This is a genomic window from Microbacterium sp. OR16 (assembly GCF_047306725.1).
In the GTDB taxonomy this organism is placed as follows: Bacteria; Actinomycetota; Actinomycetes; order Actinomycetales; family Microbacteriaceae; genus Microbacterium.
The window spans coordinates 173,015-287,507 of sequence record NZ_JAZEXK010000002.1 but is presented as its reverse complement, the minus strand read 5'-3'; the positions used below and the strand labels follow the sequence as shown (position 1 = coordinate 287,507).

The 114,493-nt window shown below is 69.1% G+C and carries 105 protein-coding genes, 1 tRNA gene and 1 pseudogene (2 of these 107 cut by a window edge); 72 read left to right on the top strand and 35 right to left on the bottom strand.

What is annotated here, in order from left to right; genetic code table 11:
* From treZ to V2S05_RS11900, 5 genes are all read right to left on the bottom strand, one after another.
* On the bottom strand, nt 1-1,332 hold the 5' portion of the coding sequence (gene treZ / locus V2S05_RS11920) for a malto-oligosyltrehalose trehalohydrolase (protein ID WP_413635583.1). It extends 423 nt beyond the left edge of the window; only the first 1,332 of its 1,755 coding nucleotides appear in the window; it begins with the start codon at nt 1,330-1,332; its stop codon lies beyond the left edge, outside the window.
* Nucleotides 1,332-3,680 (bottom strand): malto-oligosyltrehalose synthase, encoded by a 2,349-nt coding sequence (gene treY / locus V2S05_RS11915; protein ID WP_413635582.1) that lies wholly within the window; start codon nt 3,678-3,680, stop codon nt 1,332-1,334. The genes treZ and treY overlap by 1 nt, the downstream gene beginning before the upstream one ends.
* Before the next feature lies 1 nt (nt 3,681).
* Nucleotides 3,682-5,886 carry a glycogen debranching protein GlgX gene (gene glgX / locus V2S05_RS11910; RefSeq protein ID WP_413635580.1) on the bottom strand — a complete coding sequence of 735 codons (2,205 nt, stop codon included), beginning with the start codon at nt 5,884-5,886 and terminating at the stop codon, nt 3,682-3,684.
* Complete coding sequence (locus V2S05_RS11905; RefSeq protein ID WP_413635578.1) at nt 5,883-6,239, bottom strand: hypothetical protein; 357 nt, start codon at nt 6,237-6,239, stop codon at nt 5,883-5,885. Before V2S05_RS11905 ends, glgX begins: the two co-directional genes overlap by 4 nt.
* 136 nt (nt 6,240-6,375) lie before the next feature.
* The gene (locus V2S05_RS11900) at nt 6,376-7,545 is read right to left on the bottom strand and encodes an FUSC family protein (protein ID WP_413635576.1); all 1,170 of its coding nucleotides are present in this window, start codon (nt 7,543-7,545) and stop codon (nt 6,376-6,378) included.
* 171 nt (nt 7,546-7,716) lie between these two features.
* On the opposite strand from V2S05_RS11900, the gene V2S05_RS11895 reads away from it, so the two are divergent.
* Together V2S05_RS11895 and thrC are read left to right on the top strand one after the other, a co-directional pair.
* Nucleotides 7,717-8,466 carry an AAA family ATPase gene (locus V2S05_RS11895; RefSeq protein WP_413635575.1) on the top strand — a complete coding sequence of 250 codons (750 nt, stop codon included), beginning with the start codon at nt 7,717-7,719 and terminating at the stop codon, nt 8,464-8,466.
* A gap of 207 nt (nt 8,467-8,673) precedes the next feature.
* Nucleotides 8,674-10,092, top strand: a complete 1,419-nt coding sequence (gene thrC, locus V2S05_RS11890) for a threonine synthase (protein WP_413635934.1) — start codon at nt 8,674-8,676, stop codon at nt 10,090-10,092.
* Nucleotides 10,093-10,183: 91 nt separating this feature from the next.
* Here the strand turns inward: thrC and V2S05_RS11885 are convergent, their stop codons facing one another.
* Nucleotides 10,184-10,525: an IS110 family transposase gene (locus tag V2S05_RS11885; protein WP_413635932.1), complete on the bottom strand. Its 342-nt coding sequence runs from the start codon at nt 10,523-10,525 to the stop codon at nt 10,184-10,186.
* 793 nt (nt 10,526-11,318) lie between these two features.
* Between V2S05_RS11885 and V2S05_RS11880 the strand changes: the two genes are divergently transcribed.
* From V2S05_RS11880 to V2S05_RS11825, 12 genes are all read left to right on the top strand, one after another.
* A complete protein-coding gene (locus tag V2S05_RS11880; RefSeq protein WP_413635574.1) occupies nt 11,319-11,891 on the top strand; it encodes a helix-turn-helix domain-containing protein in 573 nt (190 codons plus the stop codon).
* 154 nt (nt 11,892-12,045) lie between these two features.
* Nucleotides 12,046-13,116 carry an ABC transporter substrate-binding protein gene (locus tag V2S05_RS11875; protein WP_413635573.1) on the top strand — a complete coding sequence of 357 codons (1,071 nt, stop codon included), beginning with the start codon at nt 12,046-12,048 and terminating at the stop codon, nt 13,114-13,116.
* 3 nt (nt 13,117-13,119) lie between these two features.
* Entirely contained in the window at nt 13,120-13,902 is a 783-nt protein-coding gene (locus V2S05_RS11870) for an ABC transporter ATP-binding protein (RefSeq protein WP_413635572.1), read from the top strand.
* 3 nt (nt 13,903-13,905) lie between these two features.
* Entirely contained in the window at nt 13,906-14,721 is an 816-nt protein-coding gene (locus tag V2S05_RS11865; RefSeq protein ID WP_413635571.1) for an ABC transporter permease, read from the top strand.
* Nucleotides 14,722-14,781: 60 nt separating this feature from the next.
* Entirely contained in the window at nt 14,782-15,960 is a 1,179-nt protein-coding gene (locus tag V2S05_RS11860) for a CaiB/BaiF CoA transferase family protein (RefSeq protein ID WP_413635570.1), read from the top strand.
* A gap of 43 nt (nt 15,961-16,003) precedes the next feature.
* Nucleotides 16,004-16,330, top strand: a complete 327-nt coding sequence (fdxA, locus tag V2S05_RS11855) for a ferredoxin (protein ID WP_413635569.1) — start codon at nt 16,004-16,006, stop codon at nt 16,328-16,330.
* A 67-nt stretch (nt 16,331-16,397) separates the two neighbouring features.
* On the top strand, nt 16,398-17,786 hold the full coding sequence (locus V2S05_RS11850) for an FAD-dependent oxidoreductase (protein WP_413635568.1): 1,389 nt from the start codon (nt 16,398-16,400) through the stop codon (nt 17,784-17,786).
* Nucleotides 17,783-18,997 (top strand): CaiB/BaiF CoA transferase family protein, encoded by a 1,215-nt coding sequence (locus V2S05_RS11845; protein WP_413635567.1) that lies wholly within the window; start codon nt 17,783-17,785, stop codon nt 18,995-18,997. The genes V2S05_RS11850 and V2S05_RS11845 overlap by 4 nt, the downstream gene beginning before the upstream one ends.
* Nucleotides 18,994-19,797 (top strand): enoyl-CoA hydratase-related protein, encoded by an 804-nt coding sequence (locus V2S05_RS11840; RefSeq protein ID WP_413635566.1) that lies wholly within the window; start codon nt 18,994-18,996, stop codon nt 19,795-19,797. Before V2S05_RS11845 ends, V2S05_RS11840 begins: the two co-directional genes overlap by 4 nt.
* On the top strand, nt 19,794-20,714 hold the full coding sequence (locus V2S05_RS11835) for a dihydrodipicolinate synthase family protein (protein WP_413635565.1): 921 nt from the start codon (nt 19,794-19,796) through the stop codon (nt 20,712-20,714). The genes V2S05_RS11840 and V2S05_RS11835 overlap by 4 nt, the downstream gene beginning before the upstream one ends.
* A gap of 2 nt (nt 20,715-20,716) precedes the next feature.
* Nucleotides 20,717-21,490, top strand: coding sequence for an SDR family oxidoreductase (locus tag V2S05_RS11830; RefSeq protein WP_413635563.1), 774 nt, complete (start codon nt 20,717-20,719; stop codon nt 21,488-21,490).
* 24 nt (nt 21,491-21,514) lie between these two features.
* A complete protein-coding gene (locus V2S05_RS11825; RefSeq protein ID WP_413635562.1) occupies nt 21,515-22,954 on the top strand; it encodes an aldehyde dehydrogenase family protein in 1,440 nt (479 codons plus the stop codon).
* 198 nt (nt 22,955-23,152) lie between these two features.
* On the opposite strand, the gene V2S05_RS11820 is transcribed toward V2S05_RS11825, so the two are convergent.
* Both V2S05_RS11820 and V2S05_RS11815 read right to left on the bottom strand, forming a co-directional pair.
* On the bottom strand, nt 23,153-23,566 hold the full coding sequence (locus tag V2S05_RS11820) for a VOC family protein (protein WP_413635561.1): 414 nt from the start codon (nt 23,564-23,566) through the stop codon (nt 23,153-23,155).
* 261 nt (nt 23,567-23,827) lie between these two features.
* Nucleotides 23,828-24,595 carry a siderophore-interacting protein gene (locus V2S05_RS11815; RefSeq protein WP_413635560.1) on the bottom strand — a complete coding sequence of 256 codons (768 nt, stop codon included), beginning with the start codon at nt 24,593-24,595 and terminating at the stop codon, nt 23,828-23,830.
* Between the two features lie 85 nt (nt 24,596-24,680).
* On the opposite strand from V2S05_RS11815, the gene V2S05_RS11810 reads away from it, so the two are divergent.
* Genes V2S05_RS11810 through V2S05_RS11795 form a run of 4 tightly spaced genes read left to right on the top strand, consistent with a single transcriptional unit; the run spans nt 24,681 to nt 28,545 of the window.
* The gene (locus tag V2S05_RS11810) at nt 24,681-25,673 is read left to right on the top strand and encodes a siderophore ABC transporter substrate-binding protein (protein ID WP_413635559.1); all 993 of its coding nucleotides are present in this window, start codon (nt 24,681-24,683) and stop codon (nt 25,671-25,673) included.
* 52 nt (nt 25,674-25,725) lie between these two features.
* Nucleotides 25,726-26,742: an ABC transporter permease gene (locus tag V2S05_RS11805; protein WP_413635558.1), complete on the top strand. Its 1,017-nt coding sequence runs from the start codon at nt 25,726-25,728 to the stop codon at nt 26,740-26,742.
* A 10-nt stretch (nt 26,743-26,752) separates the two neighbouring features.
* Complete coding sequence (locus V2S05_RS11800; protein ID WP_413635557.1) at nt 26,753-27,793, top strand: iron chelate uptake ABC transporter family permease subunit; 1,041 nt, start codon at nt 26,753-26,755, stop codon at nt 27,791-27,793.
* Entirely contained in the window at nt 27,790-28,545 is a 756-nt protein-coding gene (locus V2S05_RS11795; protein ID WP_413635556.1) for an ABC transporter ATP-binding protein, read from the top strand. Before V2S05_RS11800 ends, V2S05_RS11795 begins: the two co-directional genes overlap by 4 nt.
* Before the next feature lie 173 nt (nt 28,546-28,718).
* Here the strand turns inward: V2S05_RS11795 and V2S05_RS11790 are convergent, their stop codons facing one another.
* Both V2S05_RS11790 and V2S05_RS11785 read right to left on the bottom strand, forming a co-directional pair.
* Complete coding sequence (locus V2S05_RS11790; protein ID WP_413635555.1) at nt 28,719-29,654, bottom strand: DNA-3-methyladenine glycosylase family protein; 936 nt, start codon at nt 29,652-29,654, stop codon at nt 28,719-28,721.
* 160 nt (nt 29,655-29,814) lie between these two features.
* The gene (locus tag V2S05_RS11785; RefSeq protein WP_413635553.1) at nt 29,815-30,504 is read right to left on the bottom strand and encodes a winged helix-turn-helix domain-containing protein; all 690 of its coding nucleotides are present in this window, start codon (nt 30,502-30,504) and stop codon (nt 29,815-29,817) included.
* A 339-nt stretch (nt 30,505-30,843) separates the two neighbouring features.
* On the opposite strand from V2S05_RS11785, the gene V2S05_RS11780 reads away from it, so the two are divergent.
* The 3 genes from V2S05_RS11780 to V2S05_RS11770 all read left to right on the top strand — a co-directional run bounded on the left by V2S05_RS11780 (nt 30,844) and on the right by V2S05_RS11770 (nt 35,457).
* On the top strand, nt 30,844-31,152 hold the full coding sequence (locus V2S05_RS11780) for a GNAT family N-acetyltransferase (protein WP_271638568.1): 309 nt from the start codon (nt 30,844-30,846) through the stop codon (nt 31,150-31,152).
* Between the two features lie 94 nt (nt 31,153-31,246).
* Complete coding sequence (locus V2S05_RS11775; RefSeq protein WP_413635552.1) at nt 31,247-32,407, top strand: exonuclease SbcCD subunit D; 1,161 nt, start codon at nt 31,247-31,249, stop codon at nt 32,405-32,407.
* Nucleotides 32,407-35,457, top strand: coding sequence for an AAA family ATPase (locus V2S05_RS11770; protein ID WP_413635550.1), 3,051 nt, complete (start codon nt 32,407-32,409; stop codon nt 35,455-35,457). Before V2S05_RS11775 ends, V2S05_RS11770 begins: the two co-directional genes overlap by 1 nt.
* Here V2S05_RS11770 and V2S05_RS11765 read toward each other — a convergent pair whose 3' ends face one another.
* Nucleotides 35,458-36,015: a nucleoside phosphorylase gene (locus tag V2S05_RS11765; protein WP_413635548.1), complete on the bottom strand. Its 558-nt coding sequence runs from the start codon at nt 36,013-36,015 to the stop codon at nt 35,458-35,460.
* Between the two features lie 49 nt (nt 36,016-36,064).
* Between V2S05_RS11765 and nadE the strand changes: the two genes are divergently transcribed.
* Complete coding sequence (nadE, locus tag V2S05_RS11760) at nt 36,065-36,883, top strand: ammonia-dependent NAD(+) synthetase (protein WP_413635546.1); 819 nt, start codon at nt 36,065-36,067, stop codon at nt 36,881-36,883.
* A gap of 80 nt (nt 36,884-36,963) precedes the next feature.
* A complete protein-coding gene (locus V2S05_RS11755) occupies nt 36,964-40,485 on the top strand; it encodes a TM0106 family RecB-like putative nuclease (protein ID WP_413635544.1) in 3,522 nt (1,173 codons plus the stop codon).
* Nucleotides 40,486-40,572: 87 nt separating this feature from the next.
* Here the strand turns inward: V2S05_RS11755 and V2S05_RS11750 are convergent, their stop codons facing one another.
* Nucleotides 40,573-40,794 carry a hypothetical protein gene (locus V2S05_RS11750; protein WP_413635542.1) on the bottom strand — a complete coding sequence of 74 codons (222 nt, stop codon included), beginning with the start codon at nt 40,792-40,794 and terminating at the stop codon, nt 40,573-40,575.
* Nucleotides 40,795-40,909: 115 nt separating this feature from the next.
* Between V2S05_RS11750 and V2S05_RS11745 the strand changes: the two genes are divergently transcribed.
* The gene (locus V2S05_RS11745; protein WP_413635540.1) at nt 40,910-41,680 is read left to right on the top strand and encodes a hypothetical protein; all 771 of its coding nucleotides are present in this window, start codon (nt 40,910-40,912) and stop codon (nt 41,678-41,680) included.
* Between the two features lie 85 nt (nt 41,681-41,765).
* Here V2S05_RS11745 and upp read toward each other — a convergent pair whose 3' ends face one another.
* The 4 genes from upp to V2S05_RS11725 all read right to left on the bottom strand — a co-directional run bounded on the left by upp (nt 41,766) and on the right by V2S05_RS11725 (nt 44,092).
* Nucleotides 41,766-42,398, bottom strand: coding sequence for a uracil phosphoribosyltransferase (upp, locus tag V2S05_RS11740; protein WP_413635539.1), 633 nt, complete (start codon nt 42,396-42,398; stop codon nt 41,766-41,768).
* A gap of 9 nt (nt 42,399-42,407) precedes the next feature.
* Entirely contained in the window at nt 42,408-42,557 is a 150-nt protein-coding gene (locus tag V2S05_RS11735) for a hypothetical protein (protein WP_413635538.1), read from the bottom strand.
* Between the two features lie 95 nt (nt 42,558-42,652).
* Entirely contained in the window at nt 42,653-43,108 is a 456-nt protein-coding gene (tadA, locus tag V2S05_RS11730) for a tRNA adenosine(34) deaminase TadA (RefSeq protein ID WP_413635537.1), read from the bottom strand.
* 12 nt (nt 43,109-43,120) lie between these two features.
* Entirely contained in the window at nt 43,121-44,092 is a 972-nt protein-coding gene (locus V2S05_RS11725) for a cation diffusion facilitator family transporter (protein ID WP_413635535.1), read from the bottom strand.
* A gap of 78 nt (nt 44,093-44,170) precedes the next feature.
* On the opposite strand from V2S05_RS11725, the gene proC reads away from it, so the two are divergent.
* Nucleotides 44,171-45,010: a pyrroline-5-carboxylate reductase gene (proC, locus tag V2S05_RS11720; protein ID WP_413635533.1), complete on the top strand. Its 840-nt coding sequence runs from the start codon at nt 44,171-44,173 to the stop codon at nt 45,008-45,010.
* A gap of 3 nt (nt 45,011-45,013) precedes the next feature.
* Here the strand turns inward: proC and V2S05_RS11715 are convergent, their stop codons facing one another.
* The gene (locus V2S05_RS11715; RefSeq protein ID WP_413635532.1) at nt 45,014-45,676 is read right to left on the bottom strand and encodes a potassium channel family protein; all 663 of its coding nucleotides are present in this window, start codon (nt 45,674-45,676) and stop codon (nt 45,014-45,016) included.
* 1 nt (nt 45,677) lies between these two features.
* Nucleotides 45,678-47,069 (bottom strand): TrkH family potassium uptake protein, encoded by a 1,392-nt coding sequence (locus tag V2S05_RS11710; protein WP_413635930.1) that lies wholly within the window; start codon nt 47,067-47,069, stop codon nt 45,678-45,680.
* A 121-nt stretch (nt 47,070-47,190) separates the two neighbouring features.
* Here V2S05_RS11710 and V2S05_RS11705 point away from each other — a divergent pair, with 121 nt between their 5' ends.
* The 13 genes from V2S05_RS11705 (at nt 47,191) to V2S05_RS11645 (ending at nt 55,558) form a co-directional block, all read left to right on the top strand.
* Nucleotides 47,191-47,607, top strand: coding sequence for an ArsR/SmtB family transcription factor (locus V2S05_RS11705; protein ID WP_271638556.1), 417 nt, complete (start codon nt 47,191-47,193; stop codon nt 47,605-47,607).
* Nucleotides 47,608-47,689: 82 nt separating this feature from the next.
* Nucleotides 47,690-47,881, top strand: a complete 192-nt coding sequence (locus V2S05_RS11700) for a helix-turn-helix domain-containing protein (RefSeq protein ID WP_271638555.1) — start codon at nt 47,690-47,692, stop codon at nt 47,879-47,881.
* A 114-nt stretch (nt 47,882-47,995) separates the two neighbouring features.
* The gene (locus V2S05_RS11695) at nt 47,996-48,094 is read left to right on the top strand and encodes a 30S ribosomal protein bS22 (protein ID WP_003792170.1); all 99 of its coding nucleotides are present in this window, start codon (nt 47,996-47,998) and stop codon (nt 48,092-48,094) included.
* Nucleotides 48,095-48,175: 81 nt separating this feature from the next.
* Nucleotides 48,176-48,469 carry a rhodanese-like domain-containing protein gene (locus V2S05_RS11690; protein WP_413635530.1) on the top strand — a complete coding sequence of 98 codons (294 nt, stop codon included), beginning with the start codon at nt 48,176-48,178 and terminating at the stop codon, nt 48,467-48,469.
* A complete protein-coding gene (locus tag V2S05_RS11685; RefSeq protein WP_413635528.1) occupies nt 48,466-48,729 on the top strand; it encodes a glutaredoxin family protein in 264 nt (87 codons plus the stop codon). The genes V2S05_RS11690 and V2S05_RS11685 overlap by 4 nt, the downstream gene beginning before the upstream one ends.
* Complete coding sequence (locus tag V2S05_RS11680) at nt 48,726-49,025, top strand: Dabb family protein (protein ID WP_413635526.1); 300 nt, start codon at nt 48,726-48,728, stop codon at nt 49,023-49,025. The genes V2S05_RS11685 and V2S05_RS11680 overlap by 4 nt, the downstream gene beginning before the upstream one ends.
* A 127-nt stretch (nt 49,026-49,152) precedes the next feature.
* Nucleotides 49,153-49,971, top strand: coding sequence for a transporter substrate-binding domain-containing protein (locus V2S05_RS11675; RefSeq protein ID WP_271638551.1), 819 nt, complete (start codon nt 49,153-49,155; stop codon nt 49,969-49,971).
* A 34-nt stretch (nt 49,972-50,005) separates the two neighbouring features.
* Nucleotides 50,006-50,803 (top strand): amino acid ABC transporter permease, encoded by a 798-nt coding sequence (locus tag V2S05_RS11670; RefSeq protein WP_413635524.1) that lies wholly within the window; start codon nt 50,006-50,008, stop codon nt 50,801-50,803.
* Nucleotides 50,800-51,555, top strand: a complete 756-nt coding sequence (locus tag V2S05_RS11665) for an amino acid ABC transporter ATP-binding protein (protein WP_413635522.1) — start codon at nt 50,800-50,802, stop codon at nt 51,553-51,555. The genes V2S05_RS11670 and V2S05_RS11665 overlap by 4 nt, the downstream gene beginning before the upstream one ends.
* A gap of 61 nt (nt 51,556-51,616) precedes the next feature.
* Nucleotides 51,617-52,441 carry a sulfite exporter TauE/SafE family protein gene (locus V2S05_RS11660; protein WP_413635521.1) on the top strand — a complete coding sequence of 275 codons (825 nt, stop codon included), beginning with the start codon at nt 51,617-51,619 and terminating at the stop codon, nt 52,439-52,441.
* 127 nt (nt 52,442-52,568) lie between these two features.
* Nucleotides 52,569-53,840: an ABC transporter substrate-binding protein gene (locus V2S05_RS11655; RefSeq protein WP_413635520.1), complete on the top strand. Its 1,272-nt coding sequence runs from the start codon at nt 52,569-52,571 to the stop codon at nt 53,838-53,840.
* 12 nt (nt 53,841-53,852) lie between these two features.
* Nucleotides 53,853-54,737, top strand: coding sequence for a carbohydrate ABC transporter permease (locus V2S05_RS11650; protein WP_271638546.1), 885 nt, complete (start codon nt 53,853-53,855; stop codon nt 54,735-54,737).
* Entirely contained in the window at nt 54,734-55,558 is an 825-nt protein-coding gene (locus tag V2S05_RS11645) for a carbohydrate ABC transporter permease (RefSeq protein WP_413635519.1), read from the top strand. Before V2S05_RS11650 ends, V2S05_RS11645 begins: the two co-directional genes overlap by 4 nt.
* A 21-nt stretch (nt 55,559-55,579) precedes the next feature.
* Here V2S05_RS11645 and V2S05_RS11640 read toward each other — a convergent pair.
* The 6 genes and pseudogenes from V2S05_RS11640 to aspS all read right to left on the bottom strand — a co-directional run bounded on the left by V2S05_RS11640 (nt 55,580) and on the right by aspS (nt 62,076).
* A pseudogene (locus V2S05_RS11640) lies at nt 55,580-56,091 on the bottom strand (N-acetyltransferase family protein).
* Between the two features lie 51 nt (nt 56,092-56,142).
* Entirely contained in the window at nt 56,143-57,234 is a 1,092-nt protein-coding gene (locus tag V2S05_RS11635) for an ABC transporter ATP-binding protein (protein WP_413635518.1), read from the bottom strand.
* Nucleotides 57,231-58,025 carry an ABC transporter permease gene (locus V2S05_RS11630; protein WP_413635516.1) on the bottom strand — a complete coding sequence of 265 codons (795 nt, stop codon included), beginning with the start codon at nt 58,023-58,025 and terminating at the stop codon, nt 57,231-57,233. Before V2S05_RS11630 ends, V2S05_RS11635 begins: the two co-directional genes overlap by 4 nt.
* Nucleotides 58,022-58,966 (bottom strand): ABC transporter permease, encoded by a 945-nt coding sequence (locus tag V2S05_RS11625; protein WP_413635515.1) that lies wholly within the window; start codon nt 58,964-58,966, stop codon nt 58,022-58,024. The genes V2S05_RS11630 and V2S05_RS11625 overlap by 4 nt, the downstream gene beginning before the upstream one ends.
* Nucleotides 58,945-60,087 carry an ABC transporter substrate-binding protein gene (locus tag V2S05_RS11620; RefSeq protein ID WP_413635513.1) on the bottom strand — a complete coding sequence of 381 codons (1,143 nt, stop codon included), beginning with the start codon at nt 60,085-60,087 and terminating at the stop codon, nt 58,945-58,947. Before V2S05_RS11620 ends, V2S05_RS11625 begins: the two co-directional genes overlap by 22 nt.
* A gap of 213 nt (nt 60,088-60,300) precedes the next feature.
* On the bottom strand, nt 60,301-62,076 hold the full coding sequence (gene aspS, locus V2S05_RS11615) for an aspartate--tRNA ligase (protein ID WP_271638540.1): 1,776 nt from the start codon (nt 62,074-62,076) through the stop codon (nt 60,301-60,303).
* A gap of 200 nt (nt 62,077-62,276) precedes the next feature.
* On the opposite strand from aspS, the gene V2S05_RS11610 reads away from it, so the two are divergent.
* The 5 genes from V2S05_RS11610 (at nt 62,277) to ccsB (ending at nt 67,148) form a co-directional block, all read left to right on the top strand.
* Nucleotides 62,277-62,918, top strand: coding sequence for a histidine phosphatase family protein (locus tag V2S05_RS11610; RefSeq protein ID WP_413635511.1), 642 nt, complete (start codon nt 62,277-62,279; stop codon nt 62,916-62,918).
* A 129-nt stretch (nt 62,919-63,047) separates the two neighbouring features.
* Entirely contained in the window at nt 63,048-63,668 is a 621-nt protein-coding gene (locus tag V2S05_RS11605) for a TlpA family protein disulfide reductase (protein ID WP_413635509.1), read from the top strand.
* Nucleotides 63,665-64,426, top strand: coding sequence for a cytochrome c biogenesis CcdA family protein (locus V2S05_RS11600; RefSeq protein WP_413635508.1), 762 nt, complete (start codon nt 63,665-63,667; stop codon nt 64,424-64,426). The genes V2S05_RS11605 and V2S05_RS11600 overlap by 4 nt, the downstream gene beginning before the upstream one ends.
* On the top strand, nt 64,407-66,149 hold the full coding sequence (locus V2S05_RS11595; protein ID WP_413635506.1) for a cytochrome c biogenesis protein ResB: 1,743 nt from the start codon (nt 64,407-64,409) through the stop codon (nt 66,147-66,149). The genes V2S05_RS11600 and V2S05_RS11595 overlap by 20 nt, the downstream gene beginning before the upstream one ends.
* Nucleotides 66,150-66,152: 3 nt before the next feature.
* Entirely contained in the window at nt 66,153-67,148 is a 996-nt protein-coding gene (ccsB, locus tag V2S05_RS11590; protein WP_413635505.1) for a c-type cytochrome biogenesis protein CcsB, read from the top strand.
* A 416-nt stretch (nt 67,149-67,564) separates the two neighbouring features.
* On the opposite strand, the gene V2S05_RS11585 is transcribed toward ccsB, so the two are convergent.
* Together V2S05_RS11585 and V2S05_RS11580 are read right to left on the bottom strand one after the other, a co-directional pair.
* Nucleotides 67,565-69,619: a YhgE/Pip domain-containing protein gene (locus V2S05_RS11585; RefSeq protein ID WP_413635504.1), complete on the bottom strand. Its 2,055-nt coding sequence runs from the start codon at nt 69,617-69,619 to the stop codon at nt 67,565-67,567.
* Nucleotides 69,616-72,435: an efflux RND transporter permease subunit gene (locus tag V2S05_RS11580; protein ID WP_413635502.1), complete on the bottom strand. Its 2,820-nt coding sequence runs from the start codon at nt 72,433-72,435 to the stop codon at nt 69,616-69,618. Before V2S05_RS11580 ends, V2S05_RS11585 begins: the two co-directional genes overlap by 4 nt.
* Nucleotides 72,436-72,539: 104 nt before the next feature.
* Here V2S05_RS11580 and V2S05_RS11575 point away from each other — a divergent pair, with 104 nt between their 5' ends.
* Nucleotides 72,540-73,151 carry a TetR/AcrR family transcriptional regulator gene (locus V2S05_RS11575; protein WP_413635500.1) on the top strand — a complete coding sequence of 204 codons (612 nt, stop codon included), beginning with the start codon at nt 72,540-72,542 and terminating at the stop codon, nt 73,149-73,151.
* A gap of 61 nt (nt 73,152-73,212) precedes the next feature.
* Here V2S05_RS11575 and V2S05_RS11570 read toward each other — a convergent pair whose 3' ends face one another.
* A complete protein-coding gene (locus V2S05_RS11570) occupies nt 73,213-74,193 on the bottom strand; it encodes an o-succinylbenzoate synthase (protein WP_413635498.1) in 981 nt (326 codons plus the stop codon).
* Nucleotides 74,194-74,421: 228 nt separating this feature from the next.
* Here V2S05_RS11570 and V2S05_RS11565 point away from each other — a divergent pair, with 228 nt between their 5' ends.
* Together V2S05_RS11565 and V2S05_RS11560 are read left to right on the top strand one after the other, a co-directional pair.
* Nucleotides 74,422-74,757 (top strand): PadR family transcriptional regulator, encoded by a 336-nt coding sequence (locus tag V2S05_RS11565; RefSeq protein ID WP_413635496.1) that lies wholly within the window; start codon nt 74,422-74,424, stop codon nt 74,755-74,757.
* A 1-nt stretch (nt 74,758) separates the two neighbouring features.
* On the top strand, nt 74,759-75,715 hold the full coding sequence (locus V2S05_RS11560) for a hypothetical protein (RefSeq protein WP_413635494.1): 957 nt from the start codon (nt 74,759-74,761) through the stop codon (nt 75,713-75,715).
* A gap of 191 nt (nt 75,716-75,906) precedes the next feature.
* Here the strand turns inward: V2S05_RS11560 and V2S05_RS11555 are convergent, their stop codons facing one another.
* The gene (locus V2S05_RS11555) at nt 75,907-76,605 is read right to left on the bottom strand and encodes a peptidylprolyl isomerase (protein ID WP_413635492.1); all 699 of its coding nucleotides are present in this window, start codon (nt 76,603-76,605) and stop codon (nt 75,907-75,909) included.
* A 70-nt stretch (nt 76,606-76,675) separates the two neighbouring features.
* Here V2S05_RS11555 and V2S05_RS11550 point away from each other — a divergent pair, with 70 nt between their 5' ends.
* The 9 genes from V2S05_RS11550 to V2S05_RS11510 all read left to right on the top strand — a co-directional run bounded on the left by V2S05_RS11550 (nt 76,676) and on the right by V2S05_RS11510 (nt 85,363).
* The gene (locus V2S05_RS11550; RefSeq protein ID WP_413635491.1) at nt 76,676-77,587 is read left to right on the top strand and encodes a 1,4-dihydroxy-2-naphthoyl-CoA synthase; all 912 of its coding nucleotides are present in this window, start codon (nt 76,676-76,678) and stop codon (nt 77,585-77,587) included.
* A 13-nt stretch (nt 77,588-77,600) separates the two neighbouring features.
* Nucleotides 77,601-78,725, top strand: a complete 1,125-nt coding sequence (locus tag V2S05_RS11545) for an AMP-binding protein (protein WP_413635489.1) — start codon at nt 77,601-77,603, stop codon at nt 78,723-78,725.
* A gap of 50 nt (nt 78,726-78,775) precedes the next feature.
* The gene (locus V2S05_RS11540) at nt 78,776-79,567 is read left to right on the top strand and encodes a class I SAM-dependent methyltransferase (RefSeq protein WP_413635488.1); all 792 of its coding nucleotides are present in this window, start codon (nt 78,776-78,778) and stop codon (nt 79,565-79,567) included.
* Between the two features lie 186 nt (nt 79,568-79,753).
* Nucleotides 79,754-80,968 carry a sensor histidine kinase gene (locus tag V2S05_RS11535; protein WP_413635487.1) on the top strand — a complete coding sequence of 405 codons (1,215 nt, stop codon included), beginning with the start codon at nt 79,754-79,756 and terminating at the stop codon, nt 80,966-80,968.
* 27 nt (nt 80,969-80,995) lie between these two features.
* Nucleotides 80,996-81,631, top strand: a complete 636-nt coding sequence (locus V2S05_RS11530; protein WP_413635485.1) for a response regulator — start codon at nt 80,996-80,998, stop codon at nt 81,629-81,631.
* Between the two features lie 103 nt (nt 81,632-81,734).
* Entirely contained in the window at nt 81,735-82,496 is a 762-nt protein-coding gene (locus V2S05_RS11525; protein WP_271638521.1) for an ABC transporter ATP-binding protein, read from the top strand.
* A gap of 8 nt (nt 82,497-82,504) precedes the next feature.
* Nucleotides 82,505-83,989, top strand: coding sequence for an FtsX-like permease family protein (locus V2S05_RS11520; RefSeq protein ID WP_413635929.1), 1,485 nt, complete (start codon nt 82,505-82,507; stop codon nt 83,987-83,989).
* A gap of 131 nt (nt 83,990-84,120) precedes the next feature.
* Entirely contained in the window at nt 84,121-84,801 is a 681-nt protein-coding gene (locus tag V2S05_RS11515; protein ID WP_413635484.1) for a 2-phosphosulfolactate phosphatase, read from the top strand.
* Nucleotides 84,802-84,988: 187 nt separating this feature from the next.
* Nucleotides 84,989-85,363 (top strand): DUF3054 domain-containing protein, encoded by a 375-nt coding sequence (locus V2S05_RS11510; protein WP_413635482.1) that lies wholly within the window; start codon nt 84,989-84,991, stop codon nt 85,361-85,363.
* Between the two features lie 174 nt (nt 85,364-85,537).
* On the opposite strand, the gene V2S05_RS11505 is transcribed toward V2S05_RS11510, so the two are convergent.
* The 4 genes from V2S05_RS11505 to V2S05_RS11490 form a co-directional block, all read right to left on the bottom strand.
* Nucleotides 85,538-86,026: a SprT-like domain-containing protein gene (locus V2S05_RS11505; RefSeq protein WP_413635480.1), complete on the bottom strand. Its 489-nt coding sequence runs from the start codon at nt 86,024-86,026 to the stop codon at nt 85,538-85,540.
* A 115-nt stretch (nt 86,027-86,141) separates the two neighbouring features.
* The gene (locus V2S05_RS11500; RefSeq protein ID WP_271638517.1) at nt 86,142-86,672 is read right to left on the bottom strand and encodes a hypothetical protein; all 531 of its coding nucleotides are present in this window, start codon (nt 86,670-86,672) and stop codon (nt 86,142-86,144) included.
* A gap of 105 nt (nt 86,673-86,777) precedes the next feature.
* Nucleotides 86,778-87,647 (bottom strand): spermidine synthase, encoded by an 870-nt coding sequence (locus V2S05_RS11495; RefSeq protein ID WP_413635479.1) that lies wholly within the window; start codon nt 87,645-87,647, stop codon nt 86,778-86,780.
* 69 nt (nt 87,648-87,716) lie between these two features.
* Nucleotides 87,717-88,961, bottom strand: a complete 1,245-nt coding sequence (locus V2S05_RS11490) for an LCP family protein (protein ID WP_413635477.1) — start codon at nt 88,959-88,961, stop codon at nt 87,717-87,719.
* A 163-nt stretch (nt 88,962-89,124) separates the two neighbouring features.
* Here V2S05_RS11490 and V2S05_RS11485 point away from each other — a divergent pair, with 163 nt between their 5' ends.
* From V2S05_RS11485 to V2S05_RS11470, 4 genes are all read left to right on the top strand, one after another.
* Nucleotides 89,125-90,801 (top strand): ABC transporter substrate-binding protein, encoded by a 1,677-nt coding sequence (locus V2S05_RS11485; protein WP_413635476.1) that lies wholly within the window; start codon nt 89,125-89,127, stop codon nt 90,799-90,801.
* A 69-nt stretch (nt 90,802-90,870) separates the two neighbouring features.
* Nucleotides 90,871-91,875 (top strand): ABC transporter permease, encoded by a 1,005-nt coding sequence (locus tag V2S05_RS11480; protein ID WP_413635474.1) that lies wholly within the window; start codon nt 90,871-90,873, stop codon nt 91,873-91,875.
* Nucleotides 91,875-92,822, top strand: coding sequence for an ABC transporter permease (locus V2S05_RS11475; RefSeq protein ID WP_413635472.1), 948 nt, complete (start codon nt 91,875-91,877; stop codon nt 92,820-92,822). Before V2S05_RS11480 ends, V2S05_RS11475 begins: the two co-directional genes overlap by 1 nt.
* Nucleotides 92,823-92,833: 11 nt before the next feature.
* Nucleotides 92,834-94,498, top strand: coding sequence for an ABC transporter ATP-binding protein (locus V2S05_RS11470; protein WP_413635470.1), 1,665 nt, complete (start codon nt 92,834-92,836; stop codon nt 94,496-94,498).
* Between the two features lie 9 nt (nt 94,499-94,507).
* Here the strand turns inward: V2S05_RS11470 and V2S05_RS11465 are convergent, their stop codons facing one another.
* Nucleotides 94,508-95,011 carry a hypothetical protein gene (locus V2S05_RS11465; protein ID WP_413635468.1) on the bottom strand — a complete coding sequence of 168 codons (504 nt, stop codon included), beginning with the start codon at nt 95,009-95,011 and terminating at the stop codon, nt 94,508-94,510.
* A 204-nt stretch (nt 95,012-95,215) separates the two neighbouring features.
* Here V2S05_RS11465 and V2S05_RS11460 point away from each other — a divergent pair, with 204 nt between their 5' ends.
* On the top strand, nt 95,216-98,716 hold the full coding sequence (locus V2S05_RS11460; RefSeq protein ID WP_271638509.1) for a DNA-directed RNA polymerase subunit beta: 3,501 nt from the start codon (nt 95,216-95,218) through the stop codon (nt 98,714-98,716).
* Nucleotides 98,717-98,762: 46 nt separating this feature from the next.
* Nucleotides 98,763-102,638, top strand: coding sequence for a DNA-directed RNA polymerase subunit beta' (gene rpoC / locus V2S05_RS11455; protein ID WP_271638508.1), 3,876 nt, complete (start codon nt 98,763-98,765; stop codon nt 102,636-102,638).
* A gap of 286 nt (nt 102,639-102,924) precedes the next feature.
* Here the strand turns inward: rpoC and V2S05_RS11450 are convergent, their stop codons facing one another.
* Nucleotides 102,925-103,506, bottom strand: coding sequence for a hypothetical protein (locus V2S05_RS11450; RefSeq protein ID WP_413635465.1), 582 nt, complete (start codon nt 103,504-103,506; stop codon nt 102,925-102,927).
* A 174-nt stretch (nt 103,507-103,680) separates the two neighbouring features.
* On the opposite strand from V2S05_RS11450, the gene V2S05_RS11445 reads away from it, so the two are divergent.
* Nucleotides 103,681-104,586: a PfkB family carbohydrate kinase gene (locus V2S05_RS11445; protein ID WP_413635463.1), complete on the top strand. Its 906-nt coding sequence runs from the start codon at nt 103,681-103,683 to the stop codon at nt 104,584-104,586.
* Nucleotides 104,587-104,672: 86 nt separating this feature from the next.
* Nucleotides 104,673-104,753, top strand: a tRNA-Tyr gene (locus V2S05_RS11440).
* 197 nt (nt 104,754-104,950) lie between these two features.
* Here the strand turns inward: V2S05_RS11440 and V2S05_RS11435 are convergent.
* Entirely contained in the window at nt 104,951-105,268 is a 318-nt protein-coding gene (locus V2S05_RS11435; RefSeq protein WP_413635461.1) for a DUF2249 domain-containing protein, read from the bottom strand.
* Between the two features lie 58 nt (nt 105,269-105,326).
* Here V2S05_RS11435 and V2S05_RS11430 point away from each other — a divergent pair, with 58 nt between their 5' ends.
* The 9 genes from V2S05_RS11430 to V2S05_RS11390 form a co-directional block, all read left to right on the top strand.
* Complete coding sequence (locus V2S05_RS11430) at nt 105,327-105,986, top strand: helix-turn-helix transcriptional regulator (RefSeq protein WP_413635459.1); 660 nt, start codon at nt 105,327-105,329, stop codon at nt 105,984-105,986.
* Nucleotides 105,987-106,150: 164 nt separating this feature from the next.
* Entirely contained in the window at nt 106,151-107,359 is a 1,209-nt protein-coding gene (locus V2S05_RS11425; protein WP_413635457.1) for a hypothetical protein, read from the top strand.
* The gene (locus V2S05_RS11420; RefSeq protein WP_413635455.1) at nt 107,356-110,010 is read left to right on the top strand and encodes a multicopper oxidase domain-containing protein; all 2,655 of its coding nucleotides are present in this window, start codon (nt 107,356-107,358) and stop codon (nt 110,008-110,010) included. The genes V2S05_RS11425 and V2S05_RS11420 overlap by 4 nt, the downstream gene beginning before the upstream one ends.
* Nucleotides 110,011-110,399: 389 nt before the next feature.
* Entirely contained in the window at nt 110,400-110,615 is a 216-nt protein-coding gene (locus V2S05_RS11415) for a hypothetical protein (RefSeq protein ID WP_413635453.1), read from the top strand.
* An 89-nt stretch (nt 110,616-110,704) separates the two neighbouring features.
* Complete coding sequence (locus V2S05_RS11410) at nt 110,705-111,187, top strand: nucleoside deaminase (RefSeq protein ID WP_413635451.1); 483 nt, start codon at nt 110,705-110,707, stop codon at nt 111,185-111,187.
* A 9-nt stretch (nt 111,188-111,196) separates the two neighbouring features.
* Nucleotides 111,197-111,688: an FBP domain-containing protein gene (locus tag V2S05_RS11405; protein ID WP_413635449.1), complete on the top strand. Its 492-nt coding sequence runs from the start codon at nt 111,197-111,199 to the stop codon at nt 111,686-111,688.
* A 168-nt stretch (nt 111,689-111,856) separates the two neighbouring features.
* Nucleotides 111,857-112,666 (top strand): enoyl-CoA hydratase/isomerase family protein, encoded by an 810-nt coding sequence (locus tag V2S05_RS11400; RefSeq protein ID WP_413635448.1) that lies wholly within the window; start codon nt 111,857-111,859, stop codon nt 112,664-112,666.
* 74 nt (nt 112,667-112,740) lie between these two features.
* Nucleotides 112,741-114,285, top strand: a complete 1,545-nt coding sequence (locus V2S05_RS11395) for a hypothetical protein (protein ID WP_413635446.1) — start codon at nt 112,741-112,743, stop codon at nt 114,283-114,285.
* Nucleotides 114,282-114,493, top strand: the start of a protein-coding gene (locus V2S05_RS11390; protein WP_271638496.1) for an inositol monophosphatase family protein. It continues 583 nt past the right edge of the window; 212 of the gene's 795 nt are visible here — the first part of the coding sequence; its start codon is at nt 114,282-114,284; the stop codon falls past the right edge of the window. The genes V2S05_RS11395 and V2S05_RS11390 overlap by 4 nt, the downstream gene beginning before the upstream one ends.

Here is a 114,493-nt window from a genome sequence, read left to right as displayed (position 1 = left end):
GCGGCCGAGCTCAGGCTCGGGATGCGAGGTGAAGAACTGCCACGGCGTGGATGCCCCCCATTCCTCACCCATGAACAGCATCGGCGTGCCGGGCGCGGTGAGCGTCAGCACGGCGGCCACGGCGAGGCGGTCGTCGGACAGGGTCTGGCTGAGCCGGTCGCCGGTGGCGCGGTTGCCGATCTGGTCGTGATCCTGCGCGAAGGTGACCAGCCGCCAGGCGGCCATCTCGTGGGGGATGGGTGAACCGTGCACCCGGTCGCGGAACGACGAGAACGTGCCGTCGTGGAAGAAGCCGCCGTCGGTGACCTTCTCGATGGCATCCGGCGCGGCGAAGTCGGCGTAGTAGCCCGACGTCTCGCCGGTGAGCGCGACGTGCACCGCGTGGTGCCAGTCATCCGACCACTGCGCGGTGAGCCCGTACCCGCCGGCCTCGCGCGGCAGGATCAGCGTCGGATCGTTCAGGTCCGACTCGGCGATGAGGGTGAGCGGCCTGCCCTCATGAGCCGACAGGGCGTCGACGCGCTCGGCCAGCTCCTTCAGGATGTGCACCCGGCTGTCATCGTGCAGCGCGTGAACGGCATCCAGCCGCAGGCCGTCGACGTGCCGGTCGCGCAGCCACATCAGCGCGTTCTCGATGATGTACTCGCGCACGGCGGTCTGGTCGAGGTCGATCGAATCGCCCCAGGTGTTGCGGCTGCCCTCGCGCAGGTAGGGCCCGAACTCGGGCAGATAGTTGCCGCTCGGTCCGAGGTGGTTGTAGACGACGTCCTGGATCACGGCGAGACCGCGCGCATGCGCCGCGTCGACGAAGCGCTGATACCCGCGCGGGCCGCCGTACCCCTCGTGCACCGCGTACCAGAGCACGCCGTCGTATCCCCAGTTCCACTGTCCGTTGAACGCGTTCACCGGCAGCAGCTCGACGTGCGTGACGCCGAGGTCGACGAGGTGGTCGAGCCGTTCGATCGCCGCGTCGAACGTGCCTGCCGGGGTGAAGGTGCTCACGTGCAGCTCGTAGATGAGACCGCCGGCGAGCTGGCGACCCGTCCACGCCCGGTCGGTCCAGGTGAAGGCCGTCTCATCGAACACCGCCGACGCGGCGTGCACGCCGTCGGGCTGACGTCGCGAGCGCGGATCCGGCCGCAGCTGATCGCCGTCGTCGATCACGAAGCCGTAGCGCTCGCCGTCGGCGAGCTCGCCGTCGATGCCCCACCAGCCGCCGACTCCCGCCGTCATCTCCCGCTCGTCGAGCGTCGAGCCGTCGTCGCCGACCCGCCGCAGCCGCACGCGCCTCGCGCGCGGTGCCCACACCTGCATCTGCGCACCGGATGTCATCACCGCACCTCCCGCAGCAGCGCGACCGGATAGTGCTCGAGCAGCTCGGCCAGGCGCACGGGACCGCCGCCGAAGCGCCGCCCCGTCAGCACGTCGACCGACGGCATCTCCGACCGCATCAGCGTCGTTTCGCCCCACCCGCCGCGACGCTCCAGCCCGACGGGCAGACGCGTCGCGACCACGGTCAGTCCGCCCCGGTCGACCGCGACGGCGTGCGCGGCGGCAGCACCGGCTACCGTCTCGGGGCGGTACGCGGTGAACAGCTCGGGGTGATCGCGCCGCAGCCGCAGCGCGCGCGAGGTCAGAAGCAGCTTCGCCGCCCCCGAGTCGTCGATCGCCGGAAGGTCGCCCCCGGCGACGGCGGCGTCGAGCTCCGCCAGCAAGCGCTCGCGCTCGGCGAAGTCCACCGGACGACGGTTGTCGGGGTCGACGAGCGACAGATCCCACAGCTCGGTGCCCTGGTACACGTCCGGCACACCGGGACCGGTGAGCTGCAGCGCCTTCGCCGACAGCGAGTTCGACCGCCCGTAGTCGATGATCTCGGCCACGAACTTCTCGAGCGTGGGCTTCGCGGCGCCGCCTGCGGCCTCGGCGATCGCCTCGAGGCCCTTCTCGAAGTCGGCATCCGGATGCTGCCACGTCGTCGACTCCGACGCCTCTCGCGCTGCCTTCTGGGCGTACGCGAGCAGCCGCTCCGACGAGATCGGCCAGGCGCCCACGGCCGCCTGCCACAGCATGCTGTCGAGCGGGCCGTGCCCCGTCGACGCGATGCCGCGCAGCTCGTCGAGCACCTCGCCCCAGCGCTCGGGCATCTCGGCGAGCACGGCGAGGCGGGCGCGCACGTCTTCCGATCGCTTCGTGTCGTGCGTCGACAGGGTCGTCATCGAGCACGGCCAGGCGGCGAGGCGACGCTGCTGGGCGGTGTGGAACTGCGGGATGCTGAGCGATGCGACCGACGGGTCGCCGCCGACCTCGGTCAGCGTGCCTAGTCGGGTGTACCGATAGAACGCGGTGTCCTCCACGCCCTTCGCCATGATCGCGCCCGACGTCTGCTGGAAGCGCCGGGCGACGGGCAGACCCGGGTCGGCGAGAAGCGGCTCGAGCTCGGCTATCGCGGATGCCAGGTCGGGGCGGCGACGGGTGGCCTCCTCCACCGCATGCCGGAGGTGCTCGCATCCGGCCGGCAGGTAGGAGCGGTAGACGGGGAAGCAGGCGAGCAGCTCGGCAATGGCATCCCCCGCCCGCACGATGCCGAAGGGCAGGTCGTGCACCAGCCGGCGCACCTCGGACTGCAGCAGCCCGTCGGCCATCGCCCGCTTGGTGTCGTGGATGAGATCGTGCCAGTCCTGCGCCTCGGGAAGACCGCTCTCTGCCCGCAGCCTGGCATCGAGAGCGGTGAGCTCGTCGACTCCGGCCGGGTCGATCAGCACCCGGTCGATCTCGCCGAGGGCGTCGTACCCGGTGGTGCCGTCGGTGCGCCACCACGGCGGCAGCTCCTCGCCGTGCTCGAGGATCTTCTCGATCAGCGTGTACGCGCCGCCGGTGGCATCCGCGAGCCGCTCGAGGTACCCCTCCGGGTCGTCGAGACCGTCGGGATGATCGACCCGGATGCCGTCGGCGAGACCCTCGCGGATCCAGCGCACGATCTCCTCGTGCGACCGGGCGAAGACGTCGGGGAGTTCGACGCGCAGAGCCGCGAGCTCTGAGACGGCGAAGAACCGCCGGTAGTTCAGCTCATCGTTCTGGTCCCGCCAGTGCCGCAGCTCGTAGTGCTGCGCGTCGAGCAGCGCCCTGAGGTCGTCGCGCAGCCCTGCCGTGCCCGGCGCCAGCGGGAGGACGTGCTCGAAGTAGGTGAGCGTGCCGTCGGGGGCATCCGCGACCGCAGTCGTGTCGACCACGATCTCGCCCCGCTCCAGAACCTCGGCCGGTGTCCCGCCGAGGATCGGCAGACGCACCTTCTCGCGCCCGCGCTCCCAGTCGATGTCGAACGCGATCGCGTGCGCCGAGCCGCGTCCGAGGCGCAGCACGTCCCACCACCACGGGTTCTGCCGCGGTGCGGCCACCCCGACGTGGTTCGGCACGATGTCGACCAGGATGCCGAGCCCGTCCGCCCTCGCCGCCGCCGAGAAGGCGGCGAGCCCTGACGCACCGCCTCGCGATTCGTCGATGCGCGAGTGGTTCACCACGTCGTAGCCGTGGTCGGACCCGTCGGTCGCCGCCAGCAGCGGAGACAGGTATGCCCAGTCGGCACCCAGCCGGTGCAGGTAGCCGGTCAGCTTCGCAGCCTCCTCGAGCGGGAAGCGCGAGGTGATCTGCAGCCGGTAGGTGGATTCGGGGCGACTGGTCATCTCACACCTCGGGCTTCGGGGCCGGGGAACGGGTCGCGGCGTTCTCGATGTGCATCCGCAGCGACGCCTCGACGGAGTCGTCGGTCGGCTCGTCGTCGCCGTCGACCTCTCGCAGCACGAGCATCGATCCGGCCTCGAGCTGCACGTTCGCCGCGGCGCTCAGCGGATCGGCGTGGGTGAGCCCGCCCGACGTGTCGACCGCGGCTTCCCAGATGGCGCCGTGCCTGGCATCCGGAAGCACGACGTCGACCGGCTCGTCGCCACTGTTGAAGTACACCAGGAAGTTCACGTCGTACACGGGCCGGCCCTGTCGGTCCTTCTCGCGGATGCCGCGGCCGTTGAGGAACATGCCGATCGACAGCCCGAAGCCCGACTCCCAGTCCTCCGGCTGCATCGTGCGCCCGTCCGGGCGCAGCCACTCGATGTCGGGCACCGGCGAGCCCTCTTCGGTGCGCACCGGCTTGCCGTCGAAGAACCGGCTGCGCCGGAACGTCGGGTGCAGAGCGCGCAGCCGGGTGAGCGCCGCGGTGAACTCGATGAGCGGCAGATCGGCCGCCTCCCAATCGATCCACGTGATCTCGTTGTCCTGCGCGTAGCCGTTGTTGTTGCCGTCCTGAGTGCGACCCAGTTCGTCGCCGTGGGAGATCATCGGCACGCCCTGAGACAGCAGCAGCGTCGCCAGCATGTTGCGCTGACGCATCGCGCGGCGGCGGTTCACACCGGGATCGTCGGTGTGCCCCTCCACGCCCAGGTTGTCGGAGCGGTTGTGCGATTCGCCGTCGTTGTTGTCTTCGCCGTTGGCCTCGTTGTGCTTCTCGGCGTAGCTGACCAGATCGCGCAGCGTGAAGCCGTCGTGGGCGGTGATGAAGTTGACGGATGCCACGGGCCGGCGCCCCGAGTGCTCGTAGAGGTCGGCGGATCCGGTCAGGCGCGAGGCGAACTCGCCCAGCGCCTGCGGCTCGCCGCGCCAGAAGTCGCGGACCGTGTCACGGTACTTGCCGTTCCACTCCGACCACTGCGGCGGGAAGTTGCCCACCTGGTAGCCCCCGGGGCCGATGTCCCACGGCTCGGCGATCAGCTTGACCTGCGACACCACCGGGTCCTGCTGCACCAGCTCGAAGAAGGTCGCCAGACGGTCGACGTCGTAGAACTCCCTCGCGAGGGTCGAGGCGAGATCGAACCGGAACCCGTCGACGTGCATCTCGGTGACCCAGTACCGCAGCGAGTCCATGATCAGCTGCAGCGCGTGCGGGTTGCCGACGTTGAGGCTGTTGCCCGTGCCCGTGTAATCGGTGTAGTACCGGCGATCCTTTTCCAGACGGTAGTAGGCCTCGTTGTCGATGCCGCGCATCGACAGGGTGGGCCCGAGGTGATTGCCCTCGGCGGTGTGGTTGTAGACCACATCGAGGATGACCTCGATGCCCGCGGCGTGCAGCGCGCGCACCATCGCCTTGAACTCCTGCACCTGCTGGCCGTGCTCGCCGCTCGACGAGTAGGTGTTCTGCGGTGCGAAGAACGACAGGGTGTTGTAGCCCCAGTAGTTCGACAGCCCCTTGTCCTGCAGGGTGCTGTCGTTCACGAACTGATGCACCGGCATGAGCTCGATCGCGGTCACGCCGAGGCGCGTGAGGTGGTCGATGATGGCCGGGTGGGCGACGCCGGCGTAGGTGCCGCGCAGCTCTTCCGGCACGTCGGGGTGGCGGATGCTGAGCCCCTTGACATGCGCCTCGTAGATGACCGTCTGCGCGTAAGGGGTCTTCGGCAGGCGGTCGCCGCCCCATTCGAAGAACGGATTGATCACGACGCTCTTCGGCGTGCTGGCCGCCGAGTCGTCTTCGTTGTGCGAGTCCGGGTCGCCGAAGTCGTAGGAGAACGGCGCCTGACCCCACTCGACCTGACCGGCGACAGCCTTCGCGTACGGGTCGAGCAGCAGTTTGCTGGGGTTGAACCGCTTGCCGTTCGCCGGGTCGTACGGCCCGTGCACGCGGTAGCCGTACAGCTGACCGGGCTGCACCGAGGGCAGGTACCCGTGCCACACGTACGCGTCCACCTCGACGAGGTCGACACACGTCTCTTCGCCGTCATCGTCGAACAGGCACAGCTCGACCCGCTCGGCGCGCTCGCTGAACAGCGCGAAGTTCGTGCCCTGACCGTCGAAGGTCGCGCCGAGAGGATGGGCGGATCCCGGCCACACGTCGACGGTCATGCCGCCGAACGCCCGTGGTCGTGCGAGCCGCCGGAGTGCGGTGCGGCTTCGCGCACGCGGCGCACGGCCTGCTCGAAGTCGAAGACCTGCGCCACTTCGATCGCCTTCGGGTAGGGGTGGCCCGAATAGCAGATGAACAGGGGCGGGATCACCTCGACGTAGCCGACGGGGCCGTCGTCGAAAACCTCGTAGCGATCGATGTCGACGAGCTCGTACGCGGGCTCGGACGGAGCCGGCGTGTCGGCGGCCACCGCCGGCTCGGTCGGCGCCGCCGGCTCGGCGGCCTGCGACGGCGTGGTGGGCTCGGCGGGCTGAGGGATCGCCCGTCCGGTGGATCTGGTTGCGGCAGACATGAGGACTCCTGTCTCGACTGCCTTCCGGCGAAGCGCCTCGAGGTCATTGCTGTCGAGGCGAACCTACGGCGGTGACGGCTGCGACGCTACGGGGTTGTCACATGGCGGAGTTCGGGGTAACAGAGCGGCTCCGCCACTAGGAGGTCTGGCTGTCGTCGTTCTCGCGGTCGGGCTCCGGCTCCGGCTCCGGTTCCGGTTCCGGCTCCGGCTCCGGCTCCGGCTCCGGCTCCGGCTCCGGCTCGAGCATGCCGAGGATGCGCTGCAGATGCATCGCGCTGAGCACGCCGGGGCCCGCAACGGCATCCGTTTCGACCGACCGCGTGTGCACGGCGCGCAGCAGGGCATCGACCTCTTCCGATGCCCTGGCGTGCAGCCGCGCGACGTCCTCCTGCGCACCGCCGAGAAGTTCGGCGACCGCCTGACAGGCGGCGGCGAGGGGATCGACCAGTTCGGGATCGAGGGGGAACGCCGAAGGGCGGTCGCGGATCGTGTCGCTGAGACAGCCTGAGACATCGCGGATCTGATGCGCCACCTCGACGAGCACCTCCAGTCGGGCGTGCTCGTCGCTCGTGTCCGCCCGACCGTGCCACGCGCGCGGGTTGCCGCGCCGGCTCTCGTCGGCCTCGGCCAGCGCATCGCGCAACGAGCGGCTGGTCTCCGCCAGCGCTCCGGCATCCTCCATCCATCCCGCGCGCTCCGGAGGCCACGTCTCGGTCAGCGCGGCGGCGATATCGTCGAGATGGGCCGCCAGCCGCTGCTGGAAGGCATCGATGCGGGCGGCCGCGTCCGAGACCAGTGGCGCCGGCGGGATGATCGCGTTCACCAGAAGCCCGACGACCACGCCCACGGCGGTCTGAGTGACGTAGCCGAAGGAGTAGTCCTCGGCATCCGCTCCGCCGATGATCAGCTCGAACAGCGCCGCCATCGGGATGTACTCGCGTCCGGCGCCGAACCAGCCCGTGCCCGAGACGATCACGCCTACGCCCACCACCGCGGCGATCGACCACACGCTCGGTCCGACGGTCATCAGCACCAGCGTGGCCAGCGCGATGCCCGCCCCCAGACCGAGGAGCGTCTGCAGGCCGGTCTTCGCCGACGACATCAGCGTTGGGTACATGCTGATCAGCGCGCCGAACGGTGCGTAGTAGGGGTACTCGTCCGCGACGCCGGGCATGTGCGGCGCGATGGTCCATGCGATGCCGACCGCGAGGGCGGTCTTCGCCGCGAAGAGCAGCCGGGCGGGGCTGACCGCGCCGCGCGCCGCCGTTCCGATGCCTGCGCCTCGCAGGCGGATCGGTCTTCTCATTCGCACTCTTCTCGATCACTCCCTGTCGGTTACAGCCTGTGCCGTGTCCGCGACCGCGTCCGCGTCCGGCGCGACGATGACCGGCATGTCGTGCGGTACAGCCTGGCATCCGGATACGTGCGCGGCGGCATCGGCGCGCTGACCGGGGGCAGCCCGAGATAGGGTCTGCCCATGGGGGTGAACGGCGAGACGGGGTGGATTCGGCGCAGGCATCCGGTCTGCGCCGTGAGTGCGAACGACGACGCACCCGAGCGCAGCGACCGGTGGCCGACGACCATCCCGGCGGTCGCGCAGCTGCTGCGCGACGGGATGCGGTTCTCGCCCGGTGTGACGTTTCTCGTCGGCGAGAACGGCAGCGGCAAGTCGACGATCGTGGAGGGCATCGCGCTGGCGTACGGGCTGTCGCCCGAGGGCGGGTCGCGTTACGCCCGTCACAGCACTCGACCCACCGAGTCGCCGCTGTCGGACTGGCTGCGGCTCGAGCGCGGCATCGGCGCGAGTCAGTGGGGGTTCTTCCTGCGTGCCGAGACGATGCACTCGTTCTACACTTACCTCGAGCAGAACCCGTCTTCGGGTCCGGACGCGTCCTTCCACGAGATGAGTCATGGCGAGTCGTTCCTCGCCCTTCTCGACACTCGATTCGATTCGCCCGGGTTCTACTGCCTCGACGAGCCCGAGGCCGCGCTGTCGTTCGCCTCGACCCTCACTCTGATCTCGGTGCTGAGGCGCATCGCCGATGATGGCGGGCAGGTACTCTGCGCCACGCACTCTCCGGTGCTCGCGTCGCTGCCGGGCGCGACGATCCTCGAGGTCGGCGAGTGGGGTCTGCGCGAGACGACGTGGGAGGAGCTCGAGCTGGTGCGGCACTGGCGGTCGTTCCTCGGCGATCCGGATCGCTACCTGCGGCATCTGCTCGACTGAGTGCACGCCGGCTGCTGCGGGACTGAGTACACGCCGGCTGCTGCGGGTCTGAGTGCAGCGCGGCTGCTGCGGGACTGAATGCACGGCGGCTACTGCGGGTCTGAGTGCAGCCCGGCTGCTGCTGGTCGATGCGCGACAGGCGTCATCCGGCATCGTCGTCTCGGCGATCCTGCGAGAATGGAGAACCCGACGACCCGAGGAGCCCTCGTGCTGTACATCTCCACCCGCGGCGGCATGCAGCCGCAGCCGTTCAGTGAGACGCTGCTCGAGGGCCTCGCGCCCGACGGCGGGCTGGCGGTGCCCGAGCAGCTGCCGCAGGTCGACGCCGAGACGCTCGAGCGCTGGCGCGCCCTCACCTACCCGCAGCTCGCGACCGAGGTGCTTTCGCTGTTCGCGACCGACATCCCCCGCGAAGACCTCGCGCGCATGACGGCGGCGGCCTACGCCGGCTTCCCGGATGCGGTCGTGCCGCTGCGCTCGATCGGCGGCGGTCTCACGATCGTCGGCCTCTCCGAGGGACCGACGCTGGCGTTCAAGGACATGGCGATGCAGTTCCTCGGCCAGGTGCTCGAGTACGTGCTCGAGAAGAAGGACCGTGTGCTAAACATCGTCGGTGCGACCTCGGGCGACACCGGCTCGGCGGCAGAGCACGCCTTGCGCGGCAAGGAGCGCGTGTCGGTGTTCATGCTCTCGCCCCAGGGGCGGATGAGCTCGTTCCAGCGAGCTCAGATGTATTCGCTGCAGGACGAGAATGTGCACAACATCGCGGTCGACGGGGTGTTCGACGACTGCCAGAACCTCGTGAAGAAGCTCGCAGGCGACCTCGAGTTCAAGCAGGCGCAGAACCTCGGCGCCGTCAACTCGATCAACCTCGGCCGCATCGCGGCCCAGGTCGTCTACTACTTCTGGGCGTGGCTTCGGGTGACGGATGCAGTCGAACCGGAGTTCCGTGAGGGTTTCGAGGTCTCGTTCACCGTGCCGTCGGGCAACTTCGGCAACATCCTCTCTGGCTTCTTCGCAAAGGGCATGGGCGTGCCGATCCGCCGCCTCGTGCTCGCCGCGAACGAGAACAACGTGCTCGACGAGTTCTTCCGCACCGGCGTCTACCGCCCGCGCTCGGCCGCCGACACGCACGCCACATCGAGCCCGTCGATGGACATCTCGAAGGCGTCGAACCTGGAGCGGTTCATCTTCGACCTCGTCGGCCGCGACGCGGCTCGGGTCGTCGCGGCGTGGGATGCCCTCGACGCCGTCGGCGCGATCGACTTCTCGGCCGAGCGGGAGCGTTTCGAGGGCGAGTTCGGCATCGTCAGCGGCACGTCGACGCACGCCGACCGGCTCGCCACGATCCGCTCGGTGTACGACGAGACCGGCGACATCATCGACCCGCACACCGCCGACGGCGTGAAGGTGGCACGAGAGTACGTCGAACCGGAGGTGCCGATGCTCGTGCTCGAGACGGCGAAACCCGAGAAGTTCGCCGAGACGATCACCGAGGCGATCGGCGTCGAGCTGGAGTTCTCGCCCGAGCTGCGCGAGATGATGGCCGCTCCGCAGCGGGTGACCGAGATGGCCGATGACGAGCAGGCGCTGCGCGCCTTCGTCGCGGAGCACGCGCTGCGCTGACCCGCTGGGCAGTCCGCTGCGCAGAGTGATCCTGCAAGTTCCGCCACGCATCGTGCTCTCGGCGACGGTGCAGGACAAACGTGGGGCTTCGCTAGGCGTCGATCGGATGCGGCCCGCCCGCTCGGGGGCCTATATCGTCTGTCAAGCGGCGAGGACAGGCCCGGTGATGCGTGATTGATAGGTAACCGACCAGAGCTCCGCAGGGCTGGGCGACTGCGACCGGCAACGCCCCGATGGTCGCCGCCTGGCCGACGACGGGGAGGACCAGCCCGTGCCCTGCGAACTGGTCGAGGACTGCTCGCAGCCGTGTCTCGTCGTTTTGGAGCGCCCTGTCGAACAGCCGTTTCCCGGTCCGGTCGAGATCGACGGCGTGGTGCTTGCCCTTGCCGTCGTCGAGACCGCTGAAAACATCGACGTCGTCGTATCTGTCGATGCTGGTGACCGCTTCATCCTCCGCTTCATCCGCGACGGCGTCCACCAGGCGGCTCGTCTCGGCCTCCACGTTATGAACGGCCTCGAGCATGCTCGGGTCCAGCCCCTTATCAGCGATCACACACCGCCAACCAGGCCCGGTGACAACACCCCGGCTCATCATGAACAGGGGGCAGCAATCGTGCCGGGCCCGGCAGGCCGTCACCGCCCAGCATTCTCGCTCGGCGGGGCACGAAGAAAGCAACGGGGCTGAATGCCTGTCGCAGATGGTCCAACTGCCCGCCGCCTCGGTCAAAGTGGAGTAGCACGAACTCGAGCTGTTCGACGCGTTCGTGTGGCTGCTCGCTGACCAGTATCCGCTTGTGCGGGAACCCCACCCTTGAGCGGTAGCGATCTCAACCTGCACGGCTCACCGCGTCCCGCTTGACGCAGATGGGTGCATCCGCGCTGGTCGGTGAGAGGTCCGTCTTCTCCTGCCATTGCACGTCGCATAATTCAGATCGTCGTGGACCCCTGGTCGTCGCCCGCCTAGAACCGATCGTGACCCGCTTGGACTCGCGGCTGCCTTCACCGCGCTTCTGCCCAGCGCCTCGTGGTGGCCAGTTTGAGGAACTTCGTCGAGATCGCGCCGCTCCGCGAACGTGATCGCAGACCGCACCCTCCCATCCTGATTGCGCAACTCCTCGGAGGGTTGACGGGGTGAATTTCTTAACTATACTTCAGGTGAGCACTGAATCCACGGGAGGACTGCATCCATGGCGAACGTTAGCACTGAAGCTCCCCCTGAGTTGGGGGTGAGCGTCATCCTGGAGACGATCGGCAGTCGAGTGCGCGAGATGCGCAAGGCGAAGGGCCTCACTCTCGCGGACCTGGCTCGGGCCACAAGCCTGAGTACTGCGATCGTCAGTCAGATCGAGCGGGGTCTCGCGAACCCGTCGTTCTCCACACTGGTGCAGCTGGCGCACGGCTTGAACGTCCCCGTGGGGAGGCTGTTCCCCGACGAGGAGGAGAGCCGGTCGCCGGTCGTCCGCAAGAACGCCCGCCGTGACCTCAAAGGGCAGGCGCCGGAGTCGGCAAGCGATGACACCGTCTTCGAACTGCTGACGCCGAACCTCTCCGGAAGTCTCGAGGCCATCTGGGTCGTCACGCCACCCGGCTCGACGACCGAGGGCACCCCGTTCAAACACGGTGGCGAGGAGTTCGTGATCGTGATCTCCGGCAAGAAGGACGTCTACCTCAACGGAGAACGCTACGTCCTCGAAGCAGGCGATTCGATCACCTACAACTCGTCCATACCGCATTGGTTCGCCAACAGCTCCGACGAACCGTGCGCCTCCATTTCCGTCATCACACCCCCTACCTGGTAACACCGGAAGCCACAACACCGCGCCGACCTGAAGTGTCGGACACAGACGCGCAGTACGACGAGCCGAGAGTGCCGGCACCTCGACGATCGTGCTGCTCACCGACCCCACAAGCCGGGTGCGCTGGTCGCGCCCGAATCTCAATGAGGAGACACGCATGTCCACCCCGATGTTCACCGATCTCTCGCGACGCAACCTGCTGAAGGGCACGGGTGTCGCGCTCGGCAGTCTGCTGCTCGGCAACGCACTTCTCACCGGATGCTCTTCCCCTGGAGGCGGTCCGGCCGGGGCGGGCGCAAAGGGCGCCACCCCGCTCAGCATGCAGCTGGGCTGGCTGCTCAACTCGGGCCAGATGGGTGAGGCGATCGCCCTGCAGAAGGGCTACTACGACGACATCGGCCTGCAGTTCAAGATCAAGCAGGGCGGTCCGAGCATCGACGGCATCGCTCTGGTCGCCGCCGGAGAGTCGCAGATCGGACAGATCTCGTCCAGCCCTTCGCTGATGCTGGCCCGGTCCCAGGGAATCCCGATCAAGGCCTTCGGCGTCGGCGTGCAGGAGCATCCGTACGCGTGGATCTCCAAGAGTGACAGTCCGATCGAGTCCCCGGACGACCTGATCGGCAAGACCGTCGGAGGTCCTGCGACGAGTGAGATCCTCTTCAAGGCGTTCCTCGCGGCGAACAAGATCGATCCGGAGAAGGTCGAGTACGTCGCGACGGGTGACACCATCGCTCCGCTGCTGACCGGTCAGGTCGACGCCTTCGGCACGTGGCTGAACTCCAAGTCACAGCGTCGCGAACTCGGGGAGGACTTCGTCTCCATGCCGCTCGCGAAGTTCGGCGTCCCGCTGTACGCGTACATCTACTACACCACCGACGAGGTGCTCGAGAAGAACCCCGAGATCGTCGAGCACTACATGGAGGCGACGGCCAAGGGCTGGACCTACGTGCGGGACAACATCGACGAGGCCGCGAAGGCGATGGTGCAGATGTCTCCCGAGGTCAAGCTCGACGACATCAAGGATGACGGCGGTGCACTGATGGACTACATCTTCAGCGCCGACACCAAGACCGACGGCTGGGGCACGATGAAGAAGGAAGTCTGGCAGACGCAGATCGACCTCTGGGACGAGCTCGGCCAGTTCAACTCCGCGCCTCCGAAGGTCGAGGACGTCGCCACCTGGCAGATCCTCGACGCGACCGCGGACGTGCGTCCGAAGGCGAGCTGAGACATGTCGAACGTGAAGACCATGGAACCGATCCTCATCGAGGGCGTCGGAATCACCTTCGACACCGCCGGTGGTCCGGTCACCGCTCTGGAGGGAGTGTCCGTTCAGCTCGAGGCCGGCAGCTTCACTTCGCTGCTCGGTCCGTCGGGCTGCGGCAAGTCGACGCTGCTGCGGATCATCTCCGATCTGCTGACCCCTACTGCCGGAACGGTCACGGTGCTCGGCCAGACCCCTCAGAGCGCTCGCGAGGGCAGGGACCTCGGCTTCGTCTTCCAGGATGCCGCCCTGCTGCCCTGGCGCAATGCGATCGAGAACGTGCTGCTGCCACTGGAGATCGGTCCGGGCAAGGCCACCGGCGAGGACCGCGATCGTGCGCAGGAGCTGCTCGCGCTGGTGGGACTCGGCGGACGGGCCGAGGCGCTGCCTTCCCAGCTCTCCGGCGGTCAGCGCCAGCGGGTCTCGATCGCCCGCGCCCTGATCACCCGCCCGAAGGTCCTGCTCATGGACGAACCGTTCGGTGCCCTCGACGAGATCACGCGTGACCGCCTCAACGAGGAGCTTCTGAGCATCTGGAAGCTCACCGGAACCACCATCGTGTTCGTCACTCACAGCATCGCGGAGGCGGTGTTCCTCTCCCAGCGGGTGGTCGTGATGTCCGCCCAGCCGGGCCGGATCAGTCAGGTGCACGATATCGATCTGCCTGGCGACCGCTCCCGCGCCGTGCGGACGCTCCCCGAGTTCGGCGAATACGAGGCGCTGCTGCGCCAGGCACTGGAAGGTGCGTGAAGAATGTCCACGACAACCGAGGCAATCGCCCTCTCATCCGCGGCGAAGACCAAGTCCAAGAAGTCCCCGCTGCGCAGGATGGGGCCTCCGATCCTTGCGGTGCTCGTCCTTCTCGTCGTCTGGCAGCTCATCTGCGTGATCTTCCAGATCCCGTACTACATCATCCCCACGCCCGTGGAGGTCGCCGGTGCGTTCGTGGAGAAGCTGCCGTCGCTGACGACGAACATGTGGCCCACCGCCTTCGAGGCGCTGCTGGGCTTCCTCGTCGGCAACAGCGTCGCAGTGCTGCTGGCCGTCCTGTTCGTGCACTGGCGCGCGGCGGAAGAGGCACTGATGCCGGTCGCGGTGTTCATCCAGACCATTCCCATTGTCGCCATCGCGCCAGTGCTGGTGCTCATGCTCGGAACCGGCTACGCCCCTAAGGTCGTGATCGCAGCGCTGATCTCGTTCTTCCCGACACTGGTGAACATGGTCAAGGGACTCAAGGCCGTCGATCGTGAGCACCTGGAGCTGTTCCGCCTGCTGTCGGCTTCCCGCAGCGAGACGTTCTGGAAGCTGCGGGTCTTCGCGTCTGTGCCTTTCCTGTTCTCATCGCTGCGGATCACCGCGACCACTTCGGTCATCGGAGCGATCGTTGCCGAGTGGATCGGCGCGCAGGAAGGACTGGGCTACCTGATCATCCAGGCGACCTACAACTTCGACACCCCGTTCCTCTACGCGACGATGATCATGGCCTCCCTGGTAGCCGTGGTGTTCTTCACCATCATCACCGTGCTCGAGCGTCTGATCGTGACCTGGACCCCCGACTCCAAGATGTGAGGCTGCGCGCCACGGTCCCGCTGAGCGGGACCGTGGCGCAGTCCTCGGAAGGAGGCCGCGATGACGCAGCCGCTCGCCGGCACCGTCGTGCTGGATTTCACGCAGGTCATGATGGGCCCGATCGCGACCCAGACCCTGGGCGACTACGGCGCGGACGTCATCAAGGTCGAGCGTCCTGGCGCGGGGGACCTGTCGCGGCGTGGCGTGCTGGCGCAGCAGGGCATGGACAATCCTGTCTTCCTCGCCCTGAACCGCAACAAGCGCGGCATAGCGCTGGATCTCAGCTCGGATGCCGGCCGGGAGGTCGCGGAGTCCCTGATCGCCCGTGCGGACGTGGTGGTGAGCAACTTCCGTCCCGGCGTGATGGAGCGTCTGGGTCTCGGCTACGACGACGCCCGAAGGATCAATCCGCGCATCATCTGGGCTGCCGGATCCGGCTTCGGCCCATCCGGCCCCTATGCCCATAAGGGTGGGCAGGATGTGCTCGGTCAGGCCTACTCGGGGGTCATGAAGCGTACGCCCGATCCTGACGCGCCGGTGTCCGTGTACGCCACCGCGATCGCCGACTACACCGCCGGGCAGCATCTCGTGCAGGGCATCCTGCTGGCGCTGCTGCAGCGGGAGCGCACAGGAGAGGGGCAGAAGGTCGAGGTCAGCCTGTACAACTCGATGCTCGCCATGCAGGCGCAGGAAGCGACCGCGCGGCTGATGCATGACGTCGAGTTGAACTGGGCGATGATGCCGTTGACCGGCTGCTTCCCGACGCTCGACTCGGAGCTCGTGATCATCGGGGCTTTCAAGGAGAACCCTCTGCAGCGCATCTGTGCCGCACTGGAGCTGCCCGACCTGTCGGCCGACAAGCGCTTCGCGGACTTGGACGGTCAGCGGGAGAATCGAGGTGAACTGCGCCGTGTCATCGCTGATCGACTGCGTGAGAGAACGACCGCATACTGGCTCGCCGCCCTGGAGGAGCAGGACGTTCTGTGCGGACCGGTGCTCACCCTCGCCGAGGCCCTGGCGGGCGAGCAGACCGAGGTCAACCGCATGCTGCTCGAGTTCCCGGATTCCGACGGCAGGGTCGTCCGCACCGTGGCATCCCCGATCCGGATGTCCGCTGCGCCGCCTGAGGTGCGCACCGCGCCCCCGCAGCTGGGGGAGCACTCCCACCAGATCTTGAGAGACGCCGGCTATTCGCCGGAGCAGATCCGCGCGCTCGTCGCCCGCGGAGTGGTTCAGTAGCAGCCGCCTGACCGGCGGCACGGAGAAGAGAAGAGGTGCCGTCATGACGTACGTGATCGGCGAGGCCTGTGTCGATGTCCGCGATCTCTCCTGCATCCAGGTGTGCCCGGTGGACTGCATCTACGTGGGCGCACGCACGCTCTACATCCATCCGTCGGAGTGCATCGACTGCGGGGCCTGCGAGTCCGTGTGCCCGGTCGAGGCGATCACCTTCAGCGAGGACGCGGAAGGTGACGACGAGCAGTACATCAGCATCGCGGAGGAGGTGTTCGCGCCCATCGGCTCTCCCGGGGGCGCTGACGATTTCGGACCTGTCGAGGATCACCCGTATGTGGCAGCCCTACCGCAGCGGATGGGCACCGATGCTTGACTTAGTTAATAAATTCAATATGCTAAATACAGCTTGACGGTCCCAGTCAGAGAAGAAGGGGAGACCAATGAATACCAGCGAACTCGCGATCACCTCCGATGAAGTGCGGGCGCCGATCGCCTCTCGCTCGGATGTCCTCGTCGTCGGGGGAGGGCCGGCCGGAACGGCCGCCGCCGTCACCGCCGCCCGAACCGGCGCATCCGTGACCCTGCTGGAGCGGTACTCATCGCTCGGCGGACTCGCGTCGGGTGGGATGGTCCTCGTCCTCGACGACATGATCAACGGCCAGGAGATCACGGTCACCGGCATCGTCTCCGAGTACGTCGAGCGCCTGCAGAAGCTCGGGCTCGCCGTCGTCCCCCCGAAGGAGGACCGCCGGGCCTCCGAAGAGCTGTGGAACAAGTGGAACCGCTACGGAACCTACGACTTCCACAGCAAGGCTCACCCGAAGCCGATCGTGTACGCCGCCGCGTTCGACCCGGACGGCTGGAAGCGGGTCTCCAACGACCTGGTCCGCGAGTCGGGCGTGCGGCTGTTCCTGCACTCCTGGTTCGCCCGCCCGATCGTCGACGACGGCGTCATCAAGGGCGTCATCGCCGAGACCAAGTCCGGCCCGCAGGTGCACCTGGCCGATGTGGTAATCGACACCACCGGCGACATCGACGTCGCCTCGCGTGCGGGTGCCGACTACATCCAGGGCAGCTACATCACCACCCTGGTCTTCCGCCTCGGCGGCATCGACGTGCGCCGCGCGGAAGAGTTCGAGCAGGCCGATCCGAAGGCTGCTCGCGCGCTCAACCGTCAAGCCAAGCGCATCCTCGGCGGAGCCTGGGAGCACTGGTGGCTGAAGACGCCGCTGGACGGAATCATCTGGTGCAACGCGCCGCACATGAACGGCTTCGACGGTACGAACCCGGAATCGCTGACGGAAGCAGACTTCTCCGCCCGTGAACGCATCGCCGCCGTCGTGGACTACGTCCGTGAGAACATGCCTGGGTTCGAGAACGCGTTCGTGGTCGACACCGCACCCCAGATCGGCGTGCGTCAGACCCGGCTGCTGCAGGGCGAGTACGTGATGACCAAGGAGGATGTGGTTCAGCGCCGGCACTTCCAGGACTCCGTCGCCCGCGGGCGGGACTACTACTACCCGTACCGTTCACTGGTGCCCAAGAACGTCGATCAGCTGCTGGTCGCCGGGCGGCACTACTCCGCGACCTCCGACGCGCAGAAGACCTCGCGCGAGATCCCGCCCTGCATGGCGATGGGGCAGGCGGTCGCGCTCGCCGGGGTGCTCTCCCTGCAGCAGAAGGTGCGGGTGCGTGACGTCGACGCCACCGACATCCAGCGGCTGATGCGCGAGCACAACGCAGACCCGGGTGACATCCCCTCGGCCAACGCGACCATCGACGAGCTCTCAGCGGTCTCTGTTGACAACAAGGAGGCGATCCAGGTATGATCACCCCGGTCCAGCTCTCCGACTCCACGCAGGCACTGCCCCTGTCGGGGGTGCGCGTCATCGACTTCACCCAGGTGTTCATGGGGCCCAGCTGCACGCAGCTGCTGGGCGACTTCGGCGCCGATGTGATCAAGGTCGAGCGTCCCGAGCATGGCGACATCTCCCGCAATTCGGTGCCGGACCGCGACGGTCAGGACAATCCGATCTTCCTCTCCATCAACCGAAACAAGCGCAGCATCGCGATGGACACGAAGTCGGAGATGGGCCGTGATGCGCTGCGCGCACTCATCGCCGAGTCCGACGTGGTCGTCAGCAACTTCCGCGCGGGGGTGATGGAGCGCATGGGCTTCGGGTACGACGAGCTCAGAGAGCTGAACCCGCGCATCATCTGGGCGTCGGGAACCGGCTTCGGACCCACCGGCCCGCACGCATCCGAAGGTGGTCAGGACGTCGTCATCCAGGCCTACTCCGGTGTGCTCTGGCGCCGGTCGTCCGACGACGTCCCGCTGACGATCTACCCGACCACGCTGTGCGACTACACGACCGGGATGCACCTCTTCCAGGGCATCCTGCTCGCCCTGCGGTCCCGCGACGTGAACGGGGTCGGCCAGAAGGTCGAGGTCGCGATGTACGACTCCATGCTGCACATGCAGATGCAGGAGGCGAGCATGCACCTCAACCGCGGTCGCGAGATCAACTGGGCGCGTATGCCGCTGAGCGGCGTGTTCCCCACCCTCGACTCCGCCGTCTGCATCGTTGGCGGCTTCACGACCGAGCCGCTGCGCAAGATCTGCGAAGCACTCGAGGTCGGCGAGGACCTGACGCTGCGCCCCGACTTCGCCGACTTCGACGCGCAGACCGCCAACCGCGCGGCGCTGCAGGAGATCTTCGCTGAGAGGATCGCCACGAACACCACCGAGTACTGGACGGATCGGCTCGAAGCCGTCGGCATCCTCAATGCTCCGGTGCGCACCATGGCCGAGGCCCTCGACGATGAGCAGACCGCCGTCAACGGGATGATCGTCGAAGCCGAGCATCCCGTCGCGGGCACGGTGAAGATGCTGGGCACACCGATCCACCTCTCCGGCACACCGGCCACGGTTCGCCGGGTCGGACCGCGACTGGGTGAGCACAACGAGGAGGTGCTCGCGGAGTTCGGATTCGACGAGAAGCGGATCCGCGAACTCATCGAGACGGGAGCACTGCGATGACGAGCAGGGAATGGGAAGCGGGCGTCCGGCTCGACATCGACGAACGCGGTGTGGCGACGGTCACCATCGATAGGCCTGACGTGCGCAACGCCGTCGATCAGCGCACGCACGACGCGCTGAACGAGGTGTGGGCACTGATGGAGAATTCGTCCGACGTGCGCGTCGTGGTCGTCACCGGTGCCGGTGATCGCGCTTTCTGCGCGGGCGCTGACATGTCGGCGGCGGCAGTGGACAAGACCGGGCTGGAGTACTGGGCGGGCCTGGATCCCAACGGCTTCGGCGGGATCAGTCTGCGCCGCACGCTGCTCGTGCCGATCATCGCTCGCGTGAACGGATACGCGGTCGGCGGGGGGATGGAGATCGCCCTCGGGGCGGACATCATCGTCGCCGCGGAGCACGCGAAGTTCGGTCTCACCGAGCCTCGCGTCGGCAGGCTCGCTCTCGACGGGGGCATCCACCAACTCGTGCGCAGGGTGCCGCACCAGCTGGCCATGGGCATGCTGCTCACCGGACGGATCGTCCCCGCGCAGGAGGCGTACCGGATGGGTCTGGCCAATGAGGTCGTTCCCATGGACGAACTGGACGACGCGGTGGAGCGCTGGATCGCCGATCTGCTCGCCAGTTCGCCCAGCTCGATCCGCGCCATGAAGCAGATGGTGGCCGAGACCGGACATCTCACGGCGCGCGAGGCCAGGGGCATGCGTCTTCCCGCACTCATCGATGCCCTCGATGGTGAAGACGCACGTGAGGGCGTCGAAGCGTTCCAGCAGAAGCGCGCGCCGCAATGGACAGGCCGATGACCGCGGGGGTGCGCGAACCGCGCGCAGCTCTCGAAACCGGAGTCTGGGGTGTGGTGGCCACGCCGTTCACGGACGACGCGTCCTCAGTCGACGAACCGAGCCTGGCGAGGCTGGTGCAGTTCAGCCAGACCGCTGGTGTGCGCGGCCTGACCGTGCTCGGAGTGTTCGGTGAGGCGGCATCGCTGACCGAACAGGAGCGCGAGCGGACACTGCGAGTGGTGGTCGAGAACACGGAGCTGCCCATCGTCGTGGGCATCACCTCGCTCGACACCGGCGAGGTCATCCGCGAGATCCAGAGTGCCATGGCCATGACCGGACCGCGCTTCCGCGCAGCGATGGTGCAGGTCAACTCCGCCGACGCCGACGAAGTCGCCCGCCATCTCGAGGCGATCGTGGCGGCAACCGACGTGCCGGTCGTGCTGCAGGACTACCCCCGAGCCAGCGGAGTCAACATCAGCGCCGAAGGACTCCAAACCGTCCTCCACGCGGTTCCGGCGATCGTCGCAGTCAAGGCGGAAGCGCCGCCCACGTCGCCCGCCGTGGCGAGGATCCTTTCCGGCGGGACGACGGCGTCGGTCTTCGGGGGTCTCGGGGGTCAGGGTCTCTTGGACGAACTCGTGAGCGGCGCCGCAGGCGCGATGACCGGGTTCTCCTTTCCGGAGGGCCTGGTCAGGACGATCGACGCCTGGCATGAGGGTGGCTTCGCGGCTGCATCGCATGCCCTGCTGCCGTACCTTCCGCTGATCAACTTCGAGCAGCAGGTCGGGATCGCCTTGGGTATCCGCAAGGAGCTGTTGCGGCGTCGCGGACTCATCACGAGTGCGGCGGTGCGCTCGCCGGCCACTCCCTTCCCCGCCGCCCTGAGCGCACATGCGGCGCACCATCTCGAGCTGGTCGCGGAACTGCAGGAGGCCTGATCGTGGATCTCGGGCTTCAGGGGCGCACTGCGCTCGTCCTGGCATCCACCGGCGGTCTCGGACGAGCGACAGCAGAGGCGCTGGGCCGCGAAGGCGCGAATGTCATCGTGACGGGTCGGCGGGCCGATGCGGCCGAGGAGGTCGCCGCCGGTCTGCCGTCGGCGATCGGCGTCGCCCTCGACATCCGCGAAGCCCGATCGCGCCAGAGTGCGGTACGCAGTGCGGAGGATCGGTTCGGCCCCATCGATGTGCTCGTGATAAACGGTCCGGGACCGAAGACCCAGACAGCAGCAGCCCTGTCGGCGGACGAAGCCGGTGCCGCGTTCGACGATCTCGTCAGGCCCGGCGTCGACCTGATCTCGCAGGTGCTGCCGGGCATGCGCGAACGTCAGTGGGGGCGCATGCTGGCGATCGGATCCTCCGGGGTCGTCGCGCCGCTCGCCGGCCTGGTGACCTCGAACCTCGGGAGGGCCGCCCTGGCCGGGTATCTGAAGACACTGGCCGGGGAGGTCGCCTCTGACGGCGTCACCGTCAACCTGCTGCTGCCCGGTCGCATTGCGACTGCGCGTGTGGACGGACTGGACCGTGCCAGCGCCGACCGGCAGGGGCTGGATGTCGACGATGTGCGCCGACGATCGACGGCTCTCATCCCGGCGGGCCGGTACGGACAGCCGGACGAGTTCGGCGCGATGGCCGCCGTTCTCTGCAGCAGTATCGCCTCATATGTCACCGGTGCGGCCATCCGCTGCGACGGCGGACTCGTGCAGGCACTCTGAGACTCCACGGAAGGATGTAGACGGATGGCACAGACAGCAACGGCCCAGCACCTGATCGGGGGCGAGTTCCTCGGGGACGCGGACAAGGAGCGGGAGAATCCCGCCCGCCCCGGTGAGATCGCCGTGAGATACCCGAGCGGCACGGCGGGCGAGGCGGATGCCGCAGTCGCCGCGGCCGTGGATGCTCAGCCCGCGTGGGCTGCGCTTCCGACGCCCGCGCGCGGTGCGATCCTGCTGCGCGCCGCGGAGATCCTGCACAGCAGGCAGGCCGACATCGCGGGCGATCTCGTGCGCGAGGAGGGCAAGACCATCGCCGAAGCCACCGGGGAGGTCGGACGTGCGATCGGCGTGTTCCAGTTCTTCGGGGCTGCCGGCTGGTCCGCCACGGGGGCCACCTTCGACAGCGCCCTGGCGGACACCACCGTGCAGACCAGGCGGCAGCCGCTCGGCGTCGTGGGTCTCATCACGCCCTGGAACTTCCCCATCGCGATCCCCGCCTGGAAGACGGCGCCGGCGCTCATCAGCGGCAACTCGGTCGTGATCAAGCCCGCCGAGCTCACCCCGATGTCGGTGACCCATCTGGCCCGGGCGCTTCAGGATGCGGGGCTCCCGGCCGGTGTCTTCAACGTGGTGCATGGCCCGGGTCGGGTAGTCGGGCAGTTCCTCGCCGATGATCCCCGGATCGCCGGGCTCTCCTTCACGGGGTCCACTGCGGTCGGACTCGGCCTGCAGACGACACTGAATGCCCGCCGGGCGCGTGCTCAGCTCGAAATGGGTGGGAAGAACGCCGTTCTCGTGCTCGACGATGCCGACCCGCGTCGCGCGGCGGCGGTCGTCGCCGCAGGAGCGTTCTCACTCACCGGACAGGCGTGCACCGCGACGTCGAGGGTGTACGTGACACCTGGCATCCGCGCCGCGTTCCTGCGTGAGCTCGCGGAGGCGGCGGCGAGGTTCGCACCCGGCGACGGGCTGGATCCGGCCACCAGCATGGGCGTGGTCGTGAGCCGCCCTCAGCTGGAGCAGGATGCGGCTGCCGTCGAAGCAGCGGTGTCGGCAGGGGCGACGTTGCACCACGGCACCGGGACCCCTGACGGTCTCGCCTTCGGTCCGGTCGTCGCGACCGATGTCGCGCACGCTTCGCCCCTGGCATCCGAGGAGATCTTCGGGCCGATCGTCGCGGTCATCGACGTCGACGACTACGAGTCCGGCCTGGCTGCCGTCAATGACACGCCGTACGGGCTCACCGCCGGCATCTGCACGACGAGTCTCGCGCATGCGACCGACTTCGCCGGTCGGGTGCAGGCAGGCGTGGTCAAGGTGAACCGTCCGACGTCCGGCCTGGATCTGCACGTGCCGTTCGGGGGGATCAAGGAATCGTCCTCGAACACATTTCGTGAACAGGGCCACACGGCCACGCAGTTCTACACTTGGGAGAAGACGGTTTACGTCGGCATCGACCGGTGAGCGACGCATCCCGGTCAGGCTCAGGCCCGATCGGGTTGTGCGTGCGCGGAGCGGATGCCCGCTCCGGACGATCGTTCCGAAGGGGCGACTGAAACCCGGCGGCAGGGGATGTGGCTTAGACGTCACCACCGGCGGGTCGCGGATGATCTCGCAGCGGTGCGCGCTGACGCGCGGATGTCGAGGCCGTCGTCGACTGATTCAGGACCCGGAGTCGATCGAGAGCATCCAGGCGACGCCGAACCGGTCGACGAGCATGCCGAACTCGCCGCCCCACGGGGCAGCACCGAGCGGCGCGGTCGCCGCGCCGCCGTCGAGCAGCCCGTCCCAGATCGCGCGCAGGCGGTCGACCTCGTCGCCGGTGATCGAGATGGAGACGCCCTGCGGTTGCTGGTGCTCCATGTGCGCCGGCGTGTCGGAGGCCATCAGGATCACGCCGTCGTCGGTGGTGAGCTGGCCGTGCAGGACGAGTTCGCTCTCGCTCGGGTCCTGAGGCAGGTCGGGCATCGAGCCGAACGTCATGATCTGCAGCTCGCCGGCGAGCACGTCGCGGTAGCGCTTGAGAGCCTCGCGGGCGTTGTCGCGGAACGAGATGTACGGGTTGAGAATGGGCATGGTTCACCTCTCACAGGCGGATGCCGGACGCCCCGGCGCCGACAAGTCTTCGCCGCACCACCGACATCCGCAACGGGTCGTGGCGTCGTCAGCGATCGCGGTGGTCTTCGCGGCGAGGCGGACGCCGCGGCGCGGCTTCAGCCCGGCGTGCGGCGCGCGCCGACATCCGTCCCGGCGCGCCGGGGTGGCGGGAGGGATCCCGTGCGCCCTTCTGCTTTTCGCGAGATCTCCTGCGCTTCGCGCGGCGGTGGGGCAGCGCGATCAGTGCGGGGCGTGGTATTCCGCCTCGTCGCGCTTCCAGTAGCCCTTCACAACAGCCTTCGACACGTCGACGCCCCAGCGGGCGAGCAGTGCGCGGCCCGGCTTGACGATCTGCTGCTCGGCGGCGATGAACACGAAGGGGTCGGCGCCCACGGCATCCGTCTCGTCGAGGGTGTCGAGGAAGGCGATCAGCGATGAGCCCGCCAGCGCGTTGCCGCGATGCAGCCACTCGACGGCGACCGGCGCGTCGATCTCGACCTGGTCGGCATCCGAGACGACCTCGACGACGATGCGTGCCGGCGCATCGGCGGGGATCATCGCCGCGAACCGCCGGATCGCCGGGATCGCGGTCTCGTCGCCGACCAGCAGCCAGGAGCCGGGCGTACCGGTCAGCACCGCAGAGCCGCGCGGTCCGCCGACGCCGACGAACGAGCCGATCGGAGCGGACGCCGCCCACCGGGCGCCCACGCCCTCGCCCCCGTGCACGGCGAATTCGACGTCGAGCCAGTCCTCACCCCACGCGAGCGGGGTGTACTCGCGGCTCGGCGAGGCGCGCAGCTCGTCAATCGAATCGGTCGGTTCGGATGCGAAGAACAGGCGCATGTGGTCGTCGGCGCCGAGCGACGTGAAGTCGGCGAGCTGGTCGCCGGCCAGCCGGACGCGCACGTAGCCGGGGGCGAGCCACTCGCGCGATGCGAGAGCCGCGGCACGGAACCGCAGATCGAGTCCCTGGCGTTCGATCGAGAAACCGGATTTCACATCGCTCATAAAGTAAGGCTAACCTAAGTCGCGGCGAGATCGTATTCGCCGCCGCGCAACTCGCGCACCATCCCCGCAGAACAGGAGATTCTCCATGTCCGTGCCCCGAATCCTCGGCGGAACCGCCCTCGGTCTCGTCAGCGTCCTCGCTCTGGCCGGCTGCGCCGCCGGCCCCGCCGCCGAAGCCGAAGAGGTCATGCCCACCAGCGGCACGGTCACCGTCGAGGACAACAACGGCACGCACAAGATCTCCACGCCGCCGACGTCGATCGTCGCCACAGACAACCGCACGTTCCAGACCCTCAGCGACTGGGGCATCGAGCTCAGCGCCGGAGCTGTCGCCCTCATGCCCACGACCGTCGACTACAAGACCGACGACAGCATCATCGACCTGGGCAACCACAACGAGCCCGACCTCGAGTCGATCGTCGCCGTCGAGCCCGATCTGGTCATCAACGGTCAGCGCTTCACCCAGCACCACGACAAGATCGCGAACCTCGTGCCCGACGCCACCATTCTCGAGCTCGATCCCCGCGAAGGCGAGCCGTTCGACGACGAGCTCAAGCGTCAGGTCACCGTGCTCGGTGAGGTGTTCGGCAAGCAGAAGGAGGCCAAGAAGCTCGTCGACGACTTCGACGCCGCCGTCGCCCGCGTGAAGGACGCTTACGACGCAGCCGACTCGGTCATGGCCGTCACCACCTCCGGTGGCGAGATCGGCTACATCGCCCCGACCGCAGGCCGCACGCTCGGCCCGATCTTCGACATCCTCGGCCTCACCCCCGCGCTCGAGATCGAGGGCGCCACCGACGACCACCAGGGAGACGACATCTCGGTCGAGGCGATCGCGAAGTCGAATCCCGACTGGATCCTCGTCATGGACCGCGATGCCGTGTTCGCCGACCGGGAGCCCGGCTACGTGCAGGCCGCCGAGATCCTCGAGAGCTCCGAGGCGCTGGCATCCGTCACGGCGGTCAAGGACGACCAGATCGTCTACATGCCCACCGACACGTACCTCAACGAGGGCATCCAGACGTACACGGAATTCCTCAACGACTTCGCCGACGCACTCGAGAAGTCCGCGAAGTGACACCAGCGCGGTGGCATCCGCTCGATTCCGGATGCCACTGCGCACTCGCACCATGACACGCACACCAGCCCTGTCCGACCCCGCCCCGGCTCGCGCCCGGCGCGGGAGCGCGGCGACCCGCGGGCGCCTCTTCGACGGCAAGCTGCTGATCGGCATCCTGGTCGTCGCGGCCCTGCTCGTCGCCTCGCTGTTCACCGGCGTCTACGACATCTCAGGCAGCCCCGACGGAGCCGAGATGTTCCAGATCACGCGCATTCCACGCACCATCGCGCTCGTGCTGGCCGGAGCATCGATGGCCATGGCCGGACTCGTCATGCAGCTGCTCACGCAGAACCGCTTCGTCGAGCCGACCACGACCGGAACCACGGAATGGGCCGGGCTCGGCCTGCTCGCCGTCATGGTGCTCGTGCCCCAGCCCTCGCTGCCGCTGCGCATGGCCGGCGCAGTCGTCGCGGCGTTCATCGGCACGATGATCTTCTTCCTCTTCCTCAAGAGGGTCTCGCTGCGCTCGTCGCTCATCGTGCCGATCGTCGGCATCATGCTCGGCGCCGTCGTCGGCGCGGTGTCGACCTACCTGGCGCTGGCGACCAACACGCTGCAGAGCCTGGGCGTCTGGTTCGCCGGCAGCTTCACCTCGGTGCTGCGCGGCCAGTACGAGATGCTGTGGATCGTCGCCGTGGTCGGCGTGATCGTGTTCATCGTCGCCGATCGACTGACCGTCGCCGGGCTCGGCGAGGAGATCGCCACGAACGTCGGGCTCGACTACGACCGCATCATGCTGCTCGGCACCGCGCTCATCGCCGTCGTGACGGGCGTCGTCACCGTGGTCGTCGGCAACCTGCCGTTCCTGGGTCTGATCGTGCCGAACATCGTCTCGATGCTGCGCGGCGACGACCTGCGCAGCAACCTGCCCTGGGTCTGCCTGCTGGGCATCGGGATCGTCACGCTCTGCGACCTGATCGGCCGCACGATCGTGATGCCGTTCGAAGTCCCCGTCTCGCTGATCCTCGGCATCGTCGGTGCCGTCGTTTTCGTGCTTCTCCTGCTCAGGCAGCGTCGCCGTGCTTAGGCGGGTGACGATGCACGAGCGGGCGGACGCCGTGCGGGTGGCTCCGGGGCGCGCCGCCGCGGGCTGGTTCGCGGATGCCCGTGCCCGGCGCCGCTACCTGATCGCGCTCACGATCCTGATCGTCCTCTCGGCCGGGTTCGGGGTCGGACTGCTCGCCTGGGACAATCCGATGCCGTTCGGCACCGTCGGATTCTGGCGCATCGCCGAGCTGCGCTTCACCAACGTGGTCGTGATGATCGTCGTCGCCGTGTGCCAGGCGGTGGCGACGGTGAGCTTCCAGACCATCGCGACGAATCGCATCGTCACGCCCTCGATCCTCGGGTTCGAGTCGCTTTACCGGGCCGTGCAGACATCGTCGGTCTACCTCTTCGGCATCGCCGGCCTCGTCGCGATGCAGGGCCTGCTGCAGTTCGGCATCCAGATCGCCGTCATGGTCGCTCTCGCGATGCTGCTCTACGGCTGGCTGCTCACTGGACGCTACGCCAACCTGCAGATCATGCTGCTGATCGGCATCGTGATCGGCGGAGGACTCGGCGCCGTCGCGACGTTCATGCAGCGCCTGCTCACCCCGAGCGAGTTCGACGTGCTCGCCGCGCGGCTGTTCGGCAACATCTCCAACGCCGACGCCTCGTACCTTCCGCTGGCCGTGCCGCTGTGCGTCGCGGCATCCGCTCTGCTCTGGATGCGCGCCCGCCGGCTCAACGTGATGGCGCTGGGGGCGGACACCGCGAACGCGCTCGGGGTGGATCACCGGCGCGAGCTGATGATCACCCTCTTCCTCGTGGCGGTGCTGATGGCCACCTCGACGGCGCTGGTGGGGCCGATGACCTTCCTCGGCTTCCTCGTGGCGACGCTGGCGTACCAGTTCGCCGGGTCCGACGATCACCGCCTCGTGTTCCCGGTCGCCGTGCTGACGGCCTTCACGATCCTGTCGGGCGCGTACTTCGTGATGCGCAACGTCTTCTACGCGCAGGGCGTCGTCTCGATCATCATCGAGCTGGTCGGCGGCGTCGTCTTCCTCATCGTCATCCTCAAGAAGGGCCGTCTGTGATCACCATCTCGGATGTGCGTCGTCACTACTCGAGCGAGGTCGCGATCGGCCCCGTCGACCTCGTCATCCCCGAGGGCGGCATCACCGCCCTCATCGGACCGAACGGCGCCGGCAAGTCGACGCTGCTCACCATGGTCGGACGGCTGATGGGGATGGATGCCGGCTCCATCGCGATCGCGGGACTAGACGTCGCCTCGACGAAGTCGGCCGATCTCGCGAAAGTCGTGTCGATCCTGCGTCAGGAGAACCACTTCGTCACCCGGCTGACCGTGCGCCAGCTGGTCGGCTTCGGGCGCTTCCCGCATTCGAAGGGACGGCTGACCAGGGCCGATGAGGACATCATCAGCCGCGCGATCGATTTCCTCGACCTCGGCATGCTCGAGCACCGCTACCTCGACGAGCTCTCAGGCGGTCAGCGTCAGCGCGCGTACGTGGCGATGGTGCTCGCGCAGGACACCGATGTCGTGCTGCTCGATGAGCCGCTGAACAATCTAGACATGAAGCACGCGGTCACGATGATGGCGCAGCTGCGCCGCGCGGCCGACGAGCTGGGTCGCACGATCGTGATCGTGCTGCACGACATCAACTTCGCCGGGCACTACGCCGACCGCATCTGCGCCATGAAGGACGGCCGCGTCGTCGAGTTCGGCACCCCCGCCGAGATCATGACCGACGAGGTGCTCACCCGGGTGTTCGAGACGCCGGTGCAGGTGATCGACGGTCCGCACGGCCCGCTCGCCGTGTACTACTGAGCGGGCTGTTCCTGCCCCTGGGTACCGCGACTTCCGTTCCAGCATGAGACCGGCCCTCCGAAGCGCTGTCTCGTGCTGGAACGCAAGTCTCGCCGGAAGCGGGAGGATAGGGTGCTGCGGTCGCTGTCGGTGAGGCGCCGAGCGGCCGCTTCGCGGCGTATCACCGCTGAGGCTCAGCGGCCGCGGTGGTCTTCGGGGGCGAGGCGGGCGCCGCGGCGCGGCTCGCGGGATCCGGATGCCCAGATCAGCCGGATGATGCGCTGCCGGTGCCCGGTCCACGGGGCGAGCAGCTCGAGCATCCCGTCGTCGTCGGTGCGGTGACCGGTGAGCGCGAAGCCGACCTCGTGCGCGAGGTGATAGTCGCCGACGCTGACGGCATCGGGGTCGCCCAGCGCACGGATGCGCGTCTCGGCGGAGGTCCACACACCGACGCCGTGCAGGCTCGTCAGCACGCGGTCGCGGTCGGCCCCGTCGACTGCGGCGAGAGTCGCGCGCTCGACGCTGGCGCCGCGCCGCGCGGCGGCGACGATCGTGCGCGACTGCGGCGGCTCGACCGCCGCCCGGTGCCATTGCCACGACGGAATCCCCCGCCACACCTCGTGTGAGGGGGAGGCGAACATGGGCCGCGGGGTCGGGCCGGGCGCGCGCTCGCCGAATCGGCTCACGAGGTACCGCCACGCCCCGAACGCCTGCATGCCGGTGACCTTCTGCTCGATGATCGCGCAGACGAGGGCGTCGAAGACACGATCGGTTCGCGCCATCCGGATGCCCGGGTGCCGCCGCGCGACATCCTCGAGCCTGGCGTGGCCGACGACGAACCCGGAATCGTCGTCGTCCGAGCCGCAGAGCCGCGGTACGGCGTCGAGCGCTTCCGCGGCTCCCGGACCCCAGGCGGCTGCGTGCACCTCGCCGGAGGCCTGCCGAAGGCACAGCGTCGCGATCCCGGCATCCGTCCGGAAGGTCATCCAGATCCGGCCGCCGTCGATGACCACAGTCGGATCACCGCCTCCGCGTCGCAGCATCCCGACCGTGCGATGCAGGTCGAGCGGATGCCCCGGCCGGTAGACGCTCTCGCGCGCAGGCGCGGGAGCATCCGTCATCAGGGTCATGCCAGAACCCTACGCGGCGCCCCTGACATCGTCTCTCGGCATCGGCCGAAGCGCCGAGACCCCTAGTTGTCGCCGACACCCCCTGCTGCGAACGCCCGTACCCGGGGGTGTCAGCAGCAAGTGGGGGTCTCGGCGCAAGTGAAGGCGCCGCGGAGAAGCGTCAGAAGCGGTCGGGCGAGGGGGTGCCGTGACCGTAGCGGATCGACACGTCGGCGTGACGGTCGAAGCGGTAGCCGACGCCGCGCACGGTGCGCACGATGTCTTCGTGGCGGCCGAGCTTGGCGCGCAGGCGACGCACGTGCACGTCGATGGTGCGCTCGCCGGGCGCCTCTTCATCGGACGACGCCTGCCACAGGGCCGATACGAGCTCGCTGCGCTCGATGGTGCGGCCTTCGCGAAGCACGAGGTACTGCAGCAGCTCGAACTCCTTGTAGGTGAACGAGGCGGACTCGCCGTCGAGCAGCACGCGCTTGCGGGAGATGTCGACGACGACGCCGGACTCCTCGTCCTTCTCCTCTTCGACAGCGGCGTTGGCACGGGCGATCGCGCCGGGCTCGTGCAGGGCGAGGCGCACGACGTCGAGGTCGCGGCCGCCGGCCGACTGCGGCGCGAGGGCGACGGTGGCGTGCGTCTCGGCGCCAGGAGCGAGCTCGGCGAGCGTGCGGCGCAGCGCGTCGACGAGCACGGGGAGGCTCACGCCGGCCGATGCGGCCTTGATCTCGTCGATGCCGACGTAGAGCGCGAATCCGCGCGGCGAGCGGACGGAGGGGAGATCGGCGGCGGCGTCTGCGGGGGAGACGACGCGGACGGGGGCGGTGACGGGACGCTCGAGGAGGGCGGTGTTCGACATGATGATGGATCCTTCACGGATATGAGCCGAGGGGCTCGGGATGCGTTGCACGAATGACCGGGCGGAGCCGGTGGGGTGATGAGCGCGAAGGGTGGGCGCTCAGAGACTCGTCCTCAGATCGAGGAGAATTCAGCGAGTCAGGCTGGGTGGTTGCGCCTTAGCAACACATTCGGCAACACATGCCAACGCGACCGGGCATCATCATCCCGGCAGTCCCGTTCGCCTCCTGGGCGGACAGAGGGCTTGCGTTGGTGGTCATGGGGGCGATTATTTCCCACTGAGACCTTCCATGTCAAAACGTGACAATCCTGCCTGTGAAACACGACGTAACGTTGTGGGGTGAGTTCAACCCCGGATGCCGCCGATTTCGTGTTCCTCGACGAGAAGGATGCCTCGCGCTGCACTCTCACGCGCGACGGCGAACTGGTGAGCGTGCTCGACTATCGCGACGACGGCACGACCGTCGCGATGACCCGGGCGTACACGATCCCGACGCACCGCGGGCACGGATATGCCGCCAGGGTGGTGGCGGGCGCCGTCGCCGAGATCGAGGCTCGCGGCGACCGCCGGATCGACCCCGTGTGCTGGTACGTCGCCGACTGGTTCGACGCGCATCCCGACAAGCGGCATCTGCTGCGGCGCCGCTGAGTCGCGGCGGGTGGCAGCTCGCCCGAGCGCCCGGGGTGAGCGGAGCGCGGCACGCCTCGGACGCGATGTCGGAGGCGGTACGTACCGTGTGGGTATGCGCATCCTGCACACCTCCGACTGGCACATCGGCCGCACGTTCCACGGGCATTCGACGCTCGAGGCGCTGGCCGAGGTGCTCGACGCGCTGGTCGCGCAGGTGCGTGAGCACGCGGTCGACGTGGTGATCGTCGCGGGCGATGTGTTCGATTCGGCCACGCCGGCAGCATCCGCGTACACGCTTCTCGACGACGCGCTGCTGGCACTGCATGAGACGGGCGCCACCGTCGTCATGACGAGCGGCAACCACGACTCCGCCGCCCGGCTGGGGTTCCACTCCCGTCTGCTGCGCGACGGCATCCACGTGCTCACCGATCCGCGCGCGATCTCGACCCCCGTCACCGTGCACGACGAGCACGGCCCGGTGCACTTCTTCGGCATCCCGTATCTCGAGCCGGCGATCGTGCGGCAGCACTGGATCGACGACGAGCGCGCGCTGCGCACCCAGGCGCAGGTGATGCAGCACGCCATGGATCTGGTGCGGGAGGGCATGGCGATCAACGCCGGTCGATCGGTCGCGGTCGCCCACTGCTTTGCCGCGGGCGTCGAGGTGACCGCGGGGCTCGAGCGCGAGGTGCGCCAGGGCGGTCTCGACATGGTGCCCCTGGCCGGCTTCGACGGCCCCGATTACGTGGCCCTCGGGCACATCCACGGCCGTCAGCAGCTGAGTGACCGGGTGCGTTACTCGGGCGCGCCGCTGCACTACAGCTTCGGCGAGCAGCACAAGCAGCGCGGCTCGTGGCTGGTCGACCTCGATGCCGATGGCCTCGCGACGGTGGAGTGGCTCGATCTGCCCGTACCGCGCGCCCTCGTGACGCTCACCGGGCCGCTCGACGAGATCCTCAGCGACGACAACGCCGCCCGTCACTTCGATGACTGGGTGTGCGCGGTCTACACCGACGCCGTGCCGCAGCACGAGCCGATGCGGCGGCTGCGCGAGCGGTTCCCGTTCTGCGCGCTGGTGCAGCACCAGCCCGAGGGGGCGGATGTGGCCCACGAGCGCTCGTACACGCAGCGATTGCGCGCCGCGGTCAGCGACGCCGACCGCATCGAGGCGTTCCTCGAGCACGTGCGCGCCGGACAGGGAGCGACCGACCGCGAAGCCGAGCTGATCCGCGAGGTGCTCGATGACCGGGTGCGCGCCGAGGCGCTCGTCTGATGCAGCTGCATCGCCTCGAGATCGAGGGGTTCGGGCCGTTCCGCGAGCGCCAGAGCATCGACTTCGACGCTTTCGCCGACGACGGCATCTTCCTGATCGCGGGGCGGACGGGCGCCGGCAAGTCGAGCATCCTCGACGCCGTCTGCTTCGGGCTGTACGGCGGAGTGCCCCGCTACGAGAAGGGCGGCGAGAGGCGGCTGCGCAGCGACCACTGCGAACCCGACGACATCACCGAGGTCGTCGTCGAGTTCAGCACGGTCGCCGGCCGGTATCGCGTCGCGCGCTCGCCCGAGTACCAGCGACCGGCCAAGCGCGGCGGAGGGCTCACCAAGCAGGCCGCCGCAGTCTCGCTGGAAGAGCTCACGGACGCTGGCTGGGTGGGGATCGCAGCTCGCGCCGTCGACGTCGCGAACGAGCTGAATGAGATCCTCCAGCTCACCCAAGAGCAGTTCCTGCAGGTCATCCTGCTCGCGCAGAACAGGTTCGCCGACTTCCTGCTCGCCGACAGTCGCGAACGCCAGGCGCTGCTGCGCCGCCTGTTCGGCACCGAGCGGTTCGCCGACTACCAGGCGCGTTTCGACGAGCGTCGGCGCGAGGCCGAGAGCGCGCTCGGCGGCAGCAGAGCGTCGGTCGACGCGCGCCTCGACGAGGCCGAGCGCATCGTCGCCGACGCCGAGCTGTGGGGCGACGATGCGGCTGCCCCGCCTGAGACGACGGATGCCAGGATCGAGCATCTTCGCCGCGCCATCGCCCGCGCCGACTACCGTGTCGAGCGGCTCGGGGCCGAGCGGGATGCTGCCGAGAAGGCGCTGGCGTCGGCCGACGCGGTGCTGACGACACTGAAAGAGCAGCGTCAGGCGCAATCCGAGCGCGAGCGTGCGCGCTCGGCGCTGGCGGCGCTGGACGCGCAGGCAGACGAGATCGCGGATGCCACGACTCGGCGTGATCGCGCCCGCGCGGCCGCAGCTCTGCGCCCTCTCATCGTCGCGGCGACCCGGGCATCCGTCGCTCGAGCCGCCGCAGCGCAGACCGAGCAGCGAGCCGTCGCCGCCGCGGATCCCCTTCGCACAGACCAGGAAGCGGTTGCGCAGAAGGCGACCCGACCGGACGCTGCCGCGCACCGCGCGAAACCCGACCGCATACGCGCCGTCGAGTACCGCGAGCTGGCATCCGAGCGCACTCGAGAGTGCGGTGCCTGGCAGCAGGCAGCCGAGCTCGAGGCCGGTGCAGCCCGGCGCGCCGCAGACCTGATGGCGGCGCAGACCGCGGCGACCGCGGCGACCGATGCGCTCGCCGCCCTCGAGGCCGAGCGCGACGCGCTTCCGGCCGAGATCGACGCGCTGACCACCGAGCGCGACGCGGCCCGACGCGACGGCGACCAGCTCGGCAGCGCCACTCAGGCCGTGGCGCTGGCCGAGAAGCAGCACGCGGGCGCCGTCGATGCCGAGCGGCTGCGTGCGGCGGTGGCCGCAGCGGCGTCGGCCGAGTCCGACGCGTCCGATGCGCACACCCGCGCTCAAGGCGAGCTCGCGCAGCTGCGCCGGCGCCGTCTCGACGGCTACGCCGGCGAACTCGCCACGGCCCTCGTCGACGGCGAGCCCTGCGCCGTGTGCGGCTCGACCGCGCACCCGGCTCCGGCCGCGCACGCCGACCCGGTGTCGGCCGACGACATCGCCGCCGCCGAGGTCGCGCGAGACGCGGCCACGACCGCCGAGCGCGCCGCATCGCGCGCCCTCGCCGAGCGCACCGCCGAACTCGCCGCCGCCGTCGAGCGCTCCGGCGGACTCGGCGTCGACGACGCGAGCGCACAGCTCGCCCAGGCCCTCGCCGCCCGCGATGCCGCGGCAGCGGCCGCCGCACGCGTCGGGCAGCTCAGCGACAGGCTCGACGGGCTGCAGCGCAGTCTCGTCGACCTCGAACGGCGCCGGACAGCGGCATCCGAGGCGCTCGCCGCATGTCGCACCGAGCTGTCGCTCGCCGAGCAGCGCAACGCCGACGCCGACGTCGCGATCGAGCGCGCTCGGGGAGATCACGATACGGTCGCCGACCGGCTGGCCGAGGCACGAGAGCAGATCGCGCTCGCCACCGCGGCCGCCGACGCGATCCAGGCGCACGCCGACGCCGCCGAGCACGAGCGCGCCGCAGTCGCCGAGCTCGCCGAAGCGCTCGACGCCTCCGTCTTCGACGACGCGACCGACGCTGAGCAGGCCATGCTCGGCGCCTCGGAGCTCTCGGCCCTCGACGAGCGCATCACTGCCTACGCGGTGGACGTGAAGAAAGAACGCGCGCTCCTGCTCGACCTCGAGATGCGCATGCTTCCCGACGAGCCGATCGACCTCGCGGCCGCCGAACAGGAGGCGCTGCATGCCCGCGCCGCCTGGCAGGCTGCCGTCGACGCCGACAGTCAGGCGCGCAGCGTGCAGAGGGGCCTCACCGCGACCGTCGACTCCGCCGCTCGCGCCCATGAGGCATCGGCCGAGCAGGCCGCCGAGTTCGAGGTGATCCGAGGTCTGGCCGACGCGCTCGCCGGCCGGTCAGGCAACACGCACAAGATGAACCTCGAGACATTCGTGCTCGCGGCCGAGCTCGAAGAGATCGTCGCCGCCGCCAACCTGCGCTTGCACGACATGTCCGACGGCCGCTACCAGCTGCGTCACTCCGACGCGCTCGCAGCGCGCGGCGCGGCATCCGGGCTCGGCATCGTCGTGTTCGACGCGTTCACCGGGCAGACCAGGCCCGCGAAGTCCCTCTCCGGGGGTGAGACGTTCCTGTCGTCGCTCGCACTGGCGCTCGGGCTGGCCGAAGTCGTCACAGCCCGCGCGGGCGGCATCCGGCTCGACACGCTCTTCATCGACGAGGGATTCGGCTCGCTCGACGCCGACACGCTCGAGACGGCGATGCGCACGCTCGACGAGCTGCGCCAAGGCGGGCGCACCGTCGGGGTGATCAGCCACGTAGAGGCGATGCAGGAGCAGATTCCCGCTCAGCTCAGCGTGCGCACGGTGCCCGACGGGCACAGCGTCATCGATGCGCCGCGGCGATCGAGCTGATCAGAGCGGGTACTCGCTGCGCATGTGCTTCCAGAGCTGCGCGCTGCACGCGGCGACGACGTCATCCCACACCTGCGTCGCGCCGTCTTGAGCGCGGTCCGAGACCACGCGCATCACCCGGATCGGCACGCCGAACTTCTGCGCCACCCAGATGAACGAGAACGTCTCCATGTCGACGAGCACGCCGCCGAGGCCGCGGATGCGCGCCACGGCGTCGGCGTCGTCCACGAAGATGTCGCCCGTCGCGATGGTCACGCCGTCACGGCCGGTCTCGACCCGAGAGGGCAGCGACACGTGCTGTCCGACCACGCCGTCGAGATCCTGCACGTCGTGCTGGATCGCCGCGCTCACGTCGTAGATCCCCGACTCGACCGAGTCGTCCACCGCGCCGGCGGTGCCGACCACGACGATCTCGTCATAGCGCTTCGCGTCGAGTGCGCGGGTCAGCCCGTAGGCGGCCATGAGCTTGCCGGGGCCGGTCACCAGCCGGTCGAACCCGGGGAGCTCGGCGGGGAAGGCCTGAAGTTCGGATGCCAGGGCGGCGACGAGAAGTCTCACGCCCCCATCCTCTCAGCTGGGGGAGACTGGTACCGACGAAGGAGGCGCCATGACCATGCAGCAGCAGATCATCGAAGACCTGGGCGTGAAGCCCGAGATCGACCCCGCGGCCGAGAACGAGAAGAGGATCGGATTCCTCGTCGACTACCTGCGCGCGACCGGCGCGAAGGGGTTCGTGCTCGGCATCTCCGGCGGCCAGGACTCAACCCTCGCCGGTCGCCTGGCGCAGCTCGCCGTCGAGCGGGTGCGAGCAGAGGGAGGCGAGGCGACGTTCCTCGCGGTGCGTCTGCCGTTCCGTGTGCAGGCGGATGCCGCGGACGCGGAGTCGGCGATCGACTTCGTCGCGGCCGATCGCTCGGTCACGGTCAACATCCAGAACGGCGTCGACGGGCTCGAGCGCGACCTCGAGGAGGGGCTGGGGGCGAGCATCTCCGACTTCAACCGCGGCAACATCAAGGCGCGGATGCGGATGGTGGTGCAGTACGCGCTCGGAGGTCACGATGGGCTGCTGGTGATCGGCACCGACCATGCCGCCGAGGCGGTGACCGGCTTCTACACGAAGTTCGGCGACGGAGCGGCCGACCTCGTCCCGCTCGCCGGGCTCGACAAACGCCAGGGCCGTGCGATGCTCAAGCAGCTCGGTGCCCCCGAGCACCTCTACACGAAGGTGCCCACCGCCGATCTGCTCGACGGCATGCCCGGGCGCTCCGACGAGGACGAGCTCGGCCTCACGTACGAGCAGATCGACGACTACCTCGAGGGCCGGGAGATCGAGCCGGCGGCCGCCGCGATCATCGAGCAGAAGTACCTCGCGTCCCGACACAAGCGGCATCTCCCCGTCGCTCCGGCCGACGGGTGGTGGCGCTGAGCACCCGCGCTGAGCACCGGGCGCCCGGTGATGTCCGAGCCTGCGGATAGTGTCGAGGGCAGGCAAGGGAGAGGGGCATCGTGCGGGTCATCGCAGCGGAGAATCGGGTCGTGTGGAGCGCCAGCGACCTGAAGCTGGCGGCGGAGTGCGAGTTCGCGTGGGCGCGCGCACTCGATGCGAAGCTCGGTCGTGTTCCCGCCGTGGCAGAGCCGGAGGATGCCACGCTCGAACGTGCCGCGCGTCTCGGCGACCGCCATGAGGAGCAGGTTCTCGAGCGGTACATCAGCGAACTGGGGGAGTCGGTCGACGGCGGTCCCGGCGTGGTCGTTCTGCCGAAGGTCTCCTCGGCGGATGCCGGTGAGCTGGCCGCCACGGTCGAGGCCACAGCGCGCGCGCTGCGGTCGGATGCCTCGCTGGTGTTCCAGGCAGCCTTCTCGACTCCCGAGTTCGTCGGGTTCGCGGACTTCATCGCGCGCGACGAGCCGCTGCCCGGAGAGAGTGTCGGGCGCTGGCGAGTGCAGGACTCGAAGCTCGCCCGCACGGCGCGCGCGACCGCTCTCATGCAGCTCGGCGCATATGTCGATCAGCTCGATCGGCTGGGCATCCCCCGCTCCGACGAGGTCGATCTGATCCTCGGTGACGGAACGATGAGCACGCACCGAGTCGACGACCTGCTTCCCCTCTTCCATGTGCGCCGGGCACGCCTGCGCAGCCTGATCTCCGACCGGCGCGTCGCCGACGGCGTCGCGGGCGAGCCGCTGGCCTGGGGCGACGACCGTGGCGATCTGCACATCACCGCCTGCGGGCGCTGCGCGACGTGCGACGAGCAGGTGACGGCGCACCGTGACCTGCTGATGGTCGCTCGCATGCGTCCGGTGCAGCGACAGCGACTGCGCACAGCGGGCATCCGTTCGATCGATGATCTCGCCGTCGCAGCGGATGCGCCAGACGGCATGAACGCCGACACCTTCACCGCGCTGCGCGCACAGGCCCGACTACAGGCGGGGGTGTCAGGCGAGTCCGACGCCATCCCGCCGTTCGAGCTCGTCTCCGCGAACGCCATCGGACTGATGCCGCGCCCCAGCCGGGGCGATCTGTTCTTCGACTTCGAGGGCGATCCGCTTTACACCGAGCCCACCGCGCCGGGTGAGAGCCCGCGGTGGGGCATCGACTACCTGTTCGGGTGGACCGACAATGCCGAGCAGTACTCGGCTCTCTGGGCGCACACCTTCGCCGACGAGAGGGCTGCGCTGCTCGACTTCCTCGAGTTCGTGAAGCTGCGACGGCAGACGCATCCCGACATGCACATCTACCACTACGCGCCGTACGAGACCTCGCATCTCTCGGCGATGGCGGCGCGGCACGGCGTCGGAGAGGCCGACGTCGACCGGCTGCTGCGCGAAGGCGTCTTCGTCGACCTGTACCCGATCGTGCTGCGCTCGGTGCGCATCGGATCGCGCTCGTACTCGATCAAGAAGCTTGAGCCGCTCTACATGGGTGACGAGGTGCGCACGAGCGACGTGCAGAAGGGCGACGACTCGATCGTCCAGTACGTGCAGGCGCGCGAACTGCGCGCATCCGGTCGGGAGGTCGAGGCGCAGGCCATTCTCGATGACCTCGCCGACTACAACCGCTACGACTGCGTGTCGACCAGACGACTGCGCGACTGGCTGATCGGCCTCGCCAGAGAGGCCGGCGTCGTCCCCGCTCCGCCGGATGACCCCGAGACGCGGGCCTACGAGCCGTCGCCGCTGTCGCTCGCGCTGCAGACCGAGGCGGGCCGCGCTGGCGACGAGGCGAGTGCGGCGTCGTACCGGGTCGCGGCTGCGGCGATCGACTACCACCCGCGTGAGGCGAAGAGCTTCTGGCAGGGGCACTTCCAGCGACTGCGCGAACCGGTGTCGATCTGGGAGTCCACGCGTGACGTGCTGCGCGTCGATGCGACGGTCAGCCGCGTCGACGCCGACTGGGCGGTCGACGAGGGTCGTCGTGCCCAGACCAGGCTGGTTCGGCTGCGCGGCGAGGTCGCACCCGGCAGCACGCTCGGCGTCGGAGGGCGGCCGTTCGCGCTCTACGGGGTGCCGACACCGTTCGACGCGCCCGCACCCGCGCGCGTCATCCACGTGCCGCACGAGGTCGAGATCGTCGAGGTGCTCGACGACGGCTACATCGTGCGCGAGCGCACCGTGCAGGGCCAGGTGTGGGACGAACTCCCCGTCGCTCTGGCTCCTGCCGCGCCGCCGAACGTCCAGTCGCAGCAGGGCGCCATCGAGGAGTGGGCGGCATCGCTGCATCATGCCTCGCCTGTCTTCCCGAACGACGCCGCCACCGACATCCTGCGTCGCATCCCGCCGCGCACGGTCTCCGGCGCCCCGCTGCCCGCGGTGGGCGAGGACGGCGACGTCGTCGACGCGATAGTCCGGGGTGTGCTCGACCTCGATGACAGCTATCTCGCCGTGCAGGGCCCTCCCGGGACCGGCAAGACGTACACCGGCTCGCACGTGATCGCACGGCTGGTGCGCGACCACGGCTACCGCATCGGCGTCGTCGCGCAGTCGCACGCCATCGTCGAGAACCTGCTCGAGCGCGTCGTCGCCGACGGGGTTCCGGCGGCGCAGGTCGCGAAGGCGCCGAAAGACCCGGATGCCGCCGAGCCGGCGTTCACGGTCATGCGCAAGGACGGCATGGCGGCCTTTCTCGCCGAGCATGCGCATCACGGCGCCGTCGTCGGCGGGACGGCGTGGGACTTCAGCAACACGAGGCGGGTCGACCGCAAGGGTCTCGACCTGCTCGTGATCGACGAGGCGGGCCAGTTCTCGCTCGCATCCACCATCGCGGTCGCCGCCGGCGCCAAGCGACTGCTGCTGCTCGGCGACCCGCAGCAGCTGCCGCAGGTCAGCCAGGGCACCCACCCCGAGCCGGTCGACACATCCGCGCTCGGCTGGGTCATGGACGGCTCGTCGGTCATCGACCCGCGCTACGGCTACTTCCTCGCCGAGTCGTGGCGCATGCATCCGGCGGTGGCCGCGCCCGTCTCCCGACTGTCGTACGCGAGCCGGCTGGCGTCGGCGGCGGGCGCCGAGCAGCGCATCGTCGAGGGAGTCGAACCGGGCCTGCACGTCGTGCCCGTGCGGCACCGCGGCAACGCGACCCAGTCCGCCGAGGAGGCCTCCGAGGTGGTGCGCATCGTGCGCGATCTCATCGGGCGCAGGTACGTCGACGGCATGTGCGACGACCCGCCGCGCCCGCTCGAGCAGCTCGACATCATCGTCGTCGCTCCCTACAACGCGCAGAAGCAGCTCATCCACGACGAGCTGTCCGCGGCTGGGTACGGCGATGTCGCGGTCGGCACGGTCGACAACTTCCAGGGCAAGGAGGCGGTCGTGTCGATCACCTCGCTCGCGGCATCCAGCGGCCGCGACGCGCCGCGCGGACCGGAGTTCCTGCTGCTGCAGAACCGGCTCAACGTCGCCATCTCCCGCGCAAAGAGCGTCGCTTATCTCGTCCACTCTCCGGCACTGCTCGACGATCTGCCCTGGACTCCCGAGGGCGTCGCACGCCTGAGCGCCTTCGCGCACCTGGTGGGGGCGGATCGCGATTGACCCGGGCCGCGGCCCGCTCAGATCGCGGGTGGGCGTCGGTCGGGTGTCACCGGCGTCGCCTCCGGATGGATGCTGGCGGCGTAGTGCTCACATCGAGACGTCGTTCTCGATGTCCTCGGCCAGGTCGTCGATCGCCTCGGGCCGCAGCCGCACGCCGGCCTCGTCGAAACGCTCTTCCAGAACGTTGCTGACGTCGTCGTCGACCTGGCCGTGCCTGATGTCGTCGCGAACCTCTTCGACGACCTGCTCCACCGCCTCGGTGTCGTCGTCCGTGCCCGCCGTCTCGTTCTGCTGATCATCCCGTGTCATGTCGCGATGATCAGATGCCAGGCCCGCCGGGCCAACCCCCTTGACGAGCGCGACCAGGGGCACAGCGGGGTCACCGTGGCGGGGCTCATTCTCGGAGCGGTGCTAGCTTGCCAGCATGCACACAGTCCACGAGATCCTGCGCGCTTCAGCGGCGTGGGTGTGGTTCCCGCGCGGCAGCGAGCAGGAGAAGACCGAGTTGCAGCTGGTGCGCCATCCCGCACGTTTCGGGGGAGGCGTCAAAGCATCTCAGGTCGGCTCGTCGAGGAACGCGGCGGAGGTGCTCGATCATGCGATCGAGCGCACGCGCGCATGGGGCGAGACCGAGCTGACATTCTGGACCAACGCGTCCGACCGTCCCGACCTCGAAGACGAACTGCAGCGCCGGGGTGCACGGCACATCGACACGGTCACCGTGCTCGCCCGCCCCGTCGAGGGGTGCCCGATCGATGTGCCCGAGGACGTCACGGCGGAGATCGTCCGCACGCCCGAGCAGTTCCGCGAGCTCGACCGGATCAACGTCGCGGTGTGGGATCACCAGGGTCCCCTCAGCGAGCAGGGTCTGCGTGACGAACTCGAAGAGAACGCCGAGTCACTGGCATCCGGAACCGGTGGTCGAGCCCTCGCGCGCGTCGACGGCGTCGCCGTCAGCACCGGCGGATGCACAGTCGTCGACGGCTTCGTGCGTCTCTGGGGCGCCGCCACCCTTCCCGAAGCGCGCGGTCGCGGTGCGTATCGCGCCGTGCTGGCCGAACGGCTGCGACTCGGCGCCGAGATGGGCGCGAGAACCGCCCTCGTCAAGGGCCGGATCTCGACCTCCGCGCCGATCCTCGCCCGGGCCGGGTTCGAGCCGTTCGGCGAAGAACGCGGCTACGTGCTCACGGTCTGAGCGCGAGAAACCACATCCCGCCTGAGAGACCCGAACCCGACCGGTTTCTCACTACGGATGCGGTTTCTCGAGGGGGTGAACGAGATCAGACCGTGCCGTACAGGCGGTCGCCCGCGTCGCCGAGTCCGGGCACGATGTAGCCCTTCTCGTCGAGGCGCTCGTCCAGAGCGCCGAGCACGAGGGTCACGTCGGCGTCGCCGACCATCTTCTCGATCGCCGCGACGCCCTCGGGGGTGCCGAGCAGGCAGATCGCCGTCACGTTCTTCGCACCGCGATCGAAGAGGAACTGGATCGCCGCCGCCAGCGAACCGCCCGTGGCGAGCATCGGGTCGATGGCGAAGCACTGCCGGTCGCTCAGGTCGTCGGGCAGTCGCTCGGCGTAGGTCGTGGGCTCGAAGGTCTCTTCATCGCGCACCATGCCGAGGAATCCGACCTCGGCGGTGGGGATCAGCTTGACCAGGCCCTCGAGCATCCCGAGACCGGCGCGCAGGATCGGCACGACGATCGGACGCGGCTCGGCGATCTTCACGCCCGTCGTCGTCGTGACCGGGGTCTTCACCTCGATCGGTTCGACCTTGACATCGCGGGTCGCCTCATAGGCGAGCAGCGTCACCAGCTCCTCGGTCAGCTGACGGAAGACCGGAGATGAGGTCCTCTCATCCCGCAGCACGGTGAGCTTGTGAGTGATGAGCGGGTGATCGGCCACATGAACGCGCATGGGTACAGATTACTTGGCGACCGTCCGCGCACCAGCACGGGCAGCACGGCGCTCCTTCTGCGCGGCGTTGATGCGCTTCGCGTTCGCGGCCACGACGATCGAGCCGATCAGGGCCGGAAGCGTCGTCATCATGATCACCAGTGCGGGGGCGTTGTCCATGTCTTCAGGCTATGCGCACGCCAGCACGCGGGGCATCCGTCGCGCGGGGGAGATCATCGCGTCCGTCGCGCGGAGGACGGGTGCCATGATGAGCCTCAGCGCCGCGTCTCGAAGAACGCGCGCAGCTGCGCGGTCGCCTCGGCGGCGCGGATGCCGCCGACGACCTCGGCACGGTACGGCAGGCGCCGGTCGCGCAGCACGTCGTACATGGAGCCGGCCGCTCCCGCCTTGTCGTCCCAGGCGCCGAAGACGACCCGGCCGATGCGGGACTGCAGGATGGCGCCCGCGCACATCACACACGGCTCGAGGGTCACCACGAGGGTGTGACCCTCGAGGTTCCATCCGCCGTGCGCCTCGGCGGCGGCGCGCAGCGCGACGATTTCCGCGTGCGCGGTCGGATCGTGCGTCTGCTCGCGAAGGTTGCGTCCCTCGCCGACGACGGCGCCTCGGGCATCCAGCACCACTGCCCCCACCGGGACGTCGCCGGCGGCACCCGCCTCCGCAGCGAGCCCGAGGGCGCGACGCATCGCAGAGTCATCCGGGGTGGTCATGAAGGACAGGGGTCAGTCCGACGACGGGAAGACGAACGCGTCGGTCGAGGGCTCGGGATCGAGTGCCGGGCGATACACGTCGGGCTCGAGGTAGATCACGCGGGCGGCGGGAACGGCATCCCGGATCCGCACCTCGATCTCGTCGATGTCGGCGGCCGCCTCGCGCACGGTCTTGTCGGCCGTGAACGCCACCTTCGCCGCGACCATGAGCTCGTCGGGGCCGAGGTACAGGGTCTTGATGTGGATGAGTTTCTCGACGTCGGGTCCGCCGACGATGGCGTCGACGATGCTGTCGTGGTCGGCTCGGTTCGCGCCTTCGCCGATGAGAAGGCTCTTCGTCTCGATCGCCAGGACGATCGCGATCAGGATCAGCAGCAGGCCGATCATCAGCGTGCCCAGCGCGTCGTACAGCGGGTTGCCCGTGACGAGGGTGAGCCCCACGCCGAAGAGGGCGAAGGTCAGGCCGATGAGGGCGCCGGTGTCTTCGAGCAGCACCACGGGCAGCTCGGGAGCCTTCGACCTGCGGATGAACGAGATCCACGACTGGCCGGGCTCACGCACCGCGTTGCTCTCGCGCACCGCGGTGCGAAGCGACGTCGCCTCGAGCACGATCGCGATCAGCAGCACGGCGAGCGGAAGCCACCACCACGTCTGGTCGATCTCGTGCGGGTCGACGATCTTCTCCACGCCCTCGTACACGGCGAACAGTCCGCCGAGCGAGAACAGGATGATCGACACGACGAAGGCAGACACGTACCGTTCACGGCCGTATCCGAACGGGTGCGCTCGGTCGGCATCGCGGTTCGCCTTGCGGTTGCCGAGCATGAGCAGCAGCTGGTTGCCCGAGTCGGCGACCGAGTGGATCGCCTCCGCGAGCATCGACGCCGAGCCCGACAGCGCCCACGCAATGAACTTCGCCAGGGCGATGCCCATGTTCGCCAGGAAAGCCGCGATGATCGCCTTGGTGCCGCCGGATGCGCTCATGGCCCGAGTCTACGACGACGGCGTCTGTCGATCGCGAGGGCACGACGCCCCGCAGGCAGCGCTCGTAGGATGGCGTGTATGGCCGATTCCCTCCCCGCAGTCGCGTTCCTCGGAGCAGGTTCGATGGGAGGTGCGATCCTGCAGGGCGTCGTCGCGTCAGGCGTTCAGGTCGACGGCGGGATCGTCGCGACCAATCGCACCCGCGAGAAGGCGGATGCCCTGGCATCCCTTCCCGGGGTGACGAGCATCGCTCTCGACGAGAACCCCGCCGGCAACACCGACGCGGCGGCAGCGGCGCGGATCATCCTGGTCGGCGTGAAGCCGGCCATGGTGCCCGACCTGCTGCGCGAGATCGCCCCATCGGTGCGCGACGACGCGATCGTCGTGAGTCTCGCCGCCGGTGTCACCCTGGCGACCTTCACCGAGGCGCTCGGCGAGGGCGTGCGCACCGTGCGATCGATGCCGAACACCCCGGCCACGGTGGGTCGGGCCGTGACGGGCATCGCCGCAGGACCCGCCGCGACGGACGACGACATGGCGCTGGTGCGCGCGCTGTTCGAGAATGTCGGCGCGGTCATCGAGGTGCCCGAGTCGCAGATCGACGCGCTGTCGACCGTCTCGGGATCGGGTCCCGCCTACGTCTTCGTGCTGATCGAGAAGCTCGCCGAAGCGGCGCGGGGGATGGGCTTCTCGGATGCCGATGCCCGCCTCATGTCGGAGCAGACCTTCATCGGCGCGGCCGCCCTGCTCGCGGCATCGGGCGAGGACCCGGCGGAACTGCGCCGCCGCGTCACCAGCCCGAAGGGCACCACCGAGCGGGCCGTGGCCGTGCTGCAGGACGCCCGTCTCGACGACGTCTTCGCGGAGGCGACGGCCGCTGCACTGGCGCGTGCGAAGGAGCTCGCCGCGGGTTCCTGACGGCTACCGGTCGAGGCCGGCGAACCGCTCGATGTCGACGTTGGTGCCCGAGACGATGATGAGGTCGTGGTTGGTGACCACGGTGTTCGCCTCCGCATAGCGGAACGGCTTACCGGGGCTCTTCACGCCCACGACAGTCACGCTGTACTTGCTGCGCACGCCCGACTCGTTCAGCCGCACGCCGCGGATGAACTTCGGCGGGTACATCTTGGCGAGCACGAAGTCGTCGTCGAAGCGGATGAAGTCGAGCATCCGCCCGCTGACCAGGTGGGCGACGCGCTCGCCGGCCTCCCGCTCGGGGTAGATGACGTGATTCGCGCCGACGCGCGCGAGGATCTTGCCGTGCGACTGCGAGACGGCCTTCGCCCAGATCTGCGGCACCTTCAGGTCGACCAGATTCGCGGTGATCAGCACGGATGCCTCGATGAGCGATCCCACGGCGACGACGGCCACCTGGAAGTCCTGGGCGCCGATCTGCCGCAGCGCCTCGATGTTGCGGGCATCCGCCTGCACGGTGTGGGTGACTCGCTCCGACCACTTCTGCACGAGTCCCAGATCGCCGTCGATCGCGAGCACTTCGCGATCGAGACGGTCGAGCTCTCCGGCGCAGGCGGCGCCGAAGCGGCCGAGTCCGATCACGAGCACCGGGGCGTCGCCCCGCACCATCTCAACCAACGATCGGCCTTTCGACGGGCAGCGAGTAGAGCTGCGAGCGGGATGTCGCGGCGACCGCCGCGGCGAGTGTCACTGTACCAACGCGCCCCATGAAGATGGTCGCGGCGAGGACGTAGCTGGCGGAGTCCGGAAGCTGGGCGGTGAGACCCGAGCTGAGTCCCACGGTGCCGAAGGCCGAGATCACGTCGAAGAGCACGTCGATGATGTCTGCCTTGGTGATCTGGGCGATGATGACCGTCGAGACGGCGACGATGGTCGCGCCCCACGCCACGACCGACAGTGCGACGCGCTGCACGTCCGACGGGATGCGACGGCCGAACACCTCGACCGACTGGCGTCCCTTCGCCTCCGACCAGACCGCGATGGCGAGGACGGCGAGCGTGGTCACCTTGATGCCGCCGGCGGTGGATGCCGAGCCGCCGCCGACGAACATGAGCATGCACGCGACGAGCATCGAAGAGCCGTTCAGGTCGGACATCTCGATGACGTTGAACCCGCCCGAGCGGGTCATCGCCGACAGGAAGAGCGCGTTCATGGTCGTCTCGCCGGCATCCATCGAGCCGAACGTGGCGGGGTTGTCGAACTCCAGCAGGAGGAAGACGGCGGCGCCGAGCAGGAAGAGCAGCCCGGTGGTGATGAGCGTGAGCTTGGAGTGCAGTGACCAGCGCTTCACGTGCCACACGTGCTTGGCGAGGGTGTAGATCACCGGGAAGCCGATGCTGCCCAGGAACATGCTGATCATCAGGATGGTCAGCACGAGATAGTCGTCGGCGAAGACGGTGACCCCGCCCGCGTTGGGGGTGAAGCCGGTGTTCGTGAACGACATGGCCGCGTAGTACGGCGCCTCCCACAGGGCGGCGAACGGGTCGATTCCCGCCCACACGAGCGCGGGGTAGAGCAGCACTGCGACGCTGAGCTCGATCACGAGGGTCGACAGGGCGACCGTGGTGAGCAGCTGCCCGACCTCACCCAGCCGCACGGTCTGGCTCTCGTTGACCGGACCGCCGTGCGCGCGCATCGGGTTGGTGTCGCCGGCCGCGAGCAGCTTGGCGCGCAGGCCGAGCCGCTTCGAGATCACCATGCCCATCACCGACGCCAGCGTCAGCACGCCCATGCCGCCGATGTTCACGCCGATGAACAGCAGCACGTTGCCGAACGGCGACCAGTGGCTGGCCATGTCGACCGTCGCGAGCCCGGTGACGCAGATCGTCGACATCGCGGTGAACAGCGCATCACTCAGCGGCGTGACCGTGCCGTCGGCCGACGCGATCGGCAGCGACAGCAGGCCGGTGAAGATGAGGATGAGCGAGGCGAAGATGATGATCGCGAAGCGCGACGGCGACGAGGTCACCAGGTGCTTCGTGCGACGGCCGAAACCGCGCATGGTGATCTGCGGGGAGGATGCCGACCCCATGCCCGACATCGTTCCCCTTCCTTCGACTGCCGGCGCCGCTCGCCGAGCCCTCGTCATGGTACTCCGCCGCGGCGCCTACTACCCTGAGGGGATGACCGACATCTTCGACGTGATCGCGGACGGCACGAGGCGAGACATCCTCCGGCTGCTGCTGAGCGAGTCGGCCGAGGGCGACGGCGGCACCAGCGTGACGCAGATCGTGAGCCGGCTGGGCATCAGCCAGCCGACCGTGTCGAAGCATCTGAAGGTGCTGCGCGAAGCGAGCCTGGTGACGGTGCGGGAAGAGGGCCAGCGCCGCTTCTACAGTCTCTCCGTCGGTCCTCTCGAGGAGGTCGACGACTGGCTGGTGCCGTTCCTGGTCGATGCCTACGGCGACCAGGCGCCGCTGATCGACATCCCGTTCGCCCCGCTGCCGGCCAAGACCGCGCACGCGGCCGAGGTCGTCGGGCGAGCCGCAGCCTCGGCGAAGCACGTCGTGACGTCGGCCCTGAAGAAGCTCGGCACGTAGCCGCGAGTCACATCCGTCTCACGTGTTTACAGCTGTCGCAGCAACCCCATATGCTGTGCTTCAGCAGAAAGGGGTGCTGGGGATGCCCGACGTTCACGACGTTCGATTCCTGACGGTGGCCGAGGTCGCCGAGATCATGCGCGTGTCCAAGATGACCGTGTACCGCCTCGTGCACGCCGGTGAATTGCCGGCCGTGCGCTTCGGGCGCAGCTACCGCGTGCCGGAGTCCGCCGTCGCCGACGCCATGCGCACGCCGGATGCCGATGTCGGCTGACGGCCGATTCGGGCGGCGTGCGACCGTTTGCTAGAATCGTCCGAGGCATTTTTTCCGTGCCCGTACCCGGGTGCCGTTTCCGTGGCATCCAACCCCTGACTTAGTGAGGTTTCCGTGGGTTCAGTCATCAAGAAGCGCCGCAAGCGCATGGCGAAGAAGAAGCACCGCAAGCTGCTTCGCAAGACTCGCCACCAGCGCCGCAACAAGAAGTAAGCGGCACGACACCGAGCGCCCCTCATGGCTCCTGAGCCGGTCGAAGGGGCGCTTCGTGTCTGCGGCGACAGAAGGAGAACCATGAAGTCGATCACCGTCGACCAGCTCGCGCAGCGTGAGGGCGTGCCGCTCATCGATGTGCGCGAGCGGCACGAGTTCGAGGCCGGGCACGTGCCGGGCGCGACCAACCTGCCGATGTCCGAGCTGGGTGGTCGTCTGGACGAGCTGCCCGGTGAGGCGTTCGACGTGATCTGCGAGCTGGGCGGGCGATCGGCGCGGGTGGTCGAGGCGCTGTCGGATCGCGGCCACGACGCCACGAACGTCGAAGGCGGCACCGCGGCCTGGGTCGCCCAGGGGCGTCCGGTCGCGCAGTGACGACGCTCACCATCATCGGCAAGCCCGACTGCCACCTGTGCGAGGTCGCCGGCGAGGTGGTCGACGCCGTCGTCGCCGAGATGCCGGATGCCGCTGCCGAGCGCCTCGAGATCGTCGAGCAGTCCATCGCGGACGATCCTGCGCTGTACGAGCGCTGGTGGGAGAAGATCCCCGTCGTGCTGATCGACGGCGAGCTGCACGCGCACTGGCGCGTCTCGCCGGGTCGGCTCCGTCAGGCACTCGAGGAGGCCATGAAGTGATCCGCCATGTCGTCAGCTGGAAGCTCGCCGCGGAGGACGCCTCGGTGCGCGCGGAGCAGGCCGCTGAGGTCGCTCGCCGTCTCAACGCGCTCATGGGCGTCGTCCCCGAGCTGCGCGCGGTGTCTGCCGGCGCGAACGTCGCTGACCCCGACGTCAACTGGGACGTGACGCTGGTCGCCGACGTGGACTCGCTCGACGCGCTCGATGCGTACCAGGTGCACCCGGCGCACGAAGAGGCCGGTGCGTACATCAAATCGGTGGTCGCGTCGCGGGTCGCCGTCGACTTCGAGATCTGACCGCGCCGACAGTGCAACGCAAATGTGATGGCATCGCCGCCCCCGGGCTGCCACGATGCTCGGCACCGCATGACAAGATGTGTTCAACCCGCCCGTGGGCGCAAGCCCCCGTCACGAAGGAGTGGCCATGAAGCGCCGTCCCCTCATCCTCGGCACCGCCATCGCTGCCGCTGCCGTCCTCGCTCTCTCCGGCTGCGCGAGCAGCTCAGACTCGAACGGTGACGGCGACACGTCGGCATCCGGATCCGAGTACGGCCTGGTGACGCCGGGCACGCTGTCGGTCTGCTCCGACATCCCCTACGCTCCGTTCGAGTTCGAAGGTGGCGACAACGGCACCGGATACACCGGCTTCGACATCGAGCTGCTGGCCGCGGTCGCGAAGAAGCTCGACCTGAAGCTCAACGTGCAGGACGTGGGCTTCGATGCTCTGCAGTCCGGCACGACGCTGGCGGCGGGCACCTGCGACGTCGGCGCGTCCGCGATGACGATCACTGATGAGCGCAAGGCCAACATCGACTTCTCCGAGCCCTACTACGAGTCGCTCCAGTCACTGCTCGTCCGCACCGACTCGGGCATCAAGGGGATCGACGACCTGAAGGGCAAGACGGTCGGCGTCCAGCAGGGCACGACGGGTGAGAGCTACGCCAAGGAGCACGCCGAGGGCGCTGAGCTGCTGCAGATGGGCTCCGACGGCGACCTCTGGCCCGCGATGCAGGCCGGCCAGCTCGACGCGATCCTGCAGGACCAGCCGGTCAACCTCGAGCACGAGAAGGCCGACGAGAGCTACAAGATCGTCGAGGAGTACAAGACCGACGAGCAGTACGGATTCGCTTTCGAGAAGGGCAAGAAGGACGCCCTGCGCAAGGCAGTCGACGACGCGCTCCAGGAGCTGAAGGACGACGGCGACTACCAGAAGATCTACGACCAGTTCTTCACGGCGAAGTGACCCTCGCAGCACCCCGCCGGGGAGGAATGCGACCATGGCGCTGAAGCGCACGCAGAAGCAGAAGCTGTACCGGTACGCCGTCTATGCGGTGCTCATCGCGATCGCGGTGTGGGTAGCGCTGACGGCGAACTGGGCGCGCCTCGGTCCGCTGTTCTTCAATCCCGAGGTCGCGGTCAAGATGCTTCCGGGCATCATCACGACCGGACTTGTCAACACGCTGTGGTTCACCGCAGTCGCGTTCCTCGGCGGTCTGCTGCTCGGCATCGTGTTCGCGCTGATGAAGATGTCGGTCATCGGTCCGTTCCGCTGGATTGCGACGATCTACATCGAGCTGTTCCGCGGGCTGCCGGCGATTCTCACGATCTTCGCCATCGCGTTCATCCTGCCGATCGCGGTCGGCGTGCCCGGCAAAGATCTCGGCGGGCCGGTGGTGCTCGGCCTGATCGGTCTGGTCCTCGTGGCGTCCGCCTACATGGCCGAGACCATCCGGGCGGGCCTGCAGGCGGTTCCCAAGGGGCAGACCGAGGCCGCGCGCTCGCTGGGGATGTCGCCCATGGCGACGACGTTCTGGATCGTGATTCCGCAGGGTTTCCGCATCATCATCCCGCCGCTGACGAATGAGTTCGTGCTGCTGCTGAAGGACACCTCGCTGCTGTTCGTGGCGGGAACCTTCATCTGGTCGAAGGAGCTCACGACCTTCGCCCGCGACGCCTCGACGCAGAACGCGAACGGCACGCCGCTGATCATGGCGGCGCTGCTGTACCTGATCGTGACGATTCCGCTCACGCGCTTCACGGCGTGGTTGGAGCGGCGGATGGCGAGGGAAAGATGAGCACGGACCTGATCGATGTCCACGCACCTGCGATCGACATCCAGGGGCTGGTCAAGTCCTATGGCGACAACGAGGTGCTCAAGGGCATCGACCTGACGGTGCTGGGCGGCGAAGTCGTGTGCATCATCGGGCCGTCGGGATCGGGGAAGTCCACGCTGCTGCGGTCGGTGAACCTGCTCGAGCAGCCGACCGACGGTCACATCCTCATCGAGGGCATCGACGTCACCGATGAGGACACTGACATCGACCGGGTGCGTCAGCGCATCGGCATGGTGTTCCAGAGCTTCAACCTGTTCCCGCACATGTCGGTGCTGGGCAACCTGACGATCGCGCAGCGGCGGGTGAAGAAGCGCAGCAAGGCCGAGGCCGAGCAGGTCGCCCGCGAGATGCTCGGGCGCGTGGGACTGGCCGAGAAGGCGGATGCCTTCCCCAGCCACCTCTCCGGCGGTCAGCAGCAGCGCGTCGCGATCGCGCGGGCGCTGTGCATGAACCCCGACATGATGCTCTTCGACGAGCCGACGTCGGCTCTGGACCCCGAGCTGGTCGGCGAGGTGCTGCAGGTCATGCGCACCCTCGCCGACGAGGGGATGACGATGCTCGTCGTCACGCACGAGATGGGGTTCGCTCGGGAGGTCGGCTCGCGTCTGATCTTCATGGACGGCGGGCACATCCTCGAGCAGGGCGACCCGCGCGAGGTGCTCGCCGACCCGCAGCACCCGCGCACCCAGGACTTCCTCTCTCGCGTGCTCTGAGCCGCAGGGGCGAGCCCGTCGTGTCCGGCGAGGGCGCGCCGATCTGGCATCCTGAACTGTGATGGAGATCGGCGCGTTCCTCGGCCTCGAGCAGCTCACCTGGGGCGTGCTCGTCCTCGTGGTAATCGCCGCATTCGGCGCCGGGTGGATAGACGCCGTCGTCGGCGGGGGTGGGCTGCTGCAGCTGCCCGCCGTGCTGCTGATCCCGGGCATCACCCCGGTGCAGGCACTGGCGACGAACAAGCTCGGCTCGATCTTCGGCACCGCGACGAGCAGCGTCACGTACTATCGCCGGGCCAGGCCCGACATCCGCACCGCGCTGCCCATGGCGGCGATCGCGCTGGCGGGATCTTTCGGCGGAGCCGCCGTGGCGACCGTGCTTCCGGCATCCGCCTTCAAACCGATCATCGTGGTCGCGCTGCTGGCGGTCGCGCTGTTCACCGCGTTCAGGCCGCAGCTGGGCGCGGCGACCGCGCTGCGCTTCTCGGGCCATCGCCATCACATCGCAGCCGGCGTGGCAGGACTGGTGATCGGCTTCTACGACGGTCTCATCGGGCCGGGTACGGGAACGTTCCTCGTGATCACGCTCGTTGCGCTGCTCGGCTACGACTTCCTGCAGTCCAGCGCGAAGGCGAAGATCGTGAACTTCGCCACCAACGCCGGCGCCCTGATCCTGTTCATCCCGCATGGCGCGGTGCTGTGGCTGCTGGGTCTCATCCTCGGCGTCGCCAACACCGCGGGCAGCTACCTCGGTTCGCGCATGGCGATCTCGCGCGGATCGGGTTTCATCCGCGTGGTCTTCCTCGCCGTCGTGATCGTGCTGATCGCGAAGCTCGGGGTCGACGTGTGGAACGAGAACGTCGCGCCCCTGCTCGCGGAGCGATGATGCCGGCGACAGAACCCGGCATCCGGCCAAGCGTCCGGACACGATCCTTGCCACGACCGGTGTCTTCCCGCGTAGACTCCGAATTGCGCTCGCTCGGGCGCGCCAGTGCTCCCACGGAGGAGGGACGATGAGGTCACCAGGCTCGATGCGGATCATGGTCGGATTCGCCGGTCTCACTGCGGCGGCGGTCGCGCTCAGCGGATGCTCGGGATCGGGGGACCCCGGTGACGGCGACAAGATCACGCTCGAAGTGCAGTCGGCGATGGGGGAGGGGACGCCCCGCTACGAGGCGCTCAGCGCGCTTGCCAAGGCGTACGAGAAGGACAACCCCGACGTCAAGATCGACGTCGTCGCGCTGGGCAGCGACTACGAGGGCGACATGAAGGTGCGGATGGGCTCGGGCGACCTGCCCGACATCTGGGCCACGCACGGATGGTCGCTGCTTCGCTATAGCGAGTTCCTCGAGCCGCTCGACGATCAGCCGTGGGCGGATCAGCTCAACCCCGTGCTCGACTCGACGATGAAGAACGACGACGGCGAGTTCTTCGCGCTTCCGCTGACGACCGACGTCGCCGGCATCCTGTACAACAAGAGCGTGCTCGAGAAGGCGGGAATCGACCCCACGTCACTCGGGACCATCGAGGCGTTCGACGAGGCGCTCGGCACGCTCAAGGGCGCAGGCGTCGTGCCCATGTCGAGTTCTGGCAAGGACGACTGGTTCGCCGGCAACGTCGCCGACTGGCTCGGGTCGGGCTCGTACGACGAGGCGCAGTCCGAGAAGCTGGCCGACGGCGAGTTCGTCGACAGCGGATTCGAGGAGATGTTCACCAAGCTCGACGAGTGGGCCAAGGCAGGCTACTTCAACCCCGACTGCTCATCAGCGACCAGCGATGACATCGCCGCAGCACTGGGACAGGGCACGACCGCGTTCGTGATGATCCAGAACACCCTCGCCCTCAGCGCGAAGGAGTTCGTGCCGGACGCCCAGATCGGGTTCATCCCCGTGCCCGCCATCAACGGCGACGAGGAGTACCTGATCGGCGGCGAGGGCGTCGCGCTCGGCGCGTGGCGCGACGGTGAGAACAAGGAGGAGGCGCTCGACTTCCTCGAGTTCCTCGCTGAACCGGAGAACATCGGTCAGTTCGCCAGCGATGACGGCAACCCCGCTGGTCTCACCGACATCGACGTCGACCTCGGCGACCTCTCCGACAGCTACGAGCAGTTCTTCACCCCGGGAGAGGTGCGCATGGTGCCGTACTTCGACCGCGCGTATCTACCCAACGGCATGTGGAACACGCTGATCTCGACGACGTCGGGCATCATCACCGGGCAGACCACGGTCGGCTCGGCGGTGAAGCAGGTCGAGGCCGAGTTCGGCACGCTGTACGGGCAGCAGTAGGTCACGCGAGAGGTGAGTTCACGTTCGACGGGGATCTTCCCGCGCCGACTCAACTGGTTCTACGTGCCGGCGCTCGTGCTGTTCGCCGTGTTCTCGATCTACCCGCTGATCAGCGGCATCAGCTTGTCGCTGACGAACTGGAACGGATACAGCCGCAGCAAGGCGTTCGTGGGCTTCGACAACTACCTGCGCCTGCTCGACGACGAGGTGTTCCGCACAGCGCTGGTCAACACCCTGATCTACGGAGTGGGCAGCACCGTGATCCAGCAGGTGCTGGGTCTGGGTCTCGCCGTCGTGCTCGATCGCGTCGTGCGCGGCGCAGCGTTGCTGCGCGCGGTCATCTACCTGCCGGTGCTGGTCTCGCCCGTGGTGCTCGGCACGATGTACTACCTGATCTTCCGATACAACAACGGCGCCCTGAACGATGTGCGGGCGCTGTTCGGCGCGGAGCAGGTCGCGTGGCTGTCGGATGCCTCATTCGCGATCGCCGCGATCGTCATCGTCAACTCGCTGCAGTTCGTCGGCATCTCGATGGTCATCTACCTGGCCGGTCTGCAGGGCGTGCCGACGGAGTACTACGAGGCGGCGCAGCTCGACGGCGCGACCTGGTGGCAGAGCTTCCGCAGCATCGCCGTGCCGCTGCTGCAGCCGGCCTTCGCGACGAGCATTGTGCTGAACCTGATCGGCGGCCTGAAGCTGTTCGACATCGTGCAGGTGCTCACCGGCGGGGGCCCCGGTCAGTCCACCCACTCGGTGTCGACGCTGATCGGCGAGACGTACTTCTCGAATCAGGCGGCCGGATACTCGGCCGCGATCGGCGTGGTGCTGTTCGTGCTGATTGTAGCGGTCACCTTCGTTCTGAACTCCCTGCTGAACCGGAAGCGGGTCGAGCTGTGAAAGACGCTGCGGCTCCGTCGAAGGCGCTCATCTACATCGGCCTGGCGTTCATCGCCGTGTTGCAGCTGCTGCCGTTCTACTTCGGGCTCACCACGGCATCCAAACCCAAGACCGATCTGTCGTCGCCGTGGGTCTTCCCCGGCGAGATCCACTGGGCCAACTTCGCCACGGCGATGCAGCAGGGCAACATCCTGCAGGCGATCGGCAACAGCGCTCTCGTGACGGCCGTATCGACACTGCTGGTCTGCGTGCTGGGGGCTCTGACCGCCTACCCCCTCGCGCGGCGGGTCACTCGCGGCAACCGGTTGATCTACGCCTGCATCATCAGCCTGATCATGATCCCGCCGCTGTCGGTGCTCGTGCCGCTCTACACGCTCATGAAAGACCTCGGCGGGCTGAACACCCACTGGGGCATCATCGTGCTGATGGTCACCGGCAACCTGCCCCTCGCGGTGTTCCTGTACACCGCGTTCATGCGCAGCCTGCCCGTGTCGATCGAGGAGGCGGCGACGGTCGACGGGGCTGGTCCGCTGCAGGTGCTGTTCCGGATCGTGTTCCCCATGCTGCGGCCGGTCACCGCCACCGTCGCGATCCTCGCGGGGGTCGGCATCTGGAACGAGTTCGCGTTGAGCACGTACTTCCTGCGCACCGACGAGACCCGCACGATCGCCCCGGCCGTCGCCGGGTTCTTCGCGGCGCAGGGCAGCAACCCGGGCGCCGCGGCGGCGGCATCCGTGCTCTCGGTCGTGCCGGTGCTGGTCGCCTACCTGTTCCTGCAGCGCAGCTTCATAAAGGGGATGGTCGCCGGCTCGCTGAAGTGAGCCGGCTCAGAGGCGACGACGTCAGCGCGCCAGGTGGTACTTGAAGCCGACGTGCGAGCCGATGTAGCCGAGGCGTTCATAGAACCGGTGTGCGTCGGTGCGGGCGGCATCCGAGGTCAGCTGCACCATCGCCGCGCCGAGCGCCGGGGCCGCGTCCTCCGACACCCAGCGCATGAGGGCCGAGCCGATGCCGCCGGAGCGCAGGTCGCTGCGCACCCGCACCGCCTCGACGAGCAGGCGGCGCGCGCCCTGCCTCGCCATGCCGGGGATGGAGGTGAGCTGCAGTGTGCCGACGATCGCTCCGTCGAGGTCGACGACGAGCAGGTCGTTCGAGGCTCCGCGAGGATCTCGTCGAGAGCGGTCAGATAGGCCGCGCGGTCGGCATCCGATGCCTCGTCCCCGCGGGACGCACTGATGGGGTCGTCGGCGAGCAGCGCGATGATCCCGTCGGCATCATCCCCAGTCGCACGCCGCAGCACCGCGTTCCCGACGCGCGAGTCGACCGGATGGGGAAGGGGAAGGGATGCCAGCATCCGGCCAGTCTTCCAGCATTCGCGCCTCGCCCTGCACGGCGGGCAGCCCGGTCAGGCTTCGGCGCGCACCGCGACGGGTATCGGATCGACAGCGAGGAACACCCGCTCGCCGAACGATGGGTGCGCGTGCGCATCATGCTGCACGCGCACCAGTTCGCCGCGGTCGGTCCGCACAAGAGTGCGACGGATGCTGCCCAGGAACGTGGTCTCCTCGACGGTGCCGGCGGTCGCGGCATCCGCCTCGCCGGTGAAGCGGAGGTTCTCGGGACGCAGGAGCACGTCGACGTCGCCGACAGCAGGCGTGCTCGTCGGAAGCGACCGCCCCCACACCGTGACGGCGTCGCCTGAGGCCACACCCGGGACGACGCTCGAGAGTCCGATGAACGACGCGACATGCGCGGTCGCGGGGCGGCGGTACAGCTCCTCCGGAGTGCCGATCTGGTGGATGCGTCCGGCATCCATCACCACAATCCGGTCGGAGACGGCCAGGGCCTCCTCCTGATCGTGCGTCACGAAGACGGTCGTGATCCCCACGCGCAGCTGGATGCGGCGGATCTCGTCTCGCAGCTGCGCCCGCACCTTGGCGTCCAGCGCCGAGAGCGGCTCGTCGAGCAGCAGCACACGCGGCTCGGTGACGAGAGCCCGGGCGAGCGCGACTCGCTGCTGCTGCCCGCCGGAGAGCTGGTGCGGGAAGCGGTCGGCGAACTCCCCCAGACCGACCAGGGCGAGGGCGTCGAGCGCCCTGCGCGCGGCGGCAGCCTTGCCCACGCCGCGCCGACGCAGCCCGAATGCGGTGTTGCCGGCGACGTCGAGGTGCGGGAACAGCGAGTACGACTGGAACACCATGCCGATGTCGCGCTTGTTGGTGGGGACACGCGACACGTCCTGACCGCCCAGCAGCACAGCGCCGGCATCCGCATGCTCCAGACCGGCCAGCACACGCAGGGCGGTGGTCTTGCCGCAGCCCGAGGGCCCGAGCAGCGACACGAATTCGCCGGGCGCGATGTCGAGGTCGACGCCGTGCAGCACCCGATTCGCGCCGTAGCTCTTCTCGATGCCCTGGAACTGCACGCGCGTGCCCTCGCCCGCCTCAGCGAGCAGCAGGTTGTCCGCGGTTGCCGGGAGATGGCTCGGCATGGTCATTGGTCGGCCTTTCGATTGCCGCGCGCAGCGCGGCCGATGATGAGCAGCAGCAGGAAGCAGAACAGCAGTGCGAGCAGCGTGAAGATCGCCGGCGTGTAGGCATCCTGCTTCTGGACGACGATCATCGCGGTCTGGAACACCTGCCGGTTCAGCAGCGACGCGATCGTGAACTCGCCCAGCACGACGGCGATCGAGATGAGGGATGCCGACAGCAGACCTTGACGCAGGTTCGGGGCGAGCACGTTCACGACGACCGTGGGCCAGCTCGCGCCGAGCGAGCGGGCGGCCTCGGAGAGCGTGCGCACGTCGGCCGCGTCGATGGACGCCTGGATCGCGCGGTACGCGAACGGCAGCACCGTGATGCCGTAGGCGAAAGCGAGCGTCCATGTGCCGGTGCCGAGTGTGCGACCGATCTGGAGGTAGATCGGGGAGAGGCCGACGACGAGCACGATCGCGGGGATCGAGATCGGCAGGAGCGACGTGAACTCGAACACCGGCTTCAGTTTCGGCAAGCGAAGATTCACGAGGATCATCGTCGGCGCGAGCAGCATGAGCACGATCACCACGGTGACGATCGCGAGGACGAGCGAGTTGCCCAGGCCTGTCCAGATCGGTCTGATCGCAGCCGACGCTGCGGGATCCAGCAGTGCCGCCCATCGCGTGAACGACAGGCCGCCCTCTCGGTCGCGCAGCGTGTACAGGAACGTCGCGATCAGCGGGACCGCGAAGAAGGCGCCGGTCAGGATGCCGATGACCCACCGCGTCGCGCGAGAGGGCGCGATGCGGCTCACGACCGCCACCTCGCCGCGCGTCGCTGGACGAGCGAGTGCAGCCCCATCACGACGCCGACGACGACGATCATGCCGAGCGCGAGCGCTCCGGCGAGGCTATCGCGGCCGAGCAGGGTCTCGCTGGTGAGCGCCGCACGGATCTGCAGCGGGACGACCTGCGAACCCTGGCTGGCGAGCGCCGCGGCGGTCGCGTACGACGAGAACGCGTTGGCGAACAACAGCAGCAGGCTGGCCAGGAAGGAGGGGGCGAGGACGGGGATGCCGATGCGCAGCCAGAATCCGAGGCGGGTGCCCCCCAAAGTGAGGTTGGCTTCGGCCCACTGCGGCTTCAGCGCTGCGAGGGCCGGCATGAACGTGATCACCATGAGGGGCACCTGGAAGTAGATGTAGGGGAGGATGAGGCCGGGGACGTCGTAGAGCCACACGCCGTCCGCGAAGATGTCGACGCCGAAGGCGTCCCTGAGCAGCACGGTGACGACGCCCTGCAGGCCGATCGTCGCGATGAACGCGAACGCGAGCATGACGCCGCCGAACTGTGCGAGAACGCCGGCCACGGCATCCACCGTCTGGCGCAGAGGGCCGTGGGGGTTCGTCCCCAGCAGGGCATAACAGATCAGAGCGCCCCCCACGGCGCCGATGACGGCGGTCAGCAGCGACAGCGACGCGGAGTTCGCGAACGTGTTCAGGACGACCGGATCGACGAGTGCGGTGACGTTCGTCCAGGTGAAGGCGCCGTCGCGGTCGAAGAAGCCCGATCCGATCGCGAGGATCGTCGGCGCGACCAGGAACAGCACCATGTAGGCGCCGAAGGGGACGAGCCCCAGCCACGCCCAAGACCAGCCCGACCGCCGGGCCGTCTGAGACGACCCGGCGGTGGTGGGGACGGATGCCGTGGCATCCGTCCTCGCGATCAGCAGCGTCACTGAACCGCCACGGCCCACTTCTCGCCGAGCAGCGTGCCGGCATCCGTCGACTGCTTCTCGGTCGGGACGACCGTCTCGGCAGGGGCGTCGGGCAGGGCGGCCGCGAGCTTCGCATCGATCGTGCCCGCTGCGGTCATGGCCTCCATGCGCGCGGGACGGGCACCGCCCTTGAGCCACAGGTTCTGCACCTCGTCGCTGTAGAGGAACTCCTGCCACAGGCGTGCCGCTGCCGGGTGCGGGGCATCCTTGTTGACGGCCTGGTTGTAGTACGAGGCGTAGCCGACGCCGTCGAGCACGACGACCTTCCAGTCGGGGTTGTCCTTGCCGGCGGAGGCGTTGAGGTAGTCCCAGTCGAAGACGACCGGGGTCTCGCCGCTCGTGATGGTGGCGGGAGTCACATCCACCTTGAGGAAGTTGCCCGCCTTCTGCAGCTCGCCGAAGAACTCGATGCCGGGGGTGTAGTCGTCGAGCGTGCCGTCGGACTGCACAGTGGCGAGGCCGACGGCGCCGAATGCGGAGCCGGCCTGGGTCGGGTCGCCGTTGATCGCGACGGCGCCCGTGAAATCGGCGCCCTTGAGGTCGTCGAGCGAGGTGGGCTCGGGGTACTTCGACGAGTCGTAGCCGATCGACATGTATCCGCCGTAGTCGCCGACGAACAGACCGGTGGGCTCCTTCAGTGCGTCGGGGATCTCGTCGAAGTTCTCGACCTTGTACGGTGCGAAGCTGTCGGTGCTCTGCAGAGCGACGGCGAGTCCGAGGTCGAACACGTCAGGGGCGGTGTCCAGGCCCTTGTTGGTCTCGGCTGCTGTGATCTCCTCGGCGCTGGAAGCATCGGGCGAGGCCTCGTTGATGGTGATCTCGGGGTAGCGCTCGGCGAACAGATCGAGGATCTCCCCGTAGTTGGCCCAGTCGCGGGGTAGGGCGATCACGTTCAGGGCGCCCTCGGCCTTGGCTGCCGCCTCGAGCTCTTCGAGGGTGCCGAAGTCGGCGAGCGACGTCGCGGTCGCGGCGTCAACGGATGAGGCGGCGTCGCTGTCGCTTGCGCTGCTGCTGGCGGCGCAGGAGGTCAGTGCCAGGGCGGCCGTGGCCGCGAGGGCGATGCCGGCGACGAGACGCGCGGGGCGGGTGAGGGTGGTCATCAGGGTTTCCTCTCGGATTTCCTGCGCTGGCGCGCGGGAGTCGGGTTACGAGAGGAAGCTACGGAGCGCGAGTTACCGGGTGGCGCGAGTCGGGTGAACGCGAGGTGTCGTGAGGGCGAATCGGTGAGGGGTCGGCTGTCCGTGCGGTTACGTCGAGACCCCCGGCTGCAGACATCAGCAGCCGAGGGTCTCGACGGTAGGTGGGCCTCGGTGTCAGGCGTCTTCGGGTTCGAAGTCGACGCCGGCCTCGGCGCGCTGCTCGGCCGTGATCGGCGCGGGCGCCTCCGTCAGCGGGTCGAAGCCGCCACCCGACTTCGGGAAGGCGATGACCTCGCGGATCGACTCCGTCTTCGTCAGGTGCTGCATGACGCGGTCCATGCCGAGTGCGATGCCGCCGTGCGGGGGAGCGCCGAACTTGAACGCCTCGAGCAGGAAGCCGAACTTCTCGTCGGCCTGCTCTTCGGTGATGCCCATCACGTTGAACACGCGCTTCTGCACGTCTTCACGGTGGATGCGGATCGATCCGCCGCCGAGCTCGGAGCCGTTGCAGACGATGTCGTACGCATACGCGAGAGCGGAGGCCGGATCGGTGTCGAATGTGTCGGCGAACTCCGGCTTCGGGCCGGTGAACGCGTGGTGCACGGCAGTCCACGCTCCCGAGCCGACCGCGACATCACCGGATGCCACCGCGTCACCGGCGGGCTCGAACATCGGCGCGTCGACGACCCAGGTGAAGGCGAACACGTTCGGGTCGAGCAGCTCGAGGCGGCGGCCGATCTCGACGCGTGCGGCGCCGAGCAGCGCGCGGCTGGCCTTCGTCTCGCCCGCGGCGAAGAAAGCGCAGTCGCCCGGCTTCGCGCCCACGAGCTCGGCGAGGCCCGCCTGTTCGGTCTCGGAGAGGTTCTTGGCGACGGGGCCGCCGAGCGTGCCGTCCTCGTTGAAGAGCACGTACGCCAGGCCGCGGGCACCGCGCTGCTTGGCCCAGTCCTGCCAGGCATCCAGCGTCTTGCGCGGTTGCGACGCGCCGCCGGGCATCAGCACGGCTCCGACGTACTCCGACTGGAAGACCCGGAACGGCGTGTTCACGAAGTACTCGGTCGCCTCGACGAGCTCGAGACCGAAGCGCAGGTCGGGCTTGTCGGAGCCGTACTTGGCCATCGCGTCGGCGTAGGTCATGCGCGGCAGCGGAGTCTGCACGTCGACGTCGATGGTCTTCCACATCGCGACGATCAGCGACTCCATCATCTCGATGACGTCTTCCTGCTCGACGAACGACATCTCGATGTCGAGCTGGGTGAACTCGGGCTGACGGTCTGCGCGGAAGTCCTCATCGCGGTAGCAGCGCGCGATCTGGAAGTACTTCTCCACACCGCCGACCATCAGCAGCTGCTTGAACAGCTGCGGCGACTGCGGCAGTGCGTACCAGCTGCCCGGGTGCAGGCGGGCCGGCACGAGGAAGTCGCGGGCGCCCTCGGGGGTCGAACGCGTCAGCGTCGGCGTCTCGACCTCGACGAAGTCGCGACCGTGCAGCTCGTCGCGGATCGCCTTATAGACGTCGGAGCGCAGGCGCATGGCGGCGGCCGGGTTCGGGCGGCGCAGGTCGAGGTAGCGATGCTTCAGACGCACCTCCTCGCCGATCGGGTCGGACTCGGCCAGGCCGCTCGAGACCTGAAAGGGGAGGGGAGCGGACTCGTTGAGCACGACCACCTCGGCCGCGATCACCTCGATCTCACCGGTCGGCAGATTCGGGTTCTCGTTGCCCTCGGGGCGACGCGACACCTCGCCGGTCACCTGCAGCACGAACTCCGAGCGCAGCGGGTGGGCCACCTCTTCGTCGCGGATGACGACCTGCGCGATGCCCGACGCATCGCGAAGATCGATGAACGCGACGCCTCCGTGATCGCGGCGACGATCGACCCAACCCGAGAGGGTGACGGTCTGACCGATGTGCGAGGCATCGAGTGAGCCTGCCGTGTGTGTGCGAAGCACGGAGATTCCTTCTGATCGGGGAAATACGAACCCGCCCAGTCTACGTGGCGGGTCGCGACGGCCGATTCGTACCGGGCTGGCGCCAGATACCGCGAGACTTCCGTTCCAGCACGAAACCGGATGCATAGAGCGAAGTGTCGTGCTGGAACAGAAGTCTCGCGAAGTGCGATGTCGTGGAACTGCCGCGATACGGTGGGCGGGTGACGGCACGACGACTCCACCTGGTGCGCCATGGCGAAGTGCACAACCCCAAGCGGGTGCTGTACGGCCGCCTCCCCGACTACCACCTGAGCAGGGCAGGGCGCCGGATGGCGCGTGATGCGGCCGAACATCTGGCATCCAGGGGCCGACCGGTGAGCGAACTGCGCTGCTCGCCGCTCGAGCGCACCCAGGAATCGGCCGAGCCGTTCACCGAGCTGTTCGGTCTCGAGGCGACGCACGACGCCCGCATCATCGAACCGGCGAACGTGTTCGAGGGGCAGCGGATGTCGCGCGCCCTGCGCAACCCGTTCAACTGGCGCCACCTGCGGCGGCCGTCGGTGCCCAGCTGGGGTGAGCCGTACACGTCGATCGCGACGCGCATGCGCGCGGCGATGGATGAGTCATGGGATGCCGCCGAGCGGGCAGCCGCGGGGTACGACGGCGACATCGTGTTCATCTCGCATCAGGCGCCGATCTGGATCACGCACCTGTCGGTCGCCGGCCTCACGCTGCAGCACGACCCGCGCACCCGCCGCTGCGCGCTGTCGAGCATCACCTCGTTCGAGCGGGTCGGCGACGTCTGGCGCGAGGTCGACTACGCCGAGCCGGCGGCCAAGGGCGTCGATCTCGGCGCCGTCTGACCTCCATCCGCGTTCGAATCGCTCGACTGTCAGCTCTCTCGGCTGAGAAGCGGTCATTCAAGCGATTCGAAAGCCGCCGGGGCAGCTCGGCTCAGAGCGCGCATAGGAACCGCGCGTACGATTCCCAGCGTGTCCGTGCCTGCTCGTTCCCTTCGCGGCGCCTGGCGCATCGGCGCCGCAGCGCTCGCCGCGACGCTCGCCATCGGTCTGAGCGCGTGCGCGCCCGACCCCATGGTCGAGGCGTACAAGAACGGTGATCAGAAGGCGTACACGACCGCTGATTTCCGGGTCGAGCCGATCCCCGCGGCCAAGCGCAAGGCGCCCGTCGACTTCGGCGGCGTCACCGAAGACGGCGAGAAGTTCTCGAGTGACGACATCCGCGGCGAGGTCGCCGTCGTCAACTTCTGGTACGCCGGATGCGGCCCGTGCCGCATCGAAGCAGAAGACCTCGAGGCCACCTGGCAGAAGCACAAAGACGACGGCGTGCAGTTCATCGGCGTGAACATCTACGACCAGGCCGACACCGCGAAGGCGTTCGCGAAGACCTACGGCGTGACCTACCCGAGCCTCATGGACGCCACCACGGGCGATGCCAAGCTCGCCTTCGCCCGCGTGACGCCGATCCAGGCGCCCCCGACCACTCTCGTGCTCGACCGGCAGGGCCGGGTCGCCGCCCGCATCATCGGACCGATCGACGGCACCTCGATCCTGTCGACGCTCATCAAGGACGCCCTCGAGGAGAAGGCGTGAGCCCGGATGCCGTGATCGGAGCCGGCGCGCTCTGGATCGCCGTCCCGCTCGCCCTGCTCGCCGGGCTCGTGTCGTTCCTGTCGCCGTGCATCCTGCCGCTCGTGCCGGGCTATCTCGGGTTCCTCGGGGGAGCGGCAGGCGTGAAGGCGCCGTCGTCACAGGTCACCGCTCCCGCCTCCCAGCGTCGGCGGATGCTGCTCGGCGTCCTCCTCTTCATCGCCGGCTTCACGGTGGTGTTCGTCGCCTATACGGTGATCGGCGGCGCGGCATCCGTCTTCTTCCTCGAATGGGGCGACCTCATCACCCGCATCCTGGGCGGCGTGGTCGTGCTGATGGGCCTGGTCTTCCTCGGCTTGTTCGGGTTCGCGCAGCGGCAGTACAAGATGCAGGTCGACTCGACGGCCGGCCTCATCGGCGCGCCGCTGCTCGGCTTCACCCTCGCGATCGGCTGGGCGCCGTGCACCGGACCGACGCTCGGCGCCATCATCAGCGTCGGCTGGACGCTGGGCGACCCGTGGCGCGCCGGGCTGCTCGGCGTCGCGTACTCGCTCGGCCTCGGCATCCCGTTCCTGCTCGTCGCGCTCGGCTTCGGCTGGGCGACCAGCGCGACCGCGTTCATGCGTCGGCACATCCGCATCGTCAACATCGTCGGCGGTGCGCTGCTGATCGTGCTCGGTGTGCTGATGGTCACCGGCGTGTGGACCCAGATCATGTCTCGACTCACGGCGGTGATGAGCAGTGTCATCCTCCCCCTCTGATCGCTCAGGGATCGATGAGGGCGCGGCAGCGGCATCCGACCCGCTGCGCCCCTCAGATCACATCGACTCCGCTCCCGTCGACGACAACGAGATCAACCAGCCCAAGCTGGGCGTCGTCGGCTGGCTGCGGTGGGGCTGGCGTCAGCTGACGTCGATGCGCGTCGCGCTGGTGCTGCTGCTCATCCTCGCCATCGCCGCGATCCCCGGATCGGTGTTCCCGCAGCGCACAGCCGACCCCAACGGTGTCGTGCAGTACAAGCAGAACAACCCCGACATCTTCCCGGTGCTCGACGCGATGCGGATGTTCGACGTGTACTCGTCGCCGTGGTTCTCGGCCATCTACCTGCTGCTGTTCATCTCTCTGATCGGCTGCATCATCCCGCGCATCAAGCACCACGCCAAGGCGCTGCGCGCGCTGCCGCCACGCACCCCGGCGCGGCTCGGCCGACTCGAGCACCACCGAGCCGCAGTCTGGGCTCCTGAGCCTCCCCAGGGGGAAGGCGACGCGGCCGCCGCGATCGACGTCGCCGAGAAGCAGCTGAAATCGCTGGGCTATCGCGTCGCCCGCTACGACCGGGGTCGCACCTGGTCTGTGTCGGCCGAGCGCGGCTACTGGCGCGAGACAGGTAACCTGCTCTTCCACATCGCCCTCGTCGGCGTGCTCGTCACGGTGGGCATCGGCGGCGGCTTCGCGTACACCGGCCAGCGCGTAGTCATCGAGGGCGCCAGCTACGTCAACACCCTGATCGACTACAACTCGATCAACCGAGGGCGTTTCGTCGCCGACGACTCCTTCCAGCCCTACGCGCTGACCCTCGACTCGTTCGACGTCACCTACGAGGACTTCGGCACACCCGGCGCCGGCCAGGCGGGCAACTTCGCCGCCAACCTCTCGGTGCGAAACGTCGACGGCTCGACGAGCAAGGGAACCGTGCGGGTCAACCACCCGCTGCACGTCGGCGGCGACAGCATCTACCTGCTCGGCAACGGCTACGCGCCGACCATCACGGTGCGCAACGCCGAGGGCGAGAAGGTGTTCAGCGGGCCGGTGGAGTTCCTGCCGCAGGACAGCGCGATGACCTCGCTCGGCGTGGTCAAGATCACCGACGGCATGCCCGAGCAGCTCGGCATGATCGGCTTCCTCTATCCGACGCCGCTGAAGATGAAGAGCGGTGCGTACACGTCGGTGCACGGTGCGCTGAACCTGCCGCTGCTGACGCTGGACGTGTACCGGGGAGACCTGGGCGTCGACGGCGGCAAGCCGGTGTCGGTGTTCGAACTCGACACCGACGGTCTCGAGAAGCTCAACGGGCGCACCACCGATACGAAGTCGATCGAGCTGCAGCCCGGCGAGACGGCCGACCTGCCCGACGGGCTCGGCACGGTCACGTTCGAGAACGTGTCGCCGGAGGGCGCGAACGACACCCTGCAGTCGGTCAAGCGCTACGTCTCGCTGCAGATCCACCACGACGCCTCCGCCCCGTGGGTGCTGGCGTTCGCGCTGCTTGCCCTCGGCGGTCTGGGGCTCGCCCTCTTCGTGCCGCGCCGGCGCATGTGGGTGAAGGCCACCGCCGCTGACGACGGCATCCACCTCGAGTACGCCGCCCTCGCGCGCGGCGACGATCCGACCCTCGCCGCCGCCGTGGACGACCTCGTCCGCGGACACGAGCGGCTTCTCGAAGCGGCCGCGCCGAAGGGCTCGACCCCCGCGAAGGGAGCATGACCCATGCCCGACCTCGATTCGATCTCGATCCTCACGCTGTGGACGGCCATCGCCGTCTACGCCGGCTCGTTCATCGCCTACGCGTTCGACCTCGCCCGACGCTCCTCGGCGACGACCGCCGAGGTCGAGGCGCCGGTGCTGGTCGCGGCCGGGGGAGCGGATGCCCGTGGCGCCGGCTCACCGGCATCCGGAGCCGCTGCAGGCAAGCGGGGGAAGCGCGGGAGCGGCAAGCCGCGGTATATCTTCGCCCGCATCGGCACGGCGCTGGCCATCCTGGGGTGGCTGTTCCATCTCACCTCGACGCTGACCCGCGGCTTCGCCGCCGGCCGCGTGCCGTGGGCGAACCTGTACGAGTTCGCGATGGTCGGCACGCTGCTGATCATGGCCGTGTACCTGGTGGTGCTCACCCGCATCGATCTGCGCTACCTGGGCACGTTCATCTCCGGCCTCGTCGTGGTGCTGCTCGGGGCCGCCGCGGCGAACTTCTACGTCGCCGTGACCCCGCTCGTCGACCCGCTGAAGTCGGTGTGGCTCGTGATCCACGTCTTCGTGGCGTCGCTGTCGACCGCGCTGTTCGCCCTGGCGTTCGCGCTGTCGGTCATGCAGCTGATGCAGTCGCGGCGCGAGCGTCGCCTGGCTGAAGGCATCGAGAAGCCCGGCCCGGGGTTCCTGCGCACGCTGCCGAACACGGTGCGCCTCGAGAACATGGCCTACCACTTCACCGTCGTCGGCTTCATCTTCTGGACCTTCACCCTAATCGCCGGCTCGATCTGGGCGCAGGACGCCTGGGGCCGCTACTGGGGCTTCGACGTGAAGGAGACCTGGACCTTCATCATCTGGGTGCTGTACGCCGGGTACATCCACGCCCGTGCGACGCGCGGCTGGCGCGGCAACCCGTCTGCATGGCTGTCGATCACCGGCTTCACCGCCGTGATCTTCAACTTCGCCATCGTGAACGTCTTCTTCAAGGGACTGCACGCGTACTCCGGCCTGAGCTGAGCCACCGTTCTGGTTCCCCGCTTCCTGAGAACAGGCCGGTTCGCGAGAGCAGGACGGATGCCCGGGAACGGGCCTGTCGTGGTGAACGAGCCTGTTCTCGGTGTGCCTCGCCCGCGTGGAGGTAGGCGAACACGCGGAGGGAGGCGGATATCCGTGAGGATCGCCTGCCCCGGCGTATTCGCCTGCGTCGGATGAGTTCTGTTCTCAGAAGCAGGCTGGTTCGCGAGAACAGGACGGATGCCGGGAACCGGGCCTGTCGTGGTGAACGAGCCTGTTCTCGGTGCGCCTGCCCGCGGCCCAGCTCGGCTTGGCACACGCGGAGGTAGGCGAACACGCGGAGGGAGGCGGATATCGCGAGGATCGCCTACCCCGGCGTGTTCGCCTACCCGGCGAGTCAGCCCACGGGCATCCGGATGCTATGCCGCGGCCAGCACCGCCTTGGCAGAGGTCGTACGTCGTGTGGCCACGGCCACGGTCGCGGCCACGAGAGACAGCACGGCCCAGACGACCAGCCCCGCGAAGGCGGCTCCGCTCGGCTCGATCAGACCGCTCAGCGCCGGCGTCGTCGGCATCGCTGCTCCGAGACCGGCGAGCCAGTCGGGCACCGTCGAGATCAGGCTCGTCGCGAACGCCAGCACACCGACCAGGGTGCTGATCCAGCGTCCGATGCCGCCGAGCACGGCGACGAGCGCCTGGTTGATCGCCGCGAACGCGATGCCGGCGCTGATCGCGAAACCGGCGAAGCCCCACCATGTCGCCGCGTCGTATTCGACGACGAGCTGCACGACCAGTGCGAGCACCAGGCCCTGGGCCGCGCCGATCGCAGCGGCGGGCCAGAAGCCGCGCAGCACCATGCCCGCCGACGAGCGTCGTGAGGTGAGGGCGCTGCCGGGAACCGCCCGCAGCGCGATGAACGTCGCCAGTGCCCCGAACCACAGCACGACAGCCGACAGCAGCGGGATCGTCGCGGGTCCGAAGAAGTCGTTCGAGTCGGAGCTCGAAGTGACCGGATCGGCGATCACCGACGCGAGCGAGGTCGACTGCTCGTCGTCGAACGACGGCAGCGAGGTCGAGGCGGTGCGCAGACCCTCGGCGAGATCGCCGGTGCCGGATGCCAGTTCGTCGAGCCCGTTCGAGAGCTCACCCGCACCGTCACCGAGCGCGGAGATGCCGTCTCCCAGCTGCGAGGCGCCGGAGGCGAGGCCTGATGCTCCGGTCGCCGACTGGCTCACGCCGTCGGCGAGCTGGCCCAGTCCGCCGCCGAGCTGCGATGCCGCCGTGCCGGCCGTGCGCAGCTGCCCGGCGATCTGCTTGGGGGCTTCAGCGCTGAGCTGCGTAAGCCCGTCTGCAGTCCCTGCGGCTGCCTGCGCTGCAGGCTCCGCGTACTGCGACGCGGCGCCGGCGGCTTGCGCGGCCAGTCCTGCAGGCTCGATCAGGCCGCCAGCGAGTGCCACGGCGCGGTCCAAGTCGCCGCAGAAGCCGGGGCTCGCGGTGCGGTCGCACTGCGCGGCGAGGCCGGCGAGCTGCTGGGAGAGTCCGCTGACGCCGGTCTGCACGCCGGCGGTCGCCTCCGCGGCGCCGTCCGCCGCTTGCTTGACCCCGGCGGTGGCCTGCTTGGCCCCGTTCGCGGCATCCACCAGCTGACTCGGCACCAGCCCATTATTCTCGAGCGCCGCTGCTCCCGAGATCAGTCCCTGTCCGAGCTGCGTCGCGCCGGAGCCCGCTTCGCGGGCCTTGCCTGCGATCGTGTTCAGGCCGCCGGCCAGCTCACCCGCACCGTCGGCGAGCTTGTTCGCCCCGTCGGCCAGCTGGGCCGCGCCACCGGGGATCTCCGCCGCCCCGTCCGCCGCAGAACGTGCACCGTCCGCGAGCTGGTCGGCGCCGTCGGCGGCATCGCCGATCTGGTCGCCGATGGTCTTGAAGCCGATCAGCACGTTGCCGACCGTCGCCTCGCTCAGCATGGTGCCCAGGGTCGATGCGGCGACCGAGGCGATCTGCTGGCTGATCAGCCCGTCGGCCACGCGTCCGTCCGGCGGTGTCGTGACGCTGATCTCGGCCTGTTCGGCCTGATCAGCGGCTCCGTCGCCCTCCTGCAGAGCCGCTCCCGCCGAGGTCGCGTCCTTCGAGAACGACTTCGGGATCGTCACGACCGCCTGGTAGCGGCCGTCGGCCATGCCCTCGGCCGCGTCGTCCTCGTTCGAGATGACCCAGGTCAGGTTCGAATCGAGCTCGTCAGAGCCCTCAACGAGGCCGGCGGCGAGCTGGCGGCCGAGCGGGGTGTACTGCCCGTCGATAGTGACCGGCTTGTCGAGGTTGACGACCGCGGCCGTCATCTCCTCGAGGCGGTCGGTCGGGTTGTGCAGTGCCGCGACGAGGATCCCGCCGATCATCGCGGGCAGCAGCAGTACACCGATCACGGTCAGCCAGGTGATCGGCCGCCGCGAGCGTGCGCGTTCGATGGGGAGGGTCATGCGTTCACCTCGGTCGAGTCGGAGAGATCTGTTCGTCGAGACCCCGTGCTGTCGTCGACACCCCGTGCTGTCGACGTCGAAAGGGCGGGGTCTGGGCGAGAGGACGGGGTGTCGGCCGAAGAGGGGAGGTCGGTGACGGATGCCTGGGCCCGGCCGGCATCCACGAGCAGGCGCTGCGCGGCATCCGGGTCGGGCGTGGTGAAGACGACCGCGAGGTCGTCGCCTGCGTCTCGAAGCCGCGCGACGAGCTGGTCGCGATCGGATGCGGGGATGCGCTCGACACCGTCGAGGATCACCAGTCCGGTGCGCCCGCGCAGCGCTTCGCTGAGCTGGGCGCCGGTGTCCGGCTCGTCGAGCAGGGCCACGCCGACGTGCGCGCGCACCCAGGCCGAGCGGCCGGGCAGCAGATGCCCGGTGACGCGCAGCCTTCCGGCATCCGGCTTCACCCGCCCGCCGAGCACGAGGGCCAGGGTGCGCAGGGCGCGGGGCGTCGCTCCGGTGACGACGAGCGAACCGCCCGGTGCGAGTCGCAGGCGCGCGCCCTGGATACCGGCGTCGTCGACGTCGAGTTCATCGGCTGCGACGATGCTGCCGTCACCAGGCCACGCGTCGAGCGCACGCTCACGTTCGACCGCCTCGCCCTCGATGTCGACGTGCGGCAGGATGCGCTGCATCCATCGCGGGATGCTCCATGCGCGGTCGCCGAGAATCGCCATCACCGCGGGGATCAGCGTCATCCGCACGAGGAACGCGTCGATCGCGATGCCCGCGGCGAGCCCCAGGGCGATCGGCTTGAGCGACGAGTCGCCTTCGGGCACGAACGCGACGAAGACGGCGAACATGATCAGCGCCGCGGCGGTGACCACGCGGGCGGTGCCGGCGAACCCGGAGCGCACGGCCTCGACGGCAGCGGCCCGGGGCCCCTGAACCTGGCGAAGGGCGCCGGAGTGGACGAAGTCCTCCCGCATCCGCGAGACGAGGAACACCTGATAGTCCATCGCCAGACCGAACAGCACACCCATCAGCACGATCGGCATGAAGCTGATGATCGGACCGGTGCGGGCGACATGCAGGGCATCGGCGAACCAGCCCCATTCGAAGACCGCGGCGACGACGCCGAACGCGGCGACGATCGAGAGCAGGTATCCGATCGCGGCGGTGACCGGCACCCAGATCGAGCGGAACACGATCGCGAGCAGGATCAGCGAGAGGCCGATCACGAACACGCCGAACGGCAGCAGCGCCGCACCGAGCTGGTCGGAGATGTCGATCGCGACGGCGGTAAACCCGGTGACCTTCAGATCGATCCCGTACTCGTCGAGCCATTCGTCGTGGTGCGAGCGCAGCTCGCGCACGAGGTCGCTGGTCGCCGGGTCGTCTGGCGCCGTCTTCGGGATGATCTGCACGATGCCGGTGTCGGCCGTCTCGTTCGGCGTCGCGAGTGCGACCTCGCGCACACCCGGGAGCTTCTCGACCTCGTCGCCGAGATCCTGCATGAGGTTCAGCGGGTCGGTCGAGGTGACGATCGTGCCGGTGAGGATCAGCGGGCCGTTGAAGCCGGGGCCGAACTCCTCGGCGGTGAGGTCGTAGCTGACCCGCGCCTCGGAACCCTTGGGCAGCACGCCCGCGTTGGGAAGGGCGAGATTGAGGCTGAGGGCCGGGATCGCCACGATGCCGAGGCCGACGATGACTGCAGTGGCGACGAGGATCGGGCGCTTCGTGATGGTGTCGACCCAGCGGCGCGAGAACGGGCGCCGAGGCGCGGCATCCGTCTTCTGGCGCGCGCGACGCGGGCGCCCGGCGACCCGACTCTTCAGGAAGCCGAGCATCGCGGGGGTGAGGGTGACCGAGATCGCGACGGCGATCGCAACGGCGACAGAGGCGGCGATGCCCATGGTCGTCAGGAACGGGATGCCCGCGAAGCCGAGCCCGATCAGGGCGATCAGAACCGTGACGCCCGCGAACACGACGGCGGAGCCGGCCGTGCCGACCGCGCGCGCCGCCGACTCCTCGGGCGCCATGCCTTCGCGCACCTGGTCCTGATGGCGCGCGACGATGAACAGCGCGTAGTCGATGCCGACCGCGAGACCGAGCATGAGGGCGAGCAGGGGGGTGGTCGACGAGACCGTCGCGAATGCGGTCGCCGCGAAGATGCCGGCCATCGAGATGCCGACGCCGAGCACGGCCGTCAGCAGCGGCAGGCCGGCGACGACGAACGAGCGGAAGGTGACGATCAGCACGAGCAGCGCGATGAGCAGACCGATCGCCTCGGTGATCGTCACGGTGGGGATCGACGACGCGAACAGGTCGCCGCCGAGAGCCGTCTGCGACCCGTCGGGCAGCGCCGCGGCCAGATCGTCGACCTGCTGCTGCAGGTCGTCCTTCACGCTGTCGGGCACGTCGGTGGACTGCCCGTCGAACTGCAGGCGCACGATTGCCGCGGTCTTCTCGGTGTTGACCATGCCCGAGATGTTCTCGTCGTAGGGCGAGGTCACCGCGAGCACGCCGTCGATGCGCTCGAGCTCACTCACCGTGTCCTCTATGCGGTCGCGGTACGCGGCATCGGTCACGTCATCGCCGTCGGCGGCGACGACGATGAACTGGGCGTTCGTGCCGCTCACCTGGGGGAAGGTGCGCTGCAGCTGCTCGAGTCCGGCCTGCGACTCGGTGCCGGGGATAGAGAAGGTGTTGTCGGTTCCCGCGCCGAGCCCCAGGGCGCCGCCGCCGGCGACGCCGAGCACGATCAGCCAGGCGACGAGCACGCGCCAGGGGTGGCGGAACGACCAGCGGCCGAGCGAGGAGAGAAGGGTGGACACGCGGCCTCCGCGGAATCTCGATACACAGATGTATTGAATACGTAGATGTATCGTAAGGGCATCGGGGTGCCGGATGCTGTGCACCCGATGTGAAGGAGGAGCCGATGTCGACGACGCGCAGCCGTGAGAACACCCGCGCGCGCCTGCTCGAGGCGGCTGCGCAGGTGTTCGCCGAAGTGGGTCTGGAGGGCGCCACTGTCGAAGCCGTCTGCGAGCGGGCCGGATTCACCCGCGGCGCGTTCTACTCGAACTTCGAGTCGAAGGACGCCCTGTTCCTCGAGCTCGCCGCATCGGTCGGCGAAGCGCGCCTGCAGGCCGTCCGCGAGCGGGTCTCGGCCCTCGTCGGCCAGAACGCCATCGACGACTGCGACCCGGCCGACCTCGTGCAGCAGATCATGGATTCCGGCGCCGACGACCGGGTCGGCGTGATGATGATGAGCGAGATCCGCATCCGCGCACTGCGCGACCCGTCGTTCGGCGCGGCCTATCTCGCGCAGGAGAACGAGATGATGCAGAGCATCGTCGCGATCATCCAGGAGATCGTCGACTCGGGGCAGATCGCCCTGCGCATCGATGCTGAGGAGGCTGCCCGGCTGCTGATGATCGTGTGGGAGGGCATGAGCGTGCGCTCCGCCATGAACGGCGACGACTCCGACCGACTGCGGCGTACGGGCAGCGAGGCTCTCGGACGAATGGTCGAGCTGATCCGGCGCTAGACGCCGGCCCTACGCTCCGGCCCTTTTCGCGTACTCTGGCCGCCGGTTCTGGTCGATGGCCTCAGGCTCGGGCATCCAGCAGCGCGTGGCAGCGCTCGAGACGCGCCAGCCACCAGTCGCGCCGCTCGGCCGGTGCCTCCAGGCGCGCCAGCGCACCGGCATCCGGACTCACCCGCGCCGCCGACACAGACCCGCCCACCGGGCGGGCGTCGGCGACGTCGTCGGTGAAGAGCGAGGCGGTGCCCAGTCCGCAGTCGAACTCGAGAGAGGGGAGGGATGCGGCGAGCGCCGCCCCCTGCGACAGCCCCACTGCGGTGTCGAGCGCGCTCGAGACGACCGCTGGCAGCCCCGCCTGCGCGACGATGTCGAGCGCTCGCCGGATGCCGCCGAGCGGCTGCGCCTTGATGACGACGAGGTCCGCGGCGCCGGCGCGGGCGACTGCCAGCGGATCATCGGCCTTGCGGATGCTCTCGTCGGCGGCGATCGGGATGCCCATGTGCTTCACCCGGCGGCGCAGCTCCGCGAGCTCGTCGACCGACGCGCAGGGCTGCTCGGCGTATTCCAGATCGAACTCGGCGAGGGCGTGGATGGCGTGCTCGGCCTCGTCGACGTTCCAGCCGGCGTTCGCGTCGACGCGGATCCGCCCTTCCGGCCCCATCTGTGCGCGAACGGCGCGCACGCGGGCGATGTCGTCGGCCAGCACCTGGCCGCGCTCGGCCACCTTGACCTTGGCGGTGCGGCATCCGTCGAATCGCGCGAGAACCTCCGCCACCTGCGCCGGGTCGACGGCCGGAACGGTGGCGTTGACGGGGATGCGCTCGCGCAGCGCCGCGGGCTGCTCGTGCCAGGCGAAGTCGATCGCCGCAGCGAGCCATGTGGCCGCCTCGGCGTCGGCGTACTCGACGAAAGGCGAGAACTCCGCCCAGCCCTGCGGCCCCTCGAACAGCATCGCCTCGCGCACGTCGACGCCGCGGAAGCGCGTGTTCATCGGCAGGGCGACCACGCGGGCGGTCGCGAGCAGGTCGGCGAGGGGCGGCGTCATGCGTCCATCATGCCCGCGCATCCGGCCTCGGCGCGCGAGGTCAGCCGACCTTCTTCTGCAGCTCGCCGAGGCGCCCGGTGGGTCGGAAGCCGAGGCGGGTGTTGACGGCGAGCATGTGCTCGACGCGGCGGATCTGCACCGGTGGGCTCATCGCCCCAGACTACGGCGGCGTCGAGCGCATCAATGTGTCGTTGACAATGGTGTGCGTCGCACAATATAGTGACTCGCATGAGCGACAGTGAGTTCGACGTCCATCTGCAGGAGCTGCGGCGAGGCACCATCGTGCTCGCCAGCCTGCAGCTGCTGCGCACCCCGGGTTACGGGTACGGTCTGCTGGAGCAGCTGGCATCCGCCGGCTTCCCCACCGATGCCAACACGCTCTACCCGCTGCTGCGCCGACTCGAGAAGCAGGGCTATCTCGACAGCGAGTGGAACACAGACGAGGCGAGGCCCCGCAAGTTCTACCGCACCTCCGAGGCGGGCGTCCGCCTCGCGACCACACTGACTCAGGAGGTCGCGGCCATCGCCGCCGCGACCGCCGCGCTCCGTGACGAGGAGAACTGACATGACCGCCACACTGACCGACCGGTACATCGCCGCCACCGTGCGGAGCCTCCCAGCCGGGCTGCAGAAGGAGGTCGGCGACGAGCTGCGCGCCTCGATCGCGGATGCCGTCGACGCCCGCACCGAGAACGGCGAGACCTTCGAGCATGCCGAGCACGCCGTGCTCACCGAACTGGGCGATCCCGCGGCGCTCGCCGCGGGATACGCCGATCGGCCGCTGCACCTGATCGGGCCGAAGTACTACCTGACCTGGTGGCGGCTGCTGAAGATCCTGCTCGCCATCGTGCCGGCCTGCGCATTCGGCGGGGTCGCGATCGCGCAAGCGCTGGCCGGCGCGGGCATCGGCGAGATCATCGGCGAGGCCATCGTCGTCGCTCTGTCGGTGATCGTGCACGTCTCGTTCTGGACGACGCTGGTCTTCTTCATCCTCGAGCGGACGGGGGCCGACACCGGCGTCAGGTGGAGCGTCGATCAGCTGCCCGAAGATGCGCAGAGCGGCGCCGGGCACGCCGATCTGATCGCCTCGCTGATCATGCTCGCGCTGTTCGCCGGGGTGCTCGTATGGGATCAGCTGCGCGGCTGGACGGCCTCCGCCGATGAGCCGCTGTCGATCCTGAACCCAGGGCTGTGGCCGTGGGGCATCGGCGCGCTGCTGGCGCTGCTCGTCGCCGAGGCCGTGCTCTCGGTCGCGGTCTTCGCTCGCGGGCACTGGACGATGACGTTCGCGTGGATCAATGCCGCCCTGGCGGCAGTCGTCATGGTGCTCGGCCTGACCGCGCTGATGAACGGGATGCTGTACAACCCGCGCTTCGTCGACGAGGTGTTCCTGAGCAACGGGGTGGGCGATGACGCCGTGATCGTCCTCGCCGTGCTCACCGGCATCGGCATCGTGGGCATCACCGTCGGCGACATGATCGACGGCTGGCGCAAGGCCGCGCGCGCCCGCCTGGCCCGCTGATGCTCGGCCGCCCTCCCGCCGGCGGGCACTGACCGGCGAGCTCTGCCGGCGGCCACCGACGGCCGGCGCCCACCGCCGAGCGCTGAGACCCCCAGATAACGCCGAGACCCCCACCTGCGGACGTTCCGAGGTGGGGGTCTCGATGCGAAGTGGGGGTCTCGGCGCAGAAGTCGGCGCCGGGTTGCGCGGCGTCAGCCCTTGGTGACGCTCTCGATCAGGACCGGGGTCTTCGGAGCCCCGTCGGGGCCGCCGTTCTCGGTGCCGGCTGATGCGACATCCGCGACGATCGCGGTGGACGTTTCGTCGAGGTGGCCGAAAACCGTATAGCTCGGCGGCAGCTGGCTGTCGGCGTAGACGATGAAGAACTGCGACCCGTTGGTGTCGGGGCCGGCGTTGGCCATCGCGAGCGTGCCGGCCTCGTAGGTCTCGGAGCCGTCGAGTTCGTCGGCGAACGAGTAGCCGGGACCGCCGGTTCCCTTCGCGCTGGGGTCGCCGCACTGCAGCACGAAGATGCCGTCGGTGGTGAGGCGGTGGCAGGTGGTGCCGTCGAAGTAGCCTTGCTCGGCGAGCGAGAGGAAGCTGTTCACGGTGCACGGCGTCTTCGCGGCGTCGAGCGTGGTCTTCAGCTCGCCCACGCCCGTCGTGATCGTGACGGGCACCTCAGCCGTCTCGGTGGGCTCGGCAGCGGGTGCGTCGACAGCCTTCGACGCGGGGCGGCCGTCCTGCGGGTAGGAGCAGGTTCCGGATGCCTCTGACGCGGACGACGATGGGGCAGGGGCTGATGAGCCCGGGTCTGCGGCATCCGGATTCGACGCGCAGCCCGCCAGGGCGAGCGCCGCGGCGGCGGTGAGGGCGAGCACGGAACGGCGGAGGGGAGTTGTCAGACGCACGCCACGATCGTACGCGAGCCGACCATGCGACCCGGTCGCACCTGTCCGACGGTTGATTAGGCTGAGTGCCGTGACCGCCGACTTCGTCTCCGACATCTTCGACCCGTCCGAGTGGCAGCTCGCCCCCGGAGCCGAGGACTACACCGACATCACCGCGCACGTCTCTCGCGACGGGGGCGTCGCCCGCATCGCGTTCGACCGGCCCGAGGTGCGCAACGCGTTCCGCCCGCACACGGTCGACGAGCTCTACCGTGCCCTCGACATCGCTCGGCAGGATCCCCGGATCGGCGCCGTGCTTCTCACCGGCAACGGCCCGAGTCCGAAGGACGGCGGCTGGGCGTTCTGCTCGGGCGGCGACCAGCGCATCCGCGGTCGCGACGGATACAAGTACTCCGACGACGAGGCGACGGTGCACGACACGGCTCGGGCCGGACGGCTGCACATCCTCGAGGTGCAGCGGCTGATCCGGTTCATGCCCAAGGTCGTGATCGCCGTCGTCCCGGGCTGGGCGGCCGGCGGCGGGCACTCGCTGCACGTCGTGTGCGACCTGACGATCGCGAGTGCCGAGCACGGTCGGTTCAAGCAGACGGATGCCGATGTGGGCAGCTTCGACGCCGGCTACGGCTCGGCGTACATGGCGCGCCAGACCGGGCAGAAGATCGCCCGCGAGGTGTTCTTCCTCGCCGAGGAGTACTCCGCGCAGCGCGCCTACGAGATGGGTGCGGTCAACCGTGTCGTGCCGCACGCCGAGCTCGAGCGCGAGGCACTGAAGATGGCGCGCACGGTGCTGACGAAGTCGCCCACCGCCATCCGGATGCTGAAATTCGCCTTCAATGCTGTGGACGACGGACTGGTCGGCCAGCAGGTGTTCGCCGGCGAGGCGACCCGCCTGGCCTACGGCACCGACGAGGCCGTCGAGGGCCGAGACTCGTTCCTCGAGAAGCGCGACCCGGACTGGTCGCCTTTCCCCTACCACTTCTGAGCTCGTGGCCGGGGTGAGGCTTCGTCCGATCGACGGCGCGGATGCTGCCGCGGTGCGGCATGCCCTGCCGGCCGCGCTCGACGGATCGAGCCCGCTGGCCCTCGGCTTCGAGCCGTCGGCGGAGGATGTCGTGCCCGCTGGCACGGCGGTGGTCATCGCGACGTCCGGGTCCAGCGGCATCCCCAAACGCGTCGTGCTCAGCGCCGCTGCGCTGCGCGCGAGCGCGACTGCGACCGTCGCACGCGTCGGGTCCGGCCAGTGGATGCTCGCCCTGCCCGCTGCGTACATCGCCGGCGTGCAGGTGCTCGCGCGTTCGCTGCTCGCCGGCCACGAGCCGGTGCTGCTCAGCGGTCGGTTCACCGTCGAGTCGTTCGTGGACGCGACGGAGCGGATGCGCGACGACGTGCACCGCTTCACCTCGTTCGTGCCGGCCCAGCTGGCCACGCTGCTCGACGCGACGGAGTCACGCCCCGAGGTGCGCGCCGCGCTCGGGTCGTATCGGGCGATCCTCGTCGGAGGCCAGGCGCTGCCCGAGCCGCTGCGCGCGCGTGCCGTCGCGGCGGGCGCGCGGATCGTGCGCACCTACGGCTCGAGTGAGACCGCAGGCGGATGTGTGTACGACGGCATCCCGCTCGACGGCGTCCGCCTCGTCGAGGTCGATGGCGAGGTGCGCATCAGCGGTCCGATGCTCGCCGACGGATATCTCGGCGACGCCGAGCGCACGGAGCAGGTGTTCGTCACCGCACCCGACGGCGCCCGCTGGTACCGCACCGGAGACGCCGGCACGATCGGCGAGGAGGGACGTCTTTCCATCACCGGCCGCATCGACAACGTGATCGTGTCCGGCGGGATCAACGTGTCGCTCGACCGCGTCGAGCGGATCGTGCGCAGCGTCCCGGGCTTGGAGCAGGCGGTCGTCGTCGGCATGCCGGATGAGCGCTGGGGGGAGGCATCCGTCATCTTCCTCGCCGCCGGCATCGGCGATGTCGAGGAGATGTTCGAGGAGGCCCGTGCTCTCGTCTCGGCCGAGATCGGCCCGCACGCGCGTCCCGCGCAGCTCGAAGTCTCTCCCGAGCTGCCCACCCTGGCATCCGGCAAACCCGACCGGGAGACGCTGCGCAGGATGGCTCGCGACTGAGCCCGACGCGCGGCGAGAGCCGTGAATCCCGCTGCGACATACTGGTGAGCATGGCCGTCTACACTCACGGGCACCACGCCTCGGTGCTGCGCTCGCACAACACCCGCACGGTCGAGAACTCCGCCGCGTACCTGGAACCGCACCTCGCCCCTGATGCGCACCTGCTCGATGTCGGCGCAGGACCGGGGACGATCACCGTCGACTTCGCCGGCCGGGTCGCCCGGGTCACCGCCACCGAGATCTCCGACGACGCTCTCGCCCTCTCGCGAAGGCTCGCCGCCGAACGAGGCGTGACGAACATCGACTTCGCGGTAGAGGACGTGCACGCGCTGAACTTCGCCGACGACATCTTCGACATCGTGCACGCCCACCAGGTGCTGCAGCACGTCGGCGACCCAGTGCAGGCGCTGCGCGAGATGCGCCGCGTCGTGAAGCCGGGTGGGATCGTCGCCGCACGCGATGCGGACTACGCGGGGTTCATCTGGTTTCCGCTGCTGCCCGAGCTCGATGAGTGGCTGCGACTGTATCGGGCGGCGGCGCGGCTCAACGGCGGCGAGCCGGATGCGGGGCGTCGCCTGCTGTCATGGGCGCGGGCGGCGGGGTTCACCGACATCACCGCCACCGCGTCGACCTGGTGCTACGCGACGCCCGAGGAGCGGGCGTGGTGGGGCGGGATGTGGGCCGACCGCATCCTGCAGTCGGCGCTCGCGATCCAGCTCGAGCGCGAGGGGCTCGCCACCCGTGCGCAGCTGCAGCAGATCAGCGACGCCTGGCGCCGCTGGGCATCCGACGGCGACGGCTGGTACCTCGTGCCGCACGGCGAGATCGTCTGCCGCACTTGATCTCTCGGCGACGGCGCCGCCCGCCGGTGCGCCCGTCGGCACGCTCGCTGGGCTCATATGGTTACTTCGGATGCCCGGGAGGGGCCATTCGGGCCCACTCGGCCTGCCTCGCGGGCCCCGGCAGCGACGAGCGAGATACATCTGCAGGCGGACGCGCCTCGCCACGCGCTCCCGTAGCGTGAAAGGGTGATCCGCCGCATCCCGATGACCTGGCTCGCTCTCGACATTCTCGGGGCGATCGTCGGCCTGCTGATCACGCTGCCGCTCTCGCTGGCTTTCAGCGCCGGGCAGATGAGCTTCTGGCTGCCCGACACCAGGGCGACGGTGGCGCTCGTCGTCACGGCACTGCTGGTCTGGGGCGCTGTGGCGATCAGTCGGCTCTCGCCGGCGATCGCGCTGATCGTGGCCTGGGCGGGTGCGCTCCTGCAGATGTCGGCCGGGCTGCCCCCTGCACCGATCGATGTCGCGATCTTCGGGGTGCTGTTCGCGACGTCGGCGTGGGGCTCGAAGCGGGTGCTCTGGCTCGGCGGCGCCTCGGCCGTCGGCGGCGGGGTGGTAGGCGGTCTCTACATCGGCCTCCTGCAGTACGACTTCGGAACGCTCACGGCCGCCTCGCCGATCGAGCTGCGACTCGTTCTGCTGAGCGTGACCATGGGCCTCACCATCGTGCTCTCACTGGCTCTGGCCTGGGGCGCGGGACTGCTGTGGCGGCTGGTGCGGCAGAGCAGGGCGAACCGCGAGGCGCAGCAGCGCGCCGAGACGGCGGCCGCAGAAGAGCAGGAGAGAGTGCGCATCGCCCGCGACATGCACGACATCGTCGCGCACTCCCTCGCCGTCGTGATCGCGCAGTCCGACGGCGCGCGCTACGCCGCAGCCCAGAAGCCCGAGCTCGCCCAGGAGGCGCTCGCGACGATCGCGCAGACCGCACGATCAGCGCTGTCTGACGTGCGGATGCTGCTGACACAGCTGCGCCACCGTCAGGGCGACGGACCGCAGCCCTCCCTCGCCGACCTCGAGGCCCTGTTCGCCCAGGTGCGTCAGGCCGGCATCCAGCCGCGGGTCACCGTCGACCCGATGCCGCCTATCGAGCCGCCGGGAGCGATCCAGCTCGCCGTCTACCGCATCCTGCAGGAGGCGCTCACCAACGCGATCCGTCACGGCGGGGGCGATGTCGATGTGCGACTCTCGTGGTGGGCGGATCGAGTCGACATCGCGGTGCGCAACGGCATCCCTCCGTCGAAACAGCAAAGGCCCGGAGCACCGCCCGCGCACAGCGGCGGGCACGGGCTCATCGGCATGCGCGAGCGTGCGCAGCTGATCGGCGGTGCGCTGACCGTGCAACATGAACCCGCCCGGTTCACCGTGCGCGCTACGCTTCCGATCGGCCCCTCGGCGAACTGAGCGGGCGAAGACGACCAGGAGGTCAGGATGATCAGGGTCGTGCTCGTCGACGACCAGGCGCTGTTCCGCGCGGGCGTGCGGATGCTCGTCTCGTCGCAGCTCGACATGGACGTGGTCGGCGAAGCCGGCGACGGCAGGGAGGCGCTCGAGGTCATCGGGCGCACGCGTCCCGACGTCGTGCTGATGGACATCCGGATGCCCGTGATGGACGGACTGACGGCGACCGCGGAACTGCTCGCCCAGCCCGACCCGCCGCGGGTCGTCATGCTCACCACGTTCGACCTCGACGAGGCCGCGGCGCGGGCGATCCAGAGAGGGGCGAGTGGCTTCCTGCTCAAGGACGCCGATCCCGAGTTCCTGCTCGCCGCCATCCGCACGGTCGAATCCGGATCGAGTGTGATCGCGGCATCCGCCACCCGCGAGCTGTTCGCGCACTTCACCGCCGAGACCAAGCCGGTGCCGCCGGAGTACGCCGACCTCACCGACCGGGAACGCGAGATCTTCGCGCTCGCCGCGCGAGGGCTGTCGAACTCCGAGATCGCGGCGCGGGAGTTCCTCAGCGAGGCCACCGTGAAGACGCACATCAGCCGCATCCTCACCAAGCTGCGCCTGCGTGATCGCGTGCAGCTGGTCGTCTTCGCCTTCGAGCACGGCCTCGCCTGACGCGGACGTACACCGCCCGTCACCGCGGATCATCCTCTCGATGTAGTCGAATGCCACCCCGAGGCCGATGCGGCAGGGCGGGCCCGGAAAATAGCGTCGAAGCATGGAGATCACGACCTCGGACCTCGGCCTCGCCGCACGCGTCCAGCACCTCACCAAGACCTACGGGGCCGGAGCCGCCGGCGTCCGCGCCCTCGATGACGTCAGCGTCGGCATCCGTCGCGGCCAGTTCACCGCGATCATGGGCCCGTCCGGATCGGGCAAGTCCACGCTCATGCACATCATGGCCGGCCTCGACGCCCCCACCGAGGGGCGCGCGTGGATCGGAGACACCGAGATCACCGGTCTCGGCGATCTCGAGATGACCGTGCTGCGCCGCCGCCGTGTCGGCTTCATCTTCCAGGCGTTCAATCTGGTGCCCACCCTCGACGCGCTCGGCAACATCCTGCTGCCGTTCGAGCTCGACGGGCGCCGGCCGACGGCCATCGAGCGCGCGCGCATCGACGCTCTCGTCGAGCGTCTCGGCCTGGCATCCCGGCTCACTCACCGTCCGCACGAGCTGTCCGGTGGACAGCAGCAGCGCGTCGCGATCGCCCGCGCCCTCGCCACCGCACCCGACCTCGTGTTCGCCGACGAGCCGACCGGCAACCTCGACTCGCGCAGCGGCCGCGAGGTGCTCGAGCTGCTCGCAAGCGCGAGCCGCGAGCACGGCCAGTCGATCGCCATGGTCACGCACGACGCGATCGCCGCGAGTCACGCCGACCGCGTGCTGTTCCTCGGCGACGGGCGCATCACCGCCGACCATCCGAAGCAGAGCGCCGAGCAGATCGCCGCGCACATGCTCGCCGCGGAGGTGGCGGCGTGAGCGCGCCCATGACGTCGGCCGCGACGGCCGCAGCCGCCCCGATGATGTCGCGCCTCGAGCCGAGCCGCCCGCGGGCGAGTCGACTCGGCGGGCTGCGTGAGCGGGGGATGGGCGCCAGCGTCCTGGTCTCGGCGCTCGCCGCCGCATTCGGCGTGATCCTCGTCGAGGTGACCGCCTACATCGGGGCCGTGCTGCAGTCCGACCCGTTCATCGGCGACAGCGAGGTCCTGGCCATCGTCGTGACGATCCTTTCGGTGCTGCTCGTCGCGGTCGCGATGTACGTGGCGGCGATCGTCACCGCGAACACCTTCTCGACGATCATCGCGGGCCGCACCCGGCGCATCGCCCTGCTGCGTCTGATCGGCGCGTCGGCACGGTCGCAGCGCGCGGAGGTGACAGGCCAGGGGTTCGTCGTCGGCCTGATCGGGGCGGGCATCGGGCTGATCATCGGGGTCGCCCTCTCCGCACTCGGGGTGCTGGTCGGCGACGCCCTGCTCGACGGCGCCTCCGACGGGTTCACCCTCGTGCAGCCCGGTGTGCTGTTTCCGGTCGTCGGCGTCGCCCTGACGACATGGCTCGCCGCCTGGATCGGATCGCGCCGCGTGCTCACCGTAACCCCGCTGCAGGCGCTCGGCGGCTCGGTCGAGCGCACGCACGACGAAGAGGCCGGCCGCCGCGGCAAGCACGTGGGCGCTCTGGTGCTCATCGTCGCGGGGGTGGCGCTGCTGGTGGCGGGCGTGCTGCTCGGCCTGATCACCCCGCTCGGCGTGGTGGTGGCGTTCTTCGGGGGACTGTTCTCGTTCACCGGGCTCGCCACCGCGTCGCCGCTGTTCATGCCGCCCGTGCTGCGCCTGGTCGGCCGTCTCTTCGGCACCGGGCCGACCGCCCGGCTCGCCGCCGAGAACGCGCTGCGGCACCCCGAGCGCTCGAGCCGCATGGCGATCGGCGTGGTGATGGGTGTGGCGCTCGTGACGATGTTCGCGGTGGCCCTGGAGTCGGTCAAGGCGCTGCTGATGCGCCAGAGCGAAGGCGAGTTCGTCGACGGCTTCTTCGCCCCGATGGACGCCTTCGCGAGCATCATGATGGTGCTGGTGGCCGTGTCGGCGGTGATCGCCGCGGTCGGCCTGGTCAACCTGCTCACCATCGGGGTGGTGCAGCGCCGCCGTGAGCTGGGGCTGCTGCGCGCGATCGGGCTGACCTCGGCTCAGGTGCGCCGGATGGTGCTGCTCGAGGCCGTGCACATCACGGTGGCCGCGACCCTCACCGGGCTCGTGCTCGGCATCGCGTACGGCTGGATCGCGGCGCAGTCGCTGCTCGGCTCAGTGCCCGTGCTGCCCGACTTCGAGCCGGCCGGGATGGTCTACCCGGCGGTGCCGTGGATCCCGGTGGCGATCATCATCGTCGCCACCGCGGTGCTCACGGTCGTCGCCGCGGTCACCCCGACCCGTCTGGCCACCCGCGTCGCCCCGGTCGAGGCGCTCGCCGCCGACTGAGCGGCGCCCCGCCCGCCCTGCCGACACCCCGTCGTATCGCCGAGACCTCGTGCTGTTCGCGTTCGCAGCACGGGGTCTCGGCGACAGCACGGGGTCTCGGCGATGAGGGTGGTGGGGATTAGGCTTGACGGATGCCCTCGCCGTTCGACCAGTCCTCGTATCAGGTGCGTCTCGAGTGGGGCGCGCAGGGGCTCGCACGACTGGCTCCCGCCGACGTCGTGATCGTCGTCGACGTGCTGCGCTTCTCCTCCACACTCGCCGACGCGGTCGCCTCCGGCCAGCGGATAACGCTGGCGGACGCCATGCGGTGGTCGACGAACGGTGCGACGGTCGCCGCTGCCGCGTCGACTCCGACTGTTCCGGATGCCCGTCCCGCGACGGTGCTGATCGGCGGCATCCGCAACGCGGCGGCGACCGCTCGCGCGGTGATGGCCGTGCAGGAGCGCCAGGGCGCCCGCGCCTCGGTCTCGATCGTCGCCGCGGGGGAACTCGCGCCCGGGGGCGAGCTGCGCTTCGCGGTCGAGGATCAGCTCGGTGCCGGAGCGATCGCCGCCGCGCTGTGCGACCTCGGCATCGACCATTCGTCGCCCGAGGCGGCCGCGGCGGCGGAGGCGTTCCGCGCCCTGCGGCCGGGGCTGCGGCACATGCTCGTCGGCAGCGGCTCCGGTCGCGAACTGGCCGATGGTGTGGCATCCACCGCTCGGATGGAGGCCGCGGGAGTGCGCCCGGCGACCACCACGGAGGCGGCGGAGCTGGATGCCGTCGACGCCGTCCCCGTGCTGAACGAGGGTGTGTTCGAGCGTTTCCGCTGACCTCACTGTCGGAAGTCTCAGGACATTCCGCCGTGGTCGGTGTGTCGCGGCGACGGCGCGGCGTTGGCATCCGGTTCGGTCTGGTGTCTCCGACGTCGGGGAGCGCTATCGGCGGCCCGGGATTCCGGCGCTGCCCCGCACCGCGCGGCATCGTCGGCGCCATGATCCGGCGGCATAAGGTCGAAGCATGAGGTTTCTGCCCGCGATCATCGTGGACGCCGTGTTCGTGCTCGTCTTCGCGGCGATCGGCCGCGCATCGCATGATGAGAATCCGCTCGGCTTCCTGCTCACGGCCTGGCCGTTCCTCGTCGCGCTGGTCGTCGGCCACGCTCTCGCGGCACTCGTGCCCGCCAGGCCGCGACGGCCGTGGTCGCTCGGCTGGGGCCTGATCGTCTGGGTCGTGACCGTGGCCGGTGGGATGGTGCTGCGCCTCGCCACCGGCGACACCGCCGAGACGCCGTTCATCATCGTCGCCGCGCTTGTGCTCGCCGCGATGCTGCTCGGCTGGCGGCTGATCGCGCTCCTCGCGCGGCGTTATCGGGCCCCGCGCTCCGCGGAGTGAACGGGGCCGCCGCCCGAATCACAGGAGATCTCTCGAAACGCAGGAGGGATGCCTGGCGAAGCTCCTGCATTTCGTGCGAAGTCCCGCGTTTCGCGTGCGGCCGGTAGAGCAGCGCAGCCCGGACTGAGCTCGGTCAGACACAGGAACCTGGCGTATCGCGACCGAGAAGGATGCTCAGCGGGGCGACTGCGCGGCGAGCCGGTCGGCGGCGGTGATCTCGCGGCGGTGCCATTCGAACAGGAAGCGCCGGTCGAAGCGCCGAGAGCATTTGGCGCACGACGTCTCGCGTGCAGGTCGACGATGACGGTACGCGATATGACCGGCGGGGCATCGCCCGATCCACGGGGCGAGCTCGGTCGCCGTCTCACCCTGATGGGTGGTTCCGCCGACGTACCCGAGTGATCGTGCGGTGCGCTTCCACGCCGGCCCGTGGCCCGCGGCGTGCCCGGCCAGGGCATGCGCGACCTCGTGCAGCAGAGTCTGATGGATCTCGTCGTCGTCGAATCGAGCGGCTAGATAACGCGACACCGAGATGCGACGACGCTGATAGTCGCACAGCCCGGCACGGCGCTTGGCGTTGTCGAACTCGAACGACCACGACTCGTCGAGGTGCATCCGGATCAGCGCGTCACCCCAGACGCGGACGCGATTCAGATCGGCCATGTGATCAGAGTAAGACCAGCCGCCGACATCGGCGCCAGACGAGTACGTCGGCGGCTCCGGGCGAGAGGTCGGCGGCTCCAGACGAGCACGTCAGCGGCTCCGGACGCAGGCGGCTCTAGACGAGTACGTCGGCCTGCATGGCGCTGCGCCGCTCGGCGGCCTCGATGGCGCGCAGCGCCTTCTCGAGATCGGAGTCGTCGGCGCCCGCCGCACGGCGCAGGAACAGCGAGCGCTTGAAGCTCTCTCGCGCCTGCTCGAAGTCGCGCATCTCGTACGCGTTCTTGCCGTGGTGCTGATGAGCGAAGGCCGCGATCCCGGCCCATCCCTGGCCCTCGGCCTCGTTCGCGCACGTGGCGAGCTCCTGGGCCGCCGCGGCGTGAGCGCCGCGGTTCTGCAGCACCGTGCCGTGCAGCACGCGAGCGCGCAGCAGATCCTTGCGGGTGCCGGCCATACGGGCCTGGCGCACTGCCTCATCGGCAAGATCGAGCGCCTCGTCGAGCCGGTCGAGCACCTTCAGCAGCCACACCCGCTCGAGCAGCACCGGCAGACTGCGCTGGTTCTCGATCTCGGTCAACCGGGCCAGGCACTCGCGCGGATCCACCAGTTCTCGGAGGGTTTCTGGGTCGTAACCCTGGATCAAATTCACGACTGCTGGCTCCCTTCTGCGACCGTGGTCCCAGTCTGCCTCGCCTGTCTGAGAACCGGTCGAGGCTCGCCCTGCGATGCCGGGATCGGAGGTGGTGTCAGCGTCTCAGCGCAGAAAGATGCTCGCGTCGGGGCGGGGGGATGCTACGGCATCCGCGTCCGTGACGATCGCCGCCCCTTTCGCGAACGCCGCAACCTCGGCATCCTGAGCGATCTTCGCCGGATGCGGCCCCGCGGCCAGCAGCCGCGGCAGCCACTCGGTCGGCAGCGGGGTGCGCGACGCGGCCAGCACGAGGTTGCCGAATCGGCGGCCCTTCAGCACCTGGGTGTCGGCGAGCAGCGCGACCTCGTCGAACACGCTCATCGCGGTCGCCACCTGACGGCGCGCGAACGCCAGCCCGGGCCCGTCGGCGACGTTCACCAGCAGCACCCCTGAGGGGGCGAGCAGGTCGGCGATCTCGCGGTAGAACTCGAGACTGGTCAGATGCGCGGGCGTCTGCGCACCCGAGAACACGTCCGAGACGACGAGGTCGCAGCGGCCGGCGAGGGCGGGCGGCAGCCGCCGCAGACCGTCGCGCGCATCGCCGATGCGGATGCGGATCGCCGCCGAGCGCGGCAGGGGGAGGTGCTCGCGCACGAGCGCGACCAGCGGTCCCTCCAGCTCGATCACCTGCTGGCGCGATCCCGGCCTGGTCGCCTCGATGTAGCGGGGAACGGTCAGGGCGCCGGCCCCGAGATGCACGACGCTGAGCGGGGCGGATGCCGACGAGCCGAGCTGATCGATCACCGCACCCATACGCACGATGTACTCGAAGTGCAGATGCGTGGGGTCATCGAGATCGACGTGCGACTGCGGCGTGCCGTCGACGATCAGCTCGAAGCCGCTGCCGAACTCGCTCGGCGCGACCTCTGCGATGCCGCCGTGATCGAGTCGCACCCGCGGGTTCGCGGCATCCCGCGCGCGTGCTCGTCCCATGCCTGTCTCCCTTGTCGAGCGGCCTGTGGAGTGCAAGTCGCGTGCTCGTCCCTGCCCCGAGGGTATCGGTCAGCGCCGCCTGCCGCCCGAGCAGGTCTGCTGGTTCAGGTCGATTCCGCTGATCTGCTCCGACAGCACGACGCCCTGGGTCGCGGAGGGTGCGGGGCTCGGCGCCTGGGATGCCGGGGCGGTGGCTTCGGGCGCGTCGGGCGACGCCGGTGCGTCTTCCGCGACCACGCCGCCGTGGTTGCTGGCCTCTCCGGTGATCTGCATCGACTCGCCGGTGCGGATCGCCTCCCACATCGGGCCCGCGGCGCTCTCATCGGTCACGACGCGGTTCGGGTCGGACGGCGCCTCGACGGTGGGCAGCTGCAGGAACTTGAACTCCTCGAAGGGCACGTCCTTCAGCGCGAGTGCGAGCTGCGCGAGCCGCACCGGGTTGGCCAGCTCCCTGCTCGGGTCGACGTTGTCGGCGACCACGTTCGCCAGCCGCAGCACCTTCGGCACGTCGGTGAGGGTCTCGCTGCTGAGGATCGTCTTCGCCAGGCGCGACATGTACTGCTGCTGATTCGAGATGCGCGCGAGGTCGCTGCCGTCGCCGATGCCCTTGCGCACCCGGATGAACTGCAGCGCGTCGTAACCGGACACCGTGCGCAGCCCCGGCGGCCAGTCGATTCCGGTGTCGCGGTCGCGGATGCCGGTGCCGCCGATGCAGATCTCCACCCCGCCGATCGCGTCGGTGATCTTCATGACGCCGTCGAAGCTGAGCTTCGCGGCGAAGCCGATGTCGATTCCGCTCAGCGCGGCGACCGACTTCACCACGCACGACAGGCCGGCGCGCTCGAAGACGGTGTTGATCACCGCGGCTGACGATCCGGATGCCACCGAGCCGTCTTCACGTGTGCACTCGGGCACTTCGAGCATCAGGTCGCGCGGCAGCGACACGACGCTCACCTTGCGCGGCTCGGCCGAGACGTGCACGAGCAGGTTCACATCGTTGCGGATGCCGTCTTCACCGACGCACCGCGCGCCGAGCTTCTGCGTCGACACCTCGCCGCATTCGTCGGTGCCGACGAGCAGGACGGCGAACTCGCCCGGGTACGCCGCGAGCGACGGGGGAGCGACCTCGGGCGCATCCTCCAGGTCGACGGCATCCTGACCCACCCTCAGGGTGAGATCGGCGGCGATGAACCCGCCGACACCGAGGGCCGAGACCGCCACGACGGCGAGGCCGATGCCCAGCATCCGCAGCGCGGACCCCCAGGCGGAGGGTGTGCGGTGCGGGGCGTGCTGAGCGACGGGGGTGCGCGTCATGGCATCCGACCCTACAGCGCCCGCTCCGGGCGCACCCGATATCGGATCGCAACACGCGAAAGGTTGGCGATCGGCGACGTCGCTGAGTAGCGTCAAGACATCATGTGCGGATGCGATGGGGCATCCGATTCATGCGAAGAAGCATTCCACAGAGAGGCACACCATGCTCCACAGCACCCGCAGGCGAGGCTTCGCCCTCGCCGCCGGCGCCGCCGTCGCAGCGATGCTGCTGACCGGCTGCGTCGCCAGCCAGCGTGATGACGACAACGGCTCGGACGCATCCGGCGACGTCGACAGCACCTTCGTGTTCGCCGCATCGTCCGACCCGCAGGGCCTCGACCCGGCGCTCGCGCAGGACGGCGAGACCTTCCGCGTCTCGCGCCAGATCTTCGAGGGTCTCGTCGGCACCAAGCCCGGCACCGCCGACCCGGCGCCGCTGCTCGCCGAGTCGTGGGAGTCGTCCGACGACGGCATGACCCACACGTTCGACCTGAAGAGCGGGGTGACGTTCCACGACGGCACGCCGTTCAACGCCGAAGCCGTGTGCTTCAACTTCGACCGCTGGTACAACTGGACCGACCTGCTCGCGTCCGAGGCGCTCGGCTACTACTACAACAAGCTCTTCCGCGGCTATGCGTCCAACCCCGCAGACGCCGTCTACAAATCGTGCACGCCCGACGGCGACGACAAGGTCACGATCGAGCTGAACAAGCCGTTCGCCGGCTTCGTCGCCTCGCTGTCGCTGCCCGCGTTCAGCATGCAGAGCCCGTCGGCGCTCGAGGAGTTCAAGGCCGACGAGGTCGGCGGAACGGCCGCCGCTCCGACGCTGTCGGAGTACGCCAAGGCGCACCCCGTCGGCACCGGCCCGTTCCAGTTCGATTCGTGGGCGCCCGGCGAGAACGTCACGCTCAAGGCCTACGACGACTACTGGGGCGAGCAGGGGCAGATCCAGGAGGTCATCTTCCGCGTGATCGACGACCCGACGGCGCGCCGTCAGGCACTCGAGGCCGGCGACATCGACGGCTACGACCTGGTCGGCCCGGCCGACACCAAGGCCCTGGAGGAGAAGGGCTTCAACATGGTGTCGCGAAAGCCGTTCACGGTTCTCTACCTCGGCTTCAACCAGGCGGTTCCCGAGCTGCAGGACGTCAAGGTGCGCGAGGCGCTCTCGCACGCGATCGACAAGGACGCGCTGATCAAGCAGGTCCTGCCCGAGGGCACCGAGAAGGCCACGCAGTTCGTGCCGCCGGTGGTCAACGGCTACAACAAGGACGTCAAGACCTACGAGTACGACCCCGCCAAGGCGAAGTCGCTGCTCGAAGAGGCCGGCTACACGGCTGACAACCCGCTCACGCTGACCTTCAACTACCCGGTCAACGTGTCGCGTCCGTACATGCCCAACCCCGAGCAGATCTTCACCGTGCTGGCCAAGCAGCTCGAAGAGGCCGGTGTGAAGGTCAACCCGCAGACCGACGCGTGGAGCCCGGACTACCTCGAGAAGATCTCGAGCACGCCCGAACACGGCATCCACCTGCTCGGCTGGACCGGCGACTACAACGACACCGACAACTTCGTCGGCGTCTTCTTCGGACAGCAGAGCGCGGAGTGGGGCTTCGACAACCCCGAGCTGTTCTCGGAGCTGGCGGATGCCCGCGGCATCTCGAACATCGACGAGCAGACGAAGGCGTACGAGAAGATCAACGAGGATGTAGCGGAGTTCATCCCCGGCGTCCCGCTGGCGCACCCGGCACCGACGCTCGCCTTCAATGAGCGGGTGAAGAGCTACCCGGCCAGCCCGGTGAACGACGAGGTCTTCTCGGAGATCGTCCTCACCAAGTAATGCCCGCCGCGTCGTCCGCCTCGGACCAGTGAGGTCCGGGGCGGACGACGCGCCCCGACGGAGAACTTCGTGCTGCGTACTATCGGCAAGCGGCTGCTGCTGCTCATCCCCACACTCTTCGGCCTCAGCATCCTGCTGTTCGCCTGGGTCCGCGCCCTACCGGGCGGACCGGCCGTCGCGCTGCTCGGTGAGAAGGCGACGCCGGCGGCCATCGAGCAGGTCAACCAGCTCTACGGCTTCGATCGACCCCTGCTCGAGCAGTACGTCACCTGGATCGGCAGGCTGCTGCAGGGCGACTTCGGCTCATCGATCGTCACCTCGCGGCCCGTCGTCGAGGAGTTCTTCCGCCGCTTCCCGGCCACGATCGAGCTCAGCGTCGCGGCGCTGATCTTCGCAGTCGGCGTCGGCATCCCCCTCGGCTACTGGGCGGCGCGCCGGCACGGCAGGTGGACCGACCACGGCGCGGTGATCTTCAGCCTGATCGGCATCACCATCCCGGTGTTCTTCCTGGCGTTCATCCTGAAGTACATCTTCGCCGTGCAGCTGGGCTGGCTGCCGTCAGACGGACGTCAGAGCCCGCGCATCAATGCGACGCACGTCACCGGGTTCTACGTGTGGGACGGCATCATCACCGGCGAGTTCGACGCCGCGTGGGACGCCATCCTGCATCTGCTGCTTCCGGCTCTCGCCCTCGGCACGATCCCGCTGGCGATCATCGTGCGCATCACGAGGGCGAGTGTGCTCGAGGTGCAGAACGCCGACTACGTCCGCACCGGCAAGGCCAAGGGCGTCGCCTCGTCAACGCTGCGCAACCGGTTCATCCTGCGCAACGCCATGCTGCCGGTGATCACCACGATCGGTCTGCAGACTGGCCTGCTCATCTCGGGCGCGGTGCTCACCGAGACGGTGTTCGCGTATCCCGGCGTCGGGTCGTTCCTCGCGCAGTCGATCTTCGCGCGCGACTTCCCCGTGCTGCAGGGCTTCATCATCTTCATCGCGATCGCGTACGCGTTGATCAACCTGGCCGTCGACGTGTCGTACAGCCTGATCGATCCGAGAGTGAGGGTTCAGTGATGAGCGCAGTGCTCCCACCCGCACAGGGCGGCGGGGTGCTCGACACCGTCGCCGTCGCACAGGCCGATCTGAAGTCCGGCGGCGGCTTCTGGCGGGATGTGTTCCGCCGCCTGCGACGCAACCCGGCCGCCTGGTTCGGCGCCGTGATCGTGCTGCTGTTCCTGCTGGTCGCGGCGCTGGCGCCGCTGCTCGCCCCCTATCCCGAGCGTGCGCTCCCCGGCACCGAGTACATCACCCCCACCAGCATCCCCGGCATCGGCGAGATCGACGGGTTCCCACTCGGCCTCGACCGCTTCGGCGGCGACGTGCTGTCGAAGCTGATCTGGGGAGCGCAGGCCTCGCTGCTCGTCGGCGTGGTCTCGACCGCCCTCGGACTCGTCGGAGGCATGCTGCTGGGGCTGCTCGCCGGCACCTTCGGCGGCTGGGTCGACACGCTGATCATGCGCATCGTCGACATCATCCTCTCGGTGCCGAACCTGCTGCTGGCCGTATCGATCGCCGCCATCCTCGGGCAGACGCCCTCTGCCGTGATGATCGCCATCGGAGCGTCTCAGGTGCCGATCTTCGCCCGCCTGCTGCGCGCGTCGATGCTGCAGCAGCGCTCGGCGGAGTACGTGCTCTCGGCGCAGACCCTCGGTCTCGGCCGCGGTCGCATCACCATGTCGCACGTGCTGCCGAACGCCATCGGCCCGGTCATCGTGCAGGGCACCCTGACGCTCGCCACCGCCGTGATCGACGCGGCGGCGCTGTCGTTCCTCGGCCTCGGCGGCGGCCGGCCCGAGACGGCCGAATGGGGGCGGATGCTGACCTACGCGCAGAACGAGCTCGCGATCGCCCCGCAGCTGGCCTTCCTGCCCGGCATCTGCATCGCCGTGACCGCGCTGGGCTTCACGCTGTTCGGCGAGGCGCTGCGCGAGGCCATGGACCCGAGGACGCGTGCGCGATGAGGAACGAGAGCATGAACACGAATCCGGATGCCGTGCGCCAGCCGCTGCTGCAGGTGTCGAACCTCGCCGTCGACTTCGGCACGATGGACGGCGTCGTGCACGCGGTCGAGGGCGTCGACCTCGAGATCGCCCCCGGCGAGACCGTCGCGATCGTCGGCGAGTCCGGCTCGGGCAAGTCGACCACCGCCATGGCCGTGATCGGTCTGCTCGCCTCGGGCGGGCGGGTGGCCGGGGGCAGCGTGACCCTCGACGGGCGCGAGCTGGTCGGCATCTCCGAGAACGAGATGCGCAAGATCCGCGGCCGCGACATCGGCATGGTGCCGCAGGACCCGATGTCGAACCTCAACCCGGTCGCCAAGATCGGCACCCAGGTCGCCGAGACGCTGCTCGCGCACGGCCTCGCCAACCGCGGCAACGTGCAGCAGAAGGTCGTCGAGGCGCTCTCGGCAGCCGGCCTGCCCGACCCCGAGCGTCGCGCTAAGCAGTATCCGCACGAGCTGTCGGGCGGTCTGCGTCAGCGTGCCCTCATCGCCATCGGCCTGGCCTGCCGCCCCCGCCTGCTCATCGCCGACGAGCCCACCAGCGCCCTCGACGTGACGGTGCAGCAGACGATCCTCGACCAGCTCGACGAGATGACACGCGAGCTGGGCACCGCGGTGCTGCTGATCACCCACGACCTCGGACTCGCCGCCGAACGGGCACAGCGCGTGGTCGTCATGCATCGCGGGCGCGTCGTCGAGCAGGGCCCGGCGCGGCAGATCCTCGAAGACCCGCAGCATCCCTACACGCAGAGCCTCGTCAAGGCGGCGCCCTCGATCGCCGCGGCCCGGCTGCAGCCGGAGGTGTTCGAGGCGCGCCGCGAGACGGATGCCGGTGAGGAGCCCGTCAGCGACAACATCGTCGAGATCGAGGGGCTGCGCAAGGTCTACCCGATCCGCGGTCAGGCTGAGGACTTCGTCGCCGTCGACGACGTCTCGCTCGCGATCCCGCGCGGCAAGACCGTCGCGATCGTGGGGGAGTCGGGTTCGGGCAAGACGACCACGGCCCGCATGCTGCTCAAGCTCATCGAGCCGACCGCCGGCACGATCCGCTTCGAGGGCAACGACATCGCGAAGCTCGACCGCGCGCAGTCGCGCGAGTTCCGTCAGCGCGTGCAGCCGGTCTTCCAGGACCCGTACTCGAGCCTGAACCCGATGTTCACGATCGAGCGTCTGATCGCCGAGCCGCTGGAGTTCTACAAGCGCGGCAACCGTGCCGAGCGTCGCGCGCGCGTGCGAAAGCTGCTCGACGACGTCGCGCTGCCGCAGTCGATGCTGCAGCGCTATCCATCGGAGCTGTCGGGCGGTCAGCGTCAGCGCGTCGCGATCGCACGCGCGCTCGCGCTCTCGCCCGACCTCATCGTCTGCGATGAGCCGGTCTCCGCGCTCGACGTGCTCGTGCAGGCGCAGATCCTCACCTTGCTCGGCGACCTGCAGAAGGAGTACGGACTCAGCTATCTGTTCATCTCGCACGACCTCGCCGTGGTGCGCCTGATCAGTGACTACGTGTGCGTCATGAAGGACGGCGCGCTCGTCGAGGCGGCGAGCTCGGAGGAGATCTTCACGAACCCGCGCGATCCGTACACGCGCCGGCTGCTGGCATCCATTCCCGGCAACGAACTCGGCATCGCGTCCTGACGCGAGGCGTCAGTCCCGCAGTCCCGGGTCGCGCGCCCAGCGCCGTGCCAGCGCGCGCACGCGCAGGGCGCGCGCCTGCCACGAGGCCCAGAGCACGGGCCAGAGCAGCAGGGCGGAGGGCCCGTCGAAGGTGAGCCGGTCGCGCCAGAGAGTCCGTCCCGCCCGGCCGGGCGCGGGCGAGACCGCCATCTGGTGATCCCACACGTCGAGGCCGCCCAGCGGCCCGGTGAGCGGGATGCCGCTGTCGCGGAGGATGCGCACGGGGCCTCCTGGCCCGTCGAGCGTGCGGTCGCTGATGTGGATCAGCTGGGTCCCGACCGGGATGCGTCCGAACGCGGCGAGGCGCACGGGCACCTCGTCTCCCGGCATCCACCGCTCGGGCAGACCGTCCGGCAGCAGTGGCTGCATCTGCAGCAGCGGCGCGTACAGCTCGCCGACGATACGGGGCGAATGCAGGGCGCGCCAGGCGGTGTCGGCGTCGCAGTCGATGGTGAACTTCAGCACGATGCGCATACTGCAGTGTCGCTCATACCCCAGCATCCGGCATTGGTCAAGGATTCCGCTTGCCATGTCGCGAAATCGTGCGTATAGTTGGTAGTTGCGCTCGCTTCTCCGTGCCCTCATATGGTGGTCGGCATCCGTTGAGCTCTCGAGCGCGTACTCCACCGACGTCTAGGAATCGACCAGCCCCTGCACGGGCTCACGGAGGTTACTCCCTTGGCTGCTGCTCGCAACGCATCCACATCCACCACCAACAAGAACGGCCGCGGAGTCTCCCGCCTCTCGTTCGCCAAGATCTCCGACACGCTCGACGTTCCGGATCTGCTTGCTCTGCAGACCGAGTCGTTCGGCTGGCTCGTCGGCAACGACGACTGGAAGGCGCGCGTCGCCGAGGCCAAGAAGTCCGGCCGCAGCGACGTCTCCGAGGTCTCGGGCCTGGGTGAGATCTTCGAGGAGATCTCCCCGATCGAGGACCTCGGCGAGACCATGCAGCTCTCGTTCACGAACCCGTACCTCGAGCCCGAGAAGTACTCGATCGACGAGTGCAAGGAGCGCGGCAAGACCTACGCCGCCCCGCTGTACGTCGAGGCCGAGTTCATGAACCACCTCACCGGTGAGATCAAGACCCAGACGGTCTTCATGGGCGACTTCCCGCTGCAGACCGACAAGGGCACGTTCATCATCAACGGCTCCGAGCGCGTCGTCGTCTCGCAGCTCGTGCGCTCGCCCGGCGTCTACTTCGACAAGACCCCCGACAAGACCAGTGACAAGGACATCGTCACCGCTCGCGTCATCCCCAGCCGCGGCGCGTGGCTCGAGTTCGAGATCGACAAGCGCGACCAGGTCGGCGTGCGCATCGACCGCAAGCGCAAGCAGTCCGTCACCGTCTTCCTGAAGGCGCTGGGCATGTCGAGCGAGCAGATCCTCGCCGAGTTCGCCGGCTACCCCTCGATCGAGGAGACCCTGGCGAAGGACACCATCCTCACCCAGGAAGACGCGCTGCGCGACATCTACCGCAAGCTGCGTCCGGGCGAGCAGGTGGCCGCCGAGGCCGCGCGCTCGCTGCTCGACAACTTCTACTTCAACCCGAAGCGCTACGACCTGGCCAAGGTGGGTCGTTACAAGATCAACCAGAAGCTCGGTCTCGCAGCTCCGCTCACCGACTCGGTGCTGACCGTCGACGACATCGTCGCGACCATCAAGTACCTCGTGCGCGTGCACCGTGGCGACGAGACGTTCGAAGGCATCCGCGGCGGCAAGAAGACCGAGATCCGCATCGCCACCGACGACATCGACAACTTCGGCAACCGTCGCATCCGCGCCGTCGGCGAACTGATCCAGAACCAGGTCCGCACCGGTCTGTCGCGCATGGAGCGCGTCGTCCGCGAGCGCATGACCACGCAGGACATCGAGGCGATCACCCCGCAGACCCTGATCAACGTGCGCCCCGTCGTGGCCGCGATCAAGGAGTTCTTCGGCACCTCGCAGCTGTCGCAGTTCATGGACCAGAACAACCCGCTCGCGGGTCTGACCAACAAGCGCCGCCTGTCGGCCCTCGGCCCCGGTGGTCTCTCGCGTGACCGTGCCGGCGTCGAGGTGCGAGACGTGCACCCCTCGCACTACGGCCGCATGTGCCCGATCGAGACTCCTGAAGGTCCGAACATCGGTCTGATCGGTGCGCTCGCGACCTTCGCGCGCATCAACTCGTTCGGCTTCATCGAGACCCCGTACCGTCGCGTCGTCGACGGTGCCGTCACCGACCAGATCGACTACCTCACGGCAGCCGAGGAGGTCGACTTCAACATCGCCCAGGCGAACGCGCCGCTCGACAAGAACGGCCGCTTCACCGAGAGCCACGTCCTGGCCCGCCCCCGCGGCGGATCGGGTGAGGTCGACCTGTTCCTGCCCGAGGAGATCGGCTACATCGACGTCTCGCCGCGCCAGATGGTGTCGGTCGCGACCTCGCTCGTGCCGTTCCTCGAGCACGACGACGCGCAGCGCGCGCTCATGGGCGCCAACATGCAGCGTCAGGCCGTGCCGCTGCTGCGCTCGGACTCGCCGCTGGTCGGAACCGGTATGGAGGGCTACACCGCCATCGACGCCGGCGACGTGATCACCGCGCAGAAGGCCGGTGTCGTCAGCGAGGTCTCCGCAGACCGCGTCGTCGTCATGCTCGACGAGGGCGGCACGCAGGAGTACCACCTGCGCAAGTTCGACCGCTCGAACCAGGGCACCTCTTACAACCAGCGCGTGATCGTCAGCGCCGGTGAGCGCGTCGAGGTCGGCGAGGTCATCGCCGACGGTCCCGCCACTGAGAACGGCGAGCTCGCGCTCGGCAAGAACCTGCTCGTCGCGTTCATGCCGTGGGAGGGTCACAACTTCGAGGACGCCATCATCCTCAGCCAGGAGCTGGTGAAGGACGACACCCTCTCGTCGATCCACATCGAGGAGTACGAGGTCGACGCCCGCGACACCAAGCTGGGCAAGGAGGAGATCACTCGTGACCTCCCCAACGTCAGCCCCGAGCTGCTGAAGGACCTCGACGAGCGCGGCATCATCCGCATCGGCGCCGAGGTCCGCCCCGGCGACATCCTCGTCGGCAAGGTCACGCCCAAGGGCGAGACCGAGCTGTCGGCCGAGGAGCGCCTGCTGCGCGCCATCTTCAACGAGAAGAGCCGCGAGGTCCGCGACACCTCTCTGAAGGTGCCGCACGGTGAGCAGGGCACGATCATCGCCGTCAAGGAGTTCGACGCCGAGGAGGGCGACGACGAGCTGGGCTCGGGCGTCAACCGCCGCGTCGTGGTCTACATCGCCCAGAAGCGCAAGATCACCGAGGGTGACAAGCTCGCCGGTCGTCACGGCAACAAGGGCGTCATCGCGAAGATCCTGCCCGTCGAGGACATGCCGTTCATGTCGGACGGCACGCCGGTCGACGTCGTGCTGAACCCGCTCGGCATCCCGGGTCGAATGAACTTCGGCCAGGTTCTCGAGACCCACCTCGGCTGGATCGCCAAGACCGGATGGAAGGTGGAGGGTGACCCCGAGTGGGCCGCCAAGCTGCCGGAGAACGGTCGCGACGTCGCCCCGAACACCAAGGTCGCGACCCCGGTGTTCGACGGTGCCAGCGAGTCCGAGATCTCGGGCCTGCTCGACTCGACCCTGCCGACCCGTGACGGCGTGCGCCTGATCGACGCGTCGGGCAAGACGCAGCTGTTCGACGGCCGTTCGGGTGAGCCGTTCCCGGCTCCCGTCTCGGTCGGCTACATGTACATCCTGAAGCTGCACCACCTCGTGGATGACAAGATCCACGCTCGCTCGACGGGCCCCTACTCGATGATCACCCAGCAGCCGCTCGGCGGTAAGGCGCAGTTCGGTGGACAGCGCTTCGGTGAGATGGAGGTGTGGGCTCTCGAGGCCTACGGTGCCGCCTACGCACTGCAGGAGCTGCTCACGATCAAGTCCGACGACATCCTCGGCCGCGTCAAGGTGTACGAGGCGATCGTCAAGGGCGAGAACATCCAGGAGCCCGGAATCCCCGAGTCCTTCAAGGTGCTCATGAAGGAGATGCAGTCGCTCTGCCTGAACGTCGAGGTGCTCTCGGCCGACGGCACAGCCGTCAACCTGCGGGACACCGACGACGAGGCCTTCCGCGCAGCGGAGGAGCTCGGCATCAACATCTCCAGCCGTTTCGAAGCGGCGTCGATCGACGAGATCTGATCTCGGCCCTCGACAAGCGACAGATTTTTTCTACACAGGAGAACTAGTGCTCGAATCAACCACTTTCGATGAGCTTCGAATCGGCCTGGCCACCGCTGACGACATCCGCGGATGGTCCTTCGGTGAGGTCAAGAAGCCCGAGACGATCAACTACCGCACGCTGAAGCCCGAGAAGGACGGCCTCTTCGGCGAGCAGATCTTCGGCCCCTCCCGCGACTGGGAGTGCGCCTGCGGCAAGTACAAGCGTGTCCGCTTCAAGGGCATCGTCTGCGAGCGCTGCGGCGTGGAGGTCACCAAGAGCTCCGTCCGTCGTGAGCGCATGGGTCACATCGAGCTCGCTGCTCCCGTGACGCACATCTGGTACTTCAAGGGTGTTCCCTCGCGCCTCGGTTACCTGCTCGACATGGCGCCGAAGGACCTCGAGAAGGTCATCTACTTCGCCGCCTACATGGTGATCTCGGTCGACGAGGATGCTCGTCACCGCGACCTCGCCACGCAGGAGAACAACATCCGTCTCGAGCTGAAGACGCTCGGCGACCGCCGCGACGCGAAGATCGCGGAGCGGATGGCGAAGCTGGAGGAGGAGCTCGCCGCCCTTGAGGCGGAGGGTGCCAAGGCCGACGCCAAGAAGAAGGTCAAGGACGCCGCCGAGAAGGAGATGACCCTCACCCGCAAGGGTGCCGACGAGGCCATCGCCAAGCTCGAGCGCGTGTGGGAGGACTTCCGCACCCTCGAGGTGGGCGCGCTGCGCCCCGAGGACGACGTGTTCCACGAGCTGCAGGACCGGTTCGGTCAGTACTTCGAGGCGCACATGGGCGCCGAGGCGATCAAGCGCCGCCTCGAGACCTTCGACCTGCAGGCCGAGTCCGAGAGCCTGCACCTGCAGATCTCGGAGGGCAAGGGCCAGCGCAAGATCCGTGCGATCAAGCGCCTGACCGTCGTCAACTCGTTCCTCGAGACCGGCATGAGCCCGGCCGCCATGGTGCTCGACGTCGTGCCGGTGATCCCGCCGGAGCTGCGTCCGATGGTGCAGCTCGACGGTGGCCGCTTCGCGACCAGCGACCTGAACGACCTGTACCGCCGCGTCATCAACCGCAACAACCGTCTTCGTCGTCTGATCGACCTCGGTGCGCCCGAGATCATCGTCAACAACGAGAAGCGGATGCTGCAGGAGGCCGTCGACGCGCTGTTCGACAACGGCCGTCGCGGTCGTCCCGTCACCGGCACCGGCAACCGCGCCCTGAAGTCCCTCAGCGACATGCTGAAGGGAAAGCAGGGTCGCTTCCGCCAGAACCTGCTCGGAAAGCGCGTCGACTACTCGGGCCGTTCGGTCATCGTCGTCGGCCCGCAGCTGAAGCTGCACCAGTGCGGTCTGCCCAAGCAGATGGCTCTGGAGCTGTTCAAGCCGTTCGTGATCAAGCGCCTGATCGACCTCGGTCACTCGCAGAACATCAAGGCCGCCAAGCGTGCCGTGGAGCGCACCCGTCCCGAGGTCTGGGACGTGCTCGAGGAGATCATCCGCGAGCGCCCGGTGCTGCTGAACCGCGCACCCACGCTGCACCGTCTCGGCATCCAGGCGTTCGAGCCGCAGCTCGTCGAGGGCAAGGCCATCCAGCTGCACCCGCTCGTCTGCGCCGCGTTCAACGCCGACTTCGACGGTGACCAGATGGCTGTGCACCTGCCGCTGTCGGTCGAGGCTCAGGCCGAGGCCCGCGTGCTGATGCTCGCCTCGAACAACATCCTCAAGCCGTCGGACGGCCGTCCGGTCACCCTGCCCTCGCAGGACATGATCATCGGTCTGCATCACCTGACCACGGTCAAGGAGGGCGCTGCCGGTGAGGGTCGTGCGTTCGGCTCGGTCTCTGAGGCGATCCTCGCGAAGGACGAGGGTACGCTCGACCTGCAGGCGAAGGTCCGCATCCGCATCCCGGGTCTGACCTTCCTCGAGGGCGAGGCTCCCGAGGGCTACGAGCGTCACGGTCTCGTCGACGCCTCGCTCGGCCAGGCGATCTTCAACGGAGCGCTGCCGAAGGGCTACCCCTTCGTGCGCGGCCAGGCCGACAAGGGCAAGCTGTCGCAGATCGTGAACAAGCTGGCCGAGGAGTACCCCAAGGTCGAGACGGCCGCCACGCTGGACCGCATCAAGGATGCCGGTTTCCACTGGGCGACCCGCTCGGGCGTCACCGTCGCGCTCAGCGACATCCTCACCCCGCCGAACAAGGCCGAGATCGTCGCCGGCTACGAGAAGCAGGCCGCGAAGGTCCAGTCGCAGTACGACAAGGGTCTGACGACCGACATCGAGCGTCGTCAGGAGCTCATCAAGATCTGGACCGAAGCGACCGACGAGGTGCAGGCCGCGATGCGCGAGCACTTCCCCGAGGACAACACCATCAACCGCATGGTGACCTCCGGTGCGCGTGGTAACTGGCTGCAGATCCGCAACATCGCGGGTATGCGCGGTCTGGTGAACAACCCCAAGGGTGAGATCATCCCGCGTCCGATCATCTCCTCGTACCGCGAGGGTCTGTCGGTGGCGGAGTACTTCATCGCGACGCACGGTACCCGTAAGGGTCTCGCCGACACCGCTCTGCGCACCGCCGACTCGGGTTACCTGACCCGTCGTCTGGTGGACGTCTCGCAGGACGTCATCATCCGCGAGCAGGACTGCGGCACGTCGAAGGGCCTCGAGCTCCCGATCGCAGCTCCGAACTCGCAGGGTGTGCTCACGCGCGACGCGAACGTCGAGAACTCGGTGTTCGCCCGCACGCTGGCATCCGATGTCGTCACTGAGGGCGGCGAGGTCGTCGCCACCGCCGGTGAGGACGTGGGTGACGTGTTGATCGACAAGCTGGTCGAGGCCGGCATCGAGACCATCAAGGTGCGCTCGGTGCTGACCTGCGACTCGGCCGTCGGCGTCTGCGCGCAGTGCTACGGCCGCTCGCTCGCGACGGGCAAGACCGTCGACATCGGCGAGGCCGTCGGCATCATCGCCGCTCAGTCGATCGGTGAGCCCGGCACCCAGCTGACGATGCGTACCTTCCACACGGGTGGTTCGGCCTCGGCCGATGACATCACCCAGGGTCTGCCGCGTGTGCAGGAGCTCTTCGAGGCCCGCACCCCGAAGGGTGCCTCCCCGATCGCCGAGGCCGACGGCCGCATCACGATCGAGGAGACCGAGAAGGCCAAGAAGGTCATCCTCACGCCCGACAACGGCGACGAAGAGGTGGTCTACCCGGTGCTGAAGCGTGCGACGCTTCTCGTCGAGGACGGCCAGCACGTCACCGTCGGTCAGCCGCTGCAGGTCGGCACGCTCGACCCCAAGGAGGTCATGCGAGTCATGGGTGCCCGCGAGGTGCAGAAGTACCTCGTCGGCGGAGTGCAGGGCGTGTACCGCTCGCAGGGTGTGCCGATCCACGACAAGCACATCGAGGTCATCGTCCGTCAGATGCTGCGCAAGGTCACCGTGGTCGACCACGCTGACACCACGCTGCTGCCGGGTGAGATGGTCGACCTGAAGCGCTACCAGCAGATCAACCGCGAGGCCGTGGCAGAGGGCAAGCGCCCCGCGTCGGGTCGCCCGGAGCTGATGGGTATCACGAAGGCGTCGCTCGCGACCGAGTCGTGGCTGTCGGCTGCGTCCTTCCAGGAGACGACCCGCGTGCTCACGCAGGCCGCCATGGAGGGCAAGCGCGACCCGCTGGTCGGTCTCAAGGAGAACGTCATCATCGGAAAGCTCATCCCGGCCGGAACCGGTCTGTCGAAGTACCGCAACATCACGGTCGAGGCGACGGAAGAGGCCAAGAGCGAGCGCTACCCGAACCGGATCTTCGCATCCGACGGTGCGTACGCCGACGGCGACTTCGGCTACGTCGACTTCGACGCGTTCTCGACGGACGACATCACCCCCGGCACCTACAACTGATAGGTCCTGAGTGATTAGAAGGCCCCGGCCCCTCTTCGGAGGGCCGGGGCCTTTCCCGTCCCCGCCGCGGGCGGGGTCGGCGGGCGGGCCGCCGGGCCGGCGGATCGGCGGGTCGGCGGGCCGGCGGGCCGGCGGATCGATCGCGAGACTTACGTTCCAGCACGAGACTTGCGCTCGGGACGCCGGTTTCGTGCTGGAAGGCAAGTTTCGCGGGCGGCGGCGCGGGCGGCGGCGCGGGTGGCGGCGCGGGCGGCGGGCGGCGAGTGGGCGGGCCGGCGGGTGGCGGTCAACCCCAGAGGGCCGCGATGATGCTCGAGGTGTATCCGTTGGGCGCGAGGTTCGAGTAGCGCGTGTCGATCAGCAGGCCGTCGCGCCAGAAGAGCGTGCGTCCGTCGGTGACGGGGTACTGCTCGTTCTGCCAGCTCTTCTCGCAGCGCGTGCCGCCGTCGGGGGTGTAGCAGGTGAACCCCTGGTCGGCGGCCAGGGTGTTGAGCAGGTCGAGCGCGGGGCCGCGGTCCATCCGCGAGATGGTGGTGCTCAGGCCCGTGGTGTCGGCGCGGGGGTCGCCCCAGTTGCAGACGAGCGAGCCGCTGACCAGCCCGCTGTCGCCAAAGGCGGGATCGTTCAGCGGCACGCCCTCGAGCTGCGTCAGCACGTCGTCCGAGAGGATCTCACGGCAGTCACCCGGCAGCGGCACGAGCGTCGGAGTCGGGGTCGGGGTCGCCGACGCCGAGGGGGATCCGGATGCCGATGGCGCGGCGCTCATCGACGGCGTCGCCGCCTGCTCCGGTCCGGCGGAGGCGCAGCCCGCCAGAGCAGTGACGGATGCCAGGAGGAGCGCGACTGCCGCGCCGGCGCGGAGCTTCATGACCACACAGTACGACCGCGCGGCGCGCCCCGCATGCGCCGCGCCGTCACCCGGAACAGGGCGGCCAGCCAGGGCGGGCGCACTCAGGGCATCCGTCCTGTCCTGAGCCCACGAGCCCGTTCTCGCAACGCCTCGGAACTGCCGTCGGCCGACCGCCCGCGGTACCCTCGCAGAATGAGTGCAGTGGTGATCGGCGATGCCCTGATCGATGAGATCCGTGATGCCTCCGGCGTGCGTGAGCTGGTCGGCGGGGCCGCGCTGAACGTCGCCGTGGGCCTGCGCCGGCTGGGCGTCGAGACGACGCTGATCGCGATGGTCGGCGATGACGAGGCGGGTGCGCACATCCGCGAGTACCTGCGCGATCACGGCGTGCGCCTGATCGAGAGTCCGTCGCCGCGGGGGTCGTCGCGCGCGGTCGTCACGTGGTCGCCGGCGGGCGAGCCGCAGTACGCCTTCAACGAGGCCGCTCGCGGCCGCAGCATCCGGTACGACGAGGCGGCGCGTGCGGCGATCTCTGACGCCGACGTCGTCGCGATCAGCTGCTTCCCGTTCGATCGATCCGACGAGGTAGATGCGCTGGTCGATGCGCTGGGGGATGCCCGAGTCGCCGTCGATCCGAACCCCCGCAGCGGGATGATGGGCGACGTCGCCGAGTTCGTGCGCGGGTTCGAGCGCCTCGCCGCCAGGGCGGAGCTGGTGAAGGTCGGCGCAGACGACGCGGCCCTGCTCTACGACGGCGACCTCGACGCGCTGCGCGAGCGGCTGCGCGGGCTCGGCGCGATGGCCGTGCTCGCCACCGCCGGTGCCGAGGGTGCGGTGCTCGAATCGGACGCAGGCGTGTTCCGTGCGCCGATCGCCACGCTCCCCGGCCCGGTCGTCGACACCGTCGGCGCGGGAGACGCGACGCTCGCGGCCGTCGTCGCCGGGCTGTCGCGCGGGGAGCCGAAGACGGATGCCGAGTGGCAGCGGCTGATAGACGACGCCATGCTCATCGCCGCGGCAACGTGCCGGGCAGAGGGCGGACTGCTGCGCACGCCGGAGTCGCTGCAAGAGGCGGAGCGGGGCGTGTTCGGCAGCTGACCGCTCGATTTCTCACCGCCGCCGGCGACCGGTATGCTTGATCTTCGCGCCCCCGGTTGGCTGAGAAAGCCGGACGGGTGTGCACTGGCAAGTTGCCCGAGCGGCCAAAGGGAGCTGACTGTAAATCAGCCGCGTAAGCTTCGGGGGTTCGAATCCCTCACTTGCCACATCCAGACCGAAGGCCCTCGCATTGCGAGGGCCTTCGTCGTTCGCTCCTCTATGAGTCGTCCGCAGGTCCCGATTCGTCGCCTCGCTGTCGTTCGCAGGTGCCGAATCGTCGCCTCGCGTCGCGGGAGCCGGTCATACGGGGCCACTCGAACGCCCCCACGGCGCGATGCGACGGCAGCGGGTCGCGCCACCACCCTCAGCCGGCGTTGCGCACCAGGATGCGCCAGCGCTCGGGGCCCTCGTCGAGATAGCGAGTGTGAAAGGTGTCGCCGTGCTTGCCGCGCAGCTGGGTCAGCAGCGGCACCGGGTCGTGCGTAGCCGAGATCACCAGGGCGCCGCCTGGCTGCAGCGACTCGATCGCCCCGAAGATCGCCGCGTGGCGCACTGCGTGCGGGATGGCCTGCGCGTCGAGCTCGGGCAGCTTCTCGTCGTGGCCGCCGCACGCGCAGCCCGTGCCGCCCGGCATCTGGGAGGTGGCTTCCGAACGTGACCTGTGGATCTCGATGTTTCCCATGATTTTCTCCGTCTCCGCGAGGTGGGCGTGTGCGGTCGATTTTATTACACTGGATACCGTGGAAAATGCAGAATCGACCGGAGAAAAGCCGGTCCGCCGCGGTGCAGACGGGGGTCGATATTCTTCGACGCGCGAGCGGATCCTCCGTGAGGTCGAATCGCGTGCCTCGGCATCCACGTCCGACATCGTGGCCGCCACCGGCCTGCACGAGAACACCGTCCGCGAGCATCTCGAGCGGCTGCGCCTCGACGGCCGGCTGCGCCGGGTCCGTGCCGAGGTGCAGGGCCGCGGGCGCCCCGGCTGGCGGTGGCAGGCGCCGCCTGCCGACACTGTGAACCCCTACGCCGGACTCGCGCTCGCGCTCGCCGACACCCTCACGCAGGTTGTGGCCGATCCGGTCGGGCAGGCGCGCGCGTCGGGTGAGCAGTGGGGCGCGCAGATCGCCGCTCAGCATCCGGATGCCGCGGCCACGCCCCGCGAGATGGTCGTCGAGGTCATGCGCGAGCAGGGCTTCGCGCCGATCGACGACGGCGGCGGCATCCGGCTGCACCGCTGCCCGCTGCTGTCGGTGGCGGCTCGCCGTGCCGATGTGGTCTGCGCGGTGCACGAGGGGATGATCGCGGGCATCCTGCGCTCTCGCGACGCGACGGCGGATGCCACGCTGCTGCCCTTCCAGGCCGACGGCGCGTGCGCGCTGCACCTGCGGACCGCATCATGAACGGCGTTCCGCGCGCCGCAGCCTCCGCCGGCCTGCCGCGCCCCGGCGCCTCCGCCGAGAAACCGCGTTCTGCGCGAGGAACCACTCCCCGCGTGGATTCTCGCGAGGGACGTGGTTTTTCGCCCGGGTCCTCGCGACGCCGCCCGGGTCTGCGCCTGGTGTGGATGCTGCCCGCCGGCCTCGCCCTGCTCGCCGGGCTCGACGCCGGCCTGCTGCTGCTGGGTCTGCCCGCGCCGGTCACCGCCGAGCGTCTTCCCCACGTGCACGGGATGCTGCTCGTGCTGGGCTTCGTGGGAACGCTGATCAGCCTGGAACGAGCCACCGCTCTCGCCCGGCCGATGGGCTATGTCGCGCCCGCGCTGCTCGGCATCGGCGGCATCCTGCTCGTCACTCCGCTCGTGCCGCTGGTCGCGGCGAAGATCGTGCTCGCCGCGGGTGCGGCATCCTTCCTCACCGTCTACATCCCGCTGTGGCGACGACAGTACGACCACGCGCTGCTCACCCAGCTGCTCGCAGCGGGCCTCGCGCTCGCCGGAGCGCTCATCTGGATCGGGCAGGACACGATGACCCGCGTCATCCCGTGGCTCATCGGCTTCCTCGTGCTGACGATCGCGGCCGAGCGGGTCGAGCTCGCGCGCATCACGATGGGGCCGGCGGCGGGCATCCGGCTTCTCGTGCACGGCTGGGCGGTGACGGCGGCGCTGGTCGTCGGACTCGTCTTCCCCGACGCCGGGGCCATCGCGCTCGGCCTCGTGCTGCTGTCGCTGACGGGCTGGCTGGTCGTGCATGATGTCGCGCGTCGCACGATCCGCGCGACGGGTGTGACACGGTACATGGCGGCGTGCATCCTGGCGGGGTACGTCTGGCTCGCGGTCGCGGGGCTCGTGCTGCTGCTCGGATCGCCCGAGGCGCAACCCGCCTACGACGCGGTGATCCACGCGGTGTTCCTCGGCTACACGTTCTCGATGATCATGGCGCACGCGACGACGATCCTTCCCGCCGTGCTGCGGATCGCCCTGCCCTACCGCCCCGCCTTCTGGGCGCCGGTCGCGCTGCTGCAGCTGGCGCTGGTCGTGCGCGTGTGGGTGGGCGACGGTCTCGGGATGCCGGCGGCCTGGCGCATCGGGGGAGTGCTCGGCGTCATCGCGCTGCTGCTGTTCGTGCTGACCGCCGTGTACAGCGCGGTGCGCGGACCGGCGCGCGCCCCCGCGGCCGCCACCGCTCGGGAGGAGAACTCCGCCGGGGGAGGACGGATGCTGCGCGTGGACCCTCCGCGCCGCGCGTTCTCCCGGACCGATGGCGCGCCCTCCCGATCCGATGGCGCGCCCTCCCGATCCGATGGTGCGCCGACCGTGGAGGAGGGCTCCGCATGACGAAGAACCGCGGATTCTGGCCGATGCGCGACATCCCGACCGTGCTGTGGCTGCTGCTCACGGTTGCGGCCGCCCTCGCGCACCGTGCGCTGCCGATGCCGGGCTGGCTGATGATCCATCTGCTGCTGCTCGGCGCGGTCACGCACGCGATCCTCGTGTGGAGTCAGTACTTCTCGTTCGCCCTGCTTCGCAGCGCCGCCACAGACATGGATCGCCGGCGCCAGAGCATCCGGTTGATCCTGTCGAACTCCGCCGCCGCGCTCGTGATCGCGGGTGTGATCAGCGGCCTCTGGGCGATCACCGTCACCGGAGCGGCCGCGCTGATCGTCGCGGTCGGCTGGCACGGGGCGACCCTGCTCGCCCGGATGCGCGGCAGCATGCCGGGCCGCTTCGGCCGCACCATCAGGTACTACGTCGCCTCGGCCGCGCTGCTGACGATCGGCGCAGCCCTCGGTGCCTGGCTCGCGCGCGGCGACTCGGCGCCGAACCTCGTCATCGCGCACGCGCTGATCAACGTGCTGGGCTGGATCGGGCTCACCGTCGCGGGCACGGTCGTCACGCTGTGGCCCACGATCCTGCGCACCCGCGCCGACGAGGGCGCCGCGACCGGGGCATCCCGTGCCCTGCCCGTCCTCGCCGGCGGTGTCGTGGTCGCCGCCACCGGGGCCGCGCTCGCACAGCTGCTCGTCGTCGCCGCCGGGCTTGGCGTGTACCTCGCGGGACTCGGGATCATCTTCGGCTCGCTGATCGGGGCCGCGCGACAGAAGGCTCCGCGCAGCTTCGCGGCCCTGTCTGTGGGTGCGGCGCTGCTGTGGTGGGCGGGCGCCGTCGCCGTGGTCGCGGTGGGTGCGGTTCTAGCCGCGCTCGACGGCAGTGGCTTCCCGGCACTCGACGCCCTCTTCGCTCAGGTCGTGCCGTACCTGGCCGCGGGCTTCGCCGCGCAGGTGCTCGTCGGCGCGCTGAGCTACCTCGTCCCCGTGGTGTTGGGCGGCGGCCCCGCGCCCGTGCGCGTCGGCACGGCCGGGTTCGATGCGGCCGGTATCCTGCGCGTCACGGTGGCCAACGCCGCGCTCTCTGTCTGCGCCCTGCCGGTGTCGAGCCTCATGCGCGTGGTCGCGTCGATCATGTACCTCGTCGCGATGGCGTCGTTCCTCGTCGTGATGTGGCGCGCGATGCGCGCCCAGCGCCGGGCGAAGGCCGCGAATGACCCGCTGGACGCCAGGTCGAGCGGTCGCCGGGGGCCGATCGTTCCCGAGGGTGAGCACGCGCCGGGGCGCCGATCCGGGCAGGCTGTCGCTGGAGTGCTGGCGGTGGTGCTCGTGGCGGCGGGTCTCGCCGCGGTCGATCCGGCCGGTCTCGGCTGGAGTGCCGCGCCGGTGGGAGCGGCGGATGCCCCGGTGCAGACCGTGCAGGTCGAGGCGGCCAACATGCGCTTCACCCCGAACCGCATCGAGGTGCCGGTGGGCACCCGGCTGGTCGTCGAGGTCACCAACACCGACGACGAGCAGGTGCACGATCTCGTCTTCGCCAACGGGATCGCGGGCGGGCGCCTCGCGCCGGGCGAGAAGGAGACGATCGACGTCGGCGTGATCACCGGCGACCTCGACGGCTGGTGTTCGATCCTCGGGCATCGGCAGATGGGAATGACGCTGCAGATCATCGCCACCGGCGCCGAGGCCGGCAGCGAGACCGGCGGCGACTCGAAACCGGATGCCGCTGGGCATGACATGGGCCATATGGGCGGCGACACCACGAGCGACACCGCGACCGCCCCCGACCTGATGGCCGACCCCGGCCCGGGCTTCGAGCCCTACGATGCCGAGCTGCCCGCGCTTCCGGCATCCGCTGCCCCGGTGACCCGCGAGCTCACTCTCACCGTCCGAGACGAGAAGCGCAAGGTCGCGCCGGGCGTGACCCAGACGCTGTGGACGTACAACGGCACCGCCCCCGGGCCGCTGCTGCACGGCAGGGTCGGCGACCGCTTCGTCATCACGCTCGAGAACAAGGGCACGATGGGGCACTCCATCGACTTCCATGCCGGCTCACTCGCCCCCGACCGGCCGATGCGCACAATCCCGCCGGGCCAGAGCCTCACCTACACGTTCACCGCGACACGGGCCGGGATCTGGATGTACCACTGCTCGACCATGCCGATGACCGCGCACATCGCCAACGGTATGTACGGCGCCGTGATCATCGAGCCCGCCGACCTGCCAGCCGTGGACCGCAGCTACGTGCTGGTGCAGGGCGAGTACTACCTCGGCGATCACGACGGCGGCACGGTCGACCCCGACCGCATCGCCACGCGCGACCCCGACCTCGTCACCTTCAACGGCTACGCGAATCAGTACGATCACGCGCCGCTTCAGGCAGCGGTCGGCGAGCGGGTGCGGGTGTGGGTGCTGGATGCCGGGATCGAGCGCCCCAGCAGCTTCCACGTCATCGGAGGCCAGTTCGACACGGTCTGGGCCGAGGGCGCATATCTGCTCGATCACTCGGCCGAAACCGGATCGCAGGCTCTGGCGCTGCAGCCCGCGCAGGGCGGGTTCGTCGAGCTGATCTTCCCCGAGAAGGGCACGTATCCGTTCGTGTCGCACCTCATGATCGACGCCGAGCGGGGAGCGCACGGGCAGTTCGCGGTGGGGAAGTAGGGCCGTGCCGCCCCGTACGGCCTCCGAAGCATGACGGCGCGGCCTGCCCGGCCGCCCTTCCGAGACGAATCGGGGGCCGACACGCCAGATGAAGGACGTGTCGTGGTGATCGGTCCGACATCTGGAGTGTCAGCCCCCGGAATGTAACGGTGCGCGGCCCGGTCGGTCCCCCGGCGCATGGAGGTGCGCGGCCTGCCCCGTCGGTGACGAATCGGGGGCCGACACGCCAGATGAAGGACGTTTCGTGGTGATCGGTCCGACATCTGGAGTGTCGGCCCCCGGACTGTAACGGTGCGCGGCCCTGCCCGGTCGGCCCCCGGAAGGCAACAGCCACGGCTTCCGCGGACACAGGGTTCTGGCCTGCGCTTCCCCTGACTCGAGGAGGCCGCATGATCCGGACGGTGCTGGTCGCGCTCGCCGCGGTGTTCACCTGGGGCGCCCTGGTCGGGCGCTGTCCGGCATCCGACGACCCGCGGCCCGACCCGGCGGAACGGGCGACAGCCGACCTGTGGGCGGCGATCGACGCGGAGGACGCCGACGCGACCATTCGCGCGATCGAAGACGCTGCTCGAGGCGGGGGCCGACCCGAACATCACCGACAGTGAGGGGCGCACGTCGCGCGAGCTGGCGGTCGAGCACGGTCACGACGAGATCGTCGCGGTGATCGACGCGGCCGGATGAGAGGGTGGACGCCATGGATGCCACGGACCTGACCCATCTGCGCCGCTGTGTCGAGCTCGCCAGCGAGGCGCTGAACGACGGCGACGAGCCGTTCGGCTCTCTGATCGTTTCGGCCGACGGAGACGTGCTCTTCGAGGACCGCAACAGGGTCGCCGGTGGCGATCACACCAGGCATCCGGAGTTCGAGATCGCGCGCTGGGCGGCAGCCCACCTGTCTGCGCCGGAGCGAGCGGATGCCACGGTCTACACCTCCGGTGAGCACTGCCCGATGTGCTCGGCGGCGCATGCCTGGGTGGGCCTGGGCCGCATCGTGTACGCGACCTCGTCGGCGCAGCTGTCGCAGTGGCACGAGGAGTGGGGGCTCAGGCTCGGACCTGTGGCAGCGCTGCCGATCCAGGCGGTGGCTCCGGGCATCCCGGTCGACGGGCCCGCCGACGAGCTGATCGACGAGGTGAAAGAGCTGCAGCGCCGCCTCGCCGAGCGTCAGTCTTCCTAGACTGGATCGATGCGACCACTCACCGAGACCCAGGTGCGCGAGGCGATCAAGAACGCCGACGCCGAGGAGATCGACCAGATCGGCTTGCCCCACGACTTCATCCTGACCGACTGGGACTACATCGATTTCCTCGCCTGGCGCGATCCCGAATCGAGCCGGCGCGCCGTCGTGATCGTCGAGCGCGACGGCCAGCCGATGGGCATCGTGCTGCGTTCGACCGACCCGGCGCGGGTGCGCTCGGGCATGTGCAACATCTGCCGCACGATGCAGCCTGGCAACCAGGTCGCGCTGCTGACCGCGCGGCGCGGGGGAGCGAAGGGCCGCCGCGGCGACAGCGCGGGTACGTACATCTGCGCCGACCTGTCGTGCCATGACAACGTGCGACTCGCGCATCCGCTGGCACCGAGCGAGGTGCGCGCCCCCGGTCAGATCGACCAGCGGCTCGACGGCACGAAGCACCGCATGGAGGACTTCGTGGTGCGCGTGCTGTCGGAGGACTGACCGCCGCCGACCCGCGGTTGCGTCTGCGCCTGCGAGCGAGGTCAGGTTCGTACGGCTTCCGGCCCGTGAGCGTACCGAAGTGACCTGGCAGCGGCCGGCGACGAGCCGCAGGCGTGACGCTCAGTACCGGGTAGGCTGAAACCCCGTCCTGCGCATCGAAGGAGAGCCATGACCGAGCCGCTGCTGCTCACGATCGACGAGGGCCTCGCCCGGCTCACGCTCAACCGTCCCGCGAGCCTGAACGCCTTCGACGCCGACCTGGCGCACGCCTGGCGGGACGCCACGGCCGCGGCCGTCGCTCGCAACGATGTCGGCGCCATCCTCATCGAGGGTCGCGGCCGCGCGTTCTGCGCAGGCGGCGACGTGCGCGCCATGTCGGCGAGCATGTCGGGCGGGCACGAGATCACCGCACTCGCGCAGGTCATCAACGCGGGCATCCTGTCGCTGACGACCTCGGCCGTCCCGGTCGTCGCGGCCGCGCACGGCACCACGGCGGGGGGCGGCCTCGGCATCCTGATGTGCAGCGACTACGCGGTCATCGGCGCGAGCTCGAAGATCGGCAGCCGCTACGCGAACATCGGACTGACGCCCGACCTGTCGGTCTCAGCGCAGCTGGCACGGGCGGTCGGCGAGCGCCGCGCTCTGCAGCTGCTGCTGCAGGACCGGATGCTGTCGGCTGATGAAGCCGTCGAATGGGGCCTCGTCGCCGAGGCGATCGCCGGCCCGTCGGGCGAGGCGGGATCCGATCCGGATGCCGAGGCGGATGCCGTGCGCGAGCGCGCTGAGGAGGTCGCGCGGTTCTGGCTGGCCGGCGCATCCGGTGCGTACGGGCACGCCAAGCGCCTCGTGCGCTCGCAGCCGTCGCGGTCGTTCGAAGAGCAGCTGAGCGCCGAGGCCGACTCGATCGGCGCGGCGTTCGACACGGCCGACGCGCAGGCGCGCATCGCCGGATTCGCGGCCGCATCGCGCGAGCGCTGACGTCTCTGCACAGCATCCGGTCGTCTTGACCGGTGCATGCGAGGATGAGAGCACCGACCGGGGAGGATCTCATCATGTCCGACGTCACACCGTCAGCCGAGCATCCGGTGAACGCCGATGCGCACAAGCCGATGTCGTCGAAGCTGTTGCGCGGCGCGATCTGGATCGCGATCGGCGCGCTGATCGCGGCCGCCCTCGTGTGCGTCGTCTGGGTGCTCGTCGGCGACCAGGACGGCCTCATCGGGCGTGCGTTCCTCACGATCCTGCTGCTCGCCCTGTTCGCCGGCGTCGCTATCGCCGAGGCGCATCTCGCCGAGCGTCGGCCAGACTGGCTCGCCCTGTCGAGCATGATCAGCTGGATCATCGTGCTGCTCGTCGGCGCGGTGAAGATCTGGCTGCCGCGTGACATGTCGGAGACTTTCGGCTGGGCGGGAGCGAGATTCTTCCAGTTCCTGCTCGTGATCGCGATCCTGCAGCTCGCGCTCGTGCACGTGCGCCTGTTCACGAAGGCATCCCGCCGCTACGTCACCACCTTCACGCGTGTGATCGTCATCGTCACGTTCGCGATGCTCGCGGGCCTCGTCGCGCTGCTGGTGTTCCACCTGACGTTCCCCGAGCAGTTCCGGTACGACGACCTGTACTGGCGCATCGTGGTCGCGCTGGCGATCCTCACTGCCGTCGGCACCACCCTGATCCCGCTGCTGAACGCGCTGTTCGCTCCGCGTGCACCCCGGCCCGCGCGGCCGGTCGCCGTCGCGCCGCAGCAGATGTGGCCGACCTACGCCGACGGTCGCACGCCGCTTCCGGCTCTGCCCGACGGCAGCCCCGACCTGAACGCGTATTACACCGGCCGTCCGACCTACGCGCCGCAGCAGGCGTCGAGCTTCCCGACGCTCGAAGCCCCGCAGCATTCGTACGGGCACGCCGCGCCGGCCGGGCCCCAAGCAGGTTCTCCCACGGTCGCGCCGCGAGTCGAGCCGAAGTGGGATGACAGCGCGCCGTTCGCGCACGTGCCTCCGCGCGCCAGCGACCGTTCGGCTGCGGGCGTGCCGACTGCTCCGCCTGTGCCGCCGGCGCCGCCCGCCCCGCCGGCACCCCACGCGCCTTCGCAGTCGCACGGTTCGGTCTCGCACGGTTCGGTCTCGCACGGTTCGGTCTCGCACGGTCCGTCGGTGCTGAACGCCCCTTACGGTGGCGCGGCCGCACCCAGCGGCCAGCCGGCGCCGCCTGCGCCGCACGATTCCGGCGCCTCGACTCTCCCTCCGGTGCCTCCGGTGCCTCCGGCGCCTCCGGCGCCGCACGATTCCGGCGCCTCGACTCTCCCTCCGGTGCCTCCGGTCCCGCCGGTGCCTCCGGTGCCGCACGATTCCGGCATCCCGACGCCTCCTCCGGTTCCTCCGGCCCCGCACTCCGGCGGCGACCAGGCCGCGGCCCCGCAGCCCGGCACCGCGCAGGCACCGGCCTCGCACCTCGGCGGCGACCAGGCCCCCGCCCTGCACCTCACCGGCGATCAGGCGCAGGGCCTGCACCCCGACGGAGATCAGCGCTCCCCTTCGGCTGACCAGCGCTCCACGTCGACCGAGCCGACCCCGCCGCAGCGGACGGAAGACCAGTCGTGAGCGCAGCCGACCTCGGCGCGCTGGCCGCTGAGATCGCTCGCGAAGCCGGCGAGCTGGCTCGACGGCGCCGCTCCGAAGGCGTGGCGCTCGCGGCGACCAAGTCCACGATCGCCGACATCGTGACCGAGGCCGACCGCGAGGTCGAGCAGCTCATCCGCGAGCGGCTGCGCGCCGAGCGCCCTGACGACGGCTTCCTCGGGGAGGAGAC

What these genes read in the sequence shown, in the direction of transcription:
- treY (WP_413635582.1), bottom strand. Translation starts at nt 3,680, where the DNA reads ATGACCAGTCGCCCCGAATCCACCTACCGGCTGCAGATCACCTCGCGC.
- glgX (WP_413635580.1), bottom strand. Translation starts at nt 5,886, where the DNA reads ATGACCGTCGACGTGTGGCCGGGATCCGCCCATCCTCTCGGCGCGACC.
- V2S05_RS11905 (WP_413635578.1), bottom strand. Translation starts at nt 6,239, where the DNA reads ATGTCTGCCGCAACCAGATCCACCGGACGGGCGATCCCTCAGCCCGCC.
- V2S05_RS11900 (WP_413635576.1), bottom strand. Translation starts at nt 7,545, where the DNA reads ATGAGAAGACCGATCCGCCTGCGAGGCGCAGGCATCGGAACGGCGGCG.
- V2S05_RS11895 (WP_413635575.1), top strand. Translation starts at nt 7,717, where the DNA reads ATGGGGGTGAACGGCGAGACGGGGTGGATTCGGCGCAGGCATCCGGTC.
- V2S05_RS11875 (WP_413635573.1), top strand. Translation starts at nt 12,046, where the DNA reads ATGTCCACCCCGATGTTCACCGATCTCTCGCGACGCAACCTGCTGAAG.
- V2S05_RS11870 (WP_413635572.1), top strand. Translation starts at nt 13,120, where the DNA reads ATGTCGAACGTGAAGACCATGGAACCGATCCTCATCGAGGGCGTCGGA.
- V2S05_RS11865 (WP_413635571.1), top strand. Translation starts at nt 13,906, where the DNA reads ATGTCCACGACAACCGAGGCAATCGCCCTCTCATCCGCGGCGAAGACC.
- V2S05_RS11860 (WP_413635570.1), top strand. Translation starts at nt 14,782, where the DNA reads ATGACGCAGCCGCTCGCCGGCACCGTCGTGCTGGATTTCACGCAGGTC.
- fdxA (WP_413635569.1), top strand. Translation starts at nt 16,004, where the DNA reads ATGACGTACGTGATCGGCGAGGCCTGTGTCGATGTCCGCGATCTCTCC.
- V2S05_RS11850 (WP_413635568.1), top strand. Translation starts at nt 16,398, where the DNA reads ATGAATACCAGCGAACTCGCGATCACCTCCGATGAAGTGCGGGCGCCG.
- V2S05_RS11845 (WP_413635567.1), top strand. Translation starts at nt 17,783, where the DNA reads ATGATCACCCCGGTCCAGCTCTCCGACTCCACGCAGGCACTGCCCCTG.
- V2S05_RS11840 (WP_413635566.1), top strand. Translation starts at nt 18,994, where the DNA reads ATGACGAGCAGGGAATGGGAAGCGGGCGTCCGGCTCGACATCGACGAA.
- V2S05_RS11835 (WP_413635565.1), top strand. Translation starts at nt 19,794, where the DNA reads ATGACCGCGGGGGTGCGCGAACCGCGCGCAGCTCTCGAAACCGGAGTC.
- V2S05_RS11825 (WP_413635562.1), top strand. Translation starts at nt 21,515, where the DNA reads ATGGCACAGACAGCAACGGCCCAGCACCTGATCGGGGGCGAGTTCCTC.
- V2S05_RS11820 (WP_413635561.1), bottom strand. Translation starts at nt 23,566, where the DNA reads ATGCCCATTCTCAACCCGTACATCTCGTTCCGCGACAACGCCCGCGAG.
- V2S05_RS11815 (WP_413635560.1), bottom strand. Translation starts at nt 24,595, where the DNA reads ATGAGCGATGTGAAATCCGGTTTCTCGATCGAACGCCAGGGACTCGAT.
- V2S05_RS11810 (WP_413635559.1), top strand. Translation starts at nt 24,681, where the DNA reads ATGTCCGTGCCCCGAATCCTCGGCGGAACCGCCCTCGGTCTCGTCAGC.
- V2S05_RS11805 (WP_413635558.1), top strand. Translation starts at nt 25,726, where the DNA reads ATGACACGCACACCAGCCCTGTCCGACCCCGCCCCGGCTCGCGCCCGG.
- V2S05_RS11800 (WP_413635557.1), top strand. Translation starts at nt 26,753, where the DNA reads ATGCACGAGCGGGCGGACGCCGTGCGGGTGGCTCCGGGGCGCGCCGCC.
- V2S05_RS11790 (WP_413635555.1), bottom strand. Translation starts at nt 29,654, where the DNA reads ATGACCCTGATGACGGATGCTCCCGCGCCTGCGCGCGAGAGCGTCTAC.
- V2S05_RS11785 (WP_413635553.1), bottom strand. Translation starts at nt 30,504, where the DNA reads ATGTCGAACACCGCCCTCCTCGAGCGTCCCGTCACCGCCCCCGTCCGC.
- V2S05_RS11775 (WP_413635552.1), top strand. Translation starts at nt 31,247, where the DNA reads ATGCGCATCCTGCACACCTCCGACTGGCACATCGGCCGCACGTTCCAC.
- V2S05_RS11770 (WP_413635550.1), top strand. Translation starts at nt 32,407, where the DNA reads ATGCAGCTGCATCGCCTCGAGATCGAGGGGTTCGGGCCGTTCCGCGAG.
- nadE (WP_413635546.1), top strand. Translation starts at nt 36,065, where the DNA reads ATGACCATGCAGCAGCAGATCATCGAAGACCTGGGCGTGAAGCCCGAG.
- V2S05_RS11750 (WP_413635542.1), bottom strand. Translation starts at nt 40,794, where the DNA reads ATGACACGGGATGATCAGCAGAACGAGACGGCGGGCACGGACGACGAC.
- V2S05_RS11745 (WP_413635540.1), top strand. Translation starts at nt 40,910, where the DNA reads ATGCACACAGTCCACGAGATCCTGCGCGCTTCAGCGGCGTGGGTGTGG.
- upp (WP_413635539.1), bottom strand. Translation starts at nt 42,398, where the DNA reads ATGCGCGTTCATGTGGCCGATCACCCGCTCATCACTCACAAGCTCACC.
- V2S05_RS11735 (WP_413635538.1), bottom strand. Translation starts at nt 42,557, where the DNA reads ATGGACAACGCCCCCGCACTGGTGATCATGATGACGACGCTTCCGGCC.
- tadA (WP_413635537.1), bottom strand. Translation starts at nt 43,108, where the DNA reads ATGACCACCCCGGATGACTCTGCGATGCGTCGCGCCCTCGGGCTCGCT.
- V2S05_RS11725 (WP_413635535.1), bottom strand. Translation starts at nt 44,092, where the DNA reads ATGAGCGCATCCGGCGGCACCAAGGCGATCATCGCGGCTTTCCTGGCG.
- proC (WP_413635533.1), top strand. Translation starts at nt 44,171, where the DNA reads ATGGCCGATTCCCTCCCCGCAGTCGCGTTCCTCGGAGCAGGTTCGATG.
- V2S05_RS11715 (WP_413635532.1), bottom strand. Translation starts at nt 45,676, where the DNA reads ATGGTGCGGGGCGACGCCCCGGTGCTCGTGATCGGACTCGGCCGCTTC.
- V2S05_RS11710 (WP_413635930.1), bottom strand. Translation starts at nt 47,069, where the DNA reads ATGCGCGGTTTCGGCCGTCGCACGAAGCACCTGGTGACCTCGTCGCCG.
- V2S05_RS11705 (WP_271638556.1), top strand. Translation starts at nt 47,191, where the DNA reads ATGACCGACATCTTCGACGTGATCGCGGACGGCACGAGGCGAGACATC.
- V2S05_RS11700 (WP_271638555.1), top strand. Translation starts at nt 47,690, where the DNA reads ATGCCCGACGTTCACGACGTTCGATTCCTGACGGTGGCCGAGGTCGCC.
- V2S05_RS11690 (WP_413635530.1), top strand. Translation starts at nt 48,176, where the DNA reads ATGAAGTCGATCACCGTCGACCAGCTCGCGCAGCGTGAGGGCGTGCCG.
- V2S05_RS11675 (WP_271638551.1), top strand. Translation starts at nt 49,153, where the DNA reads ATGAAGCGCCGTCCCCTCATCCTCGGCACCGCCATCGCTGCCGCTGCC.
- V2S05_RS11670 (WP_413635524.1), top strand. Translation starts at nt 50,006, where the DNA reads ATGGCGCTGAAGCGCACGCAGAAGCAGAAGCTGTACCGGTACGCCGTC.
- V2S05_RS11665 (WP_413635522.1), top strand. Translation starts at nt 50,800, where the DNA reads ATGAGCACGGACCTGATCGATGTCCACGCACCTGCGATCGACATCCAG.
- V2S05_RS11660 (WP_413635521.1), top strand. Translation starts at nt 51,617, where the DNA reads ATGGAGATCGGCGCGTTCCTCGGCCTCGAGCAGCTCACCTGGGGCGTG.
- V2S05_RS11655 (WP_413635520.1), top strand. Translation starts at nt 52,569, where the DNA reads ATGAGGTCACCAGGCTCGATGCGGATCATGGTCGGATTCGCCGGTCTC.
- V2S05_RS11635 (WP_413635518.1), bottom strand. Translation starts at nt 57,234, where the DNA reads ATGACCATGCCGAGCCATCTCCCGGCAACCGCGGACAACCTGCTGCTC.
- V2S05_RS11620 (WP_413635513.1), bottom strand. Translation starts at nt 60,087, where the DNA reads ATGACCACCCTCACCCGCCCCGCGCGTCTCGTCGCCGGCATCGCCCTC.
- ccsB (WP_413635505.1), top strand. Translation starts at nt 66,153, where the DNA reads ATGCCCGACCTCGATTCGATCTCGATCCTCACGCTGTGGACGGCCATC.
- V2S05_RS11585 (WP_413635504.1), bottom strand. Translation starts at nt 69,619, where the DNA reads ATGACCCTCCCCATCGAACGCGCACGCTCGCGGCGGCCGATCACCTGG.
- V2S05_RS11575 (WP_413635500.1), top strand. Translation starts at nt 72,540, where the DNA reads ATGTCGACGACGCGCAGCCGTGAGAACACCCGCGCGCGCCTGCTCGAG.
- V2S05_RS11570 (WP_413635498.1), bottom strand. Translation starts at nt 74,193, where the DNA reads ATGACGCCGCCCCTCGCCGACCTGCTCGCGACCGCCCGCGTGGTCGCC.
- V2S05_RS11565 (WP_413635496.1), top strand. Translation starts at nt 74,422, where the DNA reads ATGAGCGACAGTGAGTTCGACGTCCATCTGCAGGAGCTGCGGCGAGGC.
- V2S05_RS11560 (WP_413635494.1), top strand. Translation starts at nt 74,759, where the DNA reads ATGACCGCCACACTGACCGACCGGTACATCGCCGCCACCGTGCGGAGC.
- V2S05_RS11540 (WP_413635488.1), top strand. Translation starts at nt 78,776, where the DNA reads ATGGCCGTCTACACTCACGGGCACCACGCCTCGGTGCTGCGCTCGCAC.
- V2S05_RS11530 (WP_413635485.1), top strand. Translation starts at nt 80,996, where the DNA reads ATGATCAGGGTCGTGCTCGTCGACGACCAGGCGCTGTTCCGCGCGGGC.
- V2S05_RS11525 (WP_271638521.1), top strand. Translation starts at nt 81,735, where the DNA reads ATGGAGATCACGACCTCGGACCTCGGCCTCGCCGCACGCGTCCAGCAC.
- V2S05_RS11520 (WP_413635929.1), top strand. Translation starts at nt 82,505, where the DNA reads ATGACGTCGGCCGCGACGGCCGCAGCCGCCCCGATGATGTCGCGCCTC.
- V2S05_RS11515 (WP_413635484.1), top strand. Translation starts at nt 84,121, where the DNA reads ATGCCCTCGCCGTTCGACCAGTCCTCGTATCAGGTGCGTCTCGAGTGG.
- V2S05_RS11510 (WP_413635482.1), top strand. Translation starts at nt 84,989, where the DNA reads ATGAGGTTTCTGCCCGCGATCATCGTGGACGCCGTGTTCGTGCTCGTC.
- V2S05_RS11505 (WP_413635480.1), bottom strand. Translation starts at nt 86,026, where the DNA reads ATGGCCGATCTGAATCGCGTCCGCGTCTGGGGTGACGCGCTGATCCGG.
- V2S05_RS11495 (WP_413635479.1), bottom strand. Translation starts at nt 87,647, where the DNA reads ATGGGACGAGCACGCGCGCGGGATGCCGCGAACCCGCGGGTGCGACTC.
- V2S05_RS11490 (WP_413635477.1), bottom strand. Translation starts at nt 88,961, where the DNA reads ATGACGCGCACCCCCGTCGCTCAGCACGCCCCGCACCGCACACCCTCC.
- V2S05_RS11485 (WP_413635476.1), top strand. Translation starts at nt 89,125, where the DNA reads ATGCTCCACAGCACCCGCAGGCGAGGCTTCGCCCTCGCCGCCGGCGCC.
- V2S05_RS11475 (WP_413635472.1), top strand. Translation starts at nt 91,875, where the DNA reads ATGAGCGCAGTGCTCCCACCCGCACAGGGCGGCGGGGTGCTCGACACC.
- V2S05_RS11470 (WP_413635470.1), top strand. Translation starts at nt 92,834, where the DNA reads ATGAACACGAATCCGGATGCCGTGCGCCAGCCGCTGCTGCAGGTGTCG.
- V2S05_RS11465 (WP_413635468.1), bottom strand. Translation starts at nt 95,011, where the DNA reads ATGCGCATCGTGCTGAAGTTCACCATCGACTGCGACGCCGACACCGCC.
- V2S05_RS11450 (WP_413635465.1), bottom strand. Translation starts at nt 103,506, where the DNA reads ATGAAGCTCCGCGCCGGCGCGGCAGTCGCGCTCCTCCTGGCATCCGTC.
- V2S05_RS11445 (WP_413635463.1), top strand. Translation starts at nt 103,681, where the DNA reads ATGAGTGCAGTGGTGATCGGCGATGCCCTGATCGATGAGATCCGTGAT.
- V2S05_RS11435 (WP_413635461.1), bottom strand. Translation starts at nt 105,268, where the DNA reads ATGGGAAACATCGAGATCCACAGGTCACGTTCGGAAGCCACCTCCCAG.
- V2S05_RS11425 (WP_413635457.1), top strand. Translation starts at nt 106,151, where the DNA reads ATGCTGCCCGCCGGCCTCGCCCTGCTCGCCGGGCTCGACGCCGGCCTG.
- V2S05_RS11420 (WP_413635455.1), top strand. Translation starts at nt 107,356, where the DNA reads ATGACGAAGAACCGCGGATTCTGGCCGATGCGCGACATCCCGACCGTG.
- V2S05_RS11415 (WP_413635453.1), top strand. Translation starts at nt 110,400, where the DNA reads ATGATCCGGACGGTGCTGGTCGCGCTCGCCGCGGTGTTCACCTGGGGC.
- V2S05_RS11410 (WP_413635451.1), top strand. Translation starts at nt 110,705, where the DNA reads ATGGATGCCACGGACCTGACCCATCTGCGCCGCTGTGTCGAGCTCGCC.
- V2S05_RS11405 (WP_413635449.1), top strand. Translation starts at nt 111,197, where the DNA reads ATGCGACCACTCACCGAGACCCAGGTGCGCGAGGCGATCAAGAACGCC.
- V2S05_RS11400 (WP_413635448.1), top strand. Translation starts at nt 111,857, where the DNA reads ATGACCGAGCCGCTGCTGCTCACGATCGACGAGGGCCTCGCCCGGCTC.
- V2S05_RS11395 (WP_413635446.1), top strand. Translation starts at nt 112,741, where the DNA reads ATGTCCGACGTCACACCGTCAGCCGAGCATCCGGTGAACGCCGATGCG.